Source organism: Scandinavium manionii, assembly GCF_024764775.1.
In the GTDB taxonomy this organism is placed as follows: Bacteria; Pseudomonadota; Gammaproteobacteria; order Enterobacterales; family Enterobacteriaceae; genus Scandinavium; species Scandinavium manionii.
Genome location: NZ_JALIGC010000034.1, coordinates 1 through 110862, shown reverse-complemented (window position 1 = coordinate 110862; position 110862 = coordinate 1). Strand labels below are relative to the sequence as shown.

At 53.5% G+C, this 110862-nt stretch carries 114 protein-coding genes, 3 pseudogenes and 1 other annotated feature (1 of these 118 only partly in view); of the genes and pseudogenes, 60 read left to right on the top strand and 57 right to left on the bottom strand.

The genetic code is table 11. The features are described from left to right. On the top strand, positions 1-140 hold the 3' end of the coding sequence (locus MUU51_RS05425) for a glycine zipper 2TM domain-containing protein (RefSeq protein ID WP_159775270.1). 292 nt of this gene lie to the left of the window's left edge; the window shows 140 of its 432 coding nt (coding positions 293-432); the start codon falls outside the window, past its left edge; its stop codon occupies positions 138-140. Between the two features lie 119 nt (positions 141-259). Here the strand turns inward: MUU51_RS05425 and MUU51_RS22170 are convergent, their stop codons facing one another. Beyond that, on the bottom strand, positions 260-430 hold the full coding sequence (locus MUU51_RS22170; protein WP_217448705.1) for a YnfU family zinc-binding protein: 171 nt from the start codon (positions 428-430) through the stop codon (positions 260-262). Positions 431-738: 308 nt separating this feature from the next. On the opposite strand from MUU51_RS22170, the gene cspE reads away from it, so the two are divergent. The 3 genes from cspE to MUU51_RS05410 all read left to right on the top strand — a co-directional run bounded on the left by cspE (position 739) and on the right by MUU51_RS05410 (position 1457). Further along, positions 739-951 (top strand): transcription antiterminator/RNA stability regulator CspE, encoded by a 213-nt coding sequence (gene cspE / locus MUU51_RS05420; protein WP_258967291.1) that lies wholly within the window; start codon positions 739-741, stop codon positions 949-951. Between the two features lie 10 nt (positions 952-961). After that, positions 962-1156, top strand: coding sequence for a cold shock small protein YmcF (gene ymcF / locus MUU51_RS05415; RefSeq protein ID WP_258967360.1), 195 nt, complete (start codon positions 962-964; stop codon positions 1154-1156). A gap of 73 nt (positions 1157-1229) precedes the next feature. Continuing rightward, a complete protein-coding gene (locus tag MUU51_RS05410; RefSeq protein ID WP_159775274.1) occupies positions 1230-1457 on the top strand; it encodes a hypothetical protein in 228 nt (75 codons plus the stop codon). Positions 1458-1520: 63 nt separating this feature from the next. On the opposite strand, the gene MUU51_RS05405 is transcribed toward MUU51_RS05410, so the two are convergent. Further along, positions 1521-1916 (bottom strand): YidB family protein, encoded by a 396-nt coding sequence (locus MUU51_RS05405; RefSeq protein WP_159775276.1) that lies wholly within the window; start codon positions 1914-1916, stop codon positions 1521-1523. Between the two features lie 279 nt (positions 1917-2195). Here MUU51_RS05405 and MUU51_RS05400 point away from each other — a divergent pair, with 279 nt between their 5' ends. Further along, the gene (locus MUU51_RS05400) at positions 2196-2456 is read left to right on the top strand and encodes a DUF2534 family protein (RefSeq protein WP_258967290.1); all 261 of its coding nucleotides are present in this window, start codon (positions 2196-2198) and stop codon (positions 2454-2456) included. A gap of 25 nt (positions 2457-2481) precedes the next feature. Here MUU51_RS05400 and MUU51_RS05395 read toward each other — a convergent pair whose 3' ends face one another. Continuing rightward, positions 2482-3489, bottom strand: a complete 1008-nt coding sequence (locus tag MUU51_RS05395) for a sensor domain-containing diguanylate cyclase (RefSeq protein ID WP_159775280.1) — start codon at positions 3487-3489, stop codon at positions 2482-2484. A 273-nt stretch (positions 3490-3762) separates the two neighbouring features. On the opposite strand from MUU51_RS05395, the gene MUU51_RS05390 reads away from it, so the two are divergent. Both MUU51_RS05390 and MUU51_RS05385 read left to right on the top strand, forming a co-directional pair. Beyond that, positions 3763-4005 carry a putative hemolysin gene (locus tag MUU51_RS05390; RefSeq protein ID WP_258967289.1) on the top strand — a complete coding sequence of 81 codons (243 nt, stop codon included), beginning with the start codon at positions 3763-3765 and terminating at the stop codon, positions 4003-4005. A 69-nt stretch (positions 4006-4074) separates the two neighbouring features. Further along, positions 4075-4380, top strand: coding sequence for a hypothetical protein (locus tag MUU51_RS05385; protein ID WP_258967288.1), 306 nt, complete (start codon positions 4075-4077; stop codon positions 4378-4380). A gap of 5 nt (positions 4381-4385) precedes the next feature. Here the strand turns inward: MUU51_RS05385 and MUU51_RS05380 are convergent, their stop codons facing one another. Beyond that, the gene (locus MUU51_RS05380; RefSeq protein ID WP_258967287.1) at positions 4386-4886 is read right to left on the bottom strand and encodes a 2-thiouracil desulfurase family protein; all 501 of its coding nucleotides are present in this window, start codon (positions 4884-4886) and stop codon (positions 4386-4388) included. Positions 4887-5042: 156 nt separating this feature from the next. Between MUU51_RS05380 and MUU51_RS05375 the strand changes: the two genes are divergently transcribed. Continuing rightward, positions 5043-5750, top strand: a complete 708-nt coding sequence (locus MUU51_RS05375) for a CTP synthase C-terminal region-related (seleno)protein (RefSeq protein ID WP_159775288.1) — start codon at positions 5043-5045, stop codon at positions 5748-5750. 84 nt (positions 5751-5834) lie between these two features. On the opposite strand, the gene MUU51_RS05370 is transcribed toward MUU51_RS05375, so the two are convergent. Then, positions 5835-7004 carry a CynX/NimT family MFS transporter gene (locus tag MUU51_RS05370; RefSeq protein ID WP_374684566.1) on the bottom strand — a complete coding sequence of 390 codons (1170 nt, stop codon included), beginning with the start codon at positions 7002-7004 and terminating at the stop codon, positions 5835-5837. 115 nt (positions 7005-7119) lie between these two features. Here MUU51_RS05370 and MUU51_RS05365 point away from each other — a divergent pair, with 115 nt between their 5' ends. Beyond that, positions 7120-7914, top strand: coding sequence for an AraC family transcriptional regulator (locus MUU51_RS05365; RefSeq protein WP_200849713.1), 795 nt, complete (start codon positions 7120-7122; stop codon positions 7912-7914). Here MUU51_RS05365 and MUU51_RS05360 read toward each other — a convergent pair. From MUU51_RS05360 to MUU51_RS05350, 3 genes are all read right to left on the bottom strand, one after another. After that, the gene (locus tag MUU51_RS05360; protein ID WP_159775292.1) at positions 7898-8344 is read right to left on the bottom strand and encodes a DUF441 domain-containing protein; all 447 of its coding nucleotides are present in this window, start codon (positions 8342-8344) and stop codon (positions 7898-7900) included. The two genes, MUU51_RS05365 and MUU51_RS05360, sit on opposite strands and share 17 nt — an antisense overlap. Before the next feature lie 107 nt (positions 8345-8451). Then, the gene (locus MUU51_RS05355; RefSeq protein ID WP_258967286.1) at positions 8452-10488 is read right to left on the bottom strand and encodes a glycoside hydrolase family 31 protein; all 2037 of its coding nucleotides are present in this window, start codon (positions 10486-10488) and stop codon (positions 8452-8454) included. Positions 10489-10503: 15 nt separating this feature from the next. Further along, positions 10504-11838, bottom strand: coding sequence for a glycoside-pentoside-hexuronide (GPH):cation symporter (locus MUU51_RS05350; protein WP_258967285.1), 1335 nt, complete (start codon positions 11836-11838; stop codon positions 10504-10506). Between the two features lie 297 nt (positions 11839-12135). Between MUU51_RS05350 and yoaI the strand changes: the two genes are divergently transcribed. Next, positions 12136-12240, top strand: coding sequence for a small membrane protein YoaI (gene yoaI, locus MUU51_RS22125; protein WP_309582916.1), 105 nt, complete (start codon positions 12136-12138; stop codon positions 12238-12240). A gap of 8 nt (positions 12241-12248) precedes the next feature. On the opposite strand, the gene MUU51_RS05345 is transcribed toward yoaI, so the two are convergent. The 5 genes from MUU51_RS05345 to yeaG form a co-directional block, all read right to left on the bottom strand. After that, complete coding sequence (locus MUU51_RS05345; RefSeq protein ID WP_258967284.1) at positions 12249-12749, bottom strand: YbaK/prolyl-tRNA synthetase associated domain-containing protein; 501 nt, start codon at positions 12747-12749, stop codon at positions 12249-12251. A 97-nt stretch (positions 12750-12846) separates the two neighbouring features. Beyond that, positions 12847-13878 (bottom strand): methionine synthase, encoded by a 1032-nt coding sequence (locus tag MUU51_RS05340; RefSeq protein ID WP_159775300.1) that lies wholly within the window; start codon positions 13876-13878, stop codon positions 12847-12849. A 27-nt stretch (positions 13879-13905) separates the two neighbouring features. Continuing rightward, positions 13906-14889: a DUF1852 domain-containing protein gene (locus MUU51_RS05335; protein WP_258967358.1), complete on the bottom strand. Its 984-nt coding sequence runs from the start codon at positions 14887-14889 to the stop codon at positions 13906-13908. A gap of 274 nt (positions 14890-15163) precedes the next feature. Beyond that, the gene (locus tag MUU51_RS05330; RefSeq protein ID WP_258967283.1) at positions 15164-16444 is read right to left on the bottom strand and encodes a YeaH/YhbH family protein; all 1281 of its coding nucleotides are present in this window, start codon (positions 16442-16444) and stop codon (positions 15164-15166) included. A 78-nt stretch (positions 16445-16522) separates the two neighbouring features. Then, the gene (gene yeaG / locus MUU51_RS05325; protein ID WP_159775304.1) at positions 16523-18457 is read right to left on the bottom strand and encodes a protein kinase YeaG; all 1935 of its coding nucleotides are present in this window, start codon (positions 18455-18457) and stop codon (positions 16523-16525) included. Between the two features lie 428 nt (positions 18458-18885). On the opposite strand from yeaG, the gene MUU51_RS05320 reads away from it, so the two are divergent. Next, positions 18886-19635 (top strand): MipA/OmpV family protein, encoded by a 750-nt coding sequence (locus MUU51_RS05320; RefSeq protein WP_159775306.1) that lies wholly within the window; start codon positions 18886-18888, stop codon positions 19633-19635. 373 nt (positions 19636-20008) lie between these two features. Next, positions 20009-20713 (top strand): oligogalacturonate-specific porin KdgM family protein, encoded by a 705-nt coding sequence (locus MUU51_RS05315; RefSeq protein ID WP_159775308.1) that lies wholly within the window; start codon positions 20009-20011, stop codon positions 20711-20713. Positions 20714-20772: 59 nt separating this feature from the next. On the opposite strand, the gene MUU51_RS05310 is transcribed toward MUU51_RS05315, so the two are convergent. Beyond that, positions 20773-21963: a glycoside hydrolase family 88 protein gene (locus MUU51_RS05310; protein WP_159775310.1), complete on the bottom strand. Its 1191-nt coding sequence runs from the start codon at positions 21961-21963 to the stop codon at positions 20773-20775. 14 nt (positions 21964-21977) lie between these two features. After that, on the bottom strand, positions 21978-23807 hold the full coding sequence (locus MUU51_RS05305; protein WP_258967282.1) for a DUF2264 domain-containing protein: 1830 nt from the start codon (positions 23805-23807) through the stop codon (positions 21978-21980). A gap of 325 nt (positions 23808-24132) precedes the next feature. Between MUU51_RS05305 and MUU51_RS05300 the strand changes: the two genes are divergently transcribed. Together MUU51_RS05300 and MUU51_RS05295 are read left to right on the top strand one after the other, a co-directional pair. Beyond that, positions 24133-25350 (top strand): alginate lyase family protein, encoded by a 1218-nt coding sequence (locus MUU51_RS05300; RefSeq protein WP_159775314.1) that lies wholly within the window; start codon positions 24133-24135, stop codon positions 25348-25350. Between the two features lie 84 nt (positions 25351-25434). Further along, entirely contained in the window at positions 25435-26700 is a 1266-nt protein-coding gene (locus MUU51_RS05295) for an oligosaccharide MFS transporter (protein WP_258967281.1), read from the top strand. Between the two features lie 76 nt (positions 26701-26776). On the opposite strand, the gene MUU51_RS05290 is transcribed toward MUU51_RS05295, so the two are convergent. Next, the gene (locus MUU51_RS05290) at positions 26777-27661 is read right to left on the bottom strand and encodes a D-hexose-6-phosphate mutarotase (RefSeq protein ID WP_159775318.1); all 885 of its coding nucleotides are present in this window, start codon (positions 27659-27661) and stop codon (positions 26777-26779) included. 86 nt (positions 27662-27747) lie between these two features. Continuing rightward, a complete protein-coding gene (gene gapA, locus MUU51_RS05285; RefSeq protein WP_159775320.1) occupies positions 27748-28743 on the bottom strand; it encodes a glyceraldehyde-3-phosphate dehydrogenase in 996 nt (331 codons plus the stop codon). A 338-nt stretch (positions 28744-29081) separates the two neighbouring features. Here gapA and msrB point away from each other — a divergent pair, with 338 nt between their 5' ends. Both msrB and MUU51_RS05275 read left to right on the top strand, forming a co-directional pair. After that, positions 29082-29495 carry a peptide-methionine (R)-S-oxide reductase MsrB gene (msrB, locus tag MUU51_RS05280; RefSeq protein ID WP_159775322.1) on the top strand — a complete coding sequence of 138 codons (414 nt, stop codon included), beginning with the start codon at positions 29082-29084 and terminating at the stop codon, positions 29493-29495. Positions 29496-29537: 42 nt separating this feature from the next. Further along, entirely contained in the window at positions 29538-29816 is a 279-nt protein-coding gene (locus tag MUU51_RS05275; RefSeq protein WP_159775324.1) for a YeaC family protein, read from the top strand. A 72-nt stretch (positions 29817-29888) separates the two neighbouring features. Here MUU51_RS05275 and chiD read toward each other — a convergent pair whose 3' ends face one another. The 4 genes from chiD to sppA all read right to left on the bottom strand — a co-directional run bounded on the left by chiD (position 29889) and on the right by sppA (position 34877). Continuing rightward, positions 29889-31142: a chitinase ChiD gene (chiD, locus tag MUU51_RS05270; RefSeq protein ID WP_258967280.1), complete on the bottom strand. Its 1254-nt coding sequence runs from the start codon at positions 31140-31142 to the stop codon at positions 29889-29891. A 159-nt stretch (positions 31143-31301) separates the two neighbouring features. Continuing rightward, positions 31302-31943 carry a bifunctional nicotinamidase/pyrazinamidase gene (gene pncA, locus MUU51_RS05265; RefSeq protein ID WP_159775328.1) on the bottom strand — a complete coding sequence of 214 codons (642 nt, stop codon included), beginning with the start codon at positions 31941-31943 and terminating at the stop codon, positions 31302-31304. 11 nt (positions 31944-31954) lie between these two features. Next, positions 31955-32971 carry an asparaginase gene (ansA, locus tag MUU51_RS05260; protein WP_159775330.1) on the bottom strand — a complete coding sequence of 339 codons (1017 nt, stop codon included), beginning with the start codon at positions 32969-32971 and terminating at the stop codon, positions 31955-31957. Positions 32972-33023: 52 nt separating this feature from the next. Beyond that, on the bottom strand, positions 33024-34877 hold the full coding sequence (gene sppA / locus MUU51_RS05255; RefSeq protein ID WP_258967279.1) for a signal peptide peptidase SppA: 1854 nt from the start codon (positions 34875-34877) through the stop codon (positions 33024-33026). A gap of 164 nt (positions 34878-35041) precedes the next feature. Between sppA and MUU51_RS05250 the strand changes: the two genes are divergently transcribed. After that, positions 35042-35593 (top strand): NAD(P)H nitroreductase, encoded by a 552-nt coding sequence (locus tag MUU51_RS05250; RefSeq protein WP_258967278.1) that lies wholly within the window; start codon positions 35042-35044, stop codon positions 35591-35593. Between the two features lie 49 nt (positions 35594-35642). Here the strand turns inward: MUU51_RS05250 and phoC are convergent, their stop codons facing one another. After that, complete coding sequence (phoC, locus tag MUU51_RS05245) at positions 35643-36389, bottom strand: acid phosphatase PhoC (protein WP_258967277.1); 747 nt, start codon at positions 36387-36389, stop codon at positions 35643-35645. Between the two features lie 239 nt (positions 36390-36628). Between phoC and MUU51_RS05240 the strand changes: the two genes are divergently transcribed. The 3 genes from MUU51_RS05240 (at position 36629) to MUU51_RS05230 (ending at position 40461) form a co-directional block, all read left to right on the top strand. Then, positions 36629-37222 carry a hypothetical protein gene (locus MUU51_RS05240; RefSeq protein WP_258967276.1) on the top strand — a complete coding sequence of 198 codons (594 nt, stop codon included), beginning with the start codon at positions 36629-36631 and terminating at the stop codon, positions 37220-37222. A 262-nt stretch (positions 37223-37484) separates the two neighbouring features. After that, a complete protein-coding gene (gene selD / locus MUU51_RS05235; protein WP_159775340.1) occupies positions 37485-38528 on the top strand; it encodes a selenide, water dikinase SelD in 1044 nt (347 codons plus the stop codon). A 4-nt stretch (positions 38529-38532) separates the two neighbouring features. Next, complete coding sequence (locus MUU51_RS05230) at positions 38533-40461, top strand: DNA topoisomerase III (RefSeq protein WP_258967275.1); 1929 nt, start codon at positions 38533-38535, stop codon at positions 40459-40461. Between the two features lie 151 nt (positions 40462-40612). Here MUU51_RS05230 and gdhA read toward each other — a convergent pair whose 3' ends face one another. After that, positions 40613-41956, bottom strand: coding sequence for an NADP-specific glutamate dehydrogenase (gene gdhA / locus MUU51_RS05225; protein ID WP_159775344.1), 1344 nt, complete (start codon positions 41954-41956; stop codon positions 40613-40615). A 235-nt stretch (positions 41957-42191) separates the two neighbouring features. Here gdhA and MUU51_RS05220 point away from each other — a divergent pair, with 235 nt between their 5' ends. Next, positions 42192-42467, top strand: coding sequence for a YnjH family protein (locus tag MUU51_RS05220; RefSeq protein WP_125354832.1), 276 nt, complete (start codon positions 42192-42194; stop codon positions 42465-42467). On the opposite strand, the gene MUU51_RS05215 is transcribed toward MUU51_RS05220, so the two are convergent. Continuing rightward, positions 42427-42843, bottom strand: a complete 417-nt coding sequence (locus MUU51_RS05215; RefSeq protein WP_309582915.1) for a pyrimidine (deoxy)nucleoside triphosphate diphosphatase — start codon at positions 42841-42843, stop codon at positions 42427-42429. The genes MUU51_RS05220 and MUU51_RS05215 overlap by 41 nt on opposite strands. Before the next feature lie 78 nt (positions 42844-42921). Between MUU51_RS05215 and MUU51_RS05210 the strand changes: the two genes are divergently transcribed. Both MUU51_RS05210 and MUU51_RS05205 read left to right on the top strand, forming a co-directional pair. Beyond that, positions 42922-43488, top strand: coding sequence for a carboxymuconolactone decarboxylase family protein (locus MUU51_RS05210; protein ID WP_258967274.1), 567 nt, complete (start codon positions 42922-42924; stop codon positions 43486-43488). Further along, a complete protein-coding gene (locus MUU51_RS05205) occupies positions 43481-44131 on the top strand; it encodes a CDP-alcohol phosphatidyltransferase family protein (RefSeq protein WP_258967273.1) in 651 nt (216 codons plus the stop codon). Before MUU51_RS05210 ends, MUU51_RS05205 begins: the two co-directional genes overlap by 8 nt. Here MUU51_RS05205 and MUU51_RS05200 read toward each other — a convergent pair. The 6 genes from MUU51_RS05200 to xthA all read right to left on the bottom strand — a co-directional run bounded on the left by MUU51_RS05200 (position 44128) and on the right by xthA (position 50621). Further along, positions 44128-45435: a rhodanese-like domain-containing protein gene (locus MUU51_RS05200; protein ID WP_258967272.1), complete on the bottom strand. Its 1308-nt coding sequence runs from the start codon at positions 45433-45435 to the stop codon at positions 44128-44130. The genes MUU51_RS05205 and MUU51_RS05200 overlap by 4 nt on opposite strands. A gap of 75 nt (positions 45436-45510) precedes the next feature. Next, positions 45511-46143 carry an ATP-binding cassette domain-containing protein gene (locus MUU51_RS05195; RefSeq protein ID WP_258967271.1) on the bottom strand — a complete coding sequence of 211 codons (633 nt, stop codon included), beginning with the start codon at positions 46141-46143 and terminating at the stop codon, positions 45511-45513. Further along, positions 46143-47690, bottom strand: coding sequence for an ABC transporter permease subunit (locus MUU51_RS05190; RefSeq protein WP_258967270.1), 1548 nt, complete (start codon positions 47688-47690; stop codon positions 46143-46145). Before MUU51_RS05190 ends, MUU51_RS05195 begins: the two co-directional genes overlap by 1 nt. Beyond that, the gene (locus MUU51_RS05185; protein ID WP_258967269.1) at positions 47663-48826 is read right to left on the bottom strand and encodes an ABC transporter substrate-binding protein; all 1164 of its coding nucleotides are present in this window, start codon (positions 48824-48826) and stop codon (positions 47663-47665) included. Before MUU51_RS05185 ends, MUU51_RS05190 begins: the two co-directional genes overlap by 28 nt. Further along, positions 48826-49467, bottom strand: a complete 642-nt coding sequence (locus tag MUU51_RS05180) for a TVP38/TMEM64 family protein (protein WP_258967356.1) — start codon at positions 49465-49467, stop codon at positions 48826-48828. The genes MUU51_RS05185 and MUU51_RS05180 overlap by 1 nt, the downstream gene beginning before the upstream one ends. A 347-nt stretch (positions 49468-49814) precedes the next feature. Further along, positions 49815-50621 (bottom strand): exodeoxyribonuclease III, encoded by an 807-nt coding sequence (xthA, locus tag MUU51_RS05175; protein ID WP_159775360.1) that lies wholly within the window; start codon positions 50619-50621, stop codon positions 49815-49817. 35 nt (positions 50622-50656) lie between these two features. Between xthA and MUU51_RS05170 the strand changes: the two genes are divergently transcribed. After that, entirely contained in the window at positions 50657-50830 is a 174-nt protein-coding gene (locus MUU51_RS05170; protein ID WP_258967364.1) for a hypothetical protein, read from the top strand. A 330-nt stretch (positions 50831-51160) separates the two neighbouring features. Here the strand turns inward: MUU51_RS05170 and MUU51_RS05165 are convergent, their stop codons facing one another. Next, positions 51161-52045: a LysR family transcriptional regulator gene (locus MUU51_RS05165; RefSeq protein WP_258967268.1), complete on the bottom strand. Its 885-nt coding sequence runs from the start codon at positions 52043-52045 to the stop codon at positions 51161-51163. A 99-nt stretch (positions 52046-52144) separates the two neighbouring features. Here MUU51_RS05165 and MUU51_RS05160 point away from each other — a divergent pair, with 99 nt between their 5' ends. After that, positions 52145-52870: an SDR family oxidoreductase gene (locus MUU51_RS05160; RefSeq protein ID WP_258967267.1), complete on the top strand. Its 726-nt coding sequence runs from the start codon at positions 52145-52147 to the stop codon at positions 52868-52870. A gap of 226 nt (positions 52871-53096) precedes the next feature. Beyond that, positions 53097-53332, top strand: a pseudogene (locus MUU51_RS05155) (IS5/IS1182 family transposase); the annotation flags it as partial. 64 nt (positions 53333-53396) lie between these two features. Here the strand turns inward: MUU51_RS05155 and MUU51_RS05150 are convergent. Beyond that, positions 53397-54368: a LacI family DNA-binding transcriptional regulator gene (locus MUU51_RS05150; protein WP_159775364.1), complete on the bottom strand. Its 972-nt coding sequence runs from the start codon at positions 54366-54368 to the stop codon at positions 53397-53399. 185 nt (positions 54369-54553) lie between these two features. On the opposite strand from MUU51_RS05150, the gene MUU51_RS05145 reads away from it, so the two are divergent. The 4 genes from MUU51_RS05145 to MUU51_RS05130 are packed head-to-tail and all read left to right on the top strand — an operon-like array spanning position 54554 to position 59055. After that, positions 54554-55801 (top strand): MFS transporter, encoded by a 1248-nt coding sequence (locus MUU51_RS05145; protein WP_258967266.1) that lies wholly within the window; start codon positions 54554-54556, stop codon positions 55799-55801. Continuing rightward, positions 55791-56879, top strand: a complete 1089-nt coding sequence (locus tag MUU51_RS05140; protein ID WP_258967265.1) for a Gfo/Idh/MocA family protein — start codon at positions 55791-55793, stop codon at positions 56877-56879. Before MUU51_RS05145 ends, MUU51_RS05140 begins: the two co-directional genes overlap by 11 nt. Further along, positions 56879-57943, top strand: coding sequence for a sugar phosphate isomerase/epimerase family protein (locus MUU51_RS05135; protein ID WP_159775370.1), 1065 nt, complete (start codon positions 56879-56881; stop codon positions 57941-57943). The genes MUU51_RS05140 and MUU51_RS05135 overlap by 1 nt, the downstream gene beginning before the upstream one ends. Continuing rightward, positions 57940-59055, top strand: coding sequence for a Gfo/Idh/MocA family protein (locus MUU51_RS05130; protein ID WP_159775372.1), 1116 nt, complete (start codon positions 57940-57942; stop codon positions 59053-59055). Before MUU51_RS05135 ends, MUU51_RS05130 begins: the two co-directional genes overlap by 4 nt. Before the next feature lie 18 nt (positions 59056-59073). Here the strand turns inward: MUU51_RS05130 and MUU51_RS05125 are convergent. Next, a pseudogene (locus MUU51_RS05125) lies at positions 59074-59178 on the bottom strand (type II toxin-antitoxin system RelE/ParE family toxin); the annotation flags it as partial. Positions 59179-59723: 545 nt separating this feature from the next. Between MUU51_RS05125 and MUU51_RS05120 the strand changes: the two are divergent. Beyond that, positions 59724-61142, top strand: a complete 1419-nt coding sequence (locus MUU51_RS05120) for a hypothetical protein (RefSeq protein ID WP_258967264.1) — start codon at positions 59724-59726, stop codon at positions 61140-61142. Positions 61143-61763: 621 nt separating this feature from the next. On the opposite strand, the gene MUU51_RS05115 is transcribed toward MUU51_RS05120, so the two are convergent. Both MUU51_RS05115 and MUU51_RS05110 read right to left on the bottom strand, forming a co-directional pair. Next, a complete protein-coding gene (locus tag MUU51_RS05115) occupies positions 61764-62543 on the bottom strand; it encodes an SDR family oxidoreductase (protein WP_258967263.1) in 780 nt (259 codons plus the stop codon). Continuing rightward, positions 62543-62869: a nuclear transport factor 2 family protein gene (locus tag MUU51_RS05110; RefSeq protein ID WP_258967262.1), complete on the bottom strand. Its 327-nt coding sequence runs from the start codon at positions 62867-62869 to the stop codon at positions 62543-62545. The genes MUU51_RS05115 and MUU51_RS05110 overlap by 1 nt, the downstream gene beginning before the upstream one ends. 90 nt (positions 62870-62959) lie before the next feature. On the opposite strand from MUU51_RS05110, the gene MUU51_RS05105 reads away from it, so the two are divergent. Continuing rightward, on the top strand, positions 62960-63286 hold the full coding sequence (locus MUU51_RS05105; RefSeq protein ID WP_159873012.1) for a winged helix-turn-helix transcriptional regulator: 327 nt from the start codon (positions 62960-62962) through the stop codon (positions 63284-63286). A gap of 196 nt (positions 63287-63482) precedes the next feature. Here MUU51_RS05105 and MUU51_RS05100 read toward each other — a convergent pair whose 3' ends face one another. Beyond that, positions 63483-64880, bottom strand: a complete 1398-nt coding sequence (locus tag MUU51_RS05100; RefSeq protein WP_258967261.1) for a mercuric reductase — start codon at positions 64878-64880, stop codon at positions 63483-63485. Between the two features lie 461 nt (positions 64881-65341). Here MUU51_RS05100 and astC point away from each other — a divergent pair, with 461 nt between their 5' ends. From astC to ves, 7 genes are all read left to right on the top strand, one after another. Continuing rightward, positions 65342-66562 carry a succinylornithine/acetylornithine transaminase gene (gene astC, locus MUU51_RS05095; protein WP_258967260.1) on the top strand — a complete coding sequence of 407 codons (1221 nt, stop codon included), beginning with the start codon at positions 65342-65344 and terminating at the stop codon, positions 66560-66562. Continuing rightward, positions 66559-67593 (top strand): arginine N-succinyltransferase, encoded by a 1035-nt coding sequence (gene astA / locus MUU51_RS05090; RefSeq protein ID WP_159774468.1) that lies wholly within the window; start codon positions 66559-66561, stop codon positions 67591-67593. Before astC ends, astA begins: the two co-directional genes overlap by 4 nt. Continuing rightward, the gene (gene astD / locus MUU51_RS05085) at positions 67590-69068 is read left to right on the top strand and encodes a succinylglutamate-semialdehyde dehydrogenase (protein WP_258967259.1); all 1479 of its coding nucleotides are present in this window, start codon (positions 67590-67592) and stop codon (positions 69066-69068) included. Before astA ends, astD begins: the two co-directional genes overlap by 4 nt. Next, complete coding sequence (astB, locus tag MUU51_RS05080; protein ID WP_258967258.1) at positions 69065-70390, top strand: N-succinylarginine dihydrolase; 1326 nt, start codon at positions 69065-69067, stop codon at positions 70388-70390. Before astD ends, astB begins: the two co-directional genes overlap by 4 nt. Positions 70391-70400: 10 nt before the next feature. Next, positions 70401-71360 (top strand): succinylglutamate desuccinylase, encoded by a 960-nt coding sequence (gene astE, locus MUU51_RS05075; RefSeq protein WP_258967257.1) that lies wholly within the window; start codon positions 70401-70403, stop codon positions 71358-71360. Positions 71361-71701: 341 nt separating this feature from the next. Continuing rightward, complete coding sequence (spy, locus tag MUU51_RS05070; RefSeq protein WP_125354814.1) at positions 71702-72187, top strand: ATP-independent periplasmic protein-refolding chaperone Spy; 486 nt, start codon at positions 71702-71704, stop codon at positions 72185-72187. 300 nt (positions 72188-72487) lie between these two features. After that, positions 72488-73090: an environmental stress-induced protein Ves gene (gene ves, locus MUU51_RS05065; protein ID WP_258967256.1), complete on the top strand. Its 603-nt coding sequence runs from the start codon at positions 72488-72490 to the stop codon at positions 73088-73090. Here ves and cho read toward each other — a convergent pair. Further along, positions 73046-73918, bottom strand: coding sequence for an excinuclease Cho (cho, locus tag MUU51_RS05060; RefSeq protein ID WP_159774478.1), 873 nt, complete (start codon positions 73916-73918; stop codon positions 73046-73048). The two genes, ves and cho, sit on opposite strands and share 45 nt — an antisense overlap. A gap of 117 nt (positions 73919-74035) precedes the next feature. Next, complete coding sequence (nadE, locus tag MUU51_RS05055; protein WP_258967255.1) at positions 74036-74863, bottom strand: NAD(+) synthase; 828 nt, start codon at positions 74861-74863, stop codon at positions 74036-74038. 346 nt (positions 74864-75209) lie between these two features. On the opposite strand from nadE, the gene osmE reads away from it, so the two are divergent. The 7 genes from osmE (at position 75210) to chbG (ending at position 81090) form a co-directional block, all read left to right on the top strand. Next, positions 75210-75548: an osmotically-inducible lipoprotein OsmE gene (gene osmE / locus MUU51_RS05050; protein ID WP_125354810.1), complete on the top strand. Its 339-nt coding sequence runs from the start codon at positions 75210-75212 to the stop codon at positions 75546-75548. Between the two features lie 296 nt (positions 75549-75844). Then, entirely contained in the window at positions 75845-76165 is a 321-nt protein-coding gene (gene chbB, locus MUU51_RS05045) for a PTS N,N'-diacetylchitobiose transporter subunit IIB (RefSeq protein WP_159774482.1), read from the top strand. 91 nt (positions 76166-76256) lie between these two features. Then, complete coding sequence (chbC, locus tag MUU51_RS05040; RefSeq protein ID WP_159758774.1) at positions 76257-77615, top strand: PTS N,N'-diacetylchitobiose transporter subunit IIC; 1359 nt, start codon at positions 76257-76259, stop codon at positions 77613-77615. 55 nt (positions 77616-77670) lie between these two features. Next, positions 77671-78018, top strand: a complete 348-nt coding sequence (chbA, locus tag MUU51_RS05035) for a PTS N,N'-diacetylchitobiose transporter subunit IIA (RefSeq protein WP_159774486.1) — start codon at positions 77671-77673, stop codon at positions 78016-78018. A gap of 30 nt (positions 78019-78048) precedes the next feature. Beyond that, a complete protein-coding gene (gene chbR / locus MUU51_RS05030) occupies positions 78049-78873 on the top strand; it encodes a transcriptional regulator ChbR (RefSeq protein WP_159774488.1) in 825 nt (274 codons plus the stop codon). Positions 78874-78972: 99 nt separating this feature from the next. Beyond that, positions 78973-80319: a 6-phospho-beta-glucosidase gene (locus tag MUU51_RS05025; protein WP_258967254.1), complete on the top strand. Its 1347-nt coding sequence runs from the start codon at positions 78973-78975 to the stop codon at positions 80317-80319. 12 nt (positions 80320-80331) lie between these two features. Continuing rightward, positions 80332-81090 (top strand): chitin disaccharide deacetylase, encoded by a 759-nt coding sequence (gene chbG, locus MUU51_RS05020; protein ID WP_258967253.1) that lies wholly within the window; start codon positions 80332-80334, stop codon positions 81088-81090. Between the two features lie 148 nt (positions 81091-81238). On the opposite strand, the gene katE is transcribed toward chbG, so the two are convergent. Continuing rightward, the gene (gene katE, locus MUU51_RS05015; RefSeq protein ID WP_258967252.1) at positions 81239-83497 is read right to left on the bottom strand and encodes a catalase HPII; all 2259 of its coding nucleotides are present in this window, start codon (positions 83495-83497) and stop codon (positions 81239-81241) included. A 234-nt stretch (positions 83498-83731) separates the two neighbouring features. On the opposite strand from katE, the gene cedA reads away from it, so the two are divergent. Further along, entirely contained in the window at positions 83732-83974 is a 243-nt protein-coding gene (gene cedA / locus MUU51_RS05010; protein ID WP_159774496.1) for a cell division activator CedA, read from the top strand. Positions 83975-84031: 57 nt separating this feature from the next. On the opposite strand, the gene MUU51_RS05005 is transcribed toward cedA, so the two are convergent. The 4 genes from MUU51_RS05005 to hxpB all read right to left on the bottom strand — a co-directional run bounded on the left by MUU51_RS05005 (position 84032) and on the right by hxpB (position 87835). Then, a complete protein-coding gene (locus MUU51_RS05005) occupies positions 84032-85423 on the bottom strand; it encodes an L-cystine transporter (RefSeq protein ID WP_258967251.1) in 1392 nt (463 codons plus the stop codon). A 130-nt stretch (positions 85424-85553) separates the two neighbouring features. After that, on the bottom strand, positions 85554-86144 hold the full coding sequence (locus MUU51_RS05000) for a metal-dependent hydrolase (protein ID WP_159774500.1): 591 nt from the start codon (positions 86142-86144) through the stop codon (positions 85554-85556). Between the two features lie 94 nt (positions 86145-86238). Beyond that, the gene (kduD, locus tag MUU51_RS04995) at positions 86239-87000 is read right to left on the bottom strand and encodes a 2-dehydro-3-deoxy-D-gluconate 5-dehydrogenase KduD (protein ID WP_258967250.1); all 762 of its coding nucleotides are present in this window, start codon (positions 86998-87000) and stop codon (positions 86239-86241) included. Positions 87001-87166: 166 nt separating this feature from the next. Continuing rightward, complete coding sequence (gene hxpB, locus MUU51_RS04990; RefSeq protein WP_258967249.1) at positions 87167-87835, bottom strand: hexitol phosphatase HxpB; 669 nt, start codon at positions 87833-87835, stop codon at positions 87167-87169. A 139-nt stretch (positions 87836-87974) separates the two neighbouring features. Between hxpB and MUU51_RS04985 the strand changes: the two genes are divergently transcribed. Continuing rightward, positions 87975-88511 carry a YniB family protein gene (locus tag MUU51_RS04985; protein ID WP_258967248.1) on the top strand — a complete coding sequence of 179 codons (537 nt, stop codon included), beginning with the start codon at positions 87975-87977 and terminating at the stop codon, positions 88509-88511. Between the two features lie 35 nt (positions 88512-88546). Here the strand turns inward: MUU51_RS04985 and yciA are convergent, their stop codons facing one another. From yciA to MUU51_RS04970, 3 genes are read right to left on the bottom strand one after another with little or no spacing between them, the layout of a single operon-like run. Beyond that, positions 88547-88945 (bottom strand): acyl-CoA thioester hydrolase YciA, encoded by a 399-nt coding sequence (gene yciA, locus MUU51_RS04980; RefSeq protein WP_258967247.1) that lies wholly within the window; start codon positions 88943-88945, stop codon positions 88547-88549. After that, positions 88946-89482 (bottom strand): septation protein A, encoded by a 537-nt coding sequence (locus MUU51_RS04975; protein ID WP_125354792.1) that lies wholly within the window; start codon positions 89480-89482, stop codon positions 88946-88948. A gap of 52 nt (positions 89483-89534) precedes the next feature. After that, complete coding sequence (locus MUU51_RS04970) at positions 89535-90278, bottom strand: YciC family protein (protein ID WP_159774510.1); 744 nt, start codon at positions 90276-90278, stop codon at positions 89535-89537. Positions 90279-90675: 397 nt separating this feature from the next. On the opposite strand from MUU51_RS04970, the gene ompW reads away from it, so the two are divergent. Then, on the top strand, positions 90676-91308 hold the full coding sequence (gene ompW / locus MUU51_RS04965; protein WP_159774512.1) for an outer membrane protein OmpW: 633 nt from the start codon (positions 90676-90678) through the stop codon (positions 91306-91308). A gap of 164 nt (positions 91309-91472) precedes the next feature. Next, on the top strand, positions 91473-92060 hold the full coding sequence (locus MUU51_RS04960) for a lipid-binding SYLF domain-containing protein (RefSeq protein ID WP_159774514.1): 588 nt from the start codon (positions 91473-91475) through the stop codon (positions 92058-92060). A 146-nt stretch (positions 92061-92206) separates the two neighbouring features. On the opposite strand, the gene MUU51_RS04955 is transcribed toward MUU51_RS04960, so the two are convergent. Further along, complete coding sequence (locus tag MUU51_RS04955) at positions 92207-93154, bottom strand: quinone oxidoreductase family protein (RefSeq protein ID WP_258967246.1); 948 nt, start codon at positions 93152-93154, stop codon at positions 92207-92209. A gap of 75 nt (positions 93155-93229) precedes the next feature. Here MUU51_RS04955 and MUU51_RS04950 point away from each other — a divergent pair, with 75 nt between their 5' ends. After that, on the top strand, positions 93230-93700 hold the full coding sequence (locus MUU51_RS04950) for a MarR family winged helix-turn-helix transcriptional regulator (protein ID WP_159774518.1): 471 nt from the start codon (positions 93230-93232) through the stop codon (positions 93698-93700). A gap of 16 nt (positions 93701-93716) precedes the next feature. Here MUU51_RS04950 and trpA read toward each other — a convergent pair whose 3' ends face one another. Genes trpA through MUU51_RS04925 form a run of 5 tightly spaced genes read right to left on the bottom strand, consistent with a single transcriptional unit; the run spans position 93717 to position 100249 of the window. Next, complete coding sequence (trpA, locus tag MUU51_RS04945; protein WP_258967245.1) at positions 93717-94526, bottom strand: tryptophan synthase subunit alpha; 810 nt, start codon at positions 94524-94526, stop codon at positions 93717-93719. Continuing rightward, positions 94526-95719, bottom strand: coding sequence for a tryptophan synthase subunit beta (gene trpB, locus MUU51_RS04940; RefSeq protein ID WP_258967244.1), 1194 nt, complete (start codon positions 95717-95719; stop codon positions 94526-94528). The genes trpA and trpB overlap by 1 nt, the downstream gene beginning before the upstream one ends. A gap of 10 nt (positions 95720-95729) precedes the next feature. Continuing rightward, entirely contained in the window at positions 95730-97088 is a 1359-nt protein-coding gene (gene trpCF / locus MUU51_RS04935; protein WP_258967243.1) for a bifunctional indole-3-glycerol-phosphate synthase TrpC/phosphoribosylanthranilate isomerase TrpF, read from the bottom strand. A 3-nt stretch (positions 97089-97091) separates the two neighbouring features. Then, a complete protein-coding gene (gene trpD / locus MUU51_RS04930; protein WP_258967242.1) occupies positions 97092-98687 on the bottom strand; it encodes a bifunctional anthranilate synthase glutamate amidotransferase component TrpG/anthranilate phosphoribosyltransferase TrpD in 1596 nt (531 codons plus the stop codon). Continuing rightward, positions 98687-100249 (bottom strand): anthranilate synthase component 1, encoded by a 1563-nt coding sequence (locus tag MUU51_RS04925; protein WP_258967241.1) that lies wholly within the window; start codon positions 100247-100249, stop codon positions 98687-98689. Before MUU51_RS04925 ends, trpD begins: the two co-directional genes overlap by 1 nt. A 34-nt stretch (positions 100250-100283) precedes the next feature. Next, positions 100284-100378: a sequence feature (Trp leader region), on the bottom strand. Between the two features lie 173 nt (positions 100379-100551). On the opposite strand from MUU51_RS04925, the gene rnm reads away from it, so the two are divergent. Then, on the top strand, positions 100552-101436 hold the full coding sequence (gene rnm / locus MUU51_RS04920; protein ID WP_159774528.1) for an RNase RNM: 885 nt from the start codon (positions 100552-100554) through the stop codon (positions 101434-101436). Continuing rightward, positions 101433-102053, top strand: a complete 621-nt coding sequence (locus MUU51_RS04915) for an L-threonylcarbamoyladenylate synthase (RefSeq protein ID WP_159758822.1) — start codon at positions 101433-101435, stop codon at positions 102051-102053. Before rnm ends, MUU51_RS04915 begins: the two co-directional genes overlap by 4 nt. A 42-nt stretch (positions 102054-102095) precedes the next feature. On the opposite strand, the gene MUU51_RS04910 is transcribed toward MUU51_RS04915, so the two are convergent. Continuing rightward, complete coding sequence (locus MUU51_RS04910) at positions 102096-102503, bottom strand: DUF2000 family protein (RefSeq protein ID WP_159774758.1); 408 nt, start codon at positions 102501-102503, stop codon at positions 102096-102098. Between the two features lie 58 nt (positions 102504-102561). Continuing rightward, positions 102562-103416 (bottom strand): AraC family transcriptional regulator, encoded by an 855-nt coding sequence (locus MUU51_RS04905; RefSeq protein ID WP_159774530.1) that lies wholly within the window; start codon positions 103414-103416, stop codon positions 102562-102564. Between the two features lie 270 nt (positions 103417-103686). On the opposite strand from MUU51_RS04905, the gene rluB reads away from it, so the two are divergent. Next, positions 103687-104592: a 23S rRNA pseudouridine(2605) synthase RluB gene (gene rluB / locus MUU51_RS04900; protein ID WP_159774532.1), complete on the top strand. Its 906-nt coding sequence runs from the start codon at positions 103687-103689 to the stop codon at positions 104590-104592. A 24-nt stretch (positions 104593-104616) separates the two neighbouring features. On the opposite strand, the gene cobO is transcribed toward rluB, so the two are convergent. Both cobO and MUU51_RS04890 read right to left on the bottom strand, forming a co-directional pair. Beyond that, complete coding sequence (cobO, locus tag MUU51_RS04895; RefSeq protein ID WP_258967240.1) at positions 104617-105207, bottom strand: cob(I)yrinic acid a,c-diamide adenosyltransferase; 591 nt, start codon at positions 105205-105207, stop codon at positions 104617-104619. Next, the gene (locus MUU51_RS04890; protein ID WP_159774536.1) at positions 105204-105962 is read right to left on the bottom strand and encodes a YciK family oxidoreductase; all 759 of its coding nucleotides are present in this window, start codon (positions 105960-105962) and stop codon (positions 105204-105206) included. Before MUU51_RS04890 ends, cobO begins: the two co-directional genes overlap by 4 nt. A 262-nt stretch (positions 105963-106224) precedes the next feature. On the opposite strand from MUU51_RS04890, the gene sohB reads away from it, so the two are divergent. Then, on the top strand, positions 106225-107271 hold the full coding sequence (gene sohB, locus MUU51_RS04885) for a protease SohB (RefSeq protein WP_159774538.1): 1047 nt from the start codon (positions 106225-106227) through the stop codon (positions 107269-107271). A gap of 31 nt (positions 107272-107302) precedes the next feature. Here the strand turns inward: sohB and MUU51_RS04880 are convergent, their stop codons facing one another. Next, positions 107303-107554 carry a YciN family protein gene (locus tag MUU51_RS04880; RefSeq protein WP_125354779.1) on the bottom strand — a complete coding sequence of 84 codons (252 nt, stop codon included), beginning with the start codon at positions 107552-107554 and terminating at the stop codon, positions 107303-107305. Positions 107555-108267: 713 nt separating this feature from the next. On the opposite strand from MUU51_RS04880, the gene MUU51_RS04875 reads away from it, so the two are divergent. The 5 genes and pseudogenes from MUU51_RS04875 to MUU51_RS22280 form a co-directional block, all read left to right on the top strand. Continuing rightward, positions 108268-109758: a DEAD/DEAH box helicase gene (locus MUU51_RS04875; RefSeq protein ID WP_258967239.1), complete on the top strand. Its 1491-nt coding sequence runs from the start codon at positions 108268-108270 to the stop codon at positions 109756-109758. Between the two features lie 10 nt (positions 109759-109768). Continuing rightward, a complete protein-coding gene (locus MUU51_RS04870) occupies positions 109769-110002 on the top strand; it encodes a hypothetical protein (RefSeq protein ID WP_258967238.1) in 234 nt (77 codons plus the stop codon). 1 nt (position 110003) lies between these two features. Further along, positions 110004-110186: a hypothetical protein gene (locus MUU51_RS04865; RefSeq protein WP_258967237.1), complete on the top strand. Its 183-nt coding sequence runs from the start codon at positions 110004-110006 to the stop codon at positions 110184-110186. Between the two features lie 22 nt (positions 110187-110208). Continuing rightward, positions 110209-110451 carry a hypothetical protein gene (locus tag MUU51_RS04860; RefSeq protein ID WP_258967236.1) on the top strand — a complete coding sequence of 81 codons (243 nt, stop codon included), beginning with the start codon at positions 110209-110211 and terminating at the stop codon, positions 110449-110451. A gap of 295 nt (positions 110452-110746) precedes the next feature. Further along, a pseudogene (locus tag MUU51_RS22280) lies at positions 110747-110862 on the top strand (hypothetical protein); the annotation flags it as partial.

The window sequence follows — 110862 nt, the reverse complement described above, 5'->3', positions numbered from 1 at the left end:
TCGATTTACTGATCAAAACCGAATCAGGTGCCACTATCGACGTGGTCCAGTCGTACACCGGCGGTGTGGTGTTTAATCCCGGCGACAAAGTTCGCATCCTGACCAGAGGCTCAGATACCACGGTCGATAAATCTTTGTAAAAGCGCGCTACGACTCAGATAACAAAAACGGGAACCTTTGGGTTCCCGTTTTTATACCTGATGCCTGACTGCGCTCAGGGTAATGCACTAAGCGCGTGCCTCAGCAGTAAGGTGTCTAATTACCTGGCAGCGAGCTGCGACGCTGAAAAGAGCGTGCCGCAATAGGGGCAGAGCAAAGGACTATTTTTTTTGATTCTTGATGGACTGTGCATTGATTTCTTAGCACATTTCGGACATGAACATTCTGCGGGTTGGGAAGGGCGAAGTTGACGATTTTTACGTTCAGCCATGTGTATTCCTTATATGTTGGCGCAAAACAATACCTCAATAGCACGCGAAAAGCCCTCATTCATTTTTTTATTTTTAACAATGCAGACTTTTCCCGGCCCTGACAAATCTTTTGAGATAAGCCTTGCTAAAAAAAATTAATCGTGCGTTAATGCTCTATCGGTTTGAACATACACGTTATCTGAAACAGTTCTCTTAAGTCGTCCTCATCATTTTCTCTCCTTGATGTACCTTCTTCAGTTTTCTTAGAAACAACAGGTTTTCAAACCAACACAGCCTGCGGGCGAAATAATAATTAAAGGTAAAAAACATGTCTAACCAAATGACTGGTATTGTTAAATGGTTTAATGCTGAAAAAGGTTTCGGCTTTATTACTCCAAAAGACGGAAGCAAAGATGTCTTCGTACATTTCTCTGCTATCCAGAGCAACGATTTCCGTACTCTGTATGAAAATCAAGAAGTTGAATTCTCCGTTGAAGCAGGTCCTAAAGGTCCTTCCGCAGTCAACGTGGTACCGCACTGAGGGCCTGACTATTTCTGACTCAATTCACTTCCGCTGCCCTTGCTGCCACGGTTCGCAATATCGGACTTCATCTTTCGATGTTACTGAAAAAAATCCGTTCGGTGCAAAATGTATTTTTTGCAAATCAGCAATGATCACCGCCGATAATATTTACACTTGGCAACGTCCTGTTTCTGTTTCCACTATTACCGAAATCAGAAAATAATACGTACGATGCTATCAGATAAATACTATTTTAATTAGGACAGGTGACAGACTTACATCCATCCGGAGAACGAATGAAAAAAGTGCTCGTGTTTTTTAACGCCGAACCTCTGACCGTTGTCTCCGTTATGCCTGATGAAACGTCAATACGTTGTGAATATCCGAACGGTGAGGAGGCAAATTTGATAATCATGTCTGCCAGTTTTCCCTCTCTGACCGGCGATCACAATGTAATTCATGTCGCTACAGACAGAGAACTTGCTGCAGAAGATATTCTCAAAGCAGCCGAAAAGTACCTGTAAAACTGATTGTCCAGATAACCGCCCAATGGGCGGTTTTTTTATGCCTGTCATTCAGGAGCATTGTTAGCTAAAAAGCTTCCCTTTCAGCAGTCCCATGCCTTCAGACAGCAGGTCTTGTTGCTGATTAACCTGTCCGTCAGGTGACAACGTATCGACGACCTTCGGTAAATGCTCGGCAATCAGGTTCGACGCACTTTGCGTGTCGATGCCCAGTTTGGCAGCGAGATCCGCAACGGCAGGGGAGCCCAGCGCGGACGTTATCTGGTCACCCGATACCGGCTGGTTTGTGCCGGTGCTTATCCAGGATTCAACCACTGCACCCAATCCACCCTGCTGAAATTTTGCCAGTAGCCCGGATACGCCGCCTTGCTCGTTAATCCACGTTAATATCGCCTGATAGGTACCAGCCTGTCCGTCCTGACCACCGAACATGCCTGCCACCTGGTCGAATAAACTCATAATGTCATTCCTCACTGTTCACTGCGTGAATTCATCGGCCTAAACCGAAGTGCGTTTAGCGGGATGAGTCAAAATAATGCGAGGCGAGCCTCACAACACTTAAGTATAAAACACCCATCTGGGTTCTGTTTTTCTTTACCTGGAGGGCAGGAGAGAAGGGCTGTCAGGGCCATTCGCTGCTAAAAAGAGCAGCCGTACAGTTATAGACTAAAAACAGATATCCGCCGGGTTAATTTAGTGCTAAAACTGCGCCGGAAAATCCCATCAGAGAAGTCTGTAATGCAGCCGGAACAATTTAAAACAAAGAACGGTAAGCGCTTTATTCTGGCGGTCGCCGTCATCTTTGTCATCGCGTTGATGCTTGTGGGACATGCCACATTTGGCGGGGTAGCCGAGGAGTACGATTTGCCGTATTACGTCTGGTCTAATTCGATGTTCATTATGCAGGCTGCGATGGTGCTGGTGTACAGCATCGTTTTCACGCTGCTGTGCTCCATTCCGCTGGGATTCATTCTGTTAGAGCCTGACCGCGACCAATAGGGGTTTCACCCTGAGCGCCGGGCGTTCAGGAGGCGATAATCCCCTGCTGACGGGTTTTTTTATCCAGATACATGGCGGCATCGGCCGCCTGAATGGCGCTCTCTGCGTCCAGCTCATGCGGGTTGACGTCGATGGTGCCAATGCTGGCGCCCGGGTAATTAATCGTGTGGCCGCTCAGCAGATAGTGGCCGCGGATTTGACGGCGCAGCAGGTCGATAAACGGCGTTTTCTGATCGCTGGACGTGATTTCACAGGCGATGAGAAACTCGTCTCCGCCCAGACGCCCAACGATATCCTCATCGCTCATCACCGAGGCCAGTCGCTGGCCTACCTGCATTAAGAATGCATCCCCGGCCTGATGGCCGTGAACATCATTAATTTCTTTAAAATCGTCGAGATCGATAAATGCGACCAGGACGTGTGATTGGTTCATCCGCGCACGTTCAAACAAAATGTCGAGGTGCTCATAGACGGCGCGTCGATTGGCAAGGCCCGTCAGCGCATCGGTGTAGGAGTGAGCGATCAGCGCCTCGTTGGCCTGACGCAGTTGCGTCACCAATGACTCTTTTTCGATGTAGCGGGCAATCAGGCTCGCGAACAGGTGCAGCACATGTTCGCTGTTAATACTGTAACTGTGCTGGTCGCGGCTGGAGGCGCAGAGCGTGCCATACAGCGAACCATCGGTCAGATGCACGGGCGTGGTGAAAAAGGTGCTGATCCCCAGGGCCTGTGCGGCATGACAGTCCGGCCAGCGGGTTTCCACGTCATTGCTGAAATAGTGCTGTTCGTCCACAGCGCGTTTGCACAGCGTTTCATCCCACGGAACGGCGAAACCTTCCGGGATCTGCATCTCGCTGCTGTTGCGGGCATACACGATATGCTGCAAACGGGTCGCCGTATCGATCCTGGTCAGATAGGTCGACTCCATGTGCGTCACCATCTCCAGCATTTCCAGTAGCTGGCGCACGAGGCTCTCGAGTGATTGTTCGGTGGCGAGGGTTTGTGAGACGCGGGCAAGAATAATATCTGACATGACCTGAAAGCTCCCGTGCAGTAACGGCAAAAACTGCACGCTATGCTGAAAATATCGACTATCTAAAAAGAGTAAACCATGAATACATCACGTTTTATACATCGAATAGGCGAGAATGCGAGACTTCTTGGGCAAAAAACTCATGGATTATGGAATGATGTGTTCTTAGGTCAAGAACGAGAACGCTCCTAATTTAATTTGCAAAAGTGCAGTTAAAATGAAGAAATAGTAAAGATTAAGGCAAATTAGCCGCGCATAAAGGATGCAATATCAATGAAATACGCCGGATTACTGCTGCCAATTCTGCTGGCAGGCTGCACCACCACTGAACAAAACGACGCACCAACCCCGCCAAATGTCGGCATGCCGAACCCTGCTGCGGTCTACTGCCAGCAAAAAGGCGGCACGTCAGTGCCGGTACAAAGCCCGCAGGGCGTGCGTTCAGATTGTAAACTGCCTGGCGGGGAAGTGATTGACGAATGGACCCTGTATCGTCGCGATCATAAGCAATCGTGACAGCACGCTGCTCTCCAGGATACAATTGAAGATAAGATTAATCTTAATTTAAGAGTGTGTGAGAGCAGCATGTTTCAGCTTAAACCGGGCACCCTGGCGATGATCATCGCGGCCCGTACGCCCGCAGGTCGGGCGAATATCGGTAAATCTGTATCGCTGTTTGCCCTTTGCCAGCCGGGTGAACGCGTCCTGAACCCTGTCAACGGCGTGGTCACCGAACTGCCACGTGAGGCCCAGCGAGCGCTGTGGCTGGTGACGGGTGACGTTCAGTCGGCGGACGGTCAGTCTGGTTTTTCATTCGTTCGCCCTGAACATCTGATGCCACTGACGCCTGACATGCTACCCGCCGATGAGCTTGAAAAAGTAACGGAGTAACACGGCTACACCTTCTGGTCCTGTTCAGCAATCCAGGCCAGCAGCGCCGGGATTTGCTCATGTGAAAACACCGCAATCCCATGTTGGCGCAAAAGCGCGGCGGCAACGCCGTTGCCTGCGATTTTTTTGCCGCTAAAACTCCCGTCATAAATTTCCGTACTGCCGCAGGTAGGGCTGCCGTCCGTTAACAGCGCTGCAGAACAGCCCGCGCCTTGAGCCGCCTCGAGCGCCAGCCAGGCTGCAAGCTGATAATGGGCGGTGACGTCAGTTCCGGTGTTTTCGATAATACGCGCCTGGCCCGCCATCACCTGTTCACCCTGGCCGGCGACAATTTCGGCCGACGGACGCGGAGTCGGTAAACCGGCTGCGAGTTCCGGGCAATGAATGACCAGTCTGTCTTCTGCCCGCAACGTTTGCAGCAATTCACCCAACTGCGTTTTGGCGCTGGCGTTATAGCGCACCGGATGCCCCATCAGACAGGCACTCACCAGAATTTTCGTTTTCATCGCAGCTCCGTATTTTCCCGCTGAAAGAGTAATACGAACTGCGAACAGATGAAACGATCGCCAACTGCACATTCTGGGGATTGTTCTGCGCGCAAAACCCCGGTAGGCTGGTGTTCCTTATGTAGTCCGAAAACTGCACAGCATAAGGAACCCTTCATGGAACTTGCTTCGAATAAAAATACCCTACGAATTGCACTGGTCGGCGATTTTAATCCCGAGGTGATTGCGCATCAGGCGATCCCACTGGCGATTGATGATGCCGCCGCCGTTCAGGAACTCACCGCCGATTACGACTGGGTCGCCACCACCGACATTAAAAGCGCTGACGATCTGGTGGGCTACGACGCAATCTGGCTGGTGCCCGCTAGCCCATACCAAAACGCCGAAGGGGCGTTTATCGCCATCCGCTACGCGCGTGAAAACAGCATTCCCTTCCTCGGCACCTGCGGCGGTTTCCAGCATGCGATCCTCGAATATGCCCGCAACGTACTGGGCTGGAACGATGCGGCACACGCCGAAACGGATACCGAAGGCCGAATGGTGATTGCGCCACTGGCCTGCTCGCTGGTAGAGAAATCAGACACCATCGAACTGCGCGCCAATACCCTCATCGCCAAAGCGTATGGTCGCCTCAGCATTGAAGAGGGCTATCACTGCAACTACGGCATTTCACCGGATTTCGCGGCGGAGCTTGACGAAGGCGCGCTGCGCGTCACCGGCTGGGATGAAGAAGGTGAAATCCGCGTGGTAGAACTGATTACTCACCCGTTCTTTGTCGGCACGCTGTTTCAGCATGAGCGCAACGCGCTGGCTGGCCGCCCGGCACCGCTGGTCCATGCGTTTCTTCGCGCGGCAGCAACTTAAGAATCGCCTGCCGACACTTCGCTTGCATGGGCCTACAACGAATGCGTAGGCCCGATAAGCATCGCGCCATCGGGCAATTGGCGTCTACCCGTGGATTTCCCGATCACGTCCTGCTAATCCCCCAAACACGGCCATCACCAACGAGATAACGGCGACCGCAATTAGCGGAATGTGCCAGTCGCCGCTGACGTCATGAATTCGGCCCATCGCCGGAGGCCCACAGGCCGCCAACATATACCCGACCGATTGTGCCATACCGGACAACGCCGCCGCCTGATGTGCGGAACCGGCTCGCAGGCCAATAAATGTCAGCCCAAGGATCATCGTCGCGCCACAGCCAAAGCCGAAGATCAGCGTCCACAACATCGCCTGCTGAGGGAACAGCCAGAAGCCGATGGCGCTCAGGGCGCACATTAGCGCCACGCTGATGGCAATCCCGCGCTGGTCTTTGAGCTTAAACAGCACCAGCGGGATCAGTAGCCCCGGTACGGCGGTCGCCAACTGCAACAAACCGTGCAGAGAACCGGCCTGCGCTTCGCTGTAGCCGTGGCTGATAAGAATGGCGGGCAGCCAGCCTACAATTACGTAATACACCAGCGAGTTAAGCCCAAGGAACAGCGTCACTTGCCAGGCCAGCGCCGAACGCCAGATACCTTTGCTGTGCAGGCTGCGCGCCCCGGTCACCGTGCCCGGCGTGTGATTACGCAACTGCGGTAACCAGACTACCAGCGCCAGCAACGGAAACGCCATCAGCGCCAGCAGTGCGCCGTGCCATCCCGCGCCGCTCAGGGCAATCGGCACCACCACGGCGGAACCCGCCGCTGCGGCAATCCCCATTGTCAGGGAGTACGCGCCGGTCATTTTCGCCACGTGTCCGGAAAAATCGCGCTTGATAAGGCCTGGCAGCAAAACGTTCCCGAGGGCAATGCCGCAGCCGATGATGGCGGTTCCGACGAACAGCAGGCCAGACGAGGGTAATGAACGGACGGCTACCCCGGCGCAAATTAGCAGCAGGGCAACGATCAGGCTGCGCTCCATACCGAAACGGCGCGCAACGCCGGCTGCCAGTGGTGAAATCAGACCAAATGCGAGGAGCGGCAGGGTGGTCAGCATCCCGGTCTGGGCGGTGGACAGCCCGTAGTCGGCACGAATGCTGTCAAGCAGCGGGGCGGCACCGGTAAACGTCACGCGTAAACAGGTGGCGATCAACAGGATGCCCACAATCAAAAGCAGATTCTGGCGTGGGGTTGTCATGGACACAGTACTCATGGCGTTCTCAGTTATTTTTTGGTGCGACTACGATAGCGCTTTTTCGTCATGATGAAATCAAGCTAAAATGACAAATAATCGCTAATATCGGACAAAAGCAATGATGGCAGGACTGGGGCTTGAGGGGTATGAACCCGACAGCCAGCATGACGCTGCGGCGGCGTTTCGCGTTCAGGTTGTGGAAGACGAGCAGTACATCCCAGAGCATCAGCACCGCAAAGGCCAGCTGATCCTGGCCCTGCACGGGGCAATTACGTGCGAAGTGGAAAATGCACTTTGGATGGTGCCGCCGCAGTATGCGGTGTGGATCCCCGGCCAGGTCCCGCACAGCAATCGCGCGACACCGGGTGCCCGGCTCTGCTTTCTGTTTATCGAACCCGGTGCAGCGGCGTTACCGGCGCACTGCTGTACGTTGAAAATCTCGCCACTGGTGCGGGAACTCATTCTGAATCTGGCCGTTCGCCACGAATCGCCGCAATGTGACCCGGCGACGCTTCGGCTGATTCAGGTGCTGTTTGACGAGCTGCCGCAGCAGCCGCAGGAACAGCTCCAGTTGCCGGTTTCTGCCCATCCCAAAATTCGCATGATGGTGGAGAAGATGGAGACGGAACCGGCGGTGTGGCAAACGTTGGGGCAGTGGGCGAGTTATTTTGCGATGAGCGAACGCAATCTGGCCCGGCTGGTGGTGAAAGAGACCGGGCTGAGTTTTCGTCGCTGGCGGCATCAGCTGCAGCTGATCCTGGCGCTACAGCTGTTGATCCGAGGTCAGAGCGTGCAGCAGGCCGCACACGCGTTGGGCTATGACTCTACCACCGCGTTCATTACCATGTTCCGTAAAGGATTAGGCCAGACGCCGGGGCGATATCTCAGCGGGTTGGCTACCCCTTCCCAATAAGTATCGAGACCAGCCCGGCGGCGATAAGCGGCCCGACCGGTACGCCGCGAAACAGCGCCACACCGAGCACGGTCCCCACTAAAAGGCCGGCGACCAGCTGCGGTTGTGTTCCCATCAGTTGAACGCCTCGACCGCCGAGCCACGAGACAAACACGCCGACCGCAATCGCGACCAGCGATTTCCAGTTCACGAACGAGTGCAGCAGCGTTGAGGCGGGCAGCGTCCCGCTGGCGATAGGCGCCATAACGCCGATAGTCAGCACGATAATACCCATCGCCAGGCCCTGTTTTTCAATCCAGGGGAAAAAGGTATTCAGCGGCGTAACGCGCACGATGATCAGCACCAGAATGGAAACGGCGACGGTGGTGTTGTGACTGACAAAGCCGAGCGCCGCCAGTCCCAGAAGAATTAACAGGGTAGGGTCAAACATTTGGGAGTCCTTGCCAAAAAAAGTAAGCCTGTTCACTGTACGCGAAATAGCGTGCATAAACAGGCTGCTATATAACAATCTTATTTTTTTGGGCGTCTGCCCGAAGGTCAGTTTGTTAAGACGCTGACCAACTGACTGCCTTCACGGATAAATACCGGGATTGTCTCCAGCGGCGCGTCCACGGTGATGCGCTCGCCCCCGTGATAGCGTTCGCCGTTGAGAGCGACCCAGTTAGCACCCGCCGGGAGCCAGACGTCGCGCTGACGTTGCCCGGCGTGAATCACCGGGGCAACCAGCAAATCTTCGCCGAACAGGTACTGGTCTTCGATTTCCCAGCTCTGTTTTTCCTGTGGATAGTGCCAGAATAGCGGACGCATCAATGGATCGCCGTGCTGATGCGCGTTGTCATAGAGCGCATCAATATACGGACGCAGTTTTTCGCGCACCGACAGCCAGTGCTGCAGGATGTCGAAATTGGCTTCGCCGTAGCTCCATAGTTCGTTCGGTGAACCGCTGTTACATTGCGGAATGCCGTCGCGGTAGCGCGCCGGGGGCTGAATTTGCGGCTCGCGATAACCGTGCATACGCAGAACCGGGCAGAAGACCGCCCACTGGAACCAGCGGATCAGCAACTCATGGAAGGCGGGATCGTTAATGTTACCGCCCTGGAAACCGCCGATGTCGGTCGTCCACCACGGAATGCCCGCCAGCCCCATGTTCAGCCCGGCGGCAATCTGGTTACGCAACGCATGGAATGAAGAGTGCACATCACCCGACCAGGCCAGCACGCCATAGCGCTGGCTGCCGGCCCAGGAGCAGCGCACCAGGTTGACAATATCCTGCTCGCCATTGGCTTTCAGCCCATCGTAAAAACCCTGAGCAAAATCCCGCGGGTAGCGGTTGCCGACTTCCAGCACCGGGCCTGCGTGATAGCGGTAGTTGTCAAAATCGTAGGCGCGGTATTCCGGCTCGGCTTCATCCAGCCAGAAGAGTTTGATGCCTAAATCGTAGTAATTTTCCTTCACCGTTTCCCAGACAAACTGCCGCGCCTGCGGATGCGTGGCATCGAAGAATGTGGTGTTGCCCATAAAATCGAGATTGACCTGCACGCCGCGCTCGCTGCTGACCAGCCAGCCTTTGGCCTTCATTTTCGGATATAGCGGGCTGCGCGCTTCCACCGTCGGCCAGACAGACACCATCAACTCAATACCCAACGCGCTGAGTTCATCGACCATCGCTTTCGGATCGGGCCAGTCAATCGGATCAAAACACCATGTGCCCTGATTCGGCCAGTGGAAGAAATCAATCACCATCACCGACAGCGGCAAGTTGCGACGACGATACTCGCGCGCCACGTCGAGAACTTCCTGCTGGGTGCGATAACGCAATTTACACTGCCATAAGCCGCTGATAAACGTGGGCGCAGGCGGGGGAGTGCCGGTGGCTTTCGCATACTGTCGCGTGATATCGACGATGCTATCGGCGGCGGTTATCCAGTAGTCCATTTCACCGGTGACGCGGGCCCGCCATTCGGTCTGGTTTTTGGCGAAATTCACTTCGCCAATCGCCGGGTTATTCCACAGCAGGCCATAGCCGAGGCTCGACTGCATAAACGGCACGCTGGCCTGAGAGTTACGCTGCGCGAGTTCCAGCGTACAGCCTTTGAGATCCAGCCACGGCTGCTGATACTGGCCCATGCCGTAGAGGCGTTCCTCAGGGCGCGACTCGAAACGTACGGTCAGTTGATACTTACCGCCCGCCAGCGGCTTAAATTCACGGCCATCAAGCTTCAGGGCGCTGACGTATTTATCCTGACCTTTTTCGCTGGAGCCAATCCCTACAGTTGAGCGCTGCCGCCACATTTCTTCGAGCAGCAGTTCCCCGCGCTGGTTATAGAACGCCAGCTGACCTTTGAGATTAAGCGTGGCGGTAATGTTGCCGTTACGCAGAGTTAAGCTTTCTGCTCCAGAGGTCATTTCCGCGTCACACGATTCGGCGGGAAGCAGCGCCTGTAAGTCGTCAGTAAAATCTGGCGCACAGGTGGCTCTGACGCGAAGACTGTTGCGGCCCCAGGTTTCAACGCGCAGGATCTGGCGCTCAAAGCGCCACTCAATGCTATTGGAATGTGAAATGAGTTCACTCATGGATAAACGGTCCTTTTACGAAATAGGGTGTCTGGCGAGATTGATGGATTTCATGGTGCTGTCGTCGAGCTTGTACCAGCGCAGGGTGGCAAATGCGGCCAGTGAAAGCAGGCCCGGCACGACGGTGAAGAGGGCGATAATGCAGTACATGGCAGTGGAGGTTTGCGCCGCGGCGTTAGGGACGTATCCGCTAAAGCCCAGCGTCCAGCCAACGATAGCCCCGCTGATGGCCATGCCCAGTTTGAGCACAGCCAGGAAGGTAGAGAAAATCACGCCGTCCATGCGTTTGCCCTGTTTCCATTCGGCGTAGTCAGCCACGTCAGCCATCATCACCCACATCAGGGTGGTGGTGGCCTGGTAAAGCGTGGAGATCACGAAGGTGAGCGGCACAAGGACGAAGACGGATTTTGGCGCAAAGAACAGGGCGATACTCAGTACGCCAGCCAGCACGGCGCAGTAGCCGAACATTTGCACTTTGCTGTAGCTGCGAGTCAGGCGTTTGGCCAGCGCGCTACCGGCGGCTTTGCCCAGAATGTGTGCCCCGAGCATCCACATGAAATAACTGGCGCTGCCGAGATAATAGGTGACGAAATACATCATGGCGCCGAGGCGAACAACACCAAAACCAATATTGGTTAATACCAGAACCGCGACGACACGCCACTGATCGTTGCGCAATAAATCCTGTAGTTCGGAGAGGTAATTATTGTGTGTCGCTGGGGCATTAATACGTTCACGGGTATTGGCAAAACAGAACCAGAACATAATCACCGCCACGGTGGCCATAATACCCATTGCCCAGCGATAGCCGAGTAATTTATCCGCGCCGCCTAAGAATTCGGCTAAAGGCATCATAAAGAAAGTGGATAATGCCCCGCCGAGAGTGGCGAGAAAGAAACGATAAGATTGCAGGGAAATACGCGCGTCGTTATCCGGGGTGATCACCGCGCCCATCGAGCAGTAAGGGATATTAATGGCGGTGTACATTAACATCATCAGGGTGTAGCTCACGGTCGCGAAAATCATCTTTCCGTGCAGGTCTAGTGATTCCGGCACGGCGTAGGTGAGCAGGCAACTGGCCCCGAACGGCAGCGCCAGCCACAGCATCCACGGTCTGAATTTACCCCAGCGCGTTTTGGTACGGTCAGCAATATATCCCATCGCAGGATCGATAATTGCGTCAGCGGTACGGGCCAGCAAAAACATAGTTCCGACAAATGCCGCCGGAAGCCCAACCACATCGGTGTAATAAAAGGTCAGAAAGATAATAACGTTATCCAGTCCAATGTGACTGGCCATATCGCCTAACCCATAACTGATTTTTTCTTTACGGCTGATTGTCTCGGTCATGGTATTCACCTTGCCAGTGTAAGGTTTATTTCGGAGGTGTTCTGGCATTGATGGTTAACCATGAGATTAAACTTAACAATTACGAGATTTGGCAATGTACTTATGGAAAATCTTTTTCGTGATACCGGTAACAATAATCATTATTGCTATTGCCAGTTCGGTTTTACGCCATGACGGTAATATTTTTGCGGGCGAATCGTTTCAGTATTTAACGTCGCGTAGGGTGCGATTTCTGCCTGTCATGCGGTTGTCATGAACGTGGCGTAAGACGGATAAGGTGAGCACAGGAGGGTGATGATGTACGATCAACAATTTGCCGAAACGCTGATTATCTTTCTCTCATTTTTAACGGTGGGCGGGATTCTGGTGGCGTCCGTTTTGTACCTGGAAAGACGCCACTGACAGGGTTGTCACTCGGCGCGGCGGAAATCGACCAGTTCTGGCTGAGCGATACGCAGATAATCCTGGGTGTCCATCACGATAGATTTTTCCAGCAGACCGGCGTTAAACGCGATTTCATCGAAACGCGTGAACAGCAAGGGATCGGCCACCAGTTTCAGAGCAGGATGAAAGCTGAACGGCGGGATTGCGCCAAATGCGCAGGCGGTTAGCTCATCCACTTCCGCCGGGCTCGCCAGAGAGGCTTTCAGTCCGCCAAGATGCGTTGCCAGGCGGGATAAATCGGCCTGCTGATCGGCGGCTAAGATAGCCAAAACATGCAGCTTCACGCCGTTGCCTTTCACTTTGCAGACCAGCGCTTTTGCGCCTTGTCCTAGTGCCGTACCGCGAATCTCAGACACCGCTTCGCATTTACCCATCGCTTCATGTTCCATCACCCGAAAACGGGCCTGTTGCTGCTCCAGCATTACCAGCAAATGCTGGTGGACGTCGCGGGAAGTGATTTCAGACATAATGACTCCATGAAAAATACCGGGCTGTCAGGATAGTCTTTCAGAGGAAGTGGGGCAATCGATGCGATAGCCCCACTTTGCAGGTTAACTGGGGGTGCTATTTCGCCAGCAGCTCTTTGCGGACGATTTCAGCCCCGGCGCTTAGGGCATCCAGCTTGCCTTTCGCCACGCCACGCGGCAGGGGGATCATCCCGCAGTTGGTGCAAGGATAGAGCTTATCGGCATCCACATACTGCAGCGCTTTTCGCAGTGTTGCGGCGACTTCTTCCGGCGTTTCGATGGTATTGGTTGCCACGTCAATGGCCCCAACCATCACCTTTTTACCGCGAATGAGCTCCATAAGCTCCATGGGTACGTGGGAGTTTTGACATTCCAGCGAAATGATATCGATATTGGATTTTTGCAGCTTTGGAAAAATCTCTTCATATTGACGCCATTCGGTACCCAGCGTTTTTTTCCAGTCTGTATTGGCCTTAATTCCGTACCCGTAGCAGATATGCACCGCCGTTTCGCATTTAAGCCCTTCGATGGCTCTTTCTAAAGTGGCGATTCCCCAATCATTCACCTCATCAAAAAACACATTAAATGCAGGCTCATCAAACTGGATAATATCAACACCCACGGCCTCTAACTCTTTGGCTTCTTCATTGAGAATTTTAGCGAATTCCCAGGCGAGCTTTTCACGGCTTTTATAGTGATTATCATAAAGCGTGTCGATCATTGTCATTGGCCCCGGGAGGGCCCATTTAATAGGCTGTGTGGTTTGCTGACGTAACAGTCTGGCATCTTCGACGAAGACGGATTTTTGGCGACTGACCGGGCCAACGACGGTCGGCACACTTGCTTCGTAGCGATTACGAATTTTCACTATCTCACGATTCTCGAAATCTACGCCGTTGAGGTGTTCAATAAATGTCGTGACAAAATGCTGACGCGTTTGCTCGCCATCACTGACAATATCAATCCCGGCCTGTTGCTGATCGTCCAGGCACAAACGCAAGGCATCCTGCTTACCGTCGGTTAATTCCTGACCCTGTAATTTCCAGGGTGACCAAAGTGTCTCAGGCTGCGCAAGCCAGGAGGGCTTAGGTAAACTGCCAGCAGTTGAAGTGGGTAATAATTTTTTCATTACAGGTGACCTTATACTTTTCGTCAATCAAAGAACGGAATGAGCAGACCATTGTGCAAGAACAGTTTGATAGGGTTTGATGAAGTGCTGTTCAGTAAATTTCCCTTGTTCAATAGCCAACTGGCTACGTTCTTCGCGATCGTAAACAATGCGTGTCAGAGAATAATCCTGATAGTTCAGGCTGGGTTGATACTGTAGTCCTGCCGCGGAATTAGCATTGTATATCTCTGGACGGTATATTTTCTGGAACGTTTCCATCGTGCTGATGGTGCTAATCAGCTCAAGGTCGGTATACTCACTGAGTAAGTCGCCAGTGAAGTAAAACGCCAATGGTGCAACGCTGTTTTCAGGCATAAAATAGCGAGCCCGCAGCCCCATTTTTGCAAAATAGGTATCGGTCAACGACGGTTCGTCCTGCTGATACTCCGCGCCTAATACAGGATGTTGATTACCCGTACGATAATAGGTATTTTTACTGGAAACGCTCAGGCAAATAACCGGCGCTTTCGCAAAGTTCTCTTTGTATGTGTTTGAATTCACAAAGCACTTAAAGATGTTTCCGTGTAATTCACCAAAGTCATCCGGCAGGCTAAGCTTAGCATTGTTTTTATTATGCGCGGGCAGTAATACGCTGAAGTCATAATCGCGCACATATGAAGAAAAATTATTGCCCAGAATCCCTTCAAAACGCTCATTGGTTTTTTTATCAACAATATGGGTTTTTAATATTTCAATGACAGGAAAGCTATCGGCCTTGCCATCAAGTTGAATATTCAATTGCGCTGTGATGATTTCAAGTTCGACAGAATAGCGATCACCCTTTGGATTATCCCAATGCGCCAGAGAATTGAACCGGTTGTCAATCATCACTAAGGTGTTGCGCAAGTTATCCTGACGCTTCTCACCCCTTGCCAGATTAGCAAAGTTGGTCGTAATACGCGTATTTTCTGAAGGGTTATAATTCTCGTCGAAACGAATACGCTTAAGGGTGAAAGTAAATTCTTTATTCATCGTCATCTGGCATCCTGGCGGCTGAGATAAAACCGGGTTTTAATTCAGCAGTCTTCAAAATTAATTAAATAACAGGATTCAATTTATGCCTGAGTCAGTGATCGAGGAAAAGTGATTTAATTTCATTCAACATGAGCGATATTCATGATCGATTATACGTGAGGGAAGGTGATAAGGCTGAGGTCCAGACTCAAAAACTCAATAGCGGGTTGATTAAGCGGTGCGGAGTTATCAAAGACGTCAGCCAGATGTGGATAATCTGGCTGACGGGGGATTAGCTGGTGGTGGTGCCCTGTTTGTGGAAAAGCTCCCTGAAGACCGGATAAATGTCTTCCTGGTCGCGGATATGCTGCATGGCAAAGTTCTCAAACATCGATTGCAGATGTTCGTACTCGCGCCACAGCGTTTGATGTGCGCGGCGGGTGATTTCGATATAGCTGTAGTAACGCACCACCGGCAGGATTTTCTTGGCCAGAATTTCATGACACAGCGGGGAGTCGTCGGCCCAGTTGTCGCCATCGGATGCCTGCGCAGCGTAAATATTCCACTGTGCCGGGTCATAGCGCTCTTTCACCACTTCATCCATCAGCTTCAGGGCGCTGGAGACAATCGTGCCGCCGGTTTCCTGAGAGTAGAAGAACTCGTGCTCATCCACTTCTTTAGCCTGAGTGTGGTGGCGGATATACACCACATCCACGTTTTTATAGGTCCGACTGAGGAACAGATACAGCAGGATGTAAAAACGCTTCGCCATGTCTTTGGTGGACTGGTCCATTGAACCGGACACGTCCATCAGACAGAACATCACCGCCTGGCTTGAAGGCTCAGGGCGTTTTTCGTAATTTTTGTAGCGCAGGTCAAAGGTGTCGATGAATGGTACGCGTTCGATTTTGGCCCGCAGTTCGGCAATCTCCTTTCGAAGACGCTCTTCCTCCAGCAGCTGCACCGGCTCACTTTTGGCTATGGTGTCGAGACTCGCTTCCAGCTCACGCAGCTCACGACGCTTTCCGGCGGTCATCGCCGTGCGTCGCGCCAGCGAGTTCTGCAATGAACGCACCACGCTGATGTTGGCCGGTACGCCGTTGGCGGTGTAGCCAGCCCGGTGCGTTTTGTACTCCGTCAGCTGGCGATGCTGATTTTTTTTCAGATTAGGCAGTGCCAAATCCTCAAACAGCAGATCCAGATATTCATCTTTCGAAATCTGGAACACAAACTCGTCCTGGCCTTCACCGTCCTGGCTCGCCTGGCCCTGACCGCTCCCACCACCACCGCCTCCACCCTGAGGGCGCTCGATGCGGTCGTTCTGCACAAAGTGATCGTTACCGGGGTGTACACGATGGCGAAGGCCGCCGCGTCCCTGATGGAACATCGGTTCGCTGATATCATCCGTCGGAATGGAAACCGACTCGCCGCTGTCTATATCGGTCACCGAGCGTTTGTTGATAGCCTCGGAGATCGACTGTTTTATCTGCGCCTTATAGCGGCGCAAAAAGCGCTGGCGATTAACCGCGCTTTTATTCTTACCGTTCAGGCGCCGGTCTATGAACCAGGTCATATGCCCCTCCCGTACTGCATTTGCCAACCTTCTGCTGTGTAGGCCCGGCAGCGATGTGGCGCCGGGCTACATTCGACATTATGACGATTTACGCACGCGCAAATACCATTCGCACAGCAGGCGTACCTGTTTACGGGTGTAGCCTTTCTCCATCATGCGATCGACAAAATCGTCGTGTTTTTTCTGCTCGTCGGTTGAGGTTTTGGCGTTAAACGAAATCACCGGCAACAGCTCTTCGGTATTGGAGAACATTTTCTTCTCGATAACCGTGCGCAGTTTTTCGTAGCTGGTCCAGTTCGGGTTACGTCCGCTGTAGTTCGCTCTGGCGCGCAGCACGAAGTTGACGATTTCGTTACGGAAGTCTTTCGGGTTGCTGATCCCGGCAGGCTTTTCAATTTTTTCCAGTTCTGCATTCAGGGATTCACGGTCAAACAGCTGGCCGGTATCCGGGTCGCGGTATTCCTGGTCCTGGATCCAGAAGTCTGCATACGTAACGTAGCGGTCGAAAATGTTCTGCCCGTACTCAGAGTAGGATTCCAGATAGGCGGTCTGGATCTCTTTGCCGATGAACTCGGCGTATTTCGGGATAAGATAGCCTTTGAGGAATTCGAGATAGCGTTCAGCCTGCTCTTGCGGGAACTGCTCGCGCTCAATCTGCTGCTCCAGCACGTAGAACAGATGCACCGGGTTCGCCGCCACTTCGACGTGATCGAAGTTGAACACGCGGGAGAGGATTTTGAACGCAAAGCGCGTCGACAGCCCGTTCATGCCTTCGTCCACGCCCGAATAGTCGCGATACTCCTGATAGGATTTCGCTTTCGGGTCGGTGTCTTTCAGGCTTTCGCCATCATACACGCGCATTTTTGAGTAGATGCTCGAGTTTTCCGGCTCTTTCAGACGCGACAGAATCGAGAAACGGGACAGTGTTTCGAGCGTGCCTGGCGCGCACGGCGCATGGGTCAGCTCACTGTGATTAAGCAGTTTTTCGTAGATTTTGATCTCTTCGGAAATCCGCAGGCAATAAGGCACTTTGACGATGTACACACGGTCAAGGAACGCCTCATTGTTTTTGTTATTACGGAAAGTCACCCACTCAGATTCGTTCGAGTGTGCCAGAATAATGCCGTTGAACGGCAGGGCGGAGATGCCTTCGGTGCCATTGTAGTTTCCTTCCTGCGTGGCGGTCAGCAGTGGATGTAGCACCTTAATAGGGGCTTTAAACATCTCGACGAATTCCATCAAACCCTGGTTCGCACGGCACAGTGCGCCGGAGTAACCATAGGCATCCGGATCGTTCTGCGCGTGGTTTTCCAGTTTACGGATATCGACTTTACCGACCAGCGCTGAGATATCCTGGTTGTTCTCATCACCCGGCTCGGTTTTAGCGATAGCAATCTGCGCCAGAATCGACGGCCATACTTTCACCACACGGAATTTGGTGATGTCGCCGCCAAACTCGTTCAGACGTTTTGCCGCCCACGGAGACATAATGGTGCCGAGATAGCGGTTCGGGATGCCGTACTCTTTTTCAAGGAGCTGCGCATCTTCCTGCGGGTTAAACAGGCACAGCGGATGATCGTTGACCGGGCTGCGTTCGCCGTTGGCGCTAAGCACATAAATGGGCACACGCTGCATCAGCGCTTTCAGTCGTTCTGCCAGCGACGATTTACCCCCCCCTACCGGGCCCAGTAAATAGAGGATCTGTTTCTTCTCTTCCAGACCCTGAGCGGCATGTTTCAGGTAGGCGACGATCTGTTCGATAGCGTCTTCCATACCGTAGAACTCTTCAAACGCCGGGTAGCGTGCGACCACCCGATTCGAAAATAGACGGGACAGCCGTGGCTCATGGGCAGTATCAACCATGACTGGCTCACCGATAGCCATTAATAGCCTTTCTGCCGCATTGGCATAGGCACTGCGATCTTGCTTACAGGTTGCAAGAAATTCCTGCAGTGTGAACTCTTCGTCCTTGGCAGCTTCATAACGCTGGCGATAGTGATCGAATATATTCATGGCATGCCGTCCTTTCGTTTTTTAGCACAGGATAAGAGCCGTTCGTATGAATAATAGAGGCTCCCGGAAGGGATAAGCTGAACGACGCTCGTTCAATCTCCAGCAACCCTTGTGCCAGGTTGTTGGGTTCGAAACCATAACGTGCCCCGCGATTACACCTTCTGAATTTAAGCGTAGATGGCATTTGGAAAACTTGCATGTTGGCAAAAGTCAATTTCAATGACATATCAATAACTCATCAAAAAATACCGCGACTTAAAGGCGAAGAAATTTCAGGGTTCATAGCGCTGTCATCTGCCTGTAAGCGGCGTGTCATCAAAAGTTGGTAATTTGAGCGGTTAAATATCGTAAGCAGAAGTAAAAAGTTTGAGGTCAACGTAACGGGCGGTTAAACTTCAGCCGCTTGTAATTTGAAAGGGATATGCAACGTGAAATTAATCAAACTTCTGACAACGGGTGTGCTCCTCGCAACTGCATCAACCGTTGTACATGCTGAGGACAGCAAACTGACGCTGGGAGCGGGCGTCGGGGTGATTGGTCATCCGTATAAACAGTACAGCAGTGACATTTATCCGGTGCCTGCTATTGATTTTGAAAGTGATAACTTCTGGTTCCATGGTCTCGGAGCAGGGTATTACCTGTGGAACGATACCACCGATAAGCTCTCCATCACTGCCTACTGGTCGCCGTTGTACTTCAAACCTGGCGACAGCGACAACAATCAGCTGCGTAAGCTCGATCGTCGTCAGTCGACGATGATGGCTGGCCTGTCATACCTGCACTTTACGCAGTACGGTTTCCTGCGCACAACCCTTGCAGGTGACACGCTGGACAAGAGCAACGGTATCTCATGGGATATGGCATGGTTGTACCGCTACAACACCGGCGCGTTGACCGTGACGCCAGGGATCGGTGTGCAGTGGAGTAGTGATAATGAAAACGAATACTACTATGGTGTTTCCAGGAACGAATCACGGAAGAGTGGCCTGCGCAGCTACGATCCCGAAGATGGCTGGAACCCGTACGTTGAGCTTTCTGTGAATTACAAGCTGAATGAGGCCTGGAGCGTTTATGGGGTAGGGCGTTATACCCGTTTGTCGGATGAAATCACCGACAGCCCGATGGTCGACAAAACCTGGACCGGACTACTGTCTACCGGCGTGACCTACAGCTTCTGATAATGCACCGTTGAGGTGCGTGAAGTGCAATAAAACAGGGCGAAGACGCCCTGTTTTGCATGGAAAAGAAGCAGGACTTGAATCACGAATATGCTGATATACACGTTGGCGTTAACATTTTCATCCAGAGTCCAGATCATATCACCGTTAGCTAATTAACAACGCGCGGTAATTTCAAAAATAAAGAAATTTACATTCACGGAATATATTGTAATAACTGTTATATTTGCAGGTAATATATTTGTGGATAAATATATCCGCGCGATATCGTTTTATTTGAATTGCATCATGCTTTATATATTGAATGATCTGTAGCATCCAATACTGGCAATTGAAACATCATTTTAATACATTCAATAAAACGGTGATAAAGATGAAATATTTTTTCAAGGCTAGCTGCGTGGCAGTTTTACTTGTTCCAGTAATATCAAGCGCAGTGTCGCTGGATTTCAGACATGAATATAAGGCAGAGAGTAAATCAAATGCCGACAGGGTGAAGATCAGCCACACCACTGAAACCGGTTATTTCTTCAGTATAGAGGGACGTTCGTCAGAAAGTACTGACCCAACATCTGATGGGTTTCGTGAGGGGAATGGTGATCTGAGCGGCAATGGCAGCGAATGGGAAGCCGGTCGAAATTTCAAGATCAATGACAGTCTAACCATTTCACCCGGTATGAATATTGATGCTGGCGATACTGCTATGCAGTATCGTCCTTTTGTTAAAGCGACATATAAAATAACAAGCAACTGGATTACCTCATTTCGCTATCGTCCTGGTGTAAACGTTCCTGAAGATTCCAATCTCTCCAATAAATATTTCAATCAGTTTAACTGGGTATTTGGTTACAAAAACTCTGATTTCTCCATTATGGGTGATTATGAATATCGTTTGACAAACTATGATGATTATAAAGGAAACCATAATTACTGGTTGTACAACGTAACGATAGGTTTGCCGATTGATCAACACTGGACGCCATACACTGAAATTGGGATAGTGCCACAATATAATGAAGAGCATGAACAAGACAGCCGGGAAATGCGTTACCGTCTTGGGATTCGATATAGCTTCTGATATGAACAAGGGCGGTATTTTACCGCCCTTGTTATTTTATTTACATCTTGATGCCGTTGTTACCAATAGGGCACCCAGGATTTTCGCAGCCTAATCATTGCTTCCATATAAAAATAATCTCCCCAGCTGGTGCACTCGTCCACGCCAATATCATCATGCATATGATAAATGCCGTGCTTTAATATTCCTTCGCAGCGTTCTTCAGCCGTTGAGAGATAATTTTCAGTCAGCGATGCCATTATCTGTAAGGCCCAATTCTCATAAATTTCCCGGTTTGGATCCAGCACCGGTAAACCGTTGACCAGTTCTAACAGACCACAGACTGTAATCGCGGCCGCAGAACTATCACGAACCGCATCGGTATTACACAAATCCAGATCCCAGTGGCAAACATCATCCTCAGGCAAGCGATTAAGAAAGTAATGTGCCAGACGACGGGATAATTCCACCATGCTGTTGTCACCCGTGTAGCGCCAGGTCAGCAGAAAACCATAGATCCCCCATGCCTGACCTCTTGCCCAGCAAGAATCGTCGCTATACCCCTGATGCGTATTGCCAAAACGCGCCTTGCCCGTTTCTGCATCAAAAAAATAAGTATGGAACGTGGAGGCATCAGCTCGTACCAGATGCGTGGCCGCTTGCGCAACATGGGCAATCGCAGCTTCTGCATAACGACGATCGCCAGTCTGTTCGCTTGCCCAGTAGAGTAGCGGAAGATTCATATTACAATCTATGATGATCCGCCCCTTTTGTTCCGGATCGTCTAACGTCCCCCAGGCCTGCAGGATCCCAGCGTCAGGAAGGTAGCGCTCCATCAGTTTATCGGCAGCTTCAAGAGCTAACTGGCGTGCGGTCTCATTGCCGGTAAGTTTCCAGGCGCTCACGCAAGAAAGGGTATAGAGAAAGCCAAGGTCATGGGTGTTAGTCCGAATGGCATGATCCAGGCGGAAGCGAAAGGCGGGCAGGCAACGCTCTGCCGCTTCCCGGTAGCGATCTTCATTCGTCATTTCCCAGGCCAGCCATAATCTGCCGGGCCAAAATGCCGCCGTCCAGGCGCAGTTTTCAACATGTGGCCAGACACCGTCTTTGCAGGCCTCACCCGGAAATTTATCGCCTAAGTCGAGGATTGTCGCATCCAGCTTTTGCATGATTAGCGCAAGCGCTGAATCCAGTTTTTGCTGAAGCGCTGCTTTATTGATCGGAATCGTTAACTGTTTTTGCAATGGCTCTAATGCCACGGAATAGGTCATTTCACTCACACCCTCTATTTTAATGAGATCGTTTTCGTCTTATCCGCCAGCGTGAAGGTAATGTGGTCCCCCTCACTCAGTGCCGCTGGCACCGCACTGATGTTCCCGAGGGGCTGCTCACCTGCGATAACTGCGGTGATCAGCAGATGTGTACCCACGCTGAGCGAGCCTCGTAGCAGCGGAATAATGGCGCGATCGGGAAACAAGATATTGCTGTTAGGCGCGGTCAGGACGGTTTCACCCTGGCGGGAGACGGAATTGAGGCAATAGATGGCACTGATATCTGTCGCGGTGGTGATGCGACTATGCCCCGAAGCGTTATCGCATTGCGGAAGCGGCCGGTTCACCAGGCTGAAACCGCCTTCAACTGTCTCAAGCTCTCTTTGGGTCTGGATTTGATGGACGCGTATTTGCCAGTCACCTAAAACCAGCAGCCAGGTGTCGATAAGTACATCCTTCCAGGGTTGCCAATGGCTCCAGATGACGCCATTTAGGGTGCTGACAGCAAGATATTCGCGCCGGCCACGCCAATAGCCATCATGCTCGCTGAGCAGCAGCATGGAGTCCGCTGAGGCATGCCCCAGACCGTTACGATCCCGTTCAAGGGTAAATCCATAGCGAGCTGAATAGGCAAATTTACAGTATTTAGCTTCGGAGTTTGCGAAGCGGTTAAACTCAAACTGGCCAGAGGTCATCATCCACAGATGATTGGCGGAGTGCTGATTGACTAAAATTTGATGAGTCACCGGAATCACATGCAGAGATTTTCTCGGTGGCATCGGCAATTCTGGGGTCTGCCAGAATGGACTCTCTTTTCCTAAGGCCAGAATCAGCATACTTTTCAGCGCCCAGTAGGGGGAACCCGGCGCGTTATATTCTTCCGACATGATCAAATTGGGATAGCTATAGCCGACACTGAGTACGCCGTCGCGGTCAAAAATAGGTTGTTTTAGCCACCAGCGTAAATGGCGCAGGATAATCCCTTTCACCACACCTGGTGGAAAAACATCCAGGCCTGACCAGGCGACCGCACTCCAGAAGGCGACCTGCGCAAAGCGGTAGGTTTGACTTCGGCCAAAGGGAATGGCATCCCCGTCATCGGTGAAGAAATAGAGGAAATCGCTGGCAAATTGCGTGGCCCGTTCACGCAATTGTTTACATCGCACAGGATCGCTTTCATTCATCAGCGTGGCATAGATGAGCCCGTAAAAATGGAACCCCATGGCGATGTAATAATCTCTTGGCCGGTCAGCCCCATCGGAGTACCACCCCTCGCCAAGGTAATATTTTTCCATTGCGGCGAAATGATCATCGATAAGCTGCGTATTGACAGGCATTCCGCAATGATAAAAGCCCACCTGCACCAGGACAGGAAAAAAATGCCAGTTATTATCGGGGATAGGCTGGTCTTCGCAACGTTTCAACCATTGGCATAACTGTAGCCGTTCTTGCTCATTGAAATGGGCCAGCAAGGGTTTACTGGCTATAGCCAACAACAGACCAAATGCGGCCATTTCGACGACGCGTTGATCGTAAGCAATCGGGTCTCCCCAGTAATGAGGGTGGTCAGGGTTTGTGCCGTTTTTGATGCCCTGAATATAAAACGCAAAGTGCTCTGGAATATCACCTGCCGCTAACATCGGTGCGACGGCCCAGAGCTGGCGGGAAAATGCCTCCATATGTGAGCGTTCGTGGCCATAATGCGCAGTGAAATTGGCTAAATCGAAACCACTGATCTGGTTATTTCTGTAGTTCGCAACAGCAGATAACATCTCCTGCGTAAAAAGCAGCAAATCATCGCGATCGCGTAACGGATTATCTAGCGTAATGCTTTGCTGTTGCATGTAATGTCCTTGTGAAAATTCATCTGAACATTTCAGAGATAATGAAGCAGGACAAAGATAATCATAATGCACATGAATTTATAGTGGGCCTCGTCACAAATCAAAACGCTATTTCAAATCACGCATTCATGAGGTTTATAGGTTCTTCATGTTCTATTTTTGATTGGTATTATATTTATAACATCAATCATTAAATCAGAATGAAATATCGTTCCATAATATGTGAACGGACGGTTTGATAAAGACTGGTTTTGTGATCTGTACGAATTTATTAAATTTGAATGATGCTAATTTAAGGGCCGTTGATCATTGAGAGGAATAAGCCATGCCCGTCAATCATTGTAGAAAACTATTATTGCTGACTGCTATTACTATCAGCATGAGCGCTGAACTGTATGCGCAGCCGCTAACACTGACTGAAAAAGAGTTAGATTACAGCCAACAGCAGATTCAGGCGAATAACCCTGTTTTTAAGCAAGCATTCGCTGTACTAATTAAACAAGCCGACAGTGCGCTAACGCATAAAAACTTGTCAGTGATGGATAAGTCATTGGTCGCCAGCAGTGGCGATAAACATGATTATTACAGTTTCCCGCCATACTGGTGGCCAGACCCGAAAAAAGCGGATGGTCTGCCCTATATTCGTAAGGATGGACAAACTAATCCAGCGGCGAATAGCGATGCGACGGATAAAACCCGTCTGGTAGCGATGAGCAATGATGTTTTAACTCTGTCACTGGCATGGTATTTCACTCATGATAAACGTTATGCGCAGAAGGCAACCGATCAGATCAAAGTTTGGTTCTTATCGTCTGCAACGCGTATGAATCCTAATCTCGAATATGCTCAGGCAATCCCGGGAATTAATACCGGCCGTGGAATTGGTATTATTGATAGTCGGGCGCTAGTCGATGTGGTCGATGCCATTGAAATATTAAAACCCACAGGCTTAATGACGCAGACGGAGTATCAGGATCTGAAATCCTGGTTTGGTCATTTCTACACCTGGATGAATACCAGTCAAAATGGCTTTGAAGAAGCAAATTGGCACAATAACCATGGTTCCTGGTACGACCTTCAGGCTGCCAGTTTTGCCCTGTTCAGTGGGAATACGTCCGCAGCAAAGAAACAACTCGAAATCACGCAACTACGTCGTATCGCCGGCCATTTTGATATTCAGGGACGGCAAATGGCGGAACTGGAACGCACAAGACCGTGGCACTACAGCAACTTTAATCTGGAAGCCTACAGTCGACTTGGTCGACTGGCTGAAAAAGTGAATATCGATTTGTGGAATTTCAATCTTGACGACCATAATCTGCGAAAAGGATATGGTTATATTGCCTCCTGGATTAATGGTACCTCTTCCTGGCCATGGAAAGATATCGATAAATGGGACGATAAAACGGCGCTCTTCAATATGGTAACTGCGGTACATGCCTGGCCTGACGATGAAGTATTCAGGCAAAAAGCACAGTGGCTTCGGGCTAAATATCCGGATGATATCACCACGCTTACATCACCCATAATCGATAAGCGCTGATAAATAATTCTACGTAAAATATAGAATCCATGGTGGTTTTATTTCACATGATGGACTATGCCTCCATACTTAAGGAGAACGGATATGTCATCAGATGTAAATGGAAAAGCACGCCGGAAGGTATATATATTCCTGAGCCTGTTATGCCTTGTGTACTTTATTTCATGGAAAGCAACGCTTGATACGTATACCTTTTGGCTCTCAGAGAAAATAGGGCTTGATGGTGTCGCCATCGGTATTGTCTATGGTGTTAATGGATGTTGTGCCGTCCTTATTAAACCTGTTTATGGACTGTTGATTGATAGATTGGGCCTGAAAAAACATTTGTTGTTTTTTATTACGATTATATCCATGTCGATATTTCCATTTTTCTACTTTATCTATCAGCCATTGTTAAAGCACTTTCTCTATCTCGGTATCGTCTGTGGCGGTGTTTTCCTGAGTCTGGGATATTACGCGGGGGTGGCTGCGTTAGAATCTTACCTCGACCGCTTTGGCCGACTGTTTGAACTGGAGTTCGGGCAATTAAGAATGTGGGGGGCGGTGGCATCCGTAGTTTCAGCAGGGGCAACCGGATATATATTCAACATTAACCCGATGTACAATTTTGGTATCAGTACGGTAGGCGCATTACTGATATTGGTGGTTGTCAGCCTGCTGAAACTGGATGTCAGTTCGGATATGAAAGAGCGTATCGTTGCGAAAGAAAAAACAACGGTTAAAGACGTCCGTCATCTTTTTGTCCAGCGCGAGTTCTGGTCGTTTGTGGTTTACGTTTGTGGCATCGTCTGGATTTTGTTTGTGGCAGAACAACAATATCCTCGATTCTTCCTGCACTTCACCAAAACACCTGAAGAGGGTCATACCTTATTTGGTTATTTAACTGCCGCGGCCTTTATTAGTGAGTTTATTTTCATGATGATCGCCCCGGCTATCGTTAACCGTATTGGGCCAAAATATGGGCTTTTGATCACCGGGGTGGTGGTGGCGGGTCGATTTATCGGTTCTGGACTGGCCACGAGCATCCTGGCGATAGGGCTGATTAAACTATCCTGGGGCATCGAAATGGCGTTCCTGTTGGTGTCGGTGTTCAAATACCTGGAGATGAATTTCGATAAGAAAGTGAATGCGCTAATGTACTTATTCGGTTATCAGACCGTGAATTACATTGGCACGACGTTACTTTCCCCGCTTGCGGGCTATTTATACGAGCGTATTGGGTTTGCACATACTTATCTGGTGATGGGTTCTTACGTACTGGTCTTTACGCTGATTTCTGCTCTTTTTCTAAAGAATAACAAAATGCCACCTCCACAAGTTGCGCTCATACCAAAAAATTCAATGAGTTAAACAACATTGTGCTCAGAAGCGAGAGAGAAAGTTAAGAAAGGAGTCAGTGATTCCTTTCTTAACCTTTAAATAATGATTAGCGTTTCGCGACGCGAATAGTCTGCGACAGACGCGTTGGTTTTTCTCCGGACGCTTTCTGCGGCGTGGTTACGCAGGCCGTTTCGACGCAAACGAAGGTTTTGTATCCGTCGTCTGGCATATCACCCATGCTAACGGACAGCGCAGGGCCTGGGTTCCAGCCGACTACGTTGCTCTGATGGCCGTGGATAACGTCAATATTACGGCCCAGTGCACCGTCATGGATCACGCTACAGCCTTCAGCATTCAGATATACGCGGTCAGTGCGGTCCGGGAAGGTCTGGACGCCATCGGTCAACACGCCTTCTTCGGCATTTTTCACTTTATCGATGTAACGGTCGCCAAAGCCACTCACTTTCACCGCGCTGATGTCACCGACGTTGAAATAGGTGTGCAGGGCAGAGGTGGTTTCGAATTCACCGTGCGCTTCCAGTTCGATTTCACAGGTTTTACCCACTTTGAAACGCGCATACAGCGTGAAGTCGTGCGGCCATAGTTTCTTCGTTTCTTCACTGGTCTGCAGTTCGAAAGTCAGTACCACGCCATTGTCGTCTTCGTTATGGGCTTTCAGGTTCCACGGCAGATTACGCGCAAAACCGTGCGCAGGCAGACCCTGCTGTTCCGCCGGGCCAAACCATGGCCAGCAGATTGGTACGCCGCCGCGCAGGGCGATGCCTGTTTTAAATGGAGTATTATCGCTGAGCCACAGAACGTCGGCTTCTCCGGCAGGTTTCCAGGAGAGCAGGTGTGCGCCCTGAAGGGCAAATGAGGCTTTAGCCTGCGGGTGATCGACGACAATCAGCTCCAGGTCATCAAGCTGACGACGAGAGAGGACAGGGGTAAGTTGTTCAACTACCGGGAGAGCAAAAATTTTGTTAATCATGGTGCAATCCTAAAGGTTAGCCGTAAACGTGAAGCAATAAAAAAGGCGACCGAGGTCGCCTTTTTGGATCAGTGTCTCATCTCAACTTATTTGGAGATGTGAGCGATCAGGTCCAGAACTTTGTTTGAGTAACCCGTTTCGTTGTCGTACCAGGAAACCAGTTTCACGAAGTTGTCGTTCAGTGCGATACCTGCTTTAGCATCGAACACGGAAGTGCAAACTTCGCCGTTGAAGTCGGTAGAAACAACGTCGTCTTCGGTGTAACCCAGAACGCCTTTCATTGCGCCTTCAGAAGCCGCTTTGATTGCTTTCTTGATTTCTTCGTAAGACGCTGCTTTTTCCAGACGAACAGTCAGGTCAACAACGGATACGTTTGGAGTAGGAACGCGGAACGCCATACCAGTGATTTTACCGTTCAGCTCTGGCAGTACAACGCCTACAGCTTTAGCAGCACCGGTAGAGGAAGGGATGATGTTCTGTGCTGCGCCGCGGCCGCCGCGCCAGTCTTTGTGAGACGGGCCATCAACGGTTTTCTGAGTTGCGGTGGTCGCGTGAACAGTCGTCATCAGACCTTCGATGATGCCGAAGTTGTCGTTGATAACTTTTGCCAGCGGAGCCAGGCAGTTGGTGGTGCAAGATGCGTTAGAAACGATATCCTGGCCAGCATATTTTTCGAAGTTAGCACCTTTAACGAACATAGGAGTGCTGTCTTTAGAAGGACCAGTCAGAACAACCTTTTTAGCGCCAGCGGTGATGTGCTTACGCGCAGTTTCGTCGGTCAGGAACAGACCTGTTGCTTCAGCAACGACGTCAACGTTAACTTCGTTCCATTTCAGGTTAGCCGGGTCACGCTCTGCGGTAACACGGATAGTTTTGCCGTTAACAACCAGGTGGCCGTCTTTCACTTCAACGGTGCCGTTGAAACGACCGTGAGTTGAGTCGTACTTCAGCATGTAAGCCATGTATTCAGCGTCTAACAGGTCGTTGATTGCAACGATCTCGATGTCAGAACGTTCCTGAGCAGCACGGAAAACAATACGGCCAATACGGCCAAAACCGTTGATACCTACTTTGATAGTCATATATTCCACCAGCTATTTGTTAGTGAATAAAAGGTTGCCTGTAAAATTACAAAAACCTTACGCAGCGTCAAGCGGAATCGTGTCAATCATTGCGACAAATCAATCCTGTGCACAACCTTTGCGCGACTGACTGCCTCACTCATCCATTGGGCTCATTTCCATATGCGGCCTGCGGCGGGAATTTTAAAGGCCATAGGAGATAAAAATGTGACGTGCGTCACAATTACCTGGCTGCCCTTTCGCAACGAATAAGTTTAGAACAAAAGTTCGCACTTCATTGTTAATGTTTTGTTAGAATCGTGGCAGAAGTGGTCCCTTATACAGCGAGATGTGAGCATATGGCTAACAAACCTTCCCCGGAAGAGCTGAAAAGCGCTCTTAGCGAAATGCAGTTTTACGTGACGCAGAATCACGGAACCGAGCCGCCGTTCACCGGCCGCCTCCTGCACAACAAGCGTGACGGCCTTTACCACTGCCTGGTGTGCGATGCGCCGCTGTTTAACGCGGAAAGCAAATATGACTCTGGCTGCGGCTGGCCGAGCTTCTACGAGCCGGCAAGCGACACAGCCATTCGTTATCTGAATGATTACTCTCATGGTATGCAGCGCACAGAGATTCGATGCGGAAACTGTGACGCGCATCTCGGTCACGTGTTCCCGGATGGCCCGCAACCGAGCGGAGAACGCTATTGTGTCAATTCGGCCTCTTTGAGCTTCACCGATGATCAAAATGGCGACCAAACTAAGGGCTGAAGAAACGATTCAGCAAATTATTCCTGAGGAGCGGACCCGATCATGGAAATTGAGCAAATTATCGACGGCATGACTGAGGACGTTTATCAGCGTCTGGCGACAGCCGTAGAGCTGGGGAAATGGCCGGATGGCGTCGCGTTAACGCCGGAACAGAAAGAGAACTGTTTGCAGCTGGTGATGCTCTGGCAAGCGCGTTACAACACCGACGCGCAGCATATGACAATCGACACTCAGGGACAGATGGTGATGAAAAGTAAACAGCAGCTAAAAGAGGATTTTGGCCTCGCGCCAAAACCGATTGCGACGATGAAGATGCTGTAAGAGGTTTCGCCCGGCGGCGCTGGCGCTTGCCGGGCCTACCGGGCCGATGTTGTCAGCCCGGTTTATCTTACGTTAGTGTTTAATCCCCAACGACGTCGCGAGCTGCTTCGCTAACCGGTTATGGTCGTCCGCGCCATACTCCCAGAACATCGCGCCGCCCAGACCTTTCTCCTTGATGTACTGCGCCTTCAGGTCAACTGACTGCGGATTTTCATACGACAACGCAAACAGTGGTTTGCCTTCGGCTGATTGCACCGACAGCCATGGCACCTTCGCCTGATCGTCCCAGTGCTGAGTAAAGCGTTTCTGCGGATCGTTAATCAGCTTGCCGACAATATCGTTGTACTTTACGTAGGTGTCTTTCGTCAGGTCATAGCCCAGCGATTTGAACAGTTCTGTTTCCTGCGCGCTGAAGTAGGGCTGCGTCACCGGGTTTTTCGCCGCATCCGCTTTTGACCAGTCAATACCGGGTTCCACGCTGCGTTTCGGCACGCGACCATAGAAACCAATGCCCAGGTTCATCTGCTCCGGTTTCAGTCCTGCCGCGAGATAATTGTTCACCACAAAGTCGACGCTGTACTTATCGGCAGCGGCAACCGTTGGCCAGTGGCTTGAGTCGTACAGGTTCGAGTTGAAGTACTGCGTGCCATAGGCCATATCGTAGGTCATCAGGTTGATGTAGTTCAGATACGGTGCGATGGCTTTCACATCAACCCAGCTTTTCGGGCTTTCGGCGTTGGCACCCAGCGCGACGGTCACTAACTTCTCTTTTGGTAATGTTTCCCGCATCTCTTTAAGCAGGGCGGTAAAGTTGTCTTTATCCTCCGGTTGTTTATCGACCAGACCCCAGGCGCCGTTGACCGGGTATTCCCAGTCGAGATCGATGCCATCGAGTCCGTAGGTTTTGACGATGTCAGCGGTGGAGCGGATAAACACCTCCCGGCTCTCTTTGCTGTCAGCGGCACCGGAAAAGCCTCGGGCACCCCAGCCACCGACTGAGAGCAGGACTTTCAGGCGTGGATTTTGTTTGCGCAGTTCAGGGATTTTGTGCAAGTCGGCGATCACTTTTGGCGACAGCCAAATCTGGTGCAGTTTGCCGGTGTCTTTCAACGCGTCGTTAGTCTCACCCGTTTCATTGTTGTAAATCAGGCCAAACGAGTAGTTGAGGTGGGTTATTTGGCGCACATCCAGCTTGTCGATATCTCCGCCGGGGCCGGCTGTCACATCGCCGCCACCGTTGAAATAACCCACGGACATCAGATCTGTGGCAAATACGTAAGGAGCGCAGAGCAGGGGTAAGGCTGCCAGAACAGGCATAAGCTTCATACAATTTCCTCTTTGACTGATAAATAAACACGCACGCCACACAAGGGCGTGGCGAAAAAAAAGCCAAAAAAGCGTAGCATTGCCGCTTCGCTAAAACTGCGAGAAAGCTTCAAATTATTGTATTCGAGGGGAAATGCCCGGCGTGATGCCGGGCAGGGATCACGCCTGGGTTTCCTGCCAGTCGGCGAAGGTGTAGAGCGTAGCACCTTCGGCGGCCATCTCCATAAATGCCTGGGCGCTGTCCTGCGGGTTGATATTCACCCCGCGACAGCCGTCGGTAATCACATTCACTTCATAGCCAAGTTTCAAGGCGTCCAGCACCGTAAACTTCACGCAGTAATCCGTCGCCAGGCCCATCACGATCAACTCGGAGACTTTCTGCGCTTTTAGCCAGTCGTCCAGCCCGGTTTTCTGCCGATGGCCGTTGTCGTAAAAGGCGCTGTAGCTGTCAATATTGACCGCTTCACCTTTCGGAAACACCACGTCGATAAACTGATCGGCCAGCAGAGGATGCAACTCGGCACCTTCAGTATTCTGCACGCAGTGATCGGGCCAGAAAGTTTGTGGCAGACCATCGAGCTGGCCCTGCGTAAAGGGCTTAACGTGATGCTGACGGGCAAAGCTTCCATGATTGGCCGGATGCCAGTCTTTACTGGCGACAATCGCGTCACCGCGAACCAGACACCAGTGGATCAGGGCATTCGCCACGTCAACCGTGCTGTCGCCTTCCGGCACCGCGAGTGCGCCCCCGGCACAAAAGTCGTTCTGCAAATCCACCAGTAACAGCGCGCGTGCGTTCATCTTGGCTCTCCTTACTCGTCCGGCGTCAGTTCACCACGCAGGTTTTGCTGCATCGCGGTACGCACCGCATCGACGTCCAGCCCCTGCGTTAACAAATAGTGTAGCTTGGTCAGCGTGGCTTCCACGGTCATATCGAAGCCGCTAACCACACCCGCCTGGGCGAGGGCGTTACCGGTGGCATAGCCGCCCATATTCACCTTGCCGGACATGCACTGGGTGAGATTGACCACCACAATGCCGCGCAGGCTGGCTTCGGCCAACTCTTTGAGGAAATCACCGTTTTGCGGCGCATTACCGACGCCATAGGAGCGCAGGATCAGCGCTTTCACCGGCTGGCGCAGGAAGTTACGGACCACGTCTGCTGAAATCCCAGGGTAAATCGTCACCACGCCAATCGGCTGTGGAGTAATGCGATGCACGATTAATTCGCCGGTGCCGTATGGCGCCGGTGGGGTGCCGAGACGACGGATATGGATCCCGGCTTCCAGCAGCGGTTGCAGATTTGGCGAGGCGAAAGCGTCAAAGCCATCGGCATGCGCCTTGGTCGTGCGGTTGCCGCGATACAGGCGATTATTGAAGAACAGGGTCACTTCGTTAATCGGGTAGTTCGCCGCCACGTACAACGCATTCAGCAGATTGATTTGTCCGTCGGAACGCAGCTCGGCCAGAGGGATTTGTGACCCCGTCACAATCACCGGTTTGCCGAGGTTTTCCAGCATGAACGACAGTGCCGAAGCGGTAAACGCCATGGTGTCGGTGCCATGCAGAATGACAAAACCATCGTATTCATCGTAATGCGCCTGAATATCTTCGGCGATATGCTGCCAGTCATCCGGCGTCATATCGGAAGAATCCATCAGCGGGGCGTATTCGTGGATGGTGAAGTCCGGCATTTCCGGACGATGGAATTCAGGCATCAACGCCAGCTGGCGCTGGAGGTGGCCGGACACGGGGATGTAGCCCTGTTCAGAGCGCTGCATCCCGATGGTGCCGCCAGTGTAGGCAACGTAAATCGATTTCTTTTGCATGATGAGTTACTGAATCTGAAAGAAAAATCCCCTCCAGTGGAGGGGATATGAATTAACGTATATTAGCGCAGGTCAGGCAGAAGGCGTAGCGGTTCTGCGGGTCGTTGAAGGCGGCGAGTTTATCGCCCTCCGCTTTCACCACGTTTGCGGCACTGACCAGCGGCGCAGGCAGGTAAGCCTGCAGGGCTTCAGGCAGTGCGGCGCGAACCGAACCGCTCAGGCTGTCGATAACAGAATTGAAAAGCGTCGGCTCTTCCTGATAGTAATCAATGTGCCACTGATTGAGTTTCGCCAGCTGCGCCGCTTTCGCGACCGCATCATCGAAATCACCCAGGCTATCGACCAGACCGTTGGCTTTCGCATCCTGACCGGTCCACACGTGGCCCTGGGCGATTTTATCGACCTGTTCCGGCGTGCTGTGCCGCGACTGCGCTACCAGCGTAATAAAGCGCTTATACCCGTTCTCGATGCTGAGCTGCATCATGTCCTGCACTTCCTGCGGCAGCGCTTTAGTCATCGAAATATCCGCCAGCGGCGAGGTTGAAACGCCGTCAGTGTGCACGCCGATGGAATCCAGGCTGTTTTGAACGGTGTTGATGACGCCGAAGATACCGATGGAGCCGGTCAGGGTGCTGGCGTTCGCGACGATGTAATCTGCCGGGGTTGAAATCCAGTAACCGCCGGAGGCTGCCATGCCGCCCATGGAAACAACCACCGGTTTTCCGGCTTCGCGTGCGGCGGCCAGTTCAGAGCGAATCACTTCTGAAGCACTGACGCTACCGCCAGGGCTGTTGACGCGCAGTACAATGGCTTTCACTTTCGGATCAAGGCGCGCATCGCGAATTTGCGACGCGGTGGTATCACCGCCAACATTGCCCGGTGTTTCTTCCCCGTCAATGATCGCGCCATTGGCGAAGATAACCGCAACGCTGGCACCCTTATCGGCAGGGGTTTTCAGAGAGTAATCGTAGTAGCTGACGGCACGATAATTATTGTCCGCTTTGCTCCAGCCGAACTGTTTGGACAGCACTTTTTCCACTTGGGCGTTAGACGCCAGAACGTCAACCAGCTTGTTATCCAGCGCGTATTTGGCGGTATCGCCGTCAACTTTACGCAGGCCATCAAGCATGCCTTTCGCACCCGGGAAAATCTGTTCCGGCGTGGCCTGACGGTTGGCCGCCACGGTGGTCAAATAGTTCTGCCACAGCTCGCCAATCCAGCGGCTGTCCGCATCACGCGCGGCCGGGGACATGTCATCACGGATAAACGGTTCAACGGCGGATTTATAGGTACCGACGCGGAACACGTGGGTGGTGACTTTCAGCTTATCCAGCAGGGATTTGTAATACAGCCCGTTGGTGGCGAAGCCGTGTAAATCGACGGTGCCCTGCGGAGAGAGATAAATCTTGTTGGCGAAGCTTGCGAGGTAGTACTGACCCTGGGTGTAGCTGTCGCCCACGGCGTAAACCGGCTTGCCGCTGTCGCGGAATTCACGCAACGCTTTACCAATGTACTGCATCGACGGCTGATCGGCCCCGGCGAAGTTTTTCAGATCCAGCACGATCCCGGTGATATTACGATCGTCTTTCGCCTGGCGAATAGTATTCACGATATCGAACAGGGAGTTTTCCTGCAGGCGGTCAGAGCTCGCGCCCAGCAGTTGACGGCCAATGGCACCAAATTTACTGCTGGTGGACGGCTTATCAACCACCACGCCGGTTAAATTCATCAACAGCGCGCCACGGCCTGCGGTTTCAGTGGTACTGCTGCTGAACTGCATCCAGATGCCCACGCACACCAGCACCAGCAGAATAAAGAACAGGTTCAGCACCAGTTCACGGATGAAGTTCAGCAGACGCCACGTCCATTTAAAGAATCCGGCAATAAATCGCCAAAGGGTTCGCATGTTTACTCCCTGTCTGAATGAAAAGGTGTCCGCCCGCGAAGGCGCGACGTGAGGCTATCCTAATGACACCGCCGCCGGTTGTCAGCAGGAATCGCCTCCGGCGCTGTAACAAATTCTGCTGTCATGTTAATTTTATGAAAAACCCCGTGACAGGAGATTTATCAATGGATGCACTCGAATTACTCGTTAACCGCCGCAGCGCTTCCCGTCTGGCAGAACCCGCGCCGGAAGGGGAACAGCTGGAAAATATCCTGCGCGCGGGCTTGCGCGCACCCGATCACGGCACGTTGCAACCGTGGCAGTTCTTTGTGATTGAAGGCGAAGGCCGGGAACGTTTTAGCCAACTACTGGAAAAGGGCGCGGTTAACGCCGGACAGGACGATAAAGCCATCGACAAAGCCCGCAACGCGCCGTTCCGTGCGCCGCTGATTATTGCGGTGGTGGCAAAGTGTACGCCGGATCATAAAGTGCCGGTGTGGGAGCAGGAAATGTCCGCAGGTTGTGCGGTGATGGCGATGCAAATGGCAGCTGTCGCGCAAGGGTTTAACGGTATCTGGCGTAGCGGTGCGCTGACCGAAAGCCCGGTGGTTCGAGAGGGTTTGCAGTGTCGCGAACAGGATAAAATTGTCGGCTTCCTGTATCTCGGTACGCCACAGCTGAAGGCGTCAACGACGGTTTCCATCCCCGATGCCACGCCGTTTGTTGTGAAATTCTGAGTCAGAAAACAGTGCCCGGCAGGCATTGCGCCGCCGGGCACTGTCGACATTATTTCTGTGTCTTCGCAAACTCATCTTTGGCTTTCTGCAACTGCTGCTGGAACGCCGGGTTGGTATGCAGCGTAGCCACAACCGCGGAACCGACAATCCGCGCCGCATCCACATCGCTCTGCCAGTGGTAACCGCAAATCACCCGGCTTTCTCCCAGATCATACCCGCGTTTCAGGATATCGTTTTGGCGTGCCGGATTCACTTCCGCCAGCACCAACGCAGTTGCCCAACCGATGGACGTATGGCCTGACGGATATGAACCGTTTTTCGCCAGTTCGTCCTGCTCTTTGGTATTGCAGGTCGGCACGCCGTAGAACGCGAACGGGCGGACACGCATGTATTTCTGCTTGGCCGAACGGGTCGCAAGGTCGCCCGCATCTTCAATCATATTGGTCAGCAGTTTGTGCAGCTCAGGGCTGTCTTTCGCGGTAATAGGCGAACCAAATGCACTGGAGAAAGCATTGGTCACGCCGCCGCTGCTCAGGTTGGCATCTTCTGCCGCCTGTTTACCGCGCTCGGTGGAACGCAGTAAGCGACCCTGCTCATACATCGCCTGATCGTTCAGAAACGCGATGCTGCCCACTTCCGGCGGCGGTGGCAGCAGGGCAAGGCTATCAATTGCCTGGGCATTTTTCAGGTAATAGAGGTCAGGTTTGGTGGTGGCATCATTCCCGGAGGGCACCAGCGCGAAGGCATTAACGGAAAACAAACTGGCAACGCAAAACGCAAGAAGACTCTTTTTCATTGTGGTTCCTTTTTTATGTGGATCGTCCAAAGGTCGGGCTGTCACATTTCTGTCATAAATTTGCGTTTAAAAAGTTGCGGCACCTCGCAAAACGGCTCATTCATAAGTATCGTGAATGCATTTACGCATCGAAGAGTGTGTTTATTGGGCGCGAGGAGTATCAAGTTTGAACGTCAATGGCCGTTACTCTTTTTGTAAGGGCGATGCGTTGTTACCCAAGAAAATAAAAGGGAAAAATAATGATTCAGAGAATCAAACCTCCACTCCTTGCTTGTGGTGTGGCTATGCTAAGTGGCTGTGTTATCTCGACATCTTCTTCTTTAGACGATTATGTAGGAGCCGATGCGGCGAAGCTTCGGGTATCAAACAATGCCGATGCGCTGACACTGCACATTTATACCAGGGTGGGGTCATGCCTCCAGGAAGTCGATAGCAAATCACTGACTGCCGGCATAAATGTGTTGGGGATAAAATCCACGCGTAACAAGACCGTGGCGGGGATTGCGCCGGTTCCAGAAGGCTCGCCGTTGAAGGGGCTGGATGTTATGGAGTATACGATCAAGGCAGGACAGTACCTGAGCCTAGGTTATTCCACGGTAAGTGAGACGCAGTATTCGCAAACGCGGCATGACGCTTCCCGCAGTTTTGTTCCGACAGCCGGGCACAGCTATGAAGCCTATACCGGACAAGGGGGGTATTACATCAACGAGGTCATCATTACCGATATCACCCAGGGCAAAAATGACCTGGCACCGACGTGGCCGCTGAAAGAGTGTAAGTATCAGTACAATATGCTGCGCCACAAAATCTATAGTGACGTACAAATGAATTGATCCGGGTTTAGCCCTGGGTTTATTCGCCTGATTGCGCGCTTAATGAGCAACAGCGCGCGAAATCAGATTGTCGCTCTTACTCCCTCAGCAAATGGGCGCTAACATATACACGTCATCCTTCGGGTTGCCTCTGTGTTGGCTACGCTTTCAGACCCCAGTCACATAGTTATCTATGCTTCTGGGCTCTTCAAACTTGCCGCCTCGATGCAACCCGAATGATTTTGTGTATAGCCGGGATCGGTTGCAATGACAGGAGATGTCCATGAGCGAGCAAGCCATTCGTTTGACGCAATACAGCCACGGAGCCGGTTGCGGTTGTAAAATTTCCCCCAAAGTGCTGGAAACCATCCTGCACAGTGAGCAGGCGAAGTTTGTCGACCCGAACCTGCTTGTCGGCAATGAAACGCGCGACGATGCCGCCGTTTACGATTTGGGTAACGGGACGTCGGTTATCAGTACCACCGATTTCTTCATGCCCATCGTCGATAACCCGTTTGATTTTGGGCGTATCGCCGCGACCAACGCCATCAGCGATATCTTCGCGATGGGGGGAAAACCGATCATGGCCATCGCCATTCTCGGTTGGCCGATTAACACTCTGGCACCAGAAATTGCCCGCGAAGTGATTGAAGGCGGGCGTTTTGCCTGCCAACAGGCCGGAATTGCGCTGGCTGGCGGTCATTCTATTGATGCGCCAGAGCCGATTTTTGGTCTCGCGGTGACCGGTATCGTGCCAACAGAACGCGTGAAGAAAAACAGCACTGCCCAGGCGGGCTGCAAACTGTATCTCACCAAACCGTTGGGCATTGGCGTGCTGACGACCGCCGAGAAAAAATCACTGCTTAAATCTGAACATCAAGGCCTGGCGACGGAAGTCATGTGCCAGATGAACATCGCGGGCGCGGCCTTCGCCAATATCGACGGCATCAAAGCGATGACCGATGTGACCGGTTTTGGTCTGCTTGGGCACCTGAGCGAAATGTGTCAGGGTGCGGGCGTGCAGGCGCAAATCCGTTTTGCCGACGTGCCGAAACTGCCGGGCGTGGAAGAGTACATTGCACAGGGCGCGGTTCCTGGTGGCACGTCCCGTAACTTTGTGAGCTACGGCCACCTGATGGGTGATATGCCGGAAGCGTGGCGCAACCTGCTGTGTGACCCGCAAACCTCCGGCGGCTTGCTGCTGGCAGTGCTGCCGGAGGCGGAAGACGAAACCAAAACCATTGCGGCGGAGTACGGCATTACGCTGACTGCCATCGGCGAGCTGGTGACCGCGCGCGGCGGACGACCGATGATCGAGATAAGCTAACCGCATGCGCTTGTTTATTGCGGAAAAACCGAGTCTGGCCCGTGCCATCGCCGACGTGCTGCCCAAGCCGCATCGTCGGGGCGATGGCTTTATCGAATGTGGTAACGGCCAGGTTGTCACCTGGTGTATCGGTCACCTGCTGGAACAGGCGCAGCCGGATGTCTACGACAGCCGTTATGCGCGCTGGAACCTGATGGACTTGCCGATTGTGCCGGAAAAATGGCGGCTGCAACCGCGGCCGTCAGTGACCAAACAGCTGAACGCTATCAAGCGCCTGTTGCACGACGCTACCGAAGTCATCCACGCGGGTGACCCGGACAGAGAAGGGCAGCTGCTGGTGGATGAAGTGCTGGATTATCTCGACATGCCGGCGGAAAAGCGTCGGCAGGTGCAGCGCTGTCTGATTAACGATCTCAACCCGCAGGCGGTTGAACGCGCGATTTCCCGTCTGCGCTCCAACAACGATTTCATCCCGCTGTGCGTGTCCGCGCTGGCGCGCGCGCGCGCTGACTGGCTGTACGGCATCAACATGACCCGCGCTTACACGCTGCTGGGCCGCAACGCGGGCTATCAGGGCGTGCTCTCCGTTGGTCGGGTACAAACGCCGGTGCTCGGGCTGGTGGTGCGTCGTGATGAAGAAATTGAAAACTTCGTCTCGAAAGATTTCTTCGACGTGAAAGCGCATATCGTCACGCCTGCCGACGAGCGTTTCACCGCCACGTGGCAGCCGAGCGAAGCCTGTGAACCGTATCAGGATGAAGAAGGGCGTTTGCTGCATCGCCCGCTGGCCGATCACGTGCTGGGGCGCATTGCCGGGCAACCGGCGGTCGTCACTGCGTATAATGATAAACGGGATTCAGAACCGGCCCCGCTGCCGTTTTCGCTGTCCGCGTTGCAGATTGAAGCCGCCAAACGTTTTGGTTTCAGCGCGCAGAACGTGCTGGATATCTGCCAGAAACTGTACGAAACCCACAAGCTGATTACCTATCCGCGTTCCGACAGCCGTTATCTGCCGGAAGAGCATTTTGCCGGACGCGAGGCGGTGCTGAACGCAATAAGCGTGCACGCCTCGGGTTTGCTGCCGCAGCCGGTTGTTGACCCTGAAATTCGCAACCGCTGCTGGGATGACAAAAAGGTCGATGCTCACCACGCCATCATCCCAACGGCGCGCAGTTCGTCGGTGAGAATGACCGACAACGAAGCCAAGGTGTATGAGCTGGTGGCCCGCCAATATCTGATGCAGTTCTGCCCGGATGCGGTGTTCCGCAAATGTCAGATTGATTTGGAGATCGCCAACGGGAAATTCATCGCCAAAGCGCGTTTCCTCGCAGAAGCTGGCTGGCGCACGCTGCTCGGCAATAAAGAGCGTGACGAAGACAATGACGGCACTCCGCTGCCGGTGGTGGCGAAGGGCGACGAACTGCTGTGCGAAAAAGGCGAAGTGGTTGAACGTCAGACCCAGCCGCCGCGGCATTTCACTGATGCCACCATCCTTTCCGCGATGACCGGGATTGCGCGTTTTGTGCAGGATAAAGACCTGAAGAAGATCCTGCGTGCGACGGATGGTTTAGGCACCGAAGCGACGCGCGCCGGGATCATCGAGCTGCTGTTTAAGCGAGGGTTCCTGACCAAAAAGGGGCGCTACATTCATTCATCTGAAGCGGGAAGGGCGCTGATCCACTCGCTGCCGGAAATGGCCGGACGACCGGACATGACCGCGCACTGGGAATCAGTGCTGACGCAAATTAGTGAAAAGCAGTGTCGCTATCAGGATTTCATGCAGCCGCTGGTCGGCACGTTGTTTGATTTGATTCAGCAGGCGCGAAGCACGCCGGTGAAACAGTTCCGTGGCCTGGTGGCCCCGGGCGGCGAGCAGCAGCAGAAAAAGAAAACCTTCAGTAAGGCGCGTAAGAAAAAATCTGAAACGTCTTAGCATTGCCTGACGGCACTGTGTTTGTCAGGCCTACAAAGCCGTAGGCCTGACGGCACTGTGTTTGTCAGGCCTACAAAGCCGTAGGCCTGACAAACTCTGTAGGTCCGTGCAAGCGTTAGCGCCGCCGGGCAATCAACCTAACTAAACAACCTTAAATCACACCCTGCGCCAGCATCGCATCCGCCACCTTCACGAATCCGGCGACGTTCGCCCCGCGCACGTAATGTGTTTGTTTGCCTTCTCCGCCGTACTCGACGCATGCCTGATGAATATCCAGCATGATGTGATGTAAACGGGCATCGACTTTCTCAGCCTTCCAGCCCATTCGCGCGGCGTTCTGTGCCATTTCCAGTCCGGACGTTGCCACGCCGCCCGCGTTCGCTGCTTTGCCTGGCGCAAACAGTACGCCCGCCTCAAGGAACAAATCGGTGGCGGCGATAGTGGTCGGCATATTGGCGCCTTCGGCTACCGCTTTCACGCCATTGGCAATCAACAGACGGGCCGCATCGGCATCCAGTTCGTTTTGCGTGGCGCATGGCAGGGCGATATCCACCGGCACGGACCACGGCTGCCGACCTTCGAGATATTGCAGGCCAAACTCACGGGCGTAATCGGACACCCGGCCATCGCGGCTGCTCTTGATTTCTTCCAGACGCGCCAGTTTTTCCGCCGTAAACCCGGCTTCATCCACCACGGTACCGCTGGAATCTGACGCGGTCACCACGCGTGCGCCCAGTTCCATCGCTTTTTCAATCGCGTACTGCGCCACGTTGCCGGAGCCGGAGACCGCAACGCGCATTCCTTCGAAGCTCAGACCGTGACGTTTAAGCATTGCGTCGGTGAAGTAGATTAATCCGTAGCCCGTCGCTTCAGGGCGGATCAGACTGCCGCCAAACGACAGCCCTTTTCCGGTAAACACGCAGGCGGTGTTGTTGGAGAGTTTTTTCATCATCCCGGCCATAAAGCCCACTTCACGCGCGCCGACGCCAATATCACCTGCTGGAACGTCGGTGTCTGCGCCTAAATGGCGGTACAGTTCGGTCATCAACGCCTGGCAGAACCGCATGATTTCCCCTTCACTTTTGCCTTTTGGATCGAAATCGCTCCCGCCTTTACCCCCGCCCATCGGCAGGGTGGTGAGCGCGTTTTTGAAGGTTTGTTCAAAGCCGAGGAATTTGAGGATCGACAGGTTTACCGACGGATGAAAACGCATCCCGCCTTTAAACGGGCCAATCGCCGAGTTGAACTGCACGCGCCAGGCGCGGTTAACTTGCACCTGATTACGGTCGTCGACCCAGGTGACGCGGAACTGGATCACGCGCTCTGGTTCAACCAGGCGTTCCAGCAGCGACATCTGACGATAGCGCGGATTGGCGTCCAGGAACGGCCACAGGGTGGACATCACTTCGCGCACGGCCTGCGCAAATTCGCCCTGATGCGGGTCGCGTTGCTGAACGCGGTCCAGGAATGTTTCCAGAGAGAGAGTCGGTTCCATGAAGATAAGTTCCTCTTATGTCTATAACGGTATGATGTTTGTGTGTTTATTATTTGCGGATCGCTTTCTTTCGACTATCTCCGCTGACGCAGCGGCAGGCAAGGAAAAATCGCCTCAGAAGGGGAAAACTTATAACGGGCGGTTTGTCATAACAAAAAACGATGACAACGAAAATTTAAGAAAACGGCGAAAGGGTCGATATAGTTATCTGAGAACCCAGAAAAAAGGAATGACAATGAAACGATATCTGATGGCGGGGCTGCTGTTGCTTCTTGGCAGCGGCGTGCAGGCTGCAGAGCGCTTCGGGCCGGATGTGGAAGTGAATGTGCCGCCGGAGGTTTTTAGCAGCGGCGGTCAGCGTGGGCAGCCCTGTGCCCAGTGTTGCATCTATCAAAACCAGAACTACAGCGAAGGCGCGGTGGTGAAAGCCGAAGGCGTACTGTTACAGTGCCAGCGCGATGAAAAAACGCTCAGCACCAATCCGCTGGTCTGGCGTCGCGTAAGGCAATAAACGCTTCCAGCAGTGGGATATCGGCGGGTGCCAGTTCCCAGTCAAACGCCTCTTCGGGTTGCACCCAAACCAGCTGGCTGTGTTCGTGCGCGGTCAGCTCGCCGTGATATTCCGGCACGTGCCAGGCATGCAAATGGATAATGCGCCCGGACACTTCCCGCTGATGGCTCGCCACATACGCTGCGGGCAGGGCATCAATGCCCAACTCTTCATGCAGTTCGCGGATAAGCGCCTCGGGCTGCGACTCTCCGGCTTCCACTTTACCGCCGGGAAATTCCCACAGCCCCGGCTGGTCGGCATGCGCCGGACGCTGGGCCAGTAAAATCAATCCCGCGCGTTCAATAATGGCCGCCACCACATCAATAGTTTTCAGCATAGAAGTCAAAGTTCCTGTTGCGAGCGTGTCATACTATCTCTGCCGTTGATAAATCTGAAGATCTGCAGGAGTGTCCGGGTGAAAAATCGTCAACCGTGGGTACCGCCGCTGAGCAAAATCCCGCCTTCGCTTGCCCCGATCGTCAAAATGCAAAAGAAACACTACGGTGAGGTGCTGAACCCGACCCGCTGGTGGGGACGCATGCCGCGTCTTTTCTGGCTGGTTGCGTTGTTTGTCGGCTGGCTGGAGCGCAAAAAAGCCCGTCTTTCACCGGAACTGCGGGCGTTGCTGATGACCCGCGTGTCACAGCAGTGTCATTGTGCGTTCTGTATTGATGCCAACACGTTGCGGCTGGTACAGCGCTGTAATGCGCTGGAAAAAGTACAGGCGGTGGCGCACTGGCCGTGCTCGACGTTGTTCAGCGAAGCCGAACGCGCGGCGCTGGAATATGCCGACGCCATGACCGCTACGCCGCCTCTCGTTAGCGACGCGCAAAAAGCGGCGCTCACGCGTTTTTACGACGACGAGGCTATCTGCGAAATGACCGCGCTGGTGGCGTTTCAGAACCTTTCGGCTCGATTTAACGCCGCACTGGATATCCCTTCGCAAGGCCTGTGCGACGTGCAGGGGAAACCGCATGCTTGACCGTCATCTTCATCCTCGTCTCAAACCGTGGCTCAACCGGGCGGCGGAGAAACTCGACAGGCCAGGCATCACGCCAGACGGTATTACGCTGGTGGGTTTCGCGATTGGCGTGCTGGCGCTGCCGTTTTTGGCGCTGGGCTGGTACGCCCCGGCGCTGGGGGCGATTATGCTCAACCGTCTGCTCGACGGACTGGATGGCGCACTGGCGCGGCGACGGGGCCTGACAGACGCCGGTGGTTTTCTGGATATTGCTCTGGATTTCCTGTTTTACGCCCTGGTGCCGTTCGGCTTCATCCTGGCGAATCCGCTGGAGAATGCGCTGGCGGGTGGCTGGCTGCTGTTTGCGTTTATCGGCACCGGCAGCAGTTTTTTAGCCTTTGCGGCGCTGGCGGCGAAGCACCAGATAGACAATCCTGGCTATGCGCATAAATCGTTTTATTATCTCGGTGGGTTTACCGAAGGCAGCGAAACCATTGCGCTGTTCGTCTTGAGCTGCCTGTTTCCGGGTTACTTTGCGGGGATGGCGTGGTTCTTCGGCGGCCTGTGCTGGTTGACGACGTTTACTCGGGTGTGGAGTGGTTATGTCACGCTGGCATCGCTGGAAGCCCGGCAGCAGGGTGCTGCCGGAACGGGTGAAGATTAACGCGAGGAATCCGGGCCGCGATCGCCGCGGCTGACCGGGTTCCTGGCGTTCTGGCTCCATTCGTACCAGCCGCCGTCGTACACCGACACGTTCTGCCAACCCATGGCGCGAGCGTACATGAAGGCTTCAGAGGCGCGCCAGCCGGTACCGCAGTAGAACGACACCTCCTGCGACGGCAGAATGTGCCATTGCGCCCACATCGCTGCGATATCATCGGCGCTGCGCATGGTGCCGTCCGGGTTGTGGAAATCTTCCATATGGGTCGAATCGCTGCCCGCATGGCCCCAGCGCGCCCCGGCGATCTCACCTTTTGGCTTGATGTAGTTGTAGCCGCTGGTGGTGCCGATAAATTCTGGCCACGAACGAATGCTGACCAGCGAAGCATCTTTGCGATGCACCAAACCCCGCGCCTGTTCGGTATCCAGCATCAGCTGCGGCTGGCCCGGAAGCGTGGCCCCGAAATCAGGTGCAGGCGTGGTTTTACCTGGCGTGCCGCGTTCCACCGGCAGGCCCGCGTCAGACCATGTTTTCCAGCCGCCGTCTAACAGCCGCACGTCTTTCACCCCGGCATACAGCAGAATTTGCGCCACGCGTGCGGCGGCGTACACATCGCGTCCGTAGAGAATCACGGTGGTGTCGTGGCGGATACCCTGTTTTGCCAGCAGCGCTTTCAGCTTATCATCAGAGACTTTGTTCCACAGCGGTTCACTTTCGACGTCGTTGGTGTCGATGTAGCCCGCGCCCGGAATATGGCTCAACAGGTAAAGTTTCGGCGCGCCCCAGGCCGCCTCGATAACCTTCCAGTCGCCTTTCGGGGCGGCGGTCACCGCTTTTCCTTCCTGCATGTCATGCAGCCACTGCGGATACACCAGTTGCCCAAAGTGCGGCAGTTTTTGCAGGCGTTCCGGTTGAGTGAGCGCATCACCGAGCAGGCTGACGTGGGTCAGGCCCGCTTTTTTCAGGCGTTCCGCCACGGCGGCGTTATCGTTATCGGCCCCGTACAGCGCCACCGGCGTGGAAGTCTGCAACTGGTGCTGTTTGATCCAGTCGGTCAGCTGCGCGTCACTCATGGCCGAAAGCCAGCTGGCGGAGAGATTGAGCGCCGCCGGTTCATGGCCTTCGCTGCCGTTCAGTGCCTGCGGCCAGCCGTTGTAGAACGCGCTCAGACGGGTGTCGATGGCGACGCCTTTCTGCTGCTGAAGCTGGGTGAAGGTGAGTGGCGAAAGCATATCAGCCGCGAAAGAAACCGAAGAAGACAGCCCGATCAGCAGGGCCAGCGCGGTCAGTTGAGAAACACGTTTCATCGAATTGCCCGTCAGTAGAAAAAAGAAGCGTCATTCTGGACCCTCGTTTTGGGAAAATCCTTGCGCTGGCGCAGTTTAGCCCCAGCTTTCAAGCCGCAGAAAGCGGCCATCGGCCGGGATATCGGCCACGTCATGCGTCACCAGAATCACCGGGATGTGGCGCTGCTTCACTTCGGCAAATACCCATGCGCGGAAGCTGTCGCGCAGCGCGGCATCGAGGCCGCTAAACGGTTCGTCCAGCAACAGCGCGTCAGGCTGCGCCAGCAGGGAACGCAGCAGCGCCACCCGCGCGCGTTGCCCGCCGGAAAGCGTAGCCGGGTCGCGGGTATAAAACCCGCCTAAGCCCGCGCTGTCGAGCGCGGCTTCAGCCTGAGGACGTCGCTGCGTGCGCGGTACCGAGGCGGGCAGCGCTAACTGCAGATTTTGCCCCACGCTGAAATGGTCAAATAAAAGCGCATCCTGAAACAGAATGCCGATGCGCCGCGCTTCGGTAGGCAAGGTGTCACATCGCCGATCGTTCAGCGACAGTTGGCCGCGAGCCTGAAATGCGCCGTCCAGCGCGCCCGCCATCCATGAGAGTAACGTTGATTTCCCGCTTCCGGACGCGCCCATCAGCGTCAGGATTTCGCCATTTTGCACCTGAAAATCCACGTCATTGAGCAGCGTTTTGCCGCAGTGTGTCACCGTCAGACCATCCACTTTCAGCATTAACGGAGTCCTTGTCGATAATGGCCCAGCCACCGTAACAGCAGGGCGATGAGCAGGAAAAAACAGCCAGGCAGCAGCAGTTGCCACAGGGCCTGAGTGGCGAGCATTGGCGTACTGCCGCCGCTGCTGAGCGCTACGGCGTCGGTGGTCAGGGTGGTAATGCGCCCGGCCCCGAGCCACAGCGTTGGCAAATATTGCGCGATGCTGACGGAAAAACCGACCGCCAGCGCGGCGAGGATCGGACGCAGCAGTAAAGGGCCTTTTACCCGCCAGAAGCAGCGCCAGCGACGCCAGCCGAGCGTGCGGGCGATCGTCAGCAGCCGCGGGTCGAGCCGTCGCCAGGCGGGCTGCAGAATAAACAGCATCCATGGCATCACCCACAGCAAATGCCCCCACAGCACCGTCAGCCATTGGCCGTCCTGCCAGCTGAGTAGCGCCAGCTGATATTGCCCGGCGGCGAGGGGCAGCGCGGGCAGCACCAGCGGCAGCCAAATCCAGGCCCAGATCAATGAATAGCAGCGCTGTGGGCCATACTCCAGCCACAGCAAACAGAGCGCCAGGCTGAGCAGCGATGCGCCCAGCGCCAGCCACAGACTATTGTTGATACTGTCGATATTCGCCAGTTCGCTGTCGGAAAATAGCCACAGCGTTACCGCGCACAGCACGCCGCTGAGCGGCAATAGCCAGGCCAGCACTTTACCCAGTAATGCCAACGGCTGCGGATGGCGAACGCCCTGAAAGTCAGGTACCCGGGCGCGGAAGGCGCGCCACAGCAGATGGGCGACGAGCACCAGCGCCGCCAGCATCAGGATCAGAAGCAGGCATGCCAGCGAACCTTGCGCCTGTTGCAAAGCATCCCCCTGAGACAGCCACTGCCAGGCCAGCACCGCCAGCGTCGGCGGGTTGCCGGGGCCGAGGATCAGCGCCACGTCGACGGCAGAGAGTGTCCAGGCGGCGGTCGCCAGCAGTACAATACGCAGCTGTGGCAGCAAACGCGGTAGCACAATCCACGCCACGCATTGCCAGCGGCCGTAACCCTGGCTGCGCAGCGTCAGGCATTGTTCGGCTAATCCTTTATCACCCGCCAGGGCATAAATCGCCCACAGCAAAAACACGCTCTCTTTCACCGCCAGCGTCAGACCCAGCCCGATACCGTAGCGGTCAATCGGCGGGGTAAACTGCGGGAGCAGGTGGAACAACCAGCCGCCTTCGGCAAACAGCAGTAACGCCGCGCTGGCGAACGCCACATGAGGCAGCGCGAGCAGCAGCGGCAGGCGGGCCGCCAGACGTTGCCATTGCTGAGAGGGCCATAACGCCGCCACCACCGATAACGCGAGGGCGAAGGCGCCGACGACGGCGATAAGCGTGGAGACCATCGTCGCCAACGCTGCCTGAGGAAGCTGCGGGTCGCCCAACAGCGCCTGCCAGTTGGCGAGCGTCAGCGCGGGCATCAGTAGCAGCACGACAGCGGGCAGCAGGGGCAAATAAATCAGCCCCATCGCGGCCCACAGCAGCACCGTCAGTGCGTGCCGTAGCGGCGTAACCATTCCTGCTCCAGCGCATTAACCCAGGCGGCGTGCGGTTCAGCCAGCACCGGAGGCGTTTTTTCCGACTGTGCGGCTGGCCACGGCGTCGGGAGTTTGCTCATGTCCAGCACCGTCGGATCTCCCCAGACCGCCGGGGCGGCTTTGCGCTGCTGTGCTGCGGGCGACAGCAGAAAGTTCGCCACCACCTGCGCGCCAGCCACGGCGCGGGCATTAGCCGGGATCGTCACAAAATGCACGTTGCCGAGCATGCCCTGGCTAAACCCAAAGCTGAAGCTGTCATTCGGCAATTCACCGCTGGCTACTTTTTGGCTGGCGTGCATCGGGTTGAAAGTCAGCGACAGGCGCAGCGTGCCGTTGGTCAGCATCGCGTCCATTCGGGCCGGAGAGGCGGGGAAATCGCTGCCGTTACGCCACAAATGCGGGTGCAGTTTGTCGAGATATGCCCACAGCGGCGCGGTGACGGCGGCGAAAGTAGCGTCATTTGGCGGTTGCCTGAGTGCATCAGGCTGGGTCGTCAGGTTCAACAGCAGCTGTTCCAGAAATGCGGTAGCGGTGAAATCCGGTGGGCGCGGATAGGTCACGGTGCCAGGGTGCGTAGTGGCAAAATCCAGCAATGCCTGCGGTGATTCCGGCGGCTGCGGCGTCTGGCTGCGACGGGCTATAAACGTTAATTGGGCGCTGCCCCAGGGGGATTCCGCTCCGTCTGTCGGGATGGAGAAATCCTCCAGCACCGGCTTTTGCATGTCGACATACTGCCAGTTTGGCAGGGTCTGCGCCCAACCGGTTTGCAGCAAATTCGCCTCTTTCAGGGTGCGGAAGTTTTCGCCGTTGACCCACAGTAAATCCACCGAGCCACCGTGCGCACGCCCGGCGCGGGCTTCGGTCTGAATGCGTTTCACCGCATCTGCCGCATCAGCCAGATGCACCATTTTAAGCGTAACGCCGTAGTCGCGCAGCACCTCTCCGCTGACCCAGTCGAGATAGCGGTTCACCGCCCGATCGCCGCCCCAGGCGTTGAACCACACGGTTTGCCCGCGAGCCTCCTGTTCGGTTTGCTGCCAGCTTTGGGCGGCTAACGCCCACGGGCTGACCGCGAGCAAGGTTATCCATAACAAACGGCGGGAGAGAAGACGCATTATCGGGACCTCTTTTGGCGTTCAGCGTAGAATTTTTTAGCCGTCATCAACAGGATAGCCAGGGCGAACAGGGTCAGCAGCCCGGTGACCAGCCAGTACGTGCCGCCCGTCAGCCAGCTGCCGACGCAGGAGTAGACAACAGTGGCAGGCAATTGGCCGAGCCCGGTTGCCAGCATAAACGAACGAAAGCGCAGCGACGTCAGCCCGGCGGCATAGCTAATCGGGTCGAAGGGCACGAACGGCAGCAGGCGGCAAATGAGGATCGTGTGTTTGCCGTAGCGATTAAAAAAGGTGTCCATACTATCGAGCACCGTTTTGCCGGTCAGCTTTTCCACCGCGCCGCGCCCGAGGATTCTGGCGATATAAAAGCACAATGCCGCGCCCGCCATCGCGCTGGTCCACGACAGCACGCCGCCCCAGAAAGCACCAAACAGCGAGGCGTTAGCGAAGGTGATCAGAAAGGCGGGGAGCGGGGCGACAATGGCCTGCAGGATCATCAAAAAGAAGGAAACGGCGGCAGCCTGCGGGCCCCAGGATTGAATGAAACGTTCCAGATCGGCGCTGTCGAAGTGAGCAAAAGCCGCGAAGCTGCCATCAACAAACGCCTTCACGCCTGGGAACAGCAGGTAAGCGCCCAGCATTATACAGACAGCCAGCAACAGCGCAGCGCGGGAACGCCAGACGCGCGTCACTGCGGGCCTCGTTCAGCCGTTTCGGCAGGCGTAAACAGCGCGGCGAGGCCGCTATGATGAACAACGAAAAGCACAATGCCGGAGAGAAGTAATAGCAGGAGCAGCTTACATTCTGTCCTTTTCAGGGCTTCTTTGGCATCCGTGTTCTCCGTGGGGTATGAGGGGCATTTGGGACGCGCATTTTACCCTGCGCCCGGCGGGCCACGTCTTTGATATCACGCAAGTAAAGAGGCTACAGCGCGCATTTCTCGGGACAAAAACGCCTGACGTCGGCGACAACGTCAGGCGAAGGGGCGTTATTTCTTAAATGTCGCCCACACCGGCGCGTGGTCGGACGGTTTTTCCATACTGCGAATTTCGTAGTCGATCCCGGTTTCGATGCAATGCGGCGCCAGGCCCTGGCTTGCCAGCAGCAGGTCGATACGCAGGCCGCGGTTGTCATCAAACCCTTTTGAACGGTAGTCGAACCACGAGTACTGGTCCTGCGTTTCCGGGTTCGCATGACGGAAGGTGTCCACCAGGCCCCAGCCAACCAGACGATCCATCCATTCGCGCTCTTCCGGCAGGAATGAACATTTCCCGGTGCGCAGCCAGCGTTTGCGGTTGTCTTCCCCGATACCGATGTCCAGATCCGTCGGGCTGATGTTCACGTCGCCCATGATCAGAACCGGGTTCTCAGGCTTCAGTTCGCTGGTGATGTAATTTTGCAGGTCCTGGTAAAACTTTTGTTTGGCCGGGAATTTGGTCGGATGGTCGCGGCTTTCACCCTGTGGGAAGTAACCGTTAATCACCGTGACGTTGCCGAACGGGGATGGGATTTCCGCCATGATGATGCGGCGCTGGGCCTCTTCATCGTCGCCCGGGAAACCGCGACGCACGGAGATCGGCGTCTCTTTGGTCAGCAGCGCCACGCCGTAATGGCCTTTCTGACCGTGATAAAACACGTTGTAGCCGAGCTTCGCGACATCTTCGAGCGGGAACATGTCGTCGTGAACTTTGGTTTCCTGCAGGCCGATAACGTCTGGCTGGTGCTTGTCGACGATGGCTTGTAACTGGTGTGGGCGGGCGCGCAGGCCGTTGATATTAAAAGAAAGAAATTTCATAGTCGCTGCCACTGTGCAAGGTGAATGATGCACGGATGTTAGCAGAATTTCCGCTGTGTGACTCGTCTGTTGTCCGATTGGGGTTGTGCCAACCCGATGCGCTGGCACAACCCCTCCATTATCCAATCAATGTTCTGCTGGCTGACGCATTCATTCAGGGTTGCCGCAAAGCGGTCGCAGCAGTCGGCCAGATCGAGAAAATCGGTTGAGGCGCTAAAGGGGATAGTCAGTAAATCGCAGTCTGGGGGAAGAAGGGGAGTCATCGGTTGAACTCCATACACCAAGTGAAATATTCAACGGCGTAAATCCGCCATTGTGTATCCACCAAGTTTTTCTGGAGGCTAATCCAGGCAACGGATGTTGCAGGTGCCGGGCGAGATTACTGCGAAGGGTGCAGGTGAACAAGTGTTTTCCCAGAGGTTATGTGTGCTGGCAGCGCGTCTGGTATGAGCGAATACCGGGCATTAGCGCTTTCACTTCCCCATAGTAAATGGCTATGAAATATCTTCTATAATTCGACCATTCAAACTTAAAACCTTTCACATCCTGACATGATCGATAAATGCTCTGACTTTTGGTGCAAGATGTTTCCTGCCAGAGAAATAGAGATAAAAGCCTGGAAAAGTAGGTAGCCAGTCATCTAAAAGCGATACCAGTTCTCCACGATCGATAAATGGCTGAAAAGATTCTGCCATTCCAAAGCTTACTCCGCCACCTGCGCAAACCGTACGAATCATCACCCCCATATCGTTGGTAGTGAGTTGAGGGCTTACATTCACGTCAAAATCACGTCCTTGTTCGGCAAACTCCCAACGATAAGGTGCAATACCTGGGGATTTTCGCCAGCCAATGCAGCGATGATTGATCAACTCATTGGGATGTTGCGGAGCGCCATATTGCGTAATATAGCCCGGGGAGGCTACCACGACTTGCCGTTGTAAGGTTGAAACCGGGATCGCAATCATATCCTGTGCGATAACCTCTCCGAGCCGCACGCCAGCATCGTAGCCCTGCTCCACAATATCGAACTCATCATCGGTGATAGTAATTTCCAGTTCGATATGAGGGTACGCGGAAATAAAATCTGCCAGCAATTTGCCACCAATTATCCTTTCAGCAATTGATGATACAGCCAGCCGCAGCTGACCACGCGGTTCTGCAATCTGCTCAGCGATGTCTGTCACTGCGCAATTGAGTTGTTCAATAGCGGGAGCGACCTCGTCATAAAGCTGCTTTCCTGCCTCGGTCAGATTAATACTTCGTGTTGTGCGATGCATCAGTGAAATATTCAGTTGTTCTTCCAGCCGACGTAAAGTCTGACTAATAGCCGAACGCGTCACTCCCAATCGCTCTGCCGCTATACGAAAATTACGAGTCTGTGCAACCAGTACGAATACCTCAAGCGCGTTTTTATCAACTGTCATTGGTTAGCCATCGTTACGAGTCTGTTAAGTAATCGCCGGATTATCTTTATAGTTTGCCCAGAGTAAGATCACCAGCACTACGTAAACAGGGGAAGATGTATGACTAAGAAAGTGATCTTAATTACCGGGGCATCCAGTGGTATTGGTGCAGGAATTGCGATGGAACTGGCCAAAACTGATGCAATTCTGTTATTGGGCGCTCGTCGCGAAGAGCGTTTAGCTCAGCTTGCGGAGGAGTTACGTTTTTATGGTGCAGAAGTTGACAGCCATATGCTCGACGTTACTTGCCGAAAATCAGTACAACAGTTTACTGACTATGCCCTGACTAAATGGGGACGAGTTGATGTAATAATCAATAACGCCGGTATTATGCCGCTGTCACTTATGGCCTCGCTTAAAGTTGATGAATGGGACCAAATGGTTGATGTTAATATCAGAGGTGTGCTTTATGGTATCGCATCAGTATTGCCTTCGATGCTGGAGCGTGCATCCGGGCATATCATTAATATAGCTTCAATCGGTGCGTTGACCGTGTCTCCAACCGCTGCTGTTTACTGTGCTACAAAGTTTGCAGTGAGGGCTATTTCTGATGGATTACGTCAGGAGAATAGTCAGCTAAGGGTTACGTGTGTACACCCAGGTGTAGTCGAAAGCGAGCTTGCTAACAGCATCACCGATCCAACAGCAGCTGAAGCGATGAAAAGCTACCGTTCCATTGCTTTGCAGCCAGATGCGATAGGTCGGGCAGTACGATACGTTATCGAGCAGCCAGATAATGTAGACGTAAATGAAATAGTAGTCAGGCCAACGCAGAGCATGCATTAATCTTTAAAAGGCTGATCCCTGTTGCAGCCAGGGCATCAGCCGCTACGAATGCTGTTAGTTCAACTGACAAAGGAAACTGCTCTACTTATCAGGCATGCCCTGGAGACCGTCTGTTACTCTCATCATTACGAAAGAAACCCTTTCCCGGGCCGAGATTATCCAGATGACCTGCGCCTATAAGTAAATGCCGTATGATGTAAACACCTTCCGCTTCTGGCACACAGCAGATGTCACGGACGCTGAAGCTCTCCCGGGGGTTGTCCGGCAGACCCACCGAAAAGTCAGGTTAGCGGCGGCGGATGGTGCTTACGATACGCGGCGACGCACAGGGTAAAGCAGTTGTTCGGTGGTTCGCTGACGTTGCGTGACTACGATGGTCAGGTTGCAGAGGCTTTGGCCATGGTGCGTGCACTGAACAAAATGACGAAGGCAGGCATGCCAGAAAGCGTGCGTATTATCTGACAACGGCAACCAGCTACGAAGATGCTTGCCCCAAATCTGATTTATTCAACAAAGCCGTTCACCCCTACACCGATCCGCGCACCACCAGTTTCCAGTCCAGAATTTCATTCACCGTTTCCACCTCCGGGTTATCAATTCTCTCTAGCAGGAGCTGTACGCTGCGCACGCCCAACTGGTGCATTGGCTGTTCGACTGTGGTCAGCGGCGGGCTGGTTACCGAGCCGAACGGCACGCCGTCGAATCCCATAATTGCTACATCTTGCGGTACTCGTATTCCGTTCATGTGGGCGTAATGTAATGCACCTCCGGCTAATGCGTCCGAGATGGCAAATACGGCGTCCGGCGGCTCCGGCATGGTGAACAGTTCCGCCATTGCCTGCACACCAGCCTGATATTCGAGCGTGTCCGCATAAACTACGGCCTGCCAGGCACTGCTTGTCGCCGACCGGTAGCCTGCCTCACGCTGCTGGGAATAGAGGTAACGCAGATCGCCGTTGATCAGTGCGATACGCTTGTAGCCCTTGCTGGTAAGGTGATCCACCGCAGCCGCGGCCGCTTTGAAGTTATCGATTGTCACGGAAGAGGCGTTATAGCTCGGATCACCTTCGCCGCACTGCACCCACGGGGAATCGCCGATAAGCGTCGTTAAGCCCGGTAGACAGCTGATGGCATCCATGGTGATCACGCCGTCCACGACTTTGCCACTCAGCAATTGGAGATAGGCGGATTCGCGCGTTAGTCGGGATTCAGAGTTACATAGAAGAATGTGGTAGCCGTGTTTTTCCGCTTCTTCTTCAATGCCGCGAACGACGCGAGCACAGAAGGGGTTGGTGATGTTGGAGACAAGGACCAATAACATGCGACTGCGCGCCGTGCGAAGCTGACGGGCCAGCAGGTTGGGCTGGTAGTCGCAGGACTGAATGGCAGCCAGTACCTTGTCACGGGTATCAGGCTTAACCGCAGGATTGCCGTTCAGCACTCTGGAGACGGTGGCGGTGGAGACACCTGCAGTACGCGCGACTTTCTCTATCGACATGCTGATCCTTTAAGCGCAGTGGCTATTTGTGAAGCACATTCCAGATTTGCATCAATAGTATCAAATAATTCGCAGGCATGATGGCAACCCTTCTGAAATCGATTACATTTTTAATGATCTGTTAATGTAATCGATTACAAAAATAACCTCTTACCCTTAAATCAATACTCTGTCGTGGAGGATGTATGTCTTCTCAATCAGCCGTTGGGGCTCAGGTACTTACCCATAAATGGGTGATCCCGCGCCTGTCGTTAATGATGTTTCTGGAATTTTTCGTCTGGGGTGCCTGGTACGTGACGCTGGGCGTGGTGATGGGCAAATACGGGCTGAGCGCGGTGATAGGGGATGCGTATTCCACCGGGCCAATCGCCTCGATCCTTTCGCCGTTCGTACTCGGGATGCTGGTTGACCGTTTCTTTGCCTCGCAGAAAGTGCTGGGCATATTGCATCTTGTTGGCGCGGCGCTGCTGTGGTGGTTGCCGGGTATGTTTGAAAGCGGGCAAAGTGGTCTGCTGTGGGTCATTTTCGCCTACATGCTTTGCTATATGCCGACCATCGCGCTCAGCAACAACGTCGCGTTTCACAGCCTGGCAAACAGCGAGAAGGGCTTCCCGATTGTGCGCGCCTTCGGCACCATCGGCTGGATTGTTGCCGGTCTGATTGTCGGGATGAGCGGGCTATCCGACAGCACTGGCATCTTTACCATGGCTGCCGTTGCCTCGGTGGTACTGGGCATCTACAGCTTCACGCTGCCAAACACGCCAGCGCCGGATCGCGGCAAACCTCTCTCCATGCGTGACCTGGTCTGCGCCGACGCCTTTGCGCTGCTGAAACAAAAGCACTTCATGGTGTTTATTATCTGCGCCACGCTGATTTCCATTCCGCTGGCCGCTTACTACGCCTACGCCGCGCCGTTTATCTCCGCGCTGGGCTTTGAAAACGTCAGCGGGGTAATTGCCTTTGGGCAGATGTCCGAGCTACTGTTCATGCTGCTGATCCCGTTCTTCTTCCGCCGCCTCGGCATCAAAATGATGCTGCTGATCGGCATGCTCGCGTGGTTTGCGCGTTATGCCATGTTCGCGCTGAGCATCGCGGAGGAAACCCGCTGGATGATTTACATCGGCATTATCCTGCACGGGGTGTGCTACGACTTCTTCTTCGTTATCGGCTTTATCTATACCGATAAAGTGGCGGGCGACAAGGTGAAAGGCCAGGCGCAGAGCCTGCTGGTGCTGTTCACCTACGGGCTGGGGATGCTCATCGGCTCGCAGATCAGTGGTGCGGTGTTCAACCGCTCGGTCACCGCGCAGGGGGCTGAGGCGCTGGTTCAGTGGCAGCACTTCTGGTGGATGCCTGCTATCGCTGCAGTTGTTATCGCCGCGATCTTCTTCTTCACCTTCCATTACAAAGAAGGTGCGGCTAATGGCAGATAGGGCACTCCGGGTGCTGGTAGTGGGCTGCGGCAATATGGGCGCAGCTCACGCTCTGGCCTATCAGGCGCTTCCGGAATTTACTCTCTGCGGGCTGGTCGCCCGCGGAGACTCCAAAAATCGTCTTCAGCGGCAACTGGGGGCCGAACTCCCGCTGTTCAATGATATGCAGGAGGCGATTCAACAGACACAGGCGGATGCAGTTTGTATCGCCACCTGGCCGGACACCCATGAAGTGCTGGCGCTGACGGCCCTGGCCGCTGGTTGTCATGTCTTTATCGAGAAACCCATCGCTACCACCGTTTCCGGTGCTAAACGCGTAGCAGCAACGGCCCAGCTGACGGGTAAAAAACTCGTCGTTGGCTACATTCTTCGTCATCACCCAGTCTGGCAGCAGTTTATTGAACTGGCACATACGCTCGGTAAACCTCTGGTGATGCGCATGAACCTTAACCAGCAGAGTGCCGGGACTGCCTGGCACACCCACAAAATGCTGATGCAGTCGCTGTCGCCGATCGTGGACTGCGGTGTGCACTATCTGGATGTGATGTGCCAGATGACCCGGGCCAGTCCGCTTTCAGTCAGCGCTATCGGCGTGCGGTTAAGCGATGAAATCCCGGAGAAACAGTTTAATTACGGCCAGCTCCAGGTGCGCTTTACCGACGGTTCGGTGGGCTGGTACGAGGCGGGCTGGGGGCCGATGGTAAGCCAGACGGCGTTCTTTATTAAGGACGTTATCGGGCCGCAGGGTTCCGCCTCCATCGTTGCCCGCGAGGCGGGCGGTGAAGGGCAGTCCGCAAACGTTGAAGCGCACACCCGCACGGAGTCCCTGCGTCTGCATCACTCCCGGCTAAACGCCGACGGTGAATTCGCCCAAATGGATGAATGGATAAGCGCGGCCAGCGAACCTGACCACTTTGAACTCTGCCGTCAGGAACAGCGCTATTTTGCCCGCGCAATTCTTGAGGATAACGATTTAACGCAGCACCAGCAGCAGGCCATTGAGAGCCTGGCGGTGGTGCTGGCGGCTGATCTCGCGGCACGCGAGCAGCGCATGGTGAACATTAAGGAGGTTTCGTAATGAAAACGCTAAAAGGGCCATCTATTTTTCTCTCCCAGTTTATTGGCGACAGACCGCCTTTTAACTCTCTGGATACCCTGGCAGTCTGGGCAGCCGGACTGGGCTACAAAGCGGTGCAGATCCCGACGCATCTGCCGCATATTTTTGATTTGCGCAAAGCAGCAGAAAGCAAAGACTACTGTGCGGAAATCAGCGGCACACTGGCTAACGTCGGTCTGAAAATCAGCGAGCTTTCAACGCATTTGCAGGGCCAGCTGATTGCCGTGCATCCGGCTTACGACGCTGCATTTGCTGGTTTTGCCCCGCCTGAACTGGCGCACGATGCTCAGGCCCGCCAGCAGTGGGGCATTGAAAGCCTGAAGCAGGCGGCCCGGGCTTCGCAAAACCTGGGCCTGAAGGCCCACGCCACCTTCTCCGGCGCACTGGTCTGGCCATATTTCTATCCGTGGCCGCCGCGCAATGCCGTGCTTATCGATGAGGCCTTCAAGGAGCTGGCAAAACGCTGGCGGCCCGTACTGGATGCCTTCGATGAGGCAGGCGTCGACGTTTGTTATGAGCTGCATCCCGGTGAAGATTTGCATGATGGCGTCACGTTTGAGCGTTTTCTGAAACTCGTTGATAACCATCCGCGTTGCAATATTCTCTTTGACCCAAGCCACATGCTGCTGCAGCACATGGACTACCTCGGCTTTATCGATCTTTATCACTCCCGTATTAAGGCCTTCCATGTAAAAGATGCGGAGTTTCAACGCTCTGCCCGCAGCGGCGTATATGCAGGATTCCAGCCGTGGGTTGAGCGTCCAGGACGTTTCCGTTCGCTGGGCGACGGGCAGGTCGATTTTAAAGGCATTTTCAGCAGGCTCGCGCAGTATGACTACGAGGGGTGGGCCACGCTTGAGTGGGAGTGCTGTCTGAAATCGGGCGAAGCGGGCGCGCGCGAAGGGGCGAAGTTTATCTCCGACCACATCATTCCGGTTGCTGAGTATGCTTTTGACGATTTTGCGCAGCACGACAGCGACATAGCGACAGTACAAAAAATGCTCGGACTGGAGGGGGGACGATGAAACGCATACGTTTGGGCATGGTGGGCGGCGGTGAGGGTTCGTTTATTGGCGGCGTGCATCGCATCGCGGCACGGCTGGACGATCAGTTTGAGCTGGTTGCGGGCGCGTTTTCTTCTTCGACGGAGGTGGCGAAACGCAGCGGAGAAGCACTGTTTGTCGAGCCCGGCCGCAGCTACGAAAGCTGGCAGAAGATGGCGGAACAAGAGGCCGCAAGATCGGACGGCATTGAAGCCGTAGCCATCGTCACGCCTAACTTCCTGCACGTTCCCATCGCCAAAGCATTCATTGAAAAGAACATTCATGTCATTTGCGACAAGCCGCTGGGCGTCAGTCTTGCGGAAGGGAAAGAACTGGCGTTTCTCATCAACCAGAGCGGCTCGCATTTTATTCTGACCCATAACTACAGCGCGCTTCCGATGGTGCGTGAGGCGAGGGCGCGCATCGCCAACAGCGAAATTGGCGACATCCGCAACGTGGAAGTGGAATACCTGCAGGGTTGGCTGAACGACCGGCTGGAATTGACGGATAACAAGCAAGCCAGCTGGCGCGGCAAAGCGCAGTTTGCGGGGGCTGGGGCAATTGGCGACATTGGCACTCACGCCTGGCAGCTGGCGGCGTTTGTCACCGGGATGGAGCCAGCATCCATTCGAGGAGAGCTGCTGACCCGCATTGAAGGACGCGAACTGGACGATGAAGTTTACGCCGAAATGCGTTATGCCAACGGCGCGCGGGGACGCCTGTGGGCAAGCCAGGTTGCGCCGGGCTTTGAAAACGATCTGCGTCTACGAATTGTTGGTAGTCGGGGCAGCATCTGCTTCCGCCAGCAGCAGCCGGAGATTCTGGAGATCCATCCGCTGCATGGGAATAGTTACGTCGTCACGCGTAACGGCGTGAATAATCATGATTCCATCCGCCATCAATGCCGTACACCAGCGGGCCACCCGGAGGGCTATCTGGAAGGTTTCGCGCAAATCTACCGTGAGGCGGCAACGAAAATTCGCGGTGGCACAACGCCGCTGCTGCCGGGGATTATGGAAGGGCTGTCCGGCATGCGCTTTATCGAAACCCTGCGCGCCAGCAGCGACAAGGGCGGGGTATGGATGGACTGGTAGCAGAATTTACGTTACTAGCCGGACGGTGATTGACCCGTAGCCTTCGCGGTCGCCTTTGAGCGGGTGGAGCTCACTGGCCATGTCGATGGCCTGTAGTCGATCATTTATCCTGTCGGCATCCTTTGGACTTGATTTAACTTATGTCGAACACAAAACCAGTTCACATGCAGAAATGTTGATAATGCATTGTTCTTACTGAATTTTTCACGCTAAAAATCGTTTCGCATTGGATTTACTTCATGAACCAACATCAAATAACCGCTTTTGAGGTCGTTTTGCTATTATGCGACCGTTTGGTTCATGATCCTGTCGCATTTTCTTTAGCAAAAAGTGAGGGCGATTTTTCATAGTTAACCTCGCCGTCAGGTTTACGTCGCCAAAACGCCATCATCACCGGCTTCGCGGTAATGCTCCGACAGAAGTTGTGCAGATCTCTGAGACGTTGAGTCGGCCATTGCTGTAACGGCACTGATGACATAACCCCGACCATCGCGGTGTACTAATTAACGGGGAGCAGGTCAAACCTGTTGTAAATCCTACCGACACCCCTTTTTTGATGCATAATGTTTTCACTCTGTTACTGACTAAAGGTCATAGAAGTTAACAACCCCTTGTTAGTCAGACCATGGACTATCACTTAAGTGAATATGGAATAAATAAGGTTACGAATGACGGCCCCAAACTCCGCAAGCTATCCCATTCCTGCTGATTGGCAAAATTTCGAGAGACTCTGCATCACTTTGATGAGTGAAATCTATGGTTGCAAGTTTCAGGCCTATGGCCGTAGCGGGCAGCGGCAGAACGGCGTAGATGCGCTTGGCATTCTTCCAAATGGAGATGTAATCGCAGTTCAGTGCAAAGGTAGGGATCAAGGTTATGGTAGTAGACTTAAACCAAAGGATATTCATACCGCAGTTAGAGAAACTAAGAATTTCAAGAATAGAATCGCTCACTTCTACATTCTGTCGACTTGCCCAAATGATGTCGATCTTGAAGATGAAGCCGTGCAGATTACTCAGTCGCATTTGCTTCAAGGACGCTTTCCGGTAACGTTTTGGGGGTGGCAGACACTTGAAAATCAAATTAGGAGGTATGAATCTGTACAGCGGGAACATTTTGGGTATTGGTTCAAGCGTCCATCCTCTCTACAGTGGGTTATGCGAATTGCTATTGGATGTCTGTTGATCATTAGCAGTATTTATGTAGTTCATCAGTATCTGACTTATCACAATGCACAGGTTGATCTCAGAGAGAACACGGATAAAGACATCTCTCAGTTTTTAACTCTGACCAATAAACTGGATCAGGCATACAGCACATGTCTGAAGACCCTTGATGAAAAAACATTTTTATCATCATGGGAACTGGATTCATTCTGTGCAAAACCTGTGTCAACATCGCTGGGGAAAATTGAATCTCAAATGAAAGAAACTGGGTTAAATATAGACGCGCGTGCTTTTGATAATCTGTCCGCTATTTTGAAAATATTTCGTGAAGATTATAGGCAAGTACTAATTGCTTCTGACAGAACCCGTTCATTTGAAAAAAATGTGCTACATAATATGAAAGCTCTTTGTCCTCCATTAAAGGGTAAGGGGATAATAGATCGTATGTTTATAGAACTAAGAGAACCTGCAGAAGTTGCACAAATAAGCCAGCTTGAGTTTTACTTTGTTCTCAGAGATTTCATAATGCCAAGTTTAGATGCGGTAAGGGCACAGGTTATTGTCTCTACCAGGCAGATAAATAACCATGAGATACCACAAACCCTTATGGAAGAAGCAAAAGAACTGAACCAACTTATCAGCGAGCGGAATAATTATAATATCGAACCACCACAGGTCCCATTTACTCTGGCAGTAGTTAAGTCAATGAGCTCGCGTGCAATAACAATGACTGGAGAGATGCCAGATCAAGTAGAGGAGGCTCGTTGGGCCGATTTGATGTTGGGTAGTATGACTTTTGCAATGGAGGGCAATCCAAAAGAGGTTGACGAATTGGTTCAGTGCGGTTTATATAAACCAGAAACACCTAATATTATAAAAAATAGGAATCAAGAGAAAATTCTAAAGTTACAAATTCAATAATTGGGATTAGAAATAAAAATATATTTTATTTTAAGGGATAAACATTGCTAATAAAGACCCCACAAGGAGTTAACATGTCTGGATCAAATCATATATAAATTTGGAGTAAGTGATTGATGAAGTTGCCGAAAAGGCGATTGAAGAATTTAAATTATCTTATTACAAAACTGCTCGTTCAAATCTTCATGACCCATTAATTAGATGGTGTGATTTTATTAATTCTGCTCGTCGCTGTGCATTGAACCATACACCCTCGCCCATGCTGGCAAGGCTGTAAAAAGCATCTTCGGCGGCCATGTCAGCGCTCCGTATTGGGGCGGGATATGCATTGAATGTTTGCGATTAGTGACCTGCTCACCAGTGATTACTACAAAATGCTGTAACAACTTCATCTCTTGGCACAGAGTGGACTAACTCACGGAGCAGAAGGTCCGCTCTGAGCGAGGAGCGGAAATTGGCGAAGAAGAGAATGGGAGCATGGTATCACCCAGCAGTCTCGTTTAAGACTTCATAGAAAAGCCACTTACGTGGCTTTGAGTTGAGTTCCTGGTTCTGGCACCTTTATCCCGGAGGGCGCAAGCCTATCATTCGCTACCAGAATGAGCCGATTAAGATACTTGTCTATACAGTCGGGATGGTGCCGCCATCTATCACATATTCAGTGCCGGTGATGGCGGCAGCATAAGATGACGCTAGGAAGACAATGAGATTAGCCACTTCAATGGGTTTTGAAGGGCGACCCAGCGGAATACCCCCGAGTGCCTTCATGATGATCTGCTTACCGCCTTCGTAATCCGTTCCAGCCTGCTGAGCCAGTCGTTCCGCCATTGCCACCGCAGCTTCGGTTTCGATCCAGCCGGGCGCGACGCGAATCACCCGAACTCCCTTCGGCGATACCTCTTTCGACAAGCTTTTGCTGTACGCTGACAGCGCCGCTTTCGCTGCTGCATAGCCGGTGGTGGATTCCGGCAACGGCAGTTCACGCTGGATAGAAGTGACGTGAATGATCACCCCACCTCCCTGCATCAGCATCCCTGGCAACAGCGCGCGATCTAAACGTACCGCGGGCAACAGATTAAGATTGAGTTCCTGTTGCCACTCCTCTTCGCCTAACGCCACAAATCCACCTCCGGGTGAGGTAGAACCGCCCGCCACATGGATGATGATGTCGATTCCTCCCAGGTGTGCCTGAACGGCCTCCGCTACTGAGGCACACCCTTTGACCGTGGTCAGGTCCGACGCCACGAAGGCGTCTGCAATACATTCCGTGGGCACGTGGCGCGCGGTTGTTAACACCCTGGCACCCTGCTGTTTTAACAGCCCGACCACCGCTTTACCGACGCCTTTGGTACCCGCAGTAACCAGCACGCGTTTACCCTGGAAATCAAGATCCAATGACATTAGAGAATCTCCAGGGTGTTGATCTTGTCGCCGATCAGGCCGAAAGAATGATTAAGCTTTACCGGGCTACCGGGAAAGTTACCGACGACGTTCGAAGTGACCGTCACCCGGTCACCTTCGTTAAGAACCTTAATGGGTTCAACGCTGTAGTCAAACGTGTCCTGCGCGGCACGTTGCCATGCCGCGATCGCCATGTGGCCCTGATGGGTTTTATTTTCGTCGGTTACGACAGCATCGACGGTAAAACAATCCTTAACTCTGGCGATATCTGCACCATTGCTGATAGAGAAATAGGTAGAAATAGCGTGCGGTAATGTGATTGACATGGCTCAGTACTCCCGTTATTTACAGTACTGTTATATTCAACATAGACTGTGAAATTGACAAGTACGCACGAAAAAGTGAGTGACTGAATTATGAGTAAGTTATATAACCCGGAATCTGCCGCCAGAGGTGTGGAACATGTCCTGCGACTGCTGGAAGGTCGCTGGAAATTGATCATACTTTTTCATCTTTTTGACGGGAAGATACAGCGCTATTCAGATTTTGAAAAACTGATCCCCGGCATTTCGCAGAAAATGCTGGCGCAGCAACTGAGACAGCTGGAAGCCGACGGGATCGTGTCGCGGACGGTCTATCCCCAGGTGCCGCCGAAAGTGGAATATCGACTCACTGAATGGGGGCAAGCGCTGTGCCCTGCTCTCGATGCAATGCTGAAATGGGCGGAAAAACGCGATGTTTAACCAGCCAAAAGCTTAGTCGATTGAGAATTTATCGACGTCCGCTCCTGGCACAAACCGGTCACTAAACAAAGATGATTAACCCGCCCGCCGATCCTAAATTTTCAAGACAATGACGTCAGGCCAGTTTCATCCAGAGCAACGGTTCCAAAGAATACCCCACGCATTGAGCCCGAATTAATCGGCCCCGGTCTTGTTTCTAGCTCAGCGGCTTAAGCCTTGCCAACACCGTCGGGAAGTACTCTGCCACGGTAGGGTGCACCGGCAGCGCCTGGAGCATCTGGCGGTAGCTGGCCCCGCTGGCCATATAGTTGGAAATCACTGAGATGAGTTCATCCCCGCCGATACCGAGGATCGCCGCGCCGAGGAAGCGCTCGCTCTGCGCATCGACAATCAGGCGCATCATGCCGTAGGTTTCGCTCTCTTCTTTGGCCCGGCTGACGTCGGCCATGTTGAAATCGGCCACCAGGATTTGCGCGCCTTGTTTCACTTGTTCCCGAGCCTGCGCCAGCGTCATGCCCACCCGGCCCAGCGGCGGGTCGGTAAACATGGCGTAACTCAGTACGCGCCGGTCGGCATCGTGCCATTGGCCGTCCGGCTGTTGACCGTCAATTTCCGCCAGCACAATCTGGAAATCGTGATAGCTGGTGTGGGTGAACGCGCCGCGCCCGTTGATATCGCCCAGTGCTTTAATGCCTGCGACATTGGTATTGAAATGCGCATCGGTGCGAATAAAGCCGCGCGCGTCGGTTTCAATGCCGACGGCCTCGAGATTCAGTCGTTCTGAATTAGGCTGGCGGCCCGTGGCGATTAACAAATGGCTGGCGCTTATTTCCTGGCCGTCTGCGAGCTGAACGCTCAGCCCGTCTGCGGTGGGTGCCAGGCTTTTTATGCTGCTGTTGAGATAAAACGTTATCCCTTCATCGCGCAGGAAATCGGTAATGTGCTCGCTGACGTCGGCGTCTTCACGCTCGGCAATGCGATTCGCACGGTGAATGATCGACACCTCCGCGCCAAGCCGGCGAAAGATTTGCCCCAGCTCCAGCCCGATATAGCTGGCCCCGAGAATAACCAGATGCTTCGGGCATTCAGTCAGTGTCAGCAGGCTTGCGTTATCGAGATACGGCACGTTTTCCAGACCGGGCAGCGACGGGATAAACGCCCGGGTGCCGGTATTGAGATACACCTGCGCGGCAGACAGCGTTTCGCCGTTAACCTCAAGCAGAAAACGCTCGCCGTCGCGCCCGACAAAACGCGCCCAGCCGTGGATTGTTTCCACGTTGTCGGTGCCTTCCAGCCACTGGACCAGCCCGCTGCGCGAGGTCTCAACCCGGGCGCGCATCCGCGCCATCGCAGCAGAAAAATCAACGCTCACCGGCCCGGTGATCACCCCAAAATCCGCAGCCCGACGCGCCATGTGCGCCACCCGCGCGGATTTACGCAGGGTCTTGGTCGGCGTGCAGCCGAAGTTGACGCAGGTGCCGCCAAACATATTGCCTTCAATCATGGCGACGTGCTGACCGCGTACTGCCAGTTCAACCGCCAAAGACGGGGCCGCCTGGCCCGCGCCAATCAGTACCGCATCAAAAAGCCGCATAGGTTTCCCCGCCGGGTGCCAGTGAAATAAACCTCTTGAGCGTAGTGCAGCGGGAGAAGGGCGACAAACAGGGTTCGCCAGGAGCAAACGGAATGGCGGCCTGGCGTTTTAATGACCGATTTATCCGCCAGCGATGCGCCGTTTTGGCGCACGACGCCCCGTTTTGGGGCGGAAATTTACGACAAATGTCGCAGCCCTCACAAATCGCGAATTAAGATTTACTAATGCATAATGTTGCTCTTATTAGGGCTTCTAATGGCGATGAAATCGGTTTCTATTCACTTTGTATGCATTAATGGTGAATAGCGATTGGTTGTAAGTTATTGATATTCAGTTACCCGCTTCCGTTTATGCACTTTTGTCGCTGGATGGCACGATGCGTGCAATATACATTTACAGTACAAGTGCTCATATTAATTAACATCACAATAACGTTGTGTTTACCGGAAGAAGAGGTTGCTATGTCTCAGTCAGTTACGCGTGCAAATTTTGACGATTGGATGATGCCGGTTTACGCCCCGGCGCCTTTTATTCCGGTACGTGGAGATGGGTCTCGCCTGTGGGATCAGCAGGGCAAAGAGTACATTGATTTTGCGGGTGGGATCGCGGTGAACGCCCTGGGCCATGCGCATCCGGCGATGGTTCGCGCCCTGACCGAACAAGCCGGAAAGTTCTGGCATACCGGTAACGGCTACAGCAACGAGCCAGTGTTGAAGCTCGCAAAACAGCTGATTGACGCCACTTTTGCCGACAAAGTGTTTTTCTGTAACTCCGGGGCGGAAGCCAACGAAGCGGCGCTGAAGCTGGCGCGTAAATATGCCCACGACAAATTTGGCCCGCAGAAAAGCGGCATTGTGGCCTTCAAAAACGCCTTCCACGGGCGCACGCTATTTACCGTCAGCGCGGGCGGCCAGCCTTCTTATTCCCAGGATTTCGCGCCGCTGCCGCCGCAAATTCAGCACGGCATTTATAACGATATCGACTCGGCAAGAGCGCTCATCAACGATGATACCTGCGCAGTGATCGTTGAGCCTATTCAGGGGGAAGGCGGCGTGGTGCCTGCCACGCCAGCGTTCCTGAAAGAATTGCGCGAATTGTGCGACCGCCACAACGCGCTGCTGATTTTTGACGAAGTGCAGACCGGCGTGGGCCGTACCGGCGAGCTGTACGCCTATATGCATTACGGCGTGACGCCGGATGTGCTGTCAACGGCGAAAGCGCTCGGCGGCGGCTTCCCGATTGGGGCGCTGCTGGCACGCGATGAATTTGCCCGCGTGATGACGGTCGGCACCCACGGCACCACCTACGGCGGCAACCCGCTGGCCTGCGCGGTGGCCGGGGAAGTGCTTTCTATTATTAATACGCATGACGTGCTGAACGGCGTGAAACAGCGCAACCAGTGGTTTACCGAACGCCTGACCGCCATCAATGCGAAATTCGATTTATTCGACGACATTCGCGGAATGGGGCTGCTGATCGGCTGCGTACTCAAATCCGGGTACGCCGGGAAAGCGAAGCAGATAAGCCAGCTCGCCGCGGAAAACGGCCTGATGGTGCTGATCGCCGGGGCCAACGTGGTGCGCTTTGCGCCTGCGTTGATTATCAGCGAAGAAGAGGTGAAAACGGGCCTCGATCGTTTCGCTGAAACCTGCGAACGCTTTGTCTCTGAGGTGTCATCATGATGGTTATCCGCCCGGTCGGACGCGAGGATTTGTCCGGCCTGCTGGCGCTTGCAGGGAAAACCGGCGGCGGCCTGACGTCGCTACCTGCCGATGAAAAAACGCTGTCGGCGCGGATTGAACGCGCCATCAATACCTGGAATGGCAGCCTCGAGAAAGGCGAGCAGGGCTACGTGTTTGTGCTGGAAGATACCGCCAGCGGCACCGTGGCAGGGATCTGTGCGATTGAAGTCGCGGTCGGCCTGCATGATTCCTGGTACAACTATCGCGTCGGCACCCAGGTGCATGCGTCGAAAGAGCTGAACGTTTACAACGCGTTGCCGACCTTGTTTCTGAGTAACGATCACACCGGCAGCAGCGAACTCTGCACGCTGTTCCTTGACCCGGAATGGCGCAAAGAGGGCAACGGCTACCTGCTGTCGAAATCCCGATTCCTGTTTATGGCCGCCTTCCGTGACCGCTTTAATGACAAAGTGGTGGCGGAGATGCGCGGCGTGATCGACGAGCACGGCTACTCCCCGTTCTGGGAAAGCCTCGGCCAGCGCTTCTTCTCAATGCCGTTTGCCCGTGCAGACTACCTGTGCGGCACCGGGCAAAAAGCCTTTATCGCCGAGCTGATGCCCAAGCATCCGATTTATACCGATTTCCTCTCCGAAGAGGCGCGCAGTGTGATTGGTCAGGTGCATCCGCAAACCGCACCCGCGCGAGCGGTGCTGGAAAAAGAAGGGTTCCGCTACCGTAACTACGTCGATATTTTCGACGGCGGCCCGACGCTGGAGTGTGATATCGACCGGGTGCGGGCGATCCGCAAAAGCCGTTTGGTGGAAGTGGGTGAAGGCCAGCCGGGGCCGGGCGAGTTGCCGACTTGTCTGGTGGCCAATGAGCAGTATCAGCAGTTCCGCGCGATGCTGGTGCAGGCTGACCCGCACACCGACAAATTGTTACTGAGCGCAAAACAGCTCGATGCCCTGAAATGCCATGCGGGCGACCGCGTGCGGTTGGTTCGTCTTTGCCCTGAGGAGAAAAAAGCATGAGTTTATGGATCAATGGCGACTGGGTCGTCGGGCGCGCAGAGGCACGCAGCAAAACCAATCCGGTCACCCACGAAGCAGTGTGGCAGGGCAATGACGCCGACGCACAACAGGTGAGCGAGGCGGTAAAAGCCGCCCGTGCTGCGTTCCCCGGCTGGGCAAAACAGCCGTTCAGTGCGCGGCAGCAGATTGCTGAGAAATTTGCCGCGCTGCTGGAAAGCAATAAAGAGGCGCTGACAGAGGTTATAGCCCGCGAAACCGGCAAACCACGCTGGGAAGCGGCGACGGAAATCGGCGCGATGATCAACAAAATTGCCATTTCGGTGAAGGGCTATCACAGCCGCACCGGCGAACAGGAAACACCGATGCCTGACGGCGCGGCCACGCTGCGCCATCGTCCACACGGCGTGCTGGCGGTATTCGGCCCGTATAACTTCCCCGGTCATTTGCCAAATGGGCATATCGTCCCTGCGCTGCTGGCGGGTAATACCGTGGTTTTCAAGCCGAGTGAATTAACGCCGATGAGTGGCGAAGCGGTGGTGAAACTGTGGCAGCAGGCGGGCTTACCGGTGGGTGTGCTGAACCTGATTCAGGGCGGTCGGGCGGTCGGTGAAGCGTTAAGCGGGCAGGCCGATCTCGACGGGTTGCTGTTTACCGGCAGCTCGAATACCGGTTTTACGCTGCATCGCCAGCTGGCGGGCCAGCCGCAAAAGATTCTGGCGCTGGAGATGGGCGGTAACAACCCGTTGATCGTCGATGAGCCGCAGGATCTGGATGCCGCCGTTCACGTCGCTGTACAGTCGGCATTTATTACCGCCGGACAGCGCTGCACCTGCGCCCGTCGTCTGCTGGTGAAACGCGGTGAAGCCGGGGACGCGTTCCTGAAACGTCTGGTGGAGGTCACTCGTCGGATCATGCCTGACAGCTGGGACGCCGAGCCGCAGCCGTTTATCGGCGGCCTGATTACTGAGCAGGCGGCACAGAATGTCCGTACCGCGTGGCAGCAACACGTCGCCAACGGCGGGGTGACGCTGCTGGAGCCGCGTTTGCTGAAACCCGGCACGTCGTTAGTGACGCCGGGCATTATTGATATGACCGAAGTGCAAAATGTGGCGGATGAAGAAGTGTTTGGCCCGCTGCTGTGCGTCTGGCGTTACGACACCTTTGACGACGCGATTGCCCTGGCGAACAACACCCGTTATGGGCTCTCCTGCGGGCTGGTATCTACCGAGCGTGAGAAATTCGATCAGCTGCTGCTGGAAGCGCGCGCCGGGATAGTCAACTGGAATAAACCGCTGACCGGCGCGGCGAGCACGGCCCCGTTCGGCGGCGTGGGTGCCTCGGGCAACCATCGTCCGGGCGCATGGTATGCAGCCGATTACTGCGCGTGGCCGATGGCAAGCCTGGAGTCGCCGGGGCTAAGTCTGCCGGGCACGCTCAATCCGGGCCTCGATTTATCCGCTGAGGTGAAATCATGAAAGCCTGGGAAGTGAACTTTGACGGGCTGCCAGGGCTGACGCACCACTACGCCGGGCTGTCGTTCGGCAATGAGGCCTCGACGAAGCACCGTTTCCGCGTGTCGAACCCGCAACTGGCGGCGAAACAGGGCCTGCTGAAGATGAAGGCGCTGGCGGATCTCGGTTTTAAGCAGGCGGTGCTGCCGCCGCAGGAGCGCCCGAACGTGCCGCTGTTGCGCCAGTTGGGCTTCACTGGCAGCGATGAGCTGGTCATCGAAAAAGCGGTGGCCCAATCGCCGCAGTTATTATCCGCCGTAAGTTCCGCTTCGTCGATGTGGGTGGCGAATGCGGCGACGGTCTGCCCGTCGGCGGACGCGCTGGATGGCAAAGTGCATCTGACGGTGGCGAATCTCAATAACAAATTCCACCGTGCCAGCGAAGCGCCGACCACCGAAGCGGTGCTGCGGGCGATTTTCAATGATGAGCAGGCGTTTGCCGTTCACAGCGCATTGCCCCAGGTGGCGATGTTTGGCGACGAAGGGGCGGCGAACCATAACCGTCTTGGCGGCGATTACCATCAGCCTGGCCTGCAAATGTTCGTGTACGGGCGAGAAGAGGGTGGCCCGCAGCAGCCGCAGCGCTATCCGGCCCGCCAGACGCTGGAGGCCAGTCAGGCCGTGGCCCGACTCAACCAGGTGAACCCGCAGCAGATTATTTTTGCCCAGCAGAACCCGGCGGTGATCGACCAGGGTGTGTTCCATAACGATGTGATTGCGGTCAGCAACCGACAGGTGCTGTTTTGCCATCAACAGGCGTTTTTGAATCAGCCACAATTACTGGCCCAACTGCGTGAGCGCGTGCCGGGCTTTACGCCGGTGGAAGTACCGACCTCTCGCGTGTCAGTTAACGATGCGGTATCAACGTATCTGTTTAACAGTCAGCTGCTCAGCAAGCCCGATGGCAGCATGATGCTGGTCCTGCCGCAGGAGTCGTGCGAGCATCAGGGCGTGTGGTCGTATCTGGATGACGTGCTGGCGCAGGATAACCCGATTAACGAACTGAAGGTGTTTGACCTGCGGGAAAGCATGGCCAACGGCGGCGGTCCGGCGTGTTTGCGCCTGCGGGTGGTGCTGAACAAGGCCGAGCTTCAGGCCGTGAACCCCTCAGTGCTGATGAACGATGCGTTGTTCGATACGCTGAATAGCTGGGTCGACAGATATTATCGCGACCGCCTGACTCAGGCGGATTTGGCTGATCCACAGCTGCTGCACGAAGGGCGTGAGGCACTGGATCGGCTGACACAAATTCTGGATCTCGGTTCGGTGTATCCGTTCCAGCAGTAAAGGAGGCAGGATGGAGGACTTTCTGGCGCTGACGCTCTCGGGTGATAACCCGGCGCATACGCGCGGCGAAACGGCGCAGTTTCACTGGCAATGGCACGAGCGCGGCATTCTGGAGCTGACGCCGTTCGCGAACTGTTCCCGGGCGCTGGTGCTGTCGGCGGGCATTCACGGCAATGAAACCGCACCGGTAGAAATGGTCGATACGCTGCTGAAAGGGCTGTTCAGAGGCGAGATCGTTCTGAGCTGGCGGGTGCTGCTGGTGTTGGGGAATCCTCCGGCGCTGGTGGACAACAAACGTTATCTGCACAGTGATATGAACCGGATGTTCGGTGGGCGCTGGCATGAGTTTGTGCCGTCGCTGGAGACTGCCCGCGCGGCGCGCCTTGAGCACGCGCTGTCACAGTTCTGGCAGCCGCTGGATTCCCTGCGCTGGCATCTCGATATGCATACCGCCATTCGCGGCTCGCATCACGTACGCTTTGGCGTGCTGCCGATGCGTAAAGAGCCGTGGGATGATACCTTCCTGCACTGGCTTGGCGCGGCAGGGCTGGAGGCATTAGTGTTCCATCAAACCCCCGGCGGGACGTTTACGCATTACAGTACAGAGCGCTTTAGCGCGTTTGCCTGCACGCTGGAGCTTGGTAAGGCGCTGCCGTTTGGCCACAACGATTTAAGCCAGTTTGCCACCACGCAGACCGCGCTGACGCAGCTGCTTGGCGGTGAGATAACGTCTGCGCCGCTGCCGCTGAAATATCGCGTTGCACAGCAAATCACCCGCCACGACGACCGCTTCCAGTTGCATATGTCCGCTGAGACGCTGAACTTCACGCTTTTCCCCGCAGGCACGCTGCTGGCGGAAGAGGGCGATACGCGCTGGCTGGTGAAACATGACACCGAGTATGTTCTGTTCCCCAATCCCAATGTTGCACCCGGGCTTCGTGCCGGATTGATGCTGGTACGCGAAGCCTGAAACCATTAACGGCGGCGGTGAATGTCCTTCATCGCCGCCTTTTTATTTGTTAGGCGAAACGTGTTTACAGCGGAAATTGCGGATTATTCTTATGAACCGCTTTTTAATTAATCAGGATTGCGGTAGACTTCTTCATAATCTCTTCCAGAACAGCCAGTTATCTATTTATTCTTGCAACTCTCCACACTTTTTCCTTATTTCCTCCACAATTGACGAAAAATTGCTTTTTATACTTTCACTGTTTTACGCTTGCTCTGACTAATTGACGTTAAACCCCGTAAAGTTAATCTCGTCAACACGGCAATGCGCCGTAGAAAATAACTGAAAGTAAGGAACATATTATGAAAAAGATGACAACTGCTCTGATTATCGCTTCTACCCTGGCTCTGGGCGCTGCTAACCTGGCTCACGCAGCAGACACGACGACCACTACCACTGAAAGCGCGCCGATGATGCACCATAAAGGCAAGCCGGGTATGCATCACGACATGATGTTTAAAGGCCTGAACCTGACCGACGCGCAGAAACAGCAAATCCGCGACATCATGAAAGAGCAGCGCGGCAAAATGCAGCGTCCGTCCCTCGACGAACGTCGTGCCATGCATAATCTGATTGCCAGCGACTCCTTCGACAAAGCAAAAGCCGAAGAAATGGTGACCAAAATGGAAGCCCAGCACAAAGACATGGCGGTTTCCCGTATGGAAACGCAGAACAAGATCTACAACATCTTGACCCCGGAACAGAAAAAGCAATTTAATGCCAATTTTGAGAAGCGTCTGACAGAACGTCACGCGCCAGAAGGTAAGATGCAGTCATCTGCTGAGTAGTTCCAGCCGAGCTGACTTAAAGACCGCCGGTCTTGCCCACACGCCCATAACAGGCGGTGGGCAGGACCGGCGGTTTTTCTTTATTGTCCCTTTGCCCGTTGCCACACTCCCGCTATTCTCCTCGTACACACGCTGACTCTTTATTAAAGGACATCAAACCGTTACGTGTCTTTCACCGCAATAAGTGCATAAAGCCGCTAAGGCTCTTCGTGCCTTCTGCCGATACTCCGTATGTCGTGAAAAAAAGATAAAAAATATGGCTGCCGTCGTAGCAGCCTGAGTCGTTCTTCAGGAGTGATGATGGAATACTTTGATATCCGCAAAATGCCGGTCAGTCTGTGGAAAAATGGCGCGGGCGAAACCCGTGAACTCTGCTGTTTTCCGCCTGCCACCCGTGATTTCAACTGGCGTGCCAGTATTGCGTCGATTGCGGGCAGCGGTGAGTTTTCTGCATTCCCCGGCGTGGACAGGGTGATAACGTTGCTTGAAGGCGGCGAGGTGACGCTCGACGGCGGGAACGCGTTCCATCACACCTTAAAGCGATTCCAGCCGTTCCGTTTCTCCGGAGAGCAAACGGTGCGGGCGCAGCTTTCTGAAGGGCAGATGTCGATGGATCTCAATATCATGACCCGACGCGAACGCTGCCAGGCCAAAGTGCGCGTCGCTGACCGGACGTTTACCACTTTTGGCGCGCGCGGTGGCATGGTGCTGGTGCTAAGCGGCGCGTGGCAATTGGGGGACAAACTGCTGACTGCCGATCAAGGCGCGTACTGGCAGGACGAACATCACACCATTCGCCTGCTGAAAGACGAAGGCAAAATCCTTTATAGCGCCATCAGCTGGAACCCAGCGTGGCCGCTAACGGGGGTCAGTCAGGTCGATGATCTCAGCCTGGCCGGTTAACAGCGGCTTGCAGAGAATTTTATAACCGTCATGATCGAACCCGGCGGGTAAACGGCGCAGCGCCTCGGCGGCAGAAAGGCTGGTGACTGAACCGAGCCACAGCCAGTTGTGGATGATGTGATACTCGGTCATATCCACCGCATCTTCTTTCATCGCAATCGGCCCATGCCAGGGCCAGCAATTCAGCTGCAATTTTGCCAGCGCCGCCAGCAAACGCTGGTGGTGCGCTTCCTCGCTCTCTTTCCCACAGCACGCTCCGGCGCAACGTTTCAGCGCTGAGCGAAAACATCCGCGCCCGCGGGTGACGGCTTCCAGCCCCAGTAATCCGTAACACAGCTGATGCTCATCGGCGATAGTTTGCAGCGCCTGAAGCGCCGCCCGGCGGTTGGCGAATAAGCCGTACAGCCCCGGCTGATGGGCGAAATCTATCTCTTTGGCGTACACCACCTGCGGCTGAGCGCCGTTTAACAGCAGCGAGCACAACTGACGATTGCGGCGCAGGCGCTTGTTAAACAGCGGTTGCTGCTCTTTGATGAGTTTCGCTTCGAGTAATAATGCGCCCACTTCACCCGCCGTACGTACCCAGCTGATTCGCCGCGACTGGCGCAGCATGGCGGCTTCGTCGGGCGTACGCAGATGCGAGAGAATACGGCTTCTGAGGTTGATGCTTTTCCCGATGTACAACGGCAGCGTATCGCTATCGCCATGAAAGGTGTAGACGCCGGGCAGGGAAGGCAGCGCTTCCAGCGACGGACGCAGGTGTTCGGGATATTCGTAGATTGCCGCCGCTTCAAATTCAAGACGCGGGGCGGATTGACGCCTGGCCACATTGACTCCTGATACTGTTTATCCGAACAGTATAGCAGCGTTGCGCTGGAGGAAAAAGGTGAAAAAATCAGCAGAAAGTCGCCGGGTAAACAAACGTTACCCGGCGAGGGTGGCGTATTAACGCTTCCAGAAATCGTCGAAAACGGTGATCGGTGGCCGACGTTTGTGTTCAGTTTTCAGGTACCAGCCTTCAATGATGCGGGCAGTACCTGCATCGACCGGCTTGCCTTCAAGATAATCGTCAATGTTTTCATAGGTAACGCCAAGCGCGGCTTCGTCCGGCAGAGAAGGGCGGTCATCTTCCAGGTCGGCAGTCGGGGCTTTCTGATACAGATGTTCCGGGCAGCCGAGCGTGGCTAACAGCTGTTTGCCCTGACGTTTGTTGAGGCGGAAAATCGGGTTGATGTCGGTGCCGCCGTCGCCATATTTGGTGAAGAACCCGGTAACCGCTTCAGCCGCGTGATCGGTGCCGACCACCACGCCTTTGGTCATTCCGGCAATGCTGTACTGCGCTTTCATGCGTTCGCGGGCTTTTTCATTGCCGCGCACGAAATCGCTGAGCTCAATACTCGCTTCACGCAGTGCCTGTTCACTCGCCAGCACCGCGCCCTTGATGTTGACCGTCAGCACACGATCCGGCTGGATAAACGCGATGGCATCCTGACAATCCTGTTCATCAGCCTGAACGCCAAACGGCAGGCGCACAGCGATAAATTTCAGGCTGTCGTCGCCGTTTTCTTTGCGCAGTTCACTGATAGCTATCTGGCAAAGTTTGCCGGTGAGCGTGGAGTCCTGACCGCCACTGATGCCCAGCACCAGTGACTTAATAAACGGATATGTGGTGAGATACGACTTCAGAAAATCCACACTGCGGCGAATTTCTGCTTCGCTGTTGACCTGCGGCTGAACGCCGAGCGCCTCAATAATCTCTTGTTGCAGAGCCATTTACCCCTCCCAAAAAAGGTTGTCTTCTATCTGCTAAAGCTACCTCTTTGCTGAGAAAACGACAAGGATCACATTTTTGACTGCCGTAAAATGCCGCAATTCAGCAGGATATCGCTTTATTACTAGATTTATCTGAAAGTTAACTCAGTTTGCCTCTTGGGTTGATAAATAGCACTATTTATTCCAGGCTTATAACACACTGATAACTCGTCATACTTCAAGTTGTTGGTGTGTTGGCTGCACCTGTGCGCCCCAGTCACATAGTTATCTATGCTCCTGGGGACTTACAGGTTTGCCGCCTGCCAACATCTCGAATTATTTTGAGTAAAAAAAAAGAGGACGATGTATGAACAAGAATGTAGCGGGAATCTTAGGTGCAGCAGCAGTACTGACCATGTTGGCGGGTTGTACCGCGTACGACCGTACGCAGGACCAATTCACTCAGCCAGTGGTGAAAGACGTTAAAAAAGGCATGAGCCGCGATCAGGTTCTGCAGGTTGCCGGTAAGCCTTCTTCTGAAATTACCATGGTTCATGCTCGTGGTACTTGTCAGACCTACATCCTGGGTCAACGTGATGGTAAAGCTCAAACGTATTTCGTTGCACTGGATGACACTGGTCACGTGATCAATTCTGGCTATCAGACCTGTGCTGAGTACGACACCGACCCACAGACTGCGAAGTAAGCGACTCACACATTTAGCTGAGTCCTGAGCAAGCCCGGCCATCTGGCCGGGTTTTTTATTGCCTGCTGCTGCTTATTTAATTGCGCGAATTATTTGGCCAAAATGTGAGGGTAGTCATAACTGAAGGTCAATGAGAGACAATTTAGGTCTGCCAGGAATTATCTTGCACCTTTGCGATGCCGTATACTCACCTTACAAACACAAAGTAACAATTCGTTACCGTCATAAGCCCGCCCCGTTGAGTTCGGGATGAATTACCCGGCGGCGGTCAGTAAATACCTATTGAGGAAGCGAGTATGGAAAAGAAACATATCTACTTATTCTGTTCTGCGGGCATGTCCACCTCTCTGTTGGTGTCAAAAATGCGCGCACAAGCTGAGAAGTACGAAGTGCCGGTTGTTATTGACGCTTTCCCAGAAACCCTCGCGGGCGAAAAAGGTGTCGACGCCGACGTCGTATTACTGGGCCCACAAATCGCTTATATGTTGCCGGAAATTCAGCGTCTGCTGCCCAATAAGCCGGTAGAAGTTATTGATTCAGTGTTGTATGGCAAGATAGATGGTTTAGGTGTACTGAAAGCTGCTGTTGCGGCGATTAAGAAAGCAGCAGCGCAGTAATTTTTGCTTTATTATTTTAATTTTCCCGTCAAAGAGTAATTTCACACACAATCGCCGCAATATTTTATTGCGGCCTTTAAGGGTATTTTCTATGAGTAAATTTATTAGCTCTCTTGAAAAGGTACTCCTTCCTTTTGCTGTAAAAATAGGAAAGCAGCCGCATATTAATGCGATTAAAAACGGTTTTATTAAACTGATGCCGTTGACCCTCGCAGGGGCCATGTTCGTTTTAATTAATAACGTGTTTTTAAGTTTTGGCGAAGGCTCGTTTTTCTATTCGATGGGCATTCGGTTAGATGCTTCCACCATTGAGACCCTGAATGGTTTTAAAGCCATCGGCGGCAACGTGTACAACGGTACGTTGGGCATTATGTCGCTGATGGCGCCTTTTTTCATTGGTATGGCGCTGGCTGAAGAACGCAAGGTTGATCCCCTGGCGGCGGGCCTGTTATCCGTCGCGGCCTTTATGACCGTCACCCCTTATAGCGTGGGCGAAGCCTATGCGGTGGGGGCTAACTGGTTAGGTGGGCAAAATATTATATCGGGCATGGTCATAGGTTTGATTGTGGCGGAGATGTTTACCTTCGTCATACGCCGTAACTGGGTGATTACTCTGCCGGATAGCGTACCGACCTCGGTTTCCCGCTCTTTCTCGGCGCTGATTCCTGGCTTCCTTATCCTGACCGTGTTCGGTGTTATCTCCTGGGCGCTGGCCACCCATGGCAGCAACTTCCACCAGATTATCCTCGATTCCATCTCCAAACCGTTGGCGTCAATGGGCAGCGTCGTGGGCTGGGCATACGTTATCTTTAACTCACTGCTGTGGTTCTTTGGTGTGCACGGTTCACTGGCACTCACCGCGCTGGACAACGGCATCATGACCCCGTGGGCGCTGGAAAACATCGCACTGTACCAGCAGTATGGCTCTGTTGAAGCGGCTATCGCAGCCGGGAAAGAGTTCCACTTCTGGGCCAAGCCGATGCTCGACTCCTACATCCTGCTGGGCGGTTCCGGTGCGACGCTGGGTCTGATTATTGCCATCTTTATTGGTTCACGTCGTGCTGACCATCGTCAGGTCGCGAAACTGGCGCTGCCATCAGGCATCTTCCAGATTAATGAACCGATTCTGTTTGGTCTGCCGATCATCATGAACCCGGTGATGTTTATTCCGTTCGTGCTGGTTCAGCCAATTCTGGCCGCTATCACGCTGCTGGCGTACTCGATGGGCATTATCCCACCGGTAACCAACCTGGCACCGTGGACCATGCCGACCGGCCTGGGGGCCTTCTTCAACAGTAACGGTAGCGTTGCGGCGCTGTGTGTCGCGCTGTTTAACCTCGGGGTGTCGGTGGTGGTGTACCTGCCGTTCGTGGCGGTATCCAACAAAGCACAGGCCGTTATTGAGCAGGAAGAGAGCGAAGAAGATATCGCTAACGCACTGAAATTCTGATGTAACGCGGTACGGGAGTTGCTCCCGTACCGCCAGACGTAAAGAGGGAATAGCTATGTTCGATCTGGATAAAATCGTGGCAGATGAGGTTGAAGTTAACGATCTCGAAGAAGTGGTTATGGGGCTTATCATTAACTCCGGACAGGCACGCAGCCTGGCGTACACCGCGTTGAAACAGGCCAAGCAGGGCGATTTCACGACGGCAAAAGCCACAATGGAACAATCCCGCATCGCGCTGAGTGAAGCGCACCGCGTGCAAACGCAGCTCATCGAAAGCGATGAAGGCGAAGGCAAAATGAAGGTCAGCCTGGTGCTGGTACATGCGCAGGATCATCTTATGACCTCAATGCTGGCCCGCGAGCTGGTTGCCGAATTGATTGAGCTTCACGAGAAAGTACAATAACGGGTAGATACCACCATGAGGCAACCAAAGATGACGACCCTGGAAATTAGTACCGCGCTTGAACAACAACTGTTTAACGGTAAGAATTTTCATGTCTTCATCTACAACAAAACGGAAAGCATCAGCGGTTTACACCAGCACGATTACTACGAGTTCACTCTCGTGTTAACCGGGCGCTATTACCAGGAAATCAATGGTAAACGGGTGATGCTGGAGCGCGGGGATTTTGTCTTCATCCCGATGGGGTCTTACCACCAGAGCTTTTACGAGTTCGGCGCGACCCGCATCCTGAACGTTGGCATCAGCAAACGTTTCTTTGAAGAGCACTATCAGCCGCTGTTACCCAGTTTTTTGGTGGCCTCACAGGTTTACTCGGTTAAAAGTACCTTTCTCAGCTATATAGAGTCGGTTATTGCCTCACTCAATTTCCGCGAAAGTGAATTTGATGAGTTTATTGAAGTGGTTTCGTTCTATGTGATTAACCGTCTGCGCCATTTCCGTGAGGAGCAGTCACAGGATGTTATTCCTCAGTGGTTAAAAACAACCGTAGAAGAGATGCACGATAAACATAAATTTGGTGAAGGTGCGCTGGAAAATATGGTCGCGCTATCCGGTAAGTCTCAGGAATATCTGACCCGGGCAACGCAGCGTTTTTACAGTAAGACGCCGATGCAGATAATTAATGATATCCGCATCAACTTCGCCATGAAGCAATTGGAAATTACCAATTATTCGGTGACCGATATTGCGTATGAATCAGGTTACAGCAGTCCGAGTCTGTTTATTAAGACCTTCAAAAAGCTGACCTCATTTACACCCAGCAATTATCGAAAACAGCTCACCGTCATTAATTAACGCCGTGCGGTACGCCGCACACACCGAATTCGTTTAGCTATCCGCGTGTTTTGTGGCGAGTCAGCTACACATCATTTGCGGGTAACGAGGGAGAAAGTTATGAGCCAGAAATTAAAGATCGTTACTATTGGCGGCGGCAGCAGCTATACCCCGGAATTACTGGAAGGTTTTATTAAGCGTTATCACGAACTGCCGGTCACCGAACTGTGGCTGGTGGATGTGGAAGGCGGTCAGGAGAAGCTCGACATTATTCACGCGCTGTGCGAACGCATGGTACAGAAAGCGGGCGTGCCGATGACGGTGCACAAAACCCTGAACCGTCGTGAAGCGCTGAAAGACGCTAATTTTGTCACCACTCAGCTGCGCGTTGGCCAGCTGCAGGCGCGTGAGAAAGATGAACGTATTCCATTGAGCCACGGTTATCTCGGCCAGGAAACCAACGGCGCAGGCGGCCTGTTCAAAGGTCTGCGCACTATTCCGGTGGTGTTTGATATCATCAAAGACGTGCAGGAAATTTGCCCGGACGCATGGGTGATTAACTTCACTAACCCGGCTGGCATGGTGACTGAAGCAGTTTATCGTCACACCGACTTCAAACGCTTTATTGGTGTGTGCAATATCCCAATCGGTATGAAAATGTTCATCACCGATGTGTTGAAACTCACTGATAAAGACGATCTGTCAATTGACCTGTTCGGCCTGAACCACATGGTGTTCATACGCGACGTTATCGTGAACGGCGAATCCCGCTTTGCCGAACTGCTGGACGGCGTAGCCTCCGGTAAGCTGACCGCCAATACCGTGAAAAACATCTTCGATATGCCGTTCAGCGAAGGCCTGATTCGCTCCCTGAACCTGCTGCCGTGCTCTTATCTGCTGTATTACTTCAAGCAGAAAGAGATGCTGGCCATCGAAATGGGCGAATACTACAAAGGCGGCGCTCGTGCACAGGTGGTGCAGAAGGTCGAGAAACAGCTGTTCGAGCTGTACAAAGATCCGGACCTCAACATCAAGCCGAAAGAGCTTGAGCAGCGCGGTGGGGCGTACTACTCCGACGCCGCCTGTGAAGTGATTAACGCTATCTACAATGACAAGCAGGCTGAACATTACGTCAACGTGCCGCACTACGGTCACGTGGAGAACATCCCGGCGGACTGGGCGGTCGAAATGACCTGTATTCTGGGCCGCGACGGCGCGAAACCGCACCCGCGTCTGACCCATTTCGATGATAAAGTTCTGGGGCTGATTCACACTATTAAAGGCTTCGAAGTGGCGGCCAGCCATGCGGCGCTGAGCGGTGAGTTTAACGATGTGCTGCTGGCGCTGAACCTCAGTCCGCTGATTCATTCCGACAAAGATGCAGAAGTGCTGGCCCGCGAGCTGATTCTCGCCCATGAAAAGTGGCTGCCGAACTTTGCCGAAACGGTGAAAACCCTCAAGCAGTAAAAGGAGTTGCAAATGGAGCGTGTGCTAATCGTCAATGCCGATGACTTTGGCCTGAGTAAAGGGCAAAACTACGGCATTGTCGACGCCTGTAAAAATGGGCTGGTAACGTCCACTACCGCGCTGGTGAACGGCGCGGCCATTGAACATGCGGCTCAGATGAGCCGCTGTTTACCGGAGTTGGCGGTGGGGATGCATTTTGTTCTCACTCTTGGAATGCCACTGTCCGCGATGCCAGGCCTGACGCGTGAAGGCAAACTGGGTAAGTGGATCTGGCAGATGGCGGAAGAAGACACGCTGCCGCTGGAAGAGATTGCCCGTGAACTGGACTGCCAGTATCACCGCTTTGTTGACCTGTTCGGCTGCGAACCAACGCACCTCGACAGCCATCACCATGTGCACATGATCCCGCAGATTTTCCCGATTGTGGCAGCGTTTGCTAAAGCGAAAGGCGTGGCGATGCGTATCGACCGTAATCAGCAAAAGTTGCATGTGCTGGATGATTTAGGCGTGCGCAGCAGCGCCAGGTTTGCGGATGAGTTTTATGGCGATGCCATCACCGAAGAACTGTTCCTGCAAACGCTGGAAACGTCCGCGCGGGCAGGGGAATCATCCGTTGAAGTGATGTGCCATCCGGCGTTTGTGGACAACACGATTATGAGCAGCGCCTATTGCTACCCGCGTTTGACGGAACTCGACGTACTGACGTCGCCGTCACTGAAATATGCCGTTGCCGAGCGCGGCTACCGTCTCGGGACTTACCGCGACGTTTAACCCGCGATACTTTAAGCGGCAGATGTGCAACTCAGATTATTTAGGGTTGGTTGAAATGTTAGTGCCCGGATTCTCCCAGGGCACCGTGTTAGGGGTTAGGCCGGGGCGCAGTCGCACCCGGCATTTTTTTACCCTAAAAACCAGTCGCTTACGCAGGAATAGACGGGATTTTACTTGCCCGCGACCATACGCGATGCGCGGCGAGCTGGGTCAGGAAGGATTTCATTAGCTTATCGGTGACACTGTCACCTTCAATTAAACCTTCCTCACCTTTTTCGCTCACCTGTAACAGCGTTTTGAACTGACGCGCATCCCCGGACAGCAGAATCGGCTTCAGGTGTTTATACGCTTCGAGCAGGTAATACCGGGCATCACCCTGTTTTTCCAGGCTGGCAATATCCCCGCCAGGCACAATCACCGCATCGACCGTCAGCGAAGGCGAGCCTGCAAAAGTCGCCGCCACCGGTAATGCCGAACCATCATCGGCGATGACGTCGCCCATCCGTGAGTAAAGGAGCTTAGCGTGTACGCCCTGTGCCTTAAGTGCCTTTAGCAGCGCCAGCACCTCTTTTGCCACCGGTTTATCGCTCAACAGAACGGCCACCACGCGGCCTTTCACACCGCCGCCCGGAATAGCATACAGACTTAACGTCGGGTCTTTGCTAATCCCGTTAATGGCGGCAGGTGGGGCGATGTTTCGTTGCTCTTGAGTCAGCGTAATCCCTAAGTTATCGGCCACGGAGTTTGCCAACTGATGATCGATATGCGCCAGCTGATCGACCACCCGCTCGCGGATATACGCCCGGGCAACTTTGCTCAGCTCGAAGCTAAAGGCACTGACGATATGCTGCTGTTCCACCGCCGTCTGACTGTTCCAGAACAGACGCGGATGCGCGTAATATTCGCCAAACGAAGGACTGCGCTCACGAATTTTATCGCCATCAACCCGGGCATGATGCGACTCAAATCCACCGCGATGCGGGCCAGGCGGGGTTTCTCGCGGCCAGTTATCGTTGATGGAGTTGGGCTCGTAGTTCGCCGGATTGGTGTCGATATCCATCCGGTGCATGCCGTCACGCTGGAAATTGTGATACGGGCAGGCAGGGCGGTTAATTGGAGTTTCATGGAAATTTGGCCCGCCGAGGCGGCTGATTTGTGTATCAGTGTAGGAAAACAGTCGCCCCTGCAATAGTGGGTCATTACTGAAATCAATGCCTGGCACGATATGGCCAGGGTGGAACGCGACCTGTTCATTCTCGGCAAAGAAGTTATCAGGGTTACGGTTCAGCACCATTTTCCCTACCAGCTGTACCGGTACCAGTGCCTCGGGAATGAGTTTGGTCGGGTCGAGCAGGTCAAAGTCGAATTTGAATTCGTCTTCTTCGGGGATCAGCTGCAGGCCCAGTTCGTACTCTGGATAATCCCCGGCTTCAATCGCTTCCCACAGTTCACGCCGGTGGAAATCAGGGTCACGGCCCGTCAGTTTTTGCGACTCATCCCAAACCATCGACGCTTTGCCTGCCACGGGTTTCCAGTGGAAACGCACAAACGTGGATTTCCCTTCAGCGTTGACCAGCCGGAAGGTGTGAATGCCGAAGCCTTCCATGGTGCGATAGCTACGCGGCAGACCGCGGTCTGACATCGCCCACATCACGTTGTGCAGCGTTTCAGGTTGCAGGGAAACATAATCCCAAAAAGTGTCGTGGGCGCTACCGCCCTGCGGAATGGCCCAGTGCGGTTCGGGTTTTACCGCGTGAACGAAATCCGGGAACTTCATCGCGTCCTGGATAAAAAACACCGGCGTATTGTTACCAACCAGGTCGAAATTCCCTTCGTCGGTATAGAATTTTGTCGCAAATCCACGAATATCACGCACCGTATCGGCTGAGCCTGCGCCGCCCTGAACCGTGGAGAAACGCACGAAGACAGGGGTGATTTTATCAGCGTCGCCCAGAAAGCTGGCTTTGGTAAGATCACTCAGGTCTTTGTAGGCCTGAAAATAGCCGTGCGCCGCCGAACCTCTGGCGTGCACGATGCGTTCAGGAATGCGTTCATGATCAAAATGGGTGATTTTTTCACGCAGGATGAAATCTTCCAGCAGCGTCGGACCACGCGCCCCGGCGCGCAGGGAGTTTTGATCATCGGCAATTCGCAGTCCCTGATTGGTGGTCAGCGGCACATCGTCGCCGCCTTTGCGAAAAGTCTCCAAAGCATGAAGTTTTTCATTGCCGATATCGGGCGCCTTCAGGCTGCCCGGCGCAGTAGGCTCTTCGCCTGGCGCCGTCGGATGCGGGCTGGAACGATGCGAATTGTCGTCAGGGGCAAGGGAGTCCAGACCGGGCTGGGATTCAGTGGCATCGTGTACCGGGGATTGATGCGGGGGGGTTTTATTATCTTTTGTCGACATTGCACTCGTCTCCTGTTTTCGTTATTAGAAAAGGGTCGTTGTTGCGTCAAACATTGCGTCAAAACCTATTAACTATAGAACACAGGGTGCTGCTCTCCGGCCATCACAGGCGTAATTCCGATTCATCTCACTGGGGCAGGCGCGATTTCGCACACAGGGCGCGACGGTGGCGACCACAATCGGCTATGATAGGTTTTTACTGACTTTGAATTTCGTTCTGGTGCTTTTCCGCTTATGAAACCGCTGCGTCAACACAACAATCGCCCCGTGATCAGCTATGTGCCTCGTGTCGAACCGGCACCGCCTGATCACGCCTCGAAAGTCGATGGCTATCGGGATGTCTGGAAGCTGCGGGGGAAGTATGTCGCGTTCGTGCTGATGGGGAATCGATTCCAGCGTTCACAGGCTTTTACCGGACCGGAGTCCGCCCAGCGCTGGGCGACGCAAATGCGTCAGGAAGGCGAAATCGAAGAGTAGTTTGAACGATAAAAAAAAGCGCCGAATCGGCGCTTTTTTTATGGGAAGCGGCACAGATTAACGGTGTGCCAACTCCACCTCGTTTTCACTTTCCATTACCGCTTTATCGGTCTGGCGCAGCCACTGGCTGGTCAGCGTCCCGGCAGTCATGGAACCGTTCACATTCAGCGCCGTACGGCCCATGTCGATCAGCGGCTCGATAGAAATCAGCAGTGCGACCAGGGTAACCGGCAGGCCCATCGCAGGCAGAACAATCAGAGCTGCAAAGGTTGCACCACCACCGACGCCAGCCACACCGGCAGAGCTGACGGTGACGATACCGACCAGCGTCGCAATCCACAGTGGATCCAGCGGGTTAATACCCACTGTTGGCGCAACCATCACTGCCAGCATGGCCGGGTACAGACCCGCACAACCGTTCTGACCAATCGTGGCGCCGAAAGAGGCTGAGAAGCTGGCGATAGATTCCGGCACGCCCAGACGGCGAGTCTGCGCTTCGATATTCAGTGGAATAGACGCGGCGCTGGAACGGCTGGTGAAGGCGAAGGTCAGCACTGGCCATACTTTGCGGAAGTACTTCAGCGGATTCACGCCGTTAGCACCCAGCAGCAGACCGTGCACCACAAACATAATCGCCAGACCGAGGTAAGACGCCACCACAAAACCGCCGAGCTTGATGATGTCCTGCAGGTTAGAACTGGCCACCACTTTGGTCATCAGCGCCAGCACGCCGTACGGCGTCAGCTGCATCACCAGACGCACCAGTTTCATCACCCAGCTTTGCAGTGTGTCGATGGCAGTCAGTACGCGTTTGCCTTTTGGCTCGTCGTCTTTCAGCAATTTCAGCGCGGCCACACCCAGGAAGGCGGCGAAAATCACGATGCTGATAATAGACGTTGGGTTGGCCCCAGTCAGGTCGGCAAACGGGTTTTTCGGCACGAAGGAGAGCAGCAGCTGCGGTACACTCAGGTCAGCCACTTTGCCCACGTAGGTGCTTTGAATCGCGTTCAGACGCGCAGTTTCAGCGGTACCCTGAACCAGACCTTCAGCGCTCAGGCCAAACAGGTTGGTCACCAGCACACCGACCAGCGCAGAAATCAACGTGGTAAACAGCAGGGTGCCGATGGTCAGAAAGCTGATTTTACCCAGCTGAGACGCATTGTGCAGACGCGCCACGGCGCTAAGAATGGAGGCGAAGACCAGCGGCATGACGATCATTTGCAGCAGCTGGACATAACCATTGCCCACGACGTTGAACCACTGGATGGACTCTTTCAGCACTGCGCTGTCTGCGCCGTAAATCAGCTGCAGAGCCAGGCCGAAGACCACGCCGACCGCGAGGCCGACCAACACTTTCTTGGCCAGACTCCAGTTTTTATTTCGTGTTTGCCCCAGAGCAAACAGCAATCCCACGAACACTACAACGTTCGCAATTAATGGAAAATTCATCCCCGTTCTCCTGATCTCATTATTGTGTCTAAAAATAGACACGCTCTAATGGCGCAAGATTATCAGAAGTGTGATTTGACGCTTATATTCAAATGGAATGGATTATTCCAAAAACTCTCTTGCAGGCGATTTAATGGCCATTCTGGTGATTAATAAACTTGTCGAAGCGAAATTGCAGTTCGCTAATGAGGCCGGATGACCAGCGGACGGCGCTGTTATCCGGCATAGATTGCGGCATCCACACGGCGTACACGAACAACACCATACACAGCACGCGTTCGAGCTGATTCCCTTTACGCGGTGCGAGAATAGGCAGGCGGAAACGCCAACGGCACGGCCACAGTAACGGCACGCCCGCAGGTGTCAGCATGTCGGCAAGAATATGACTCAGATAGCCGAGCACCATGCCCTGCAATACATCGGCAGGAATAAACCAGGTTTCGGGCACTTTTAGATAGAACAGGGTCAGGCTGCCGAATACCGCCAGCAGGCTATGGGTAAAGCCGCGGTGGCCGAATATTCGCGCCACGGGTTTGGCTATCCAGCTCAGGCGCTGCCCAAGGAAGGACTTCGGGTGATCGATGTCCGGCAGCAGGCAGGTCAATACCGCAGCGGGAACAATATGCCACCAGTCACCCTGCGCCAGAACCGGAGTCAGTTCGGCATTTTTGGCAAACACCGCGCAGGCTATTGAAAAGAGCAGGTGGCCTTCCGCCGTCATGATAAAACCCGTCAAACTGTCAATTCATACAGTATAGGGTTTTTATACAGTGGGCGGAAGAGGTGACGGTGTAACTGTTTGCAAAATCCCGCGTTTAGCGGGCCAGCCAGCCACCGTCTACCGCAAGTGTGTAACCGTTGACGTAATCAGATGCCGCCGAGGCCAGAAATACCACCGGTCCCTGCAGGTCTTCCGGGTTTCCCCAGCGACCGGCCGGGATGCGCTCGACAATCGCTTTGTTGCGGTCCTCATCTTCGCGCAGAGCCTGAGTGTTGTTGGTCGCCATATAGCCCGGAGCAATGGCATTAACGTTGATACCATGCTGCGCCCATTCATTTGCCAGCAGGCGAGTGATGCCCAACACGCCACTTTTTGAGGCGGTGTAGGATGGTACGCGGATCCCGCCCTGGAAGGATAACATCGACGCGATATTAATGATTTTTCCGCCGTCACCCTGACGGATGAACTGGCGGGCAGCGGCCTGAGCGAGGAAAAACACCGATTTCAGGTTCAGATTCATCACGTCGTCCCAGTCCTTTTCGCTGAAATTCAGCGCATCTTCCCGGCGAATGGTTCCGGCATTGTTAACCAGAATATCGATACGCCCCATTTCGGAAACCGCACGGGTAACTATCTCTTCAACTTTATCCTGCTGGCTGAGATCGGCCTGAACGAAGCTGAATCGGCGGCCTAGCGCCTGAACGCGCTCTGCCGTTTGTTGTGGGTTTTTGCGACTCACGCCAACGATGTCGCACCCGGCTTCAGCAAGCCCTAGTGCCATACCCTGGCCTAAACCGGTATCGCAGCCGGTGATAATCGCCACTTTTCCGGAAAGATTGAACGCATTGAGAATCATAAGCACTCCTCTGGCCTGTTTTTATCGCTATGATGCAGGTAATGCGAGAAGCATAGAGGCGAGGGCGTGAAAACTCAAACTAAAATAAAACGATGTTTTAATTATTTTGACGGTGGTGGCGTTTTTATGACAATTGCCCGGCAACGATGCTGCCGGGCAGAAGAGCCTAACCGAACAGGTGCTCGGTAGTCAGCTGCTCCAGCGAGGAGAGCTTCACGTTTGCGAGCACATAGCGTGGGTCTGCCTGGTTTTCATGTTCAGGTACCACGATTGAACGCATACGTGCGGCTTTACTGGCGATCATTCCGTTAACGGAGTCTTCCAGCGCCACGCAGGTTAGCGGATCGACACCGAGTTTCGCGGCGCAGTCCAGATACACCTGCGGATGTGGTTTGCTGTATTGCAGCTTTTCGGCGGAGGCGAGGGCGTCGAACTGCTCACGCAGGTCGAACATTGCCAGCACCTTTTCCAGCATGTGCAGCGGGGAAGCAGATGCCAGACCAATCTTCAGACCCTGAGATTTGCACAGTGCAATAGCTTCGCGCGCGCCAGCCAGCAGCGGACGTTGTTCTTCAACCAGGGAAATCGCATGGCTGATGATGCGTGCGGTGACTTCTTCACGGCTCGGCCCGTTCCACGGCTGTTGCGCGAACCAGAGTTCTACAACCATATCGATTCGCAGACCGAGCGTGTCAGGCAATTCGTTGCGGCGTGAAATATCGACACCCAAACCGGCAATAACATCCAGTTCGGCACGATCCCACAGCGGTTCGGAATCAATCAGTAAACCATCCATATCAAAGATAGCGGCAAGAATTTGACGCTGGGCTGTCATAAGGCAACTCCTGTAGAGGTAAAAAGGCCTGAGATTCGACCTAATCGTACACCATATCGCTTTTAAAGCGCAGGCGAAAAGCCACAACTAAAGGTAGACTTACAGCGAAACAAAAAGCGCGTCTGAACAAGGGGAACCCATGACGTATCAACAAGCTGGACGCATCGCCGTACTGAAACGTATTTTGGGCTGGGTCATTTTTATCCCGGCCGTGATTTCCACGTTAATATCGGTGTTCAAATTCATGTTTGAGCACAGTGAGAAGCAGCCAGGCATCGACGCCGTTCTGCTCGATTTTGCTCACGTAATGATTGAGATGATCCGTTTTAATACGCCGTTCCTGAATTTTTTCTGGTACAACTCGCCGCAGCCGGATTTTCACCACAGCCTGAATATTGGGTTCTGGATTATCTTCGCGCTGGTGTTTGTCGGCCTGGCTCTGCAGTCGTCGGGCGCGCGCATGAGCCGTCAGGCGAAGTTTGTGCGTGAAGGCGTGCAGGATCAACTGATCCTCGAGAAAGCGAAAGGGCCGGAAGGCTTAAGCAGAGAGCAACTTGAGGCAAAAATTGTGGTTCCTCACCACACCCTCTTTTTACAGATTTTCGAACTGTACGTTCTGCCGGTGATTGTGATTGTGGCGGGATACTTCTTCTTTAAACTGTTAGGTTTCCTGTAATAAAAAAAACCGGTCATCAAGACCGGTTTATTATTTTACGCTTGCGGAAATGGCCGCGGCTTCCCTTCGTTGTCCACCGCTACATAGATAAACAGCGCTTCGGTGGCTTTATAACGCTGACCGATAGGCTCTGAAGAGACTTTCTTCACCCACACTTCAATGTTTACCGTAATCGACGTTGTGCCGCGTTTGGTGCAGCGTGCGTAGCAGCACACCACGTCACCGACCGCGACCGGACGCAGGAACGTCATGCCATCGACACGCACAGTCACTACTCGGCCCTGGGCAATCTCTTTGGCCATAATCGCGCCGCCGAGGTCCATCTGCGACATAATCCAGCCGCCAAAAATATCGCCATTGGCGTTGGTGTCCGCGGGCATCGCCAGCGTACGCAGAACTAAATCGCCCAGTGGCGCTTCACTGCTTACGGTCATTTACTTGTCGTCCTGCGGCATGTGGCGGTAGATGTACACGCCGCTCAGCAGTGTGAAAATCAGGGTAAGGGCGGTTAAGCCGAACACTTTAAAGTTTACCCAGATATTTTGCGGCATCCAGAATGCGATATAAATGTTTGCCAGACCGCAGACGATGAAGAACAGCGCCCAGGCAATATTCAAACGCGACCAAACGAACTGCGGCAGGGTTAGCTCTTTACCCAGCATGCGCTGGATCAGCGGCTTTTTCATGATCCACTGGCTGAACAGCAACGCCCCGGCGAACAGACCGTAAATCACAGTGACCTTCCATTTGATAAATTCATCGTTATGGAAGAACAGCGTCAGGCCACCGAATACCGCAACCAGCACGAAGGTAATCAGCGCCATTTTTTCAACTTTGCGATAGCGCACCCAGCAGTAAATCAATACTACCGCGGTGGCGATGATCAGTGCCGTAGTTGCGGTGTAGATGTCATAAAGTTTGTAGAAAACAAAGAACACCACCAGCGGTAAAAAATCCAGAAACTGCTTCATACATCGGTTCCGTATTTCAGTAACGGCCCGGGTACTCCGGGCCTGGGAGAGATCAGTTACGAATAAGCATATACAGGCGGAATAAATAGATCAGCAATAAAGCGGAAATAAGGTTGCTGATGCAGTTCACCACCACCGCGCCTACGTTTGGCGTCAGCACGGCAAAGTTGGGTGCGAAGATAAGCAGTAGGGTTTTCGCCAGCAGCCAGCCGATGACCGCCGGGGCCACCAGACGCATATTCGCCCAAGCCAGACGCATACTGCTGCGCAGCGAGGTGAAAATACCCAGTTTGTCCTGGACCAGCATTATCGGTGCAAAAGAGAACACGATTGCCAGCAGCACGCCAGGAACCACAACCAGCATCACGCCCATCTGCACCAGGAACGTGGTGAGGAAGATGAGCAGCAGCAGTTTCGGCAGCACCGGAGCACTGGCACCGATGGCACGCAGAGCGCTGACGCGCTGACCCGCAGAGACCATCTGGATAAGCAGCAGTACGCCGCCCGCGAGAATGGCATTACCAATCAGTCCTGAGAACGTCGACGCTGCTGACGCGCGCAGCAGGATCTGCTGCTGTTCCGGCGTCATGTTTTGCACCAGCTCAAATAGCCCTACGCTACCCGCAAGATTATCGCCGCTGCTCAACAGTGCGAGCTGTTCGTCGCTCGGTGAAAACGCATGGCCAAGAACCACCGTGATAAATGCACACAACAACGCAATCAGCAGAACAGTAACGAACTGATTACGAAAAAAATTACCCGTGTCACGGTAAACCGACTTAGCCGTGATAGACATGCACTCTCCTTGAGTCTGGCTGGTAGTAATAAGCCGGCAATTGTAACCCAGCCGACGTCAAAGTGGCAGCATCAACACCTGTATGGAAAGGCATATCTTTGTAAAGGAGTAGTAAGCAAAAAGGGGCGCCAGAAGCATTTAGAGCATAATTTCACCATTTGCGTCGTCTTTGATTTGACAGGAAAGCGGGACGAACCTTCCAGACCGCCTTTTTTGTAACAGAGAAAAGTCAAAAATTGATGCAGATGGGTTTTAATTGTAAGTAATCCACCGTTAAAAATTAATCCAGATCAATGAATGTTAAATCTCAGGAACGAGTGTGATCTGAGTTGGATCGTTTTTACTTATTTGTGGGTATATTCAGCGCGCTTATAAAAACCATAGGGAAGGAATGGATATGAAAAAGTTAGCAGTGGCAGCGCTGGTTTTAAGCAGTCTCTCTGGCGGAGCCTGGGCGCATGAAGCGGGTGAGTTCTTTATACGTGCAGGTTCCGCGACGATTCGCCCAACAGAAGGTTCGGATAATGTGTTGGGCCTCGGAAGTTTCACCGTCGATAACAATACTCAGCTCGGTTTAACCTTCACCTATATGGCGACGGATAACATCGGTATCGAACTGCTGGCCGCCTCGCCGTTTCGCAGTAAAGTTGGTACCGGCCCGACCGGAACCATAGCAACGATGAATTTGTTACCGCCTACGCTGATGGCACAGTGGTATTTCTTCGATGCCAGCAGCAAAGTGCGTCCGTACATCGGGGCAGGTATCAACTACACCACCTTCTTTAACACTGATTTCAACGATACCGGTAAAGATGCCGGTCTGTCCGATCTCAGCGCCACTGACTCCTGGGGCGCGGCAGGACAGGTGGGGGTTGATTATCTGATTAACCGCGACTGGCTGATTAACGCCTCGGTCTGGTATATGGACGTGGATACCGATGTGAAGTTTAAGGCCGGAGGTGAGAATCAAACCATTCACACCCGCCTTGATCCGTGGGTATTTATGTTCTCGGCAGGTTATCGCTTCTGAGTGTCATAAGAGTGGCTGCCTGGTAGCCACTCTTTGCTGTAACAATTTCGCTACATATCTGAAATTTATAAATAAATTGCTTACAGTTGTACCCGCCGCTTCGCTCGCATCTGCCCGCAATCTGCCTAAAATAACGCGCTCATGATTAGACGCAGATGTTAACGATGAAACTTAAATCCCTCTTTCTTATTTCGGCACTCGTTATTGCCGGTTGCAGTGCCAGCGGCGATACCGCCCGCGAACAGCGTGCCACCATTCAAAAAATGCGCACCGACACCTTAACCCAGCTGTATAACCTACATCCTGAAGCACGCAGCGATATTCAGCACTCAACTGGTTACGCCGTCTTCTCCAGCAACAGTAGCAAAATTTTCGTCTTTGGTTTTGGTAGTGGTTACGGCGTGGTGAAAGATCTGCACAGCGGTAAAGATACCTACATGAAAATGGCGCAAGGTGGCGCAGGTGTGGGTGTGGGCATCAAACAGCTGAGCACGGTTATTGTCTTCCACGACACCAAATCACTGAATAAATTTATCACCGACGGCTATGTTGTTGGCGCGGATGCCAACGCGGCAGCGAAATACGATGATAAAGGTGCTGGAGCGGGTGCTTCTGCCAATGGCGTCGCAACGGGGACGGAATCCTTACCGTCTAAAGTCAGCGTCTATGAAATGACCGAAAAAGGTCTGGCAGCCCAGGCGATGGTCAATGGCTATAAATATTGGCCGGATGACGACCTGAACAAAAAGTAAAAAAAGCCCGCGCAAGGCGGGCAAGTCATACTGGAAGCAATGTGAGCAATGTCGTACCGAATACCTGAGTGATTTGCTCAACTATTCAGTAATGAGAAAGATAATGCTTCTCATTAATAACTTCAACCCCTTCTTTTTTGGGGATGTTATTTGATGAGAAAGACGGTCCGGTTCTGGCTGTTATCCTGCGGCCAGGCCTGAGCGACATCGGCTAACGGCACCGTCTTATGGGCAATGGTAAATTTCCCGGTGACGGCGGCCTGCAGCATTTCTCCTGTAGCATGCACTAGCTGGGGTAGGGAGAGGCTGCCAATCCCGCTACCCATCAGTTGAATCGGTGATGAGCGCAGCACCGCGCTGGGCAACGTAATCTCTTGACCTGCCAGAGAACCGACCTGTACATAGCGCACGGGCGTCACGCCCGGCGTGTGTTTTGCCAGCGCGGTCAACAACTGCTCTGCACTGTCTCCCCACAGATAATCAACAACCACATCAATTTGCGCCGATGCATGGGTGGCCAGCGTCTGGGCCAGTATGGTTTCATCTTCGGTCAGTAAAATAGTGGCATCCGCATTGAGACTCGCCAAAACCTGTGCATTGCGCCCGGTGGCGATAATTTTCTTCGCGCCCAGATAGCGTGCAATTTGCACCGCCAGCTGTCCGGCGCTGCCCGTCGCACCGTTAATCAACACGGTTTCACCGGCTTTGAATCCGGCCCGATTAACCAGCGCGGCCCAGGCCGACATCCCCGGATTGGCCATCGCGGCAGCGGTCGCATCGTCCAGACCGTCGGGCAGCGGTAGACAATGGGCGATATCCACGGGCGCAAATTGCGCCATGCTTCCCCACGGCGTTGGCGGGAACACGAAATAAACGCGCTGCCCGTCCGGGGTGACGCCAGTGCCGTCGATCCCGGCGATAAAGGGTAGCGTGCCATCGAAGCTGTAATGTTTGCCTGAGGCACGGCTTTTCACCACATGGCTAATTGCCGAGGCGGAAATCTTAATCAGTTGTTGTTTTTCTCCGGCCACCGGCAACGCGAAATCGCTGTATACCGGACCGCTAGTGGGGTCGAAAACCACGGCTGCTTTCATAAACTTTCTCCTTAAACAAGATATGTGTAAAATGCACATATTGGATAAGGGCACTGTACGCCGGGAAGATATTATATGCAACATGCACATAAAAAAATTGATGTGACCGATTTTCACGGTGCGCTGCTGGATATCATCAGCGTGATGAACCATCCGCAGCGGGATGAAGCGTTGCTTGCGGCGGCAAACGTGAAGCTCGATCAGGCGCTGTTTCCGCTGTTGGTGACTATCGGACGCTATAGTCCATCGGGCGTGGTGGAGCTTGCCGACAGGTTAGGGCGGGATTACACCACCGTGAGTCGACAGGTGAAGCGGCTAGAGGCGTTGGGATTAGCGCAGAAGCAGCCCGCCGAGCGTGATAAACGGATCAGCGAAGTGACGCTGTCGGAACAGGGAAAGGCCTTAACCAACAGTATTGATGATGCCAGACAGACGTTGATGAACCGGATTTTTGCCGGGTGGCCGGAAGAGGAAATCAGCGAGTTGTTTCGACTGGTGCGCAAATACGCGGACGTGGTGAAAGAGGAAGCGCCGTCTGGCGAATAACCAGACGGCGTTAAGATTATGCGCTGCGAGTGGCCGCCTTCATGTTCTGCACGAAGGTTTTCAGTTCCGCCAGCATCGTGGTTGGATTATCGAGATTTTTCTCGATGATTTTCACAATCGCTGAGCCGGAAATTGCGCCAGCGGCGCCTGCCCCAACGGATGCCGTCACCTGGTCCGGGGAGGAAATACCAAAGCCCTGCAACGGAGGTGCGGCGTGGTATTCGGTCAGTTTTTCAATCAGATGATGCAACGGCAGCGCGGCGCGGTTTTCCGCTCCGGTCACACCCGCACGGGACAGCAGATAGGTGTATCCGCGACCGTGGGAGGCAATCTGGCGTAGCAAATCGTCATCGGCGTTTGGCGGGCAGATGAAGATCGGTGCCACGTTATGGCGCATCGCCGCCTGACGAAACTCCGCCGACTCTTCCACTGGCACATCCGCTACCAGCACGGAATCCACGCCCACGCGCGCGCATTCAGCGTAAAACGCATCAATGCCGCGGTTAAAGACCAGGTTGGCGTACATCAGCAGGCCAATGGGAATGGTCGGGTGTTTCTGGCGAATAGCGGCCAGCATTTCGAAGCACTGCGTCGGCGTCACGCCGGACGCAAACGCGCGCAGCGTGGCATCCTGAATCGTCGGACCATCGGCCAGCGGGTCGGAGAAGGGAATGCCCAGCTCCAGCGCGTCGGCACCGGCTTCAATCAGGGTGTCGATGATTTTCAGCGACTGTTCCGGGTTCGGATCGCCCAGCGTTACGAAGGGAACAAACGCGCCTTCCTTGCGTTTTTTCAGCTCAGCAAACAGGTTGTCATAGCGTTCCATCAGATTTCCCCTCGCGCTTTCAGAATGTCATGTACGGTGAAAATGTCTTTATCGCCGCGACCGGAGAGGTTAACCACCAGCAGCTGCTCTTTTTCAGGGTTCTCGCGCATCATTTTCAGTGCATGGGCCAGGGCGTGAGAAGACTCCAGCGCCGGTATGATACCTTCGTGACGGCTCAGCGCTTTAAAGGCGTCCAGCGCTTCGTTATCCGTAATCGACACATACTCCGCGCGGCCGATGCTGTTCAGGAACGCGTGCTGTGGCCCTACAGATGGGAAATCCAGTCCGGCAGAAATAGAATAAGATTCTTCAATCTGGCCTTCTTCGGTCTGCATCATCGGCGATTTCATGCCGAAGTAAATGCCTACGCGACCGTGTTTTAACGGCGCGCCATGCTCACCGGTTTCAATCCCGTGTCCGCCCGGCTCAACGCCAATCAGGCCGACAGAGGCGTCGTCAATGAAATCTGCAAACATACCGATGGCGTTAGAGCCGCCGCCGACGCAGGCGATGACGGCGTCGGGCAGACGACCTTCACGCTCCTGAATCTGCACTTTGGTTTCTTCGCCGATCATGCGCTGGAATTCGCGCACGATGGTCGGGAACGGGTGAGGGCCAGCGGCGGTCCCGAGCATATAGTGCGCGGTTTCGTAGCTGCCAGACCAGTCACGCAGCGCCTCGTTACAGGCATCTTTCAGTGTGGCTGAACCGCTGTGTACCGGGATCACTTCTGCGCCCATCAGACGCATACGGAAGACGTTTGGCGACTGGCGCTCAATGTCTTTGGCGCCCATGTAAATGCGGCATTTCAGGCCGAGCAGGGCACACGCCAGAGCAGAGGCCACGCCGTGCTGACCGGCACCGGTTTCTGCGATGATTTCGGTTTTACCCATGCGTTTCGCCAACAGCGCCTGACCCAACACCTGGTTCGTTTTGTGCGCGCCGCCGTGCAGCAGGTCTTCACGCTTGAGATACAGCGTGGTTTTGGTGCCTTCGGTCAGGTTCTGACATTTGGTCAGCGCCGTTGGGCGACCGGCATAGTTCTTCAGCAGATCGGTGAACTGCGCCTGAAATTCCGGATCCTTCTGCGCGCTCACGAACGCTTCTTCCAGCTGGCGCAGGGCAGGCATCAGGATTTGCGGCACGTACATGCCGCCAAATTCGCCAAAGTACGGGTTCAGTAATGTATTCATGTCCATTTCCTTAATATGCGCGCAGCGTCTGAAAGACCGAGGCCAGTTTGCTGGCATCTTTAATGCCCGGTTCAGACTCTACGCCAGAATTGAAATCGAGCCCCGCGCAGCCGCTTTTCGCCGCATCTACACAGTTATCCGGGCTAAGGCCGCCAGCCAGCAGGACGTTACTCAAGTCCTGACCGTTGAGCAGCGACCAGTCGAAACGTTGTCCGCTGCCGCCCTGGCCGTTATCCAGCACGTATTTGTCGACGTGATTCAGGTTACGGGCAGGGAGGGAATCTTTGACGCTCAGCGCTTTCCAGATTTGCACCTTTTCAGGCAGTACCGCGCGCAGGGCATCGATATAGGCCTGGTCTTCGTTGCCGTGCAGCTGCACAGCGGTCAGTGACAGACTTTCGACTTTCGCTGCCACTTCGCTAATGGCGGTATCACGGAACACGCCGACGTAGCTCAGCGGTGCGCTGTTGATGACGTCACGCGCCTGGGCTTCATCCACAAAACGTGGCGAAGAAGGCACAAAAATCAGTCCGCCGAATACCGCACCGGCTTCATACGCGGCCTGTGCATCCTGGGCGCGGGTTAAACCGCAAACTTTGTTTTCACCCAGTAGTACGCGGCGCACGGCGGCATTCAAATCATCGTGTGACATCATCGCCGAGCCTATCAGGAAACCGTTGGCAAAGTGGCTCAGTTCGCGGACCTGACCGTAGGTATTGATGCCGGATTCGCTAATCACCGTCACGCCTGCGCCTAAACGTGGCGCCAGCAGGCGGGTGCGGTTGAGATCGATGGAGAGGTCACGCAGGTCACGGTTATTGATGCCGACGACTTTGGCGTTAAGCGCGATGGCGCGCTCCAGTTCTTCTTCGTTACTCACTTCGGTCAACACGCCCATGCTCAGGCTGTGCGCCACCGCAGAAAGCTGGCGGTACTCGTCATCGTCGAGTACCGACAGCATCAGCAGGCAGGCGTCGGCCTGATAATGACGTGCGAGGTAAATCTGGTACGGGTCAACGATGAAGTCTTTGCACAGGATTGGCTGCGGCGCGATGCCGCTGACAATGGGCAGGAAATCGAAGCTACCCTGGAAATACTTTTCATCGGTCAGGACGGAAATCGCCGATGCATAATGTTTGTAAATTCCCGCGATACGCGCCGGGTCGAAGTCTTCGCGGATCACCCCTTTAGACGGGGACGCTTTTTTGCACTCCAGAATGAAGGCGGTACGTGCGCCTTGCAATGCGTCGTAGAAATGACGCGTGCTTGGCTGGATCTCATTCTGAAAACTGGCTAACGGTTGCTGCACTTTACGGGCATCGACCCAGATGCGTTTATCAGCAACGATTTTAGCTAAAACGGTCTGCATTTCTTATCCTCTTGCCGCTAATGCGGTCACGCGATCGTAGGCTGCACCACTGTGCAAGACATCCAGCACCTGTTGCACGTTAGCTTTTAAATCTTCATGGCCGTGAAGGCGCATCAGCATGGCGACGTTGGCGGAAACAGCGGCCTCGTGGGCGGCTTCACCTTTACCTTGTAGCAAGCGTGAAAGAATGTCACGGTTTTCTTCCGGCGTGCCGCCAGCCAACTGTTCCTGGTGATAAGGTGTCAAGCCAAAGTCATCGGCGGTCAGCTGATAGCTCTGAATCTCTCCGTCTTTAAGCTCGGCAACCACGGTCGGCGCATGCAATGAAACTTCATCCATGCCGCCGCTGTGAACCACCGCCGCACGCTGGTATCCGAGCACGCGCAGGGTTTCAGCAATCGGTAGCACCAGCTCCGGGCTATATACGCCAATTAGCGCAATCGGCGGGTGCGCCGGGTTAATCAGCGGACCGAGCACGTTAAACAAGGTACGGGTTTTTAACTGCTGACGAACCGGCATGGCGTGGCGGAAACCGGTGTGGTATTTCGGTGCGAACAGGAAACACACGCCCAGCTCATCCAGGGCTTCTCGCGATTTCTCGGCATTCATCTCCAGATTAATACCAAAGGCGGCCAGTAAATCGGACGAACCGGATTTGCTCGATACGCTGCGGTTACCGTGTTTCGCTACTTTCAGGCCACACGCCGCCGCCACAAAGGCGCTGGCGGTGGAAATATTGATGCTGTTGCTGCCATCACCGCCGGTGCCAACAATATCGGCAAATGGATAATCCGGACGCGGGAACGGCGCCGCGTTTTCCAGCAGGGCGGTAGCGGCCCCGGCGATTTCCTGCGGCTGCTCACCGCGAACTTTCATGCTCACCAGCGCGGCGGCCAGCTGTTCTGGTTTCACTTCTCCGCGTACGACGGCAGAAAACAGCTGATGGCTTTCCGGCTGAGTCAGGGTTTGCGCCTGATACAGTTTTTCCAGAATCGGTTGCAGGGTGTTAGCCGGTTCGAGTTTCTGTAACGCCCATTCCAGGGTCTGCTCCAGCAGGCGTGCGCCGTGGCTGGTCAGAATGGATTCCGGGTGGAACTGGAAACCTACTACGCGGTCGGCGTCGTGACGCACCGCCATCACCATGCCGTCATAACTGGCGTTGATGGTCAACCCGGCAGGAATATTACTCCCAACCAGTGAGTGGTAACGCGCCACTGGCAGCGGATTGGCAAGACCGGCGAACATCGCCTGACCGTCGTGCTCAATGCTGGAGGCTTTACCATGCAGGATTTCGCCCGCCTGACCGACATAACCGCCGTAGGCTTCGACAATCGCCTGATGCCCCAGACAGATGCCGATAATCGGCAGTTTGCCGCGCAGTCGGGTCAGCAATTCAGGCATACAGCCAGCTTCCGACGGCGCGCCCGGGCCTGGCGATAGCATCAGAACGGGATTATCCATGGTCGCCAGACGTTCAATCAGGGTCTGAGCCGGAACGTGATTACGGTAAATCACTACGTTATGCCCGCTGGCGCGCAACTGGTCTGCCAGGTTGTAAGTAAAGGAGTCGATATTGTCGAGCAGCAGAATGTCAGCCATTAGAAAATCTCCTTCGCGTGGTGGGCCTGGGCAATGGCGCGCAGTACCGCGCGAGCTTTATTACGGGTTTCATCTGCTTCGGACTGCGGCACGGAATCAAGCACCACACCAGCGCCCGCCTGGACGGTGGCAATGCCGTTTTCAACAAAAGCGGAGCGGATAACAATGCAGGTATCGAGGTCGCCGTGGGCGGTAAAGTAGCCCACTGCGCCACCGTAGCTGCCGCGACGTTCGCCTTCAGCCGCCGCGATAAGCTGCATGGCGCGGACTTTCGGTGCGCCGCTCAGCGTACCCATATTCATGCAGGCGCGGTAGGCGTGCAGCACGTCCAGATCCTGACGCAATTCGCCGACTACGCGGGACACCAGGTGCATGACGAAGGAGTAACGGTCCACTTTGGTGAGGTCCGCTACGTAGCGGCTGCCCGGCGTACAGATGCGAGCCAGATCGTTACGCGCTAAATCTACCAGCATCAGATGCTCGGAAAGCTCTTTGTGGTCAGTACGCATTTCAAGTTCAATGCGGCTGTCGAGGTCACGATCGAGTGAGCCGTCGGCGCGGCGACCACGCGGGCGGGTCCCGGCAATCGGGTAAATTTCAATCTGACGGTTGCTGGCATCGTATTTCAGTGAGCTTTCCGGCGAGGCGCCGAACAGGCTGAAATCGTTGTCCTGCATAAAGAACATATACGGGCTTGGGTTACTTTTCTTCAGCACGTCATATGCCGCCAGCGGCGACGGGCAAGGCAGAGAGAAGCGGCGGGACGGCACGACCTGGAAAATTTCCCCGGCACGAATGGCGCGCTGCATTTTACGCACTACGGCGCCATACTCATCATCGCTCTGGTTTACTTCGGTTTTCATCTGCTCAATGGTGGTTACCGGCAGCGGCAGAGGTGGTTCGTTGAGCTGTTGGCGAAGCTGTGCCACGCGCTGGATCAGCCGCTGTTTCTCGGTTTCCTGCGGAGTGAACAGGCTAGCCTGAATGCGGGTGGTTTTGGTCTGATGGTCAATAACCAGCAAGGTTTCCGCTAAATAGAAACAGTAATCAGGGCAGGAGGTGTCGCTGTTGAGCTGCGGCAAATCTTCAAAACCAGCGACCAGGTCGTACGCAAACAGGCCGCCGAAGAACATCGCTTCGCGCTCGTCAACCGGGACGGTAACCAGCGTTTGCAGCAGGCGGAATGCATCGAACACCGACAGCGAACACAAGCGTGCGTCTTCATCGAGCAGGTTGCTCACTGCCGGGAAGTGCAGGATGCGGCCATTCGGCTGACGCTGATTGTCGATACCGGAAGGTAGGGCAGCGTCGAGTAAATCCAGCAGCGCCGCGCCGTTGTCAGAAAGTGCCTGAATAGTGACGGTGTCACCTAAAGCGGTGATGCGCAGCGCGCTGTCGACTAACAGCAGGCTTTTTAAATCGTCTTTGCTGTCGATATCCGCCGATTCCAGCAGCAGGGTCGCCGGACGGGCGCCGCACAGCTGGTGGAATAGCGCGGTCGGGTTTTCCCGATAAATCGCATCACTGGTCAGAAGTTCGAGCGCGGGTTTTTGTGTTTGCATTATCGTTCTCACCATCTCGGATATGTTTTTATTCAAAAAAAAGCCCGCTCATAGGCGGGCCTGGTATCTGTGTGTCTTATGCAGACGCGTAGCTACAGCCCGATATCAGGTTGTACGCCACCAGCCATGCAGAGTGAAAGAAAAATGTGTCATCGCAGATACCTCGTCGTGTGAACTTGCGTACTAGTTAACTAGTCCGGAGGGGCAAAGTCAACCCCTGATTTCAGAAATTCATTCAGTAAGGCTATGATGGGCGCCGTCAAACCTAAAACTGATAGTGATAACTGAACACCGGAGTGATTTTGAGCGACCATCCCTACGCCGTGATTTACGACCTGCACAGCCACACCACCGCCTCTGATGGCCGCTTGACGCCTGAGGAACTGGTGCATCGTGCGCTGGAAATGCGCGTGGGTACGTTGGCGATTACCGATCACGATACCGTGGCGGCCATCCCCGCCGCGCGGGCCGAAATCGCCCGCGCCGAATTACCGCTTGAACTGATTACCGGGGTGGAAATTTCAACCGTCTGGGAAAATCATGATATCCACATCGTCGGTCTGAACATTGATATTGAACACCCGGCGATGACCGCGTTTCTGGCGGAACAAACGGAACGTCGGCAGCAACGCGCTAAACTTATCGCTGAACGTCTGGAAAAAGCGCAGATCCCGGGCGCGTGGGAAGGGGCGCTGGCCCTTGCGGACGGCGGGGCGGTGACGCGTGGTCACTTCGCCCGTTTTCTGGTGGAATCAGGCAGAGCGAGCAACTTTAACGACGTGTTTAAAAAGTATCTGGCCCGCGGTAAAACCGGATACGTTCCGCCGCAGTGGTGTACAATAGATCAAGCTATTGATGTGATTCATCATTCTGGCGGCAAGGCGGTGATCGCCCATCCGGGGCGTTATAATCTTTCTGCTAAGTGGCTGAAAAGACTGCTGGCTCATTTCAGTGAATGTGGCGGCGATGCCATGGAAGTCGCCCAGTGTCAGCAGGCTCCCCACGAACGCGCGCAGCTTGCCACCTATGCGCGTCAGTACGGTTTACTGGCGTCTCAGGGCTCTGATTTTCATCAGCCTTGTCCGTGGATAGAACTCGGACGCAAGCTGTGGCTCCCCGCCGGGGTAGAAGGCGTGTGGCAAAGTTGGGAAAAACAGCCCCAAAAGATCAACGAGAGGGAAGTATGAGTCAGTTTTTTTATGTCCATCCGGACAACCCGCAGCAACGTCTGATTAATCAGGCCGTTGAAATTGTGCGCAAGGGCGGCGTTATCGTTTATCCCACGGATTCCGGTTATGCGCTGGGCTGTAAAATTGAAGACAAAGGCGCGATGGAACGAATCTGCCGGATTCGTCATCTGCCAGACGGCCACAACTTCACCCTGGTATGCCGCGACCTGTCTGAAATTTCAACGTACGCCTACGTTGATAACGTGGCGTTTCGCCTGATTAAGAACAATACGCCGGGCAACTACACTTTCATCCTTAAAGGGACGAAAGAGGTGCCGCGGCGCCTGTTGCAGGAAAAGCGTAAAACCATCGGGATGCGTGTGCCGTCGAACCCGATTGCGCAGATGCTGCTGGAAGCGCTGGGCGAACCCATGCTCTCAACGTCACTGATGCTGCCGGGTAACGATTTTACTGAATCCGACCCGGAAGAAATCAAAGATCATCTGGAAAAGCAGGTCGACTTGATTATTCACGGTGGTTATCTTGGCCAGCAGCCGACCACGGTTATCGATCTCACGGACGATTCACCGGTGGTTCTGCGTGAAGGTGTGGGTGACGTGAAACCATTCATGTAAGTTATAAAAAGCGGCATTGATTGCCGCTTTTTCTTGAACCCATTACGGGTGCAGTTTCAGTCCTTTAATGACTTTATCCACTGCCTTTTTGGGTCCGCGAATCGCCAGTCCCACCAGATTCAGCCGCGCGGCATCCTCAGCAAGAAACACCTCCCGATTTGCTTGATCATGACCCGTTGAAAACATCGCTTCAACGTAAGGTGTCAGAGTCAGTTCGCGTTCAAGACCCTTCAGATGCGCCTTTTGCAGGGCCTCCAGATTGGCTTCAAAAATCAGCATCGGTTCGCCCGCGAGTTGACCGTACTGGCGGCCCAGCCCGTCAATGTAAGGCTGGCCCAGAATTTCTGGGGACGAGGCGGTAATGCCCGTGGCCAGAAACGCCACGACATTCAGGCGCTGCCAGACGGCTAAATCATTGCGGACGATCAGCGCATTTTTGGTGTCAAAAATCACAGGTTTTCTCCATTCGTTCTTGTTGTGAATAAACAGAATGGGAGTTTGGCGGAGGTTAAGATAGAACGTTTGTGCACTGACGCTGGTAAGCGGCAGGCGAAAGGCGGTAAGCGCGCTGGAACCAGCGTCCCATATGGCTTTGGTCGGCAAACCCAACCAGCGACGCGACCTGCGCCAGGTCTTCGCCTTTAGCCAGCAACATCCTCGCCGTGCGTAAACGCAGGCGAACCAGCCACGCATGGGGACTCAAGCCGAAGGTGTTTTTAAATTGACGACTCAGCCGGAAGCGGTCAATTCCGGCCCAGGCGGCCAGCTCATCAAGGCCAATATCGCTGCCCATCCTGTCATGAAGATAATCCCGCACCTGATACATCTGGCGCTGGGCATCATTAAGCGCCGACGCCGGACGTTGGCGGATATGTGTTGAAAGTATTTCCAGCAGCTGGTCCAGGCTTTGATCGCGCGCCAGACGGCCTTCCAGGTGGTGCAGGGCAAAGAAACTCTGCTGGATGGCCTGCGTCAGCACGATATCGTCGGTCAGCGTGTTGCGAAAGGCCGAACCCAGGGCGGAAATATCGCCCAGCCCACGGGCGTCCATCATCCCGGAAAACCAGCGCTGCGGAATGTAGAGCATCGCGTACGTAAACCCCCCGGCATCCGGTGCGTGCCCATCATGCACAGCACCCGGTTCAATTAAGATAGCCCTTCCCGGTGTGCTGGTGTGTAGCGCCCGGTGACAATGAAAGCGCTGCAACCCTTGCTGCGTCACGCCGAGCAGCACTTCATCGTGGTCATGAGGATCGTAGGCATGGCCCTTAAAGTGCGCGCTGACGCTCTCAATGCCGGTATCTGCATCGTGCTTAAGGGTCAGCCAGCTGCCAGAGTGGGGCTGCTCATGAGTGTCTTGCATTGACCTTCTCCGGGAAAACGAGAGGTAATCATTATTGACATGAATGCGTGCCAGGTAAAGTTCAGCGACGTAAGCCGGGCGTCGGGTATAACGAGATGAATCATTTAGCCTAAAATTCATGTAAGATGTGCGGTCACGCAGCGCCATGCGGGTTGAGAACGGTTCACCCGGGGCGAAAAATGAGTTCTGTTGATGCGTTCAGTTTTGTCTAACGTGTTGATTTTGCATATATACCAGACGCCTGGGAAGGCGACACCTAAAGGATGCTCGATGAGCGAGAAATTACAGAAAGTGCTGGCCCGCGCCGGCCACGGCTCCCGCCGTGAAATCGAAACCATGATTCAGGCCGGTCGTGTCAGCGTTGATGGCAAAGTTGCCACGCTGGGCGATCGCGTTGAAGTTATTCCCGGTCTTAAAATTCGTATCGACGGACACCTGATTTCCGTTAAAGAGTCCGTGGAACAGATTTGCCGCGTGCTGGCGTATTACAAGCCGGAAGGCGAGCTGTGTACCCGTAGCGACCCGGAAGGGCGTCCGACGGTGTTTGACCGTCTGCCAAAACTGCGCGGCGCACGCTGGATTGCCGTTGGGCGTCTGGACGTGAACACCTGCGGTCTGATGTTGTTCACCACCGACGGTGAACTGGCGAACCGCCTGATGCACCCGAGCCGCGAAGTTGAGCGTGAATACGCCGTGCGCGTGTTCGGTGAAGTTGACGAAAATAAAGTGCGTCAGCTGTCACGTGGCGTGCAGCTTGAAGACGGCCCGGCAGCATTCAAAACCATCAAATTTACCGGTGGCGAAGGGATCAACCAGTGGTACAACGTGACCCTGACCGAAGGGCGTAACCGCGAAGTGCGTCGCCTGTGGGAAGCCGTAGGCGTGCAGGTTAGCCGCCTGATTCGCGTACGTTACGGTGATATTCCATTGCCAAAAGGCTTGCCGCGCGGGGGGTACACCGAGTTGGATCTGGCCCAGACCAACTACCTGCGTGAGCTGGTAGAGCTGAAGCCAGAAACTGAATCCAAAGTGGCGGTCGAGAAAGATCGTCGCCGCGTGAAGGCCAACCAGATCCGCCGAGCGGTGAAGCGTCACACGCAGGTGGGCAGTAAACCTGCGAAGACCGGCGGTAACGGTCGTCGCTCCAGCAGCCGTAACAGCGGCAGCGGTTCATAAGATAAAAGGCCCTCGGGGCCTTTTTTAATAGTCGATACCGAGCTGCGCTTTAATGCCTGCATCGAAGGCATGCTTCACCGGGCGCAGTTCGCTCACCGTATCCGCTATCTCCAGAATATCCCGATGACAGCCTCGGCCCGTGATGATGACCGTCTGGTGATGCGGACGGTCGCGCAGCGCCGTTAGCACCTCTTCCAGCGGCAAATAATCGTAAGCCACCATGTAAGTCAGCTCGTCGAGAATAACCATATCCAGGCTGGTATCGGTCATCATACGCTTCGCATGCTCCCACACCGCTAAACAGGCGGCAGTATCGCCCGCTTTATCCTGCGTGTTCCAGGTAAAACCGGTTGCCATCACCTGAAACTCTACGCCATGGGGCTCCAGCAAATTTCGCTCGCCGTTAGGCCATTCGCCCTTGATGAACTGAATCACGCCGACTTTCTTATCATGACCCACCGCGCGCGTAGCCGTGCCAAACGCAGCCGTGGTTTTACCTTTGCCGTTACCGGTCAGCACTAACAGGACACCGCGCTCTTCCTGAGCGTCAGCGACGCGAGCATCAACTTTCTCTTTCAGACGTTGTTGTCGTTCGCGATGGCGGTCGTCACTCATTGTGAAATCCCTGGTTTGCGGCCCGGCTGGGCGTCGAAAGTCATCCCCGTTTTGCGACGGCTGTCGTCGCCCATCAGCCATAAATACAATGGCATGATGTCGGCAGGGGTTTTAAGCTTCTGTGGATCTTCCGTTGGAAACGCGTTGGCTCGCATCCCGGTCCGGGTGCCGCCTGGGTTTATGCAGTTGACGCGCAACTGGCCCTGATACTCTTCGGCCAGCACCTGCATCATGCCTTCGGTAGCGAATTTGGAGACCGCATACGCGCCCCAGTTGGCCCGGCCTTGCTGCCCGACGCTGGACGAGGTGAAGACCAGCGAACCGGAATCCGATTTGAGTAATAAAGGAAGAAGCGCCTGGGTGAGGAAAAATGTGCCGTTGACATTTACCTGCATCACATCCTGCCAGACATCCGGCTTTTGCTGATCCATCGGTACGACGTCTCCCAACAGACCCGCGTTATGCAGTACGCCGTCCAGGCGCGGAGTGTGAATGCTGATTTTCTGCGCCAACTGCTGACAGGTTTCTGGCGTGCAGGTGAGCAAATCAAGAGTAAACCACTGTGGTGCAATGCCGCCTTCCTGTTGGATCTGCTGGGCAACGGCCCGCAGTTTATCTTCATTGCGACCCAAGAGAATGACGCTCGCACCGTAGCGGGCGTAGGTCAGAGCGGCTTCACGACCGATACCGTCGCTGGCGCCGGTGACCAGAATGATGCGATTTTGTAGCAATTCGCGTTGCGGTTGATAATGCACGGACTCTCTCCTGTGGCGCTTCGTTGCCCCACGTTACTGTTCTGCTTCTGTTTGTTCGCTTTTCGGCTTTATGCCCTAAACGGGCGGGTATTTCAATCAGCCAGACGGAAAGCCTGTTCAGAATTAACATTTTGCAATCATTTCATTGCCCGCGAAAAAAACGGGAAGCATGCTCGCATCGTACAATTCAGGCGGGAGACGCACTGTATAGGCTGTTGTACACTGTGCGCGATATCCGAGTGATTCTTTTCAAGGTGGAAGCGTGGAACTACTTTCTCAATATGGGTTGTTTTTGGCGAAAATCGCCACGATTGTGGTCGCGATTGCGGTAGTTGCTACGCTAATCGTGAATCTTACCCAACGTAAAAGGCAGCGCGGAGAGCTGCGGATCACGAATCTCAGTGAACAATATAAAGAGATGCAGGAAGATATGAGCGTGGCGCTGCTTGACGGCCCACAGCAAAAACTCTGGCACAAAGCACAGAAGAAAAAGCACAAGCTTGAAGCCAAAACGGCGAAGGCTAACGCGAAGAAGGGTGTAAAAGAAACTGGCGATAAGCCTAAAGTCTGGGTACTGGATTTCAAAGGCAGCATGGACGCCCATGAGGTCACCGCGCTGCGCGAAGAAGTTACCGCGGTGCTGGCGGTGATCAAACCACAGGATCAGGTGGTCGTGCGTCTGGAGAGCCCTGGCGGCGTGGTACATGGCTATGGGCTTGCCGCGTCACAGCTCCAGCGTCTTCGCGATAAGCAGATCCCGCTGACCATTGCGGTCGATAAAGTGGCTGCCAGCGGCGGCTATATGATGGCCTGCGTCGGCAACAAAATTGTTTCGGCACCGTTCGCCATTATCGGCTCCATTGGCGTGGTTGCTCAGATCCCGAACTTTAACCGTTTCCTGAAAAATAAAGATATCGACATCGAATTGCATACGGCGGGTCAATATAAACGGACGCTTACGCTGCTCGGTGAAAATACCGAAGAAGGACGACAGAAGTTCCGCGAAGATCTCAATGAAACCCATCTGCTGTTCAAAGATTTCGTGCATCAAATGCGCCCACAGCTGGACATTGACCAGGTGGCGACAGGTGAACACTGGTACGGTCAACAGGCTCAGGATAAAGGGCTGGTGGATGAAATTGGCACCAGTGACGACCTGCTGCTCGGATTGATGGACGGGCATGACGTACTAAACGTTCGTTATCTGCAACGCAAAAAACTGATGGACCGTTTTACCGGCAGTGCTGCGGAAAGCGCAGACCATCTTTTGATGCGGTGGTGGCAGCGCGGGCAAAAACCAATGATGTAAATGAAATGCGAGGCCTGAGCCTCGCATTTTTTTAATCAACCAGGTGGTATTTTTCTGACAGCTGGTGAGCCAGATATTTGAACATATTGAACACCGCGGTGCTCTTTGGCGTCGGCAGGCCTTGTTCATCAAGATAGTACTCGCCGCTGAACACCAGCACACCGTTGCGCTGTGTTACACCGGTCGCTTCGATACCTTTCATCGTATCGTCATGTTCACGGATCAGGCGGTTAGCTTCCACCAGCAGGGACTGGCTATCGATAGGTTGGGATGTTTCTTGCATCACTGACTCCTCTAAAACACTGCCAACAGTTTACGCCCGGCGCGCCACGCGGGCAAATTTTCCCTGTTAAACACAAGGACATCGCGAGGTCTCGTCGGCTGGCGGGATTTGCTTTTGCATGCTAATAAAGTTGCGTAACGGATTTTATCAGGTCTTTGGAATCAAGTGCTTACAACAAAACTTAACGTTTTGTGTATCACTAGTGTACCAAGTGTGTGACGCTTTCGGCAATACAAGACCCCTCTGAAATGTGGGTATTACGACCAAAAGCACCACTTTCGTGCAGTGTTATCTCTGGCAGAACTTACCACTTTAGCAGTTTCCTAATCTATAGCTGACCCATCTATTCTGAATTAGCGCACTAGTAAGTAGTAGCGTTACATCTGCTGTGACTATTTTCGACATACCAATCTTCTAAGACGCTGAAAGAAAGAGGGGGGTTAATGATGTCATGTTATAAGCAGGGGATATTGCCCTTCTGTAGAGGTGACGAGGCCTTTAATCTTTTCACCAGCGTTAAGAAGTATCACTACAGGATTTATTAATACCAAAAGGTATCAAAATTATCTTAAAGAGTCTTTAGATAAAAATGATACCACCTAAATACATTTACTATATTTAAGTTACTCGTATGTAACGCAATGCGGAACATAAATAACATTTCATAGTACATACCTTATACAAGAAGTTTAAATAACATAAGGATGTGTACATTGAAATATATAAATATGATTGATGGTGTTTGTGGGTCTGGTAAGACAACTAATATTCTGTCTCAAATCAATTCTATTGAAGGGCAGATGATTTTAGCTTTCCCTACAAAAGCATTAGCTAATGAAGTGGTGGCTCGAATTAATAAGGATAATGAGTCTCGTAACTATATCTCTCATGTAGATGTAGAACTTTATCATAATGATGCAACTGAAAGGGCTGTAGCCAAGCTTACAGCAGCTCTTGCGACTTCCACTAGTAAAGTCATTGTTACCACACATGCCTCCCTCACTGCTGTTGGCATGAATGCACTGTTAAACCCACAAGTTCAAGAAAGCCTCTCTCGTTTTACTGTCTTCGCTGATGAAGCACCTAAAGGACTTTTCACTGCTGATGTTCCTATCAGGGCTTTGAAGAATGCATTTTTCCTTGAGCACTTCGAACAAGAAGATGATGGTTGGATGAGCATGACTGACTATTCTGCTGTTCATTCAATCTATCGTGATAGCGCTCTGTTAACCACAGCCATGAAGAATCTTTTATGGACTGCACTTGCAGGATATAAACTGAAGAAGACTCGTGTTGAAGAAAGCCATACTTTCAAGCTGTCAGGTCTTTCTCACAGTCCTCTGTTAGAGATTGTTCGATACTGTAAAAAGTTTCACGTCATGGCTAGTAATATCAAAGATAGTCCTTTCATTGTAGCCGCTAAAGAGTGGTGCAATATTGAAAGTGTCATGTCTGATAAGAAGCTTCAGCCTGATGTTCATCGTAATGCTCATTATAACACCGCTCGTATTCAATGTTTCTCTCTTTTCGAAGGAAGAGCTAGTCAAACTCGTATGCTTGAACATGAACAGGCAATGTATGACAGCACCAATAAAGCAATGGGAGAGAATGAATTTCTCTTTGCTACTAATGAACGCTTTAATGAAATGTCCGAGCTTATGTTAGAGAACGGTGTTCGCATTCCTTATATCTCAAGTGGCTTTAACTGCTTTGCAGGTGAGAATGTTCATGGTGGGAATGTTGGGGGGAATGAATTTAACCTAACTGCTGAACAGATTAAAAATGGATTCACTCGCGTAGCTTTCATCGGGTGTGCTCGTCTCTCACCAGAGGATAAGGCAAATATCTATAGCGTTGAAGGAAGTCAGAAAGGTGAACGCATTGTTGATGCTACTGAAATCAGTGCAACATGCGAGAGCGCATATCAAACAATCATGCGTTGTAAGCTACGTGACCAAGATGATGAAAGCCCAATCACCGTTGTCTTCCTTGATGATTACACAATGCACTATTGCATTAATAACTACTTCCCCGAAGCTAAGATTATTGAGAGTGGGATGATTAAAATTAAGAAAACCAAAACATCTAAAGCTGATAAGACTCGTGAGGAAGTTCAATATCACAAACTAATGGGGTTCACCCAAAGTCAGACAGCAGCAGCTATGTCAAAAGGTATCGCTACTATTAAACGTCACTGGAACTAAGGAAGGGGCTATGACACATTCAAATATTAAAATGTTTATTGCAGAACAGTTGAGAGTTTATCTAAGAACTAACTATAAGAATACCAAGGTTGCTTGTGAGGAGCTTGGGTTAGATTATCGGCATATTCGAAAACTATTTTCTTGTAATCCGCCAAACACTCCCTATGAGCGACTTTTTGATATCATGGAAAAGATTGGATATTACCCTCACATCAATTTCATACAGCATCAGGAGGTTGAATAAGATGGCTAAGATATTTCCGGTTAATACTTTCTATTCAGTGTCTGAATGCTTGCAATGGGTGAAGCACAACTCACAGCATAAAGGTAATGATTCTATAATTAGCGGTATTCAAGCAGACTTGAGTAATGGTGGTACTGCATCTGTAATCTTAAAAGGAGAGCATGTTTTACTTGCTCTGGAATAATTAAATACAAGGAATTTAAACAATGACTGACGAACTTTATTATATTGATAACATCAAAACATCTATCACCCTGCTTGCAGAAGAAGCTTTTAAGCATATGACTCTGGATGAAGCAGCAACAGTAATGTCTGAACTTCCTTTTCCTAATGGTGAAGATGGTAATTGCAGCTTCGAAACCCACTCTCCATATCTAAACGCTATTATAGATGCTGTTGGTGATGTTTTTGATGAGGCTTACTACGACCAATTTGAATGCAATAAGTAACTAATCTAATTACCGGAAATCTGGTATTTAACTTATCAATATGTGTTGCACGTTTTTGTGCATCACTATCAATCAATTTCTACTGCTCGAATATGAGCAGCAGAATTTACACAAGGAGATGTATCATCGCTTTTTATAACCCACCATACAGAGAACTACTCTCATCCCGTCTCAGTCCAACAGCTAAGCTTCTCTATCTTCAACTAGAAAGCTGGTATGCATATTGCAAAAAGAAAAACAAGCCTTGCTCAGTAACATTCAGTCAGCTATCTGAATCTCTTTGCGGCTTTGTTGAATAAATCGAACTTTTGCTGAGTTAAAGGATCAGATCACGCATCATCCGGCAACACGGGTCGTCCCATGGCAAAGCAGAAGTTTAAAGTCACCAACTGGCGTAACTACAACAAAGCA

What these genes read in the sequence shown, in the direction of transcription:
- MUU51_RS22170 (WP_217448705.1), bottom strand. Translation starts at nt 430, where the DNA reads ATGGCTGAACGTAAAAATCGTCAACTTCGCCCTTCCCAACCCGCAGAA.
- cspE (WP_258967291.1), top strand. Translation starts at nt 739, where the DNA reads ATGTCTAACCAAATGACTGGTATTGTTAAATGGTTTAATGCTGAAAAA.
- MUU51_RS05410 (WP_159775274.1), top strand. Translation starts at nt 1,230, where the DNA reads ATGAAAAAAGTGCTCGTGTTTTTTAACGCCGAACCTCTGACCGTTGTC.
- MUU51_RS05405 (WP_159775276.1), bottom strand. Translation starts at nt 1,916, where the DNA reads ATGAGTTTATTCGACCAGGTGGCAGGCATGTTCGGTGGTCAGGACGGA.
- MUU51_RS05400 (WP_258967290.1), top strand. Translation starts at nt 2,196, where the DNA reads ATGCAGCCGGAACAATTTAAAACAAAGAACGGTAAGCGCTTTATTCTG.
- MUU51_RS05395 (WP_159775280.1), bottom strand. Translation starts at nt 3,489, where the DNA reads ATGTCAGATATTATTCTTGCCCGCGTCTCACAAACCCTCGCCACCGAA.
- MUU51_RS05390 (WP_258967289.1), top strand. Translation starts at nt 3,763, where the DNA reads ATGAAATACGCCGGATTACTGCTGCCAATTCTGCTGGCAGGCTGCACC.
- MUU51_RS05385 (WP_258967288.1), top strand. Translation starts at nt 4,075, where the DNA reads ATGTTTCAGCTTAAACCGGGCACCCTGGCGATGATCATCGCGGCCCGT.
- MUU51_RS05380 (WP_258967287.1), bottom strand. Translation starts at nt 4,886, where the DNA reads ATGAAAACGAAAATTCTGGTGAGTGCCTGTCTGATGGGGCATCCGGTG.
- MUU51_RS05375 (WP_159775288.1), top strand. Translation starts at nt 5,043, where the DNA reads ATGGAACTTGCTTCGAATAAAAATACCCTACGAATTGCACTGGTCGGC.
- MUU51_RS05370 (WP_374684566.1), bottom strand. Translation starts at nt 7,004, where the DNA reads ATGACAACCCCACGCCAGAATCTGCTTTTGATTGTGGGCATCCTGTTG.
- MUU51_RS05365 (WP_200849713.1), top strand. Translation starts at nt 7,120, where the DNA reads ATGATGGCAGGACTGGGGCTTGAGGGGTATGAACCCGACAGCCAGCAT.
- MUU51_RS05360 (WP_159775292.1), bottom strand. Translation starts at nt 8,344, where the DNA reads ATGTTTGACCCTACCCTGTTAATTCTTCTGGGACTGGCGGCGCTCGGC.
- MUU51_RS05355 (WP_258967286.1), bottom strand. Translation starts at nt 10,488, where the DNA reads ATGAGTGAACTCATTTCACATTCCAATAGCATTGAGTGGCGCTTTGAG.
- MUU51_RS05350 (WP_258967285.1), bottom strand. Translation starts at nt 11,838, where the DNA reads ATGACCGAGACAATCAGCCGTAAAGAAAAAATCAGTTATGGGTTAGGC.
- yoaI (WP_309582916.1), top strand. Translation starts at nt 12,136, where the DNA reads ATGTACGATCAACAATTTGCCGAAACGCTGATTATCTTTCTCTCATTT.
- MUU51_RS05345 (WP_258967284.1), bottom strand. Translation starts at nt 12,749, where the DNA reads ATGTCTGAAATCACTTCCCGCGACGTCCACCAGCATTTGCTGGTAATG.
- MUU51_RS05340 (WP_159775300.1), bottom strand. Translation starts at nt 13,878, where the DNA reads ATGAAAAAATTATTACCCACTTCAACTGCTGGCAGTTTACCTAAGCCC.
- MUU51_RS05335 (WP_258967358.1), bottom strand. Translation starts at nt 14,889, where the DNA reads ATGAATAAAGAATTTACTTTCACCCTTAAGCGTATTCGTTTCGACGAG.
- MUU51_RS05330 (WP_258967283.1), bottom strand. Translation starts at nt 16,444, where the DNA reads ATGACCTGGTTCATAGACCGGCGCCTGAACGGTAAGAATAAAAGCGCG.
- yeaG (WP_159775304.1), bottom strand. Translation starts at nt 18,457, where the DNA reads ATGAATATATTCGATCACTATCGCCAGCGTTATGAAGCTGCCAAGGAC.
- MUU51_RS05315 (WP_159775308.1), top strand. Translation starts at nt 20,009, where the DNA reads ATGAAATATTTTTTCAAGGCTAGCTGCGTGGCAGTTTTACTTGTTCCA.
- MUU51_RS05310 (WP_159775310.1), bottom strand. Translation starts at nt 21,963, where the DNA reads ATGACCTATTCCGTGGCATTAGAGCCATTGCAAAAACAGTTAACGATT.
- MUU51_RS05305 (WP_258967282.1), bottom strand. Translation starts at nt 23,807, where the DNA reads ATGCAACAGCAAAGCATTACGCTAGATAATCCGTTACGCGATCGCGAT.
- MUU51_RS05300 (WP_159775314.1), top strand. Translation starts at nt 24,133, where the DNA reads ATGCCCGTCAATCATTGTAGAAAACTATTATTGCTGACTGCTATTACT.
- MUU51_RS05295 (WP_258967281.1), top strand. Translation starts at nt 25,435, where the DNA reads ATGTCATCAGATGTAAATGGAAAAGCACGCCGGAAGGTATATATATTC.
- MUU51_RS05290 (WP_159775318.1), bottom strand. Translation starts at nt 27,661, where the DNA reads ATGATTAACAAAATTTTTGCTCTCCCGGTAGTTGAACAACTTACCCCT.
- gapA (WP_159775320.1), bottom strand. Translation starts at nt 28,743, where the DNA reads ATGACTATCAAAGTAGGTATCAACGGTTTTGGCCGTATTGGCCGTATT.
- msrB (WP_159775322.1), top strand. Translation starts at nt 29,082, where the DNA reads ATGGCTAACAAACCTTCCCCGGAAGAGCTGAAAAGCGCTCTTAGCGAA.
- MUU51_RS05275 (WP_159775324.1), top strand. Translation starts at nt 29,538, where the DNA reads ATGGAAATTGAGCAAATTATCGACGGCATGACTGAGGACGTTTATCAG.
- chiD (WP_258967280.1), bottom strand. Translation starts at nt 31,142, where the DNA reads ATGAAGCTTATGCCTGTTCTGGCAGCCTTACCCCTGCTCTGCGCTCCT.
- pncA (WP_159775328.1), bottom strand. Translation starts at nt 31,943, where the DNA reads ATGAACGCACGCGCGCTGTTACTGGTGGATTTGCAGAACGACTTTTGT.
- ansA (WP_159775330.1), bottom strand. Translation starts at nt 32,971, where the DNA reads ATGCAAAAGAAATCGATTTACGTTGCCTACACTGGCGGCACCATCGGG.
- sppA (WP_258967279.1), bottom strand. Translation starts at nt 34,877, where the DNA reads ATGCGAACCCTTTGGCGATTTATTGCCGGATTCTTTAAATGGACGTGG.
- MUU51_RS05250 (WP_258967278.1), top strand. Translation starts at nt 35,042, where the DNA reads ATGGATGCACTCGAATTACTCGTTAACCGCCGCAGCGCTTCCCGTCTG.
- phoC (WP_258967277.1), bottom strand. Translation starts at nt 36,389, where the DNA reads ATGAAAAAGAGTCTTCTTGCGTTTTGCGTTGCCAGTTTGTTTTCCGTT.
- MUU51_RS05240 (WP_258967276.1), top strand. Translation starts at nt 36,629, where the DNA reads ATGATTCAGAGAATCAAACCTCCACTCCTTGCTTGTGGTGTGGCTATG.
- selD (WP_159775340.1), top strand. Translation starts at nt 37,485, where the DNA reads ATGAGCGAGCAAGCCATTCGTTTGACGCAATACAGCCACGGAGCCGGT.
- MUU51_RS05230 (WP_258967275.1), top strand. Translation starts at nt 38,533, where the DNA reads ATGCGCTTGTTTATTGCGGAAAAACCGAGTCTGGCCCGTGCCATCGCC.
- gdhA (WP_159775344.1), bottom strand. Translation starts at nt 41,956, where the DNA reads ATGGAACCGACTCTCTCTCTGGAAACATTCCTGGACCGCGTTCAGCAA.
- MUU51_RS05220 (WP_125354832.1), top strand. Translation starts at nt 42,192, where the DNA reads ATGAAACGATATCTGATGGCGGGGCTGCTGTTGCTTCTTGGCAGCGGC.
- MUU51_RS05215 (WP_309582915.1), bottom strand. Translation starts at nt 42,843, where the DNA reads ATGCTGAAAACTATTGATGTGGTGGCGGCCATTATTGAACGCGCGGGA.
- MUU51_RS05205 (WP_258967273.1), top strand. Translation starts at nt 43,481, where the DNA reads ATGCTTGACCGTCATCTTCATCCTCGTCTCAAACCGTGGCTCAACCGG.
- MUU51_RS05200 (WP_258967272.1), bottom strand. Translation starts at nt 45,435, where the DNA reads ATGAAACGTGTTTCTCAACTGACCGCGCTGGCCCTGCTGATCGGGCTG.
- MUU51_RS05195 (WP_258967271.1), bottom strand. Translation starts at nt 46,143, where the DNA reads ATGCTGAAAGTGGATGGTCTGACGGTGACACACTGCGGCAAAACGCTG.
- MUU51_RS05190 (WP_258967270.1), bottom strand. Translation starts at nt 47,690, where the DNA reads ATGGTTACGCCGCTACGGCACGCACTGACGGTGCTGCTGTGGGCCGCG.
- MUU51_RS05185 (WP_258967269.1), bottom strand. Translation starts at nt 48,826, where the DNA reads ATGCGTCTTCTCTCCCGCCGTTTGTTATGGATAACCTTGCTCGCGGTC.
- MUU51_RS05180 (WP_258967356.1), bottom strand. Translation starts at nt 49,467, where the DNA reads ATGCTGGGCGCTTACCTGCTGTTCCCAGGCGTGAAGGCGTTTGTTGAT.
- xthA (WP_159775360.1), bottom strand. Translation starts at nt 50,621, where the DNA reads ATGAAATTTCTTTCTTTTAATATCAACGGCCTGCGCGCCCGCCCACAC.
- MUU51_RS05170 (WP_258967364.1), top strand. Translation starts at nt 50,657, where the DNA reads ATGTTAGCAGAATTTCCGCTGTGTGACTCGTCTGTTGTCCGATTGGGG.
- MUU51_RS05165 (WP_258967268.1), bottom strand. Translation starts at nt 52,045, where the DNA reads ATGACAGTTGATAAAAACGCGCTTGAGGTATTCGTACTGGTTGCACAG.
- MUU51_RS05160 (WP_258967267.1), top strand. Translation starts at nt 52,145, where the DNA reads ATGACTAAGAAAGTGATCTTAATTACCGGGGCATCCAGTGGTATTGGT.
- MUU51_RS05150 (WP_159775364.1), bottom strand. Translation starts at nt 54,368, where the DNA reads ATGTCGATAGAGAAAGTCGCGCGTACTGCAGGTGTCTCCACCGCCACC.
- MUU51_RS05145 (WP_258967266.1), top strand. Translation starts at nt 54,554, where the DNA reads ATGTCTTCTCAATCAGCCGTTGGGGCTCAGGTACTTACCCATAAATGG.
- MUU51_RS05140 (WP_258967265.1), top strand. Translation starts at nt 55,791, where the DNA reads ATGGCAGATAGGGCACTCCGGGTGCTGGTAGTGGGCTGCGGCAATATG.
- MUU51_RS05135 (WP_159775370.1), top strand. Translation starts at nt 56,879, where the DNA reads ATGAAAACGCTAAAAGGGCCATCTATTTTTCTCTCCCAGTTTATTGGC.
- MUU51_RS05130 (WP_159775372.1), top strand. Translation starts at nt 57,940, where the DNA reads ATGAAACGCATACGTTTGGGCATGGTGGGCGGCGGTGAGGGTTCGTTT.
- MUU51_RS05120 (WP_258967264.1), top strand. Translation starts at nt 59,724, where the DNA reads ATGACGGCCCCAAACTCCGCAAGCTATCCCATTCCTGCTGATTGGCAA.
- MUU51_RS05115 (WP_258967263.1), bottom strand. Translation starts at nt 62,543, where the DNA reads ATGTCATTGGATCTTGATTTCCAGGGTAAACGCGTGCTGGTTACTGCG.
- MUU51_RS05110 (WP_258967262.1), bottom strand. Translation starts at nt 62,869, where the DNA reads ATGTCAATCACATTACCGCACGCTATTTCTACCTATTTCTCTATCAGC.
- MUU51_RS05105 (WP_159873012.1), top strand. Translation starts at nt 62,960, where the DNA reads ATGAGTAAGTTATATAACCCGGAATCTGCCGCCAGAGGTGTGGAACAT.
- MUU51_RS05100 (WP_258967261.1), bottom strand. Translation starts at nt 64,880, where the DNA reads ATGCGGCTTTTTGATGCGGTACTGATTGGCGCGGGCCAGGCGGCCCCG.
- astC (WP_258967260.1), top strand. Translation starts at nt 65,342, where the DNA reads ATGTCTCAGTCAGTTACGCGTGCAAATTTTGACGATTGGATGATGCCG.
- astA (WP_159774468.1), top strand. Translation starts at nt 66,559, where the DNA reads ATGATGGTTATCCGCCCGGTCGGACGCGAGGATTTGTCCGGCCTGCTG.
- astD (WP_258967259.1), top strand. Translation starts at nt 67,590, where the DNA reads ATGAGTTTATGGATCAATGGCGACTGGGTCGTCGGGCGCGCAGAGGCA.
- astB (WP_258967258.1), top strand. Translation starts at nt 69,065, where the DNA reads ATGAAAGCCTGGGAAGTGAACTTTGACGGGCTGCCAGGGCTGACGCAC.
- astE (WP_258967257.1), top strand. Translation starts at nt 70,401, where the DNA reads ATGGAGGACTTTCTGGCGCTGACGCTCTCGGGTGATAACCCGGCGCAT.
- spy (WP_125354814.1), top strand. Translation starts at nt 71,702, where the DNA reads ATGAAAAAGATGACAACTGCTCTGATTATCGCTTCTACCCTGGCTCTG.
- ves (WP_258967256.1), top strand. Translation starts at nt 72,488, where the DNA reads ATGGAATACTTTGATATCCGCAAAATGCCGGTCAGTCTGTGGAAAAAT.
- nadE (WP_258967255.1), bottom strand. Translation starts at nt 74,863, where the DNA reads ATGGCTCTGCAACAAGAGATTATTGAGGCGCTCGGCGTTCAGCCGCAG.
- osmE (WP_125354810.1), top strand. Translation starts at nt 75,210, where the DNA reads ATGAACAAGAATGTAGCGGGAATCTTAGGTGCAGCAGCAGTACTGACC.
- chbB (WP_159774482.1), top strand. Translation starts at nt 75,845, where the DNA reads ATGGAAAAGAAACATATCTACTTATTCTGTTCTGCGGGCATGTCCACC.
- chbC (WP_159758774.1), top strand. Translation starts at nt 76,257, where the DNA reads ATGAGTAAATTTATTAGCTCTCTTGAAAAGGTACTCCTTCCTTTTGCT.
- chbA (WP_159774486.1), top strand. Translation starts at nt 77,671, where the DNA reads ATGTTCGATCTGGATAAAATCGTGGCAGATGAGGTTGAAGTTAACGAT.
- chbR (WP_159774488.1), top strand. Translation starts at nt 78,049, where the DNA reads ATGACGACCCTGGAAATTAGTACCGCGCTTGAACAACAACTGTTTAAC.
- MUU51_RS05025 (WP_258967254.1), top strand. Translation starts at nt 78,973, where the DNA reads ATGAGCCAGAAATTAAAGATCGTTACTATTGGCGGCGGCAGCAGCTAT.
- chbG (WP_258967253.1), top strand. Translation starts at nt 80,332, where the DNA reads ATGGAGCGTGTGCTAATCGTCAATGCCGATGACTTTGGCCTGAGTAAA.
- katE (WP_258967252.1), bottom strand. Translation starts at nt 83,497, where the DNA reads ATGTCGACAAAAGATAATAAAACCCCCCCGCATCAATCCCCGGTACAC.
- cedA (WP_159774496.1), top strand. Translation starts at nt 83,732, where the DNA reads ATGAAACCGCTGCGTCAACACAACAATCGCCCCGTGATCAGCTATGTG.
- MUU51_RS05005 (WP_258967251.1), bottom strand. Translation starts at nt 85,423, where the DNA reads ATGAATTTTCCATTAATTGCGAACGTTGTAGTGTTCGTGGGATTGCTG.
- MUU51_RS05000 (WP_159774500.1), bottom strand. Translation starts at nt 86,144, where the DNA reads ATGACGGCGGAAGGCCACCTGCTCTTTTCAATAGCCTGCGCGGTGTTT.
- kduD (WP_258967250.1), bottom strand. Translation starts at nt 87,000, where the DNA reads ATGATTCTCAATGCGTTCAATCTTTCCGGAAAAGTGGCGATTATCACC.
- hxpB (WP_258967249.1), bottom strand. Translation starts at nt 87,835, where the DNA reads ATGACAGCCCAGCGTCAAATTCTTGCCGCTATCTTTGATATGGATGGT.
- MUU51_RS04985 (WP_258967248.1), top strand. Translation starts at nt 87,975, where the DNA reads ATGACGTATCAACAAGCTGGACGCATCGCCGTACTGAAACGTATTTTG.
- yciA (WP_258967247.1), bottom strand. Translation starts at nt 88,945, where the DNA reads ATGACCGTAAGCAGTGAAGCGCCACTGGGCGATTTAGTTCTGCGTACG.
- MUU51_RS04975 (WP_125354792.1), bottom strand. Translation starts at nt 89,482, where the DNA reads ATGAAGCAGTTTCTGGATTTTTTACCGCTGGTGGTGTTCTTTGTTTTC.
- MUU51_RS04970 (WP_159774510.1), bottom strand. Translation starts at nt 90,278, where the DNA reads ATGTCTATCACGGCTAAGTCGGTTTACCGTGACACGGGTAATTTTTTT.
- ompW (WP_159774512.1), top strand. Translation starts at nt 90,676, where the DNA reads ATGAAAAAGTTAGCAGTGGCAGCGCTGGTTTTAAGCAGTCTCTCTGGC.
- MUU51_RS04960 (WP_159774514.1), top strand. Translation starts at nt 91,473, where the DNA reads ATGAAACTTAAATCCCTCTTTCTTATTTCGGCACTCGTTATTGCCGGT.
- MUU51_RS04955 (WP_258967246.1), bottom strand. Translation starts at nt 93,154, where the DNA reads ATGAAAGCAGCCGTGGTTTTCGACCCCACTAGCGGTCCGGTATACAGC.
- MUU51_RS04950 (WP_159774518.1), top strand. Translation starts at nt 93,230, where the DNA reads ATGCAACATGCACATAAAAAAATTGATGTGACCGATTTTCACGGTGCG.
- trpA (WP_258967245.1), bottom strand. Translation starts at nt 94,526, where the DNA reads ATGGAACGCTATGACAACCTGTTTGCTGAGCTGAAAAAACGCAAGGAA.
- trpB (WP_258967244.1), bottom strand. Translation starts at nt 95,719, where the DNA reads ATGAATACATTACTGAACCCGTACTTTGGCGAATTTGGCGGCATGTAC.
- trpCF (WP_258967243.1), bottom strand. Translation starts at nt 97,088, where the DNA reads ATGCAGACCGTTTTAGCTAAAATCGTTGCTGATAAACGCATCTGGGTC.
- trpD (WP_258967242.1), bottom strand. Translation starts at nt 98,687, where the DNA reads ATGGCTGACATTCTGCTGCTCGACAATATCGACTCCTTTACTTACAAC.
- MUU51_RS04925 (WP_258967241.1), bottom strand. Translation starts at nt 100,249, where the DNA reads ATGCAAACACAAAAACCCGCGCTCGAACTTCTGACCAGTGATGCGATT.
- MUU51_RS04915 (WP_159758822.1), top strand. Translation starts at nt 101,433, where the DNA reads ATGAGTCAGTTTTTTTATGTCCATCCGGACAACCCGCAGCAACGTCTG.
- MUU51_RS04905 (WP_159774530.1), bottom strand. Translation starts at nt 103,416, where the DNA reads ATGCAAGACACTCATGAGCAGCCCCACTCTGGCAGCTGGCTGACCCTT.
- rluB (WP_159774532.1), top strand. Translation starts at nt 103,687, where the DNA reads ATGAGCGAGAAATTACAGAAAGTGCTGGCCCGCGCCGGCCACGGCTCC.
- cobO (WP_258967240.1), bottom strand. Translation starts at nt 105,207, where the DNA reads ATGAGTGACGACCGCCATCGCGAACGACAACAACGTCTGAAAGAGAAA.
- MUU51_RS04880 (WP_125354779.1), bottom strand. Translation starts at nt 107,554, where the DNA reads ATGCAAGAAACATCCCAACCTATCGATAGCCAGTCCCTGCTGGTGGAA.
- MUU51_RS04870 (WP_258967238.1), top strand. Translation starts at nt 109,769, where the DNA reads ATGACACATTCAAATATTAAAATGTTTATTGCAGAACAGTTGAGAGTT.
- MUU51_RS04865 (WP_258967237.1), top strand. Translation starts at nt 110,004, where the DNA reads ATGGCTAAGATATTTCCGGTTAATACTTTCTATTCAGTGTCTGAATGC.
- MUU51_RS04860 (WP_258967236.1), top strand. Translation starts at nt 110,209, where the DNA reads ATGACTGACGAACTTTATTATATTGATAACATCAAAACATCTATCACC.